Source organism: Rhizobium sp. 10N427 (genome assembly GCF_056394605.1).
The window spans coordinates 56780-169370 of record NZ_JBFTID010000012.1 but is presented as its reverse complement, the minus strand read 5'-3'; the positions used below and the strand labels follow the sequence as shown (position 1 = coordinate 169370).

The window sequence follows — 112591 nt, the reverse complement described above, 5'->3', positions numbered from 1 at the left end:
GTACATCCGGACGTCTGCGAGAGCTGCCAGCTTCTTGTCGGGCTGACGATGTTCGAGCCGGGATCGGTGTGGAACACCATGCCGGCCCACGTGCACGACAGACGGATGGAAGTCTATCTCTACTTCGGCATGGCCGAACAGACGCGGGTCTTTCACTTCATGGGAGAGCCCGATGAGACGCGGCACGTCGTCCTGAAGAACCACGAGGCGGTCCTGTCCCCTGGATGGTCGATCCATTCCGGCGCCGGCACCGGCCGCTATGCCTTCATCTGGGCGATGGCCGGTGACAACATGAGCTTCACCGACATGGACAAGGTTCCGATGGAAGCGCTGCGGTGACGGCCTTCGATCTCAGCGGCCGTTGTGCCATCATAACCGGCGCGAACACAGGCATTGGCCAGGCGATTGCCGTGGGACTGGCAAGGGCCGGCGCCGATATCGTCGCGGTTGGACGATCATCCATGGCCGAGACCGAGGGAGTTGTCCGCTCGGCGGGACGCGACTGCCTCACAGTCCATGCCGATCTGTCGGCAGCGGGCGCGGCCGCTGAAGTCATGGAAAAATCGGTCGCGCTTGGCGCCAGACCGGATATCCTCGTCAACAATGCCGGCATCATCCGCCGGGCAGACGCTCTCGACTTCTCGGAGGCCGATTGGGACAACGTGCTGGACACGAACCTGAAGTCTGTGTTTTTCCTCTGCCAGTCATTCGCCCGCTCTGCGATCGCCGCAAGCCGCAAGGCAAAGATCATCAACATCGCGTCTCTGCTGTCCTTCCAGGGCGGCATCCGCGTCTCATCCTACACGGCCGCCAAGAGTGGCCTTGCGGGTCTGACGCGGCTGATGGCAAACGAGTGGGCCGCAAAGGGTATCAACGTCAACGCCATTGCGCCGGGCTATGTGGAGACGAACAACACGGAAGCTCTGCGGGCCGACCCCGAACGGAGCGCCGAGCTTCTGAAACGCATTCCGGCTGGCCGCTGGGCCAAGCCGGATGATATGGTCGGGGCGGCGATTTTCCTCGCCGCTTCGGCTTCCGATTACGTGCATGGCACAATCCTGCCGGTGGACGGTGGATGGCTGGCCAGATGAGAGGAACCATGAAGTATTATACGACGCCTGATGACGTATCCTGGACCGAGGTCGCGCCCGGCAACCGCCGCGCCGTTCTCAGCACTCGTCCCGAACTGATGCTGGTTGCCTTCAGCTTCGATGAAGGCGCGGTTGGCGCCTTGCATTCACATCCGCATACCCAGGTAAGCTACATCGCCGAAGGAACCTTCGACGTCACGATTGATGGCGTGACAAACCGATTGGGACAGGGAAGCAGCTTTATCGTCGCGCCCAATCTGGTCCATGGCGTGGTGGCACGCAGCAAGGGCCTGCTGATCGACACATTCACGCCGTGCCGCGAGGACTTTCTATGACCATCGCCGAGCAGTCGTTGCGCGAAATCGCCGATCGCGGTGTCAGGCCGTCTGCACCTTGAGATCGGCCTTGCTGCCTCCGGGCGAAGATACAGACGAACGTTTGACAAGGGAGCATTCGAGCTTCGTGATCTCATGACGCCGCTCGCGCGGCGGGACCGCTGTATCGAGATGCTCGATCGCCCATTCACCCATAGCCATATGGGGGAGAACCGATGTGGTCAGCGGCGGTATGAGGTGGCGGCAGATGTCCTCGTCGTCATAGCCGATGACGGATATGTCCTCGGGAATGCGCAGACGCTTCTCCTTGAGGGCCTCGTAGCAACCGACCGCCGTTCGATCGTTCTGGCAGAAGATTGCTGTCGGGGGCTCGGGAAGGGACAGAAGCCGCATCGTCCCGGAATAACCGGCGCTCGCAGACCAGTCGCCCTCGATGACAAGGTCCGGATCGAACGGAATGTCGGCCGTGGCGAGCGCGCGGCGATAGCCCGTCAGGCGATCCTGGGCCGCTTGCATCCAGGGCTCCCCGGTGATCGTCGCGATGCGATGGTGACCATGCGCGATCAAATGCTTGGTCGCTGTCTGGCCACCGGCGATTTCGCTCGGCACGACGGCGGGAAAAGCATAGTCGGACGTATAGCAGTTGAGCAGGACGATAGGGATGTCGAGGCCGTAGTAATAGGCCGGCATCTCCACTTCCCGCGTGAAGATCGTCATGTAGATAAGGGCTGAAATGCCGCTATCCGTCAGAGCCTTGATCGCTCGCGGCTCCATGGCCGGATCGCCGAGCGTCTGGGCGACGAGAAGCACATTGCCTGCGTTCCAGGATGCCTGACGCGCTCCTTCAATCGCAACGACGGCCTCCGGACTGGTTCCCAGCTGGTCAACGACGAAGCCGATAACGCCATCCAGTTTGGAGAGGGATGCGGATCCCGAAGATACGGAAAATGTCGGCGCCACGTAGCCAAGTTCACGGGCCGCTTCGATCACCCGGTCGCGGGTCTGCTGAGACAGCCGCGTCCCGGCCGTGTTGTTGAGGACGAGAGAGACGGTCGCCTGGGAACATCCCGCCGCTTTGGCTATGTCGGTCATCGTGACCCTGGCACCTTGGCGCCGGCCCCTGCGTTTCGCCGCCTTGTCCGCGGCGGATCGGAGCTGACCATCTGCCGCGCCTGTCCTCTTCATAGCGATGCCTCGATCCCGTTTGCGCAATGTATCGGCACGAGCTTTGAAAATGCAGCTCGCCCACACGCTAATTTTTATTAGCATCAAGCAACGCAACTCGGCAACTGGCGCTTAGAGAATTAGCCCGATTGTGCGATGCAATATAAAATCAGGCTTATTTTGGCTAAAATCGACTGTATCAGTCATGATTGGAAACGCGCATTGCTAATAATTAATGATAATACTATTTACGAACTGGCATTACTCATATACCTTCGCGTCTGTGGTTGGACGGAGCGTTTTCTCACATGCGAGAGGCCCTGGAGGGGGTTGCGCGATGGACTGCTGCGGGTTGGAACCAGGCTCGGAGGTGGGCCAATGGGAGGATTATCATGACATACCTGACACGTGGTGCGGCAGCTTTTGCAGCCGGGCTCATGCTGAGCTCCGTCTTGACGACAGCGGCCTTTGCCGCCGACAAGCCGACACTCGCTTTCGTCGTCAACGGCGCCTCTGACTTCTGGAAGGCTGCCGAAGCGGGCGTCAAGAAGGCGCAGGCCGAGCTTCCCGACTTCAACATGGAGCTGAAATATCCGGAGCAATCCTCCGTCGCAATTCAGCAGCGCCTGATGGAAGATCTGGTGACCGCCGGGGTCAAGGGGATCATGGTCTCCGCCGTCGATCCCAAGACATCGACAGACGGTCTGAACAAGATCGGATCGCAGACGGCCCTCTTTACCACGGACAGTGACGCGCCGAATACAAATCGCGTTGCCTATATCGGCTCATCAAATATCGATGCCGGCAAGCAGGCCGCCGAAATCGCCAAGAAAGCGATGCCGGATGGCGGCAAGTGCATCGGCTTCGTCGGTCTGCTGGGTGCCGATAACGCCAAGGAACGTATCCAGGGCATGAAGGACGGCCTTGCCGGCACGAAGATCGAGCTGACCGACGTGCGTGGTGACGATATCGATCAGACCCGTGCCAAGAAGAACGTCGAGGATGCCCTCGTCGCGAGCCCCGACGTGACCTGCATGGTCGGTTTCTACTCCTACAACACGCCGAGAATTTACGAGGCACTCCGCGAGGCGGGCAAGCTTGGCCAGATCACCGTTGTCGGCTTCGATGATGACCCGATCACGCTCGGCGGTGTGAAGGAAGGAACGATTGCCGGCACGGTCGTGCAGCAACCTTACATCTGGGCCTATCAGGGCATGAAGCTGATGGCCGCCTACGTCAACGGTGACAAGTCGGGCGTTCCCGACAACAAGCTCATCATCGTCCCGACAAAGGTGATCGGCAAGGACGACGTTGACGCCTATGCCGCGAACCTCAAGGCGATGGCCGGTAACTGATGACGATCTGACAGCGGCGCCGGCGCAAGCCGGTGCCGCTGCGTGCCCATTGCCCGCAGCCGGAAAAGGGTAGCGGGCAGTACTGAAGAGCACACAGCCTGTGGATCGACATGAACGATTTGACTGAGACCGCGCCGTCACGCGAAGCGCCGCCATTTTTGAGCTTGCTGGGGATCGGCAAAACCTATCCGGGCGTCGTCGCCCTGGACGGTTTCTCGATGCATGTGAGCCCCGGCGAAGTGATCGGTCTCGTTGGCGAAAACGGTGCCGGCAAATCGACGCTGATGAAAATTCTCGGTGGTGTCGTGAAGCCGGATCGCGGCACGATCCTGATCGACGCGGAGGAAAGGTCTGCCCTTTCTGTCGATAGCAGCCTCGGATCAGGCATCGCCTTCGTTCATCAGGAGCTCAACCTCTTCGATAATCTTGACGTTGCAGCCAATATCTTTCTCGGCCGGGAGCCGCTGCGGGGAGGGCCATTGAAGCTGGTCGACCGGCGGCGTCTGAGAGCAATGGTTGCGCCGCTTTTGAAGCGCGTAGGAGCGAATTTTTCCGCCGATACGCCCGTCGCCTCTCTTTCACTCGCCCAGCAGCAGATGGTGGAGATCGCCAAGGCGCTGTCGATCAACGCACGGCTGGTGATCCTCGACGAGCCAACCTCCAGCCTGCCGCTGGCTGAAACCGAGAAGCTGCTTTCCGTGATATCGGCGCTGAAGGCTGACGGAATCAGCGTCATTTTCATTTCCCATCGCCTGCACGAGGTCGAGCGCGTTGCAGACCGGGTGGTCGTTCTCAGGGATGGGACGCTGGCCGGCACACTCGCCAAAGGCGAGATCAACCACGATCAGATGGTCAAGCTGATGATCGGGCGCGCGCTCACGGCGAGGGACGCCGAACCGCAACGGGCGCCAGGTAAGGTCGCCCTGAAGACTACAGACATTCGTTCTGCCGCCTATCCTGCCAGAACCGTCAATCTCGACATCCGTTATGGCGAGATCCTAGGCCTTGCCGGCCTTGTTGGCTCCGGCCGCACCGAGCTTGCCCGCATTCTCTTCGGGATTGACCGCAGCTACGGCGGCACCACCGAAATGGATGGCCGCGAGATCAGGCTGACCTCAGCCACGAAAGCCGTCGAGGCCGGCATCTTCCTGGTTCCCGAGGATCGCAAGCTGAGCGGGATCCTTCTGGATCTGCCCATTGCGCAGAACATATCGCTGCCTAACCTTCCCGCGTACTCGCAAAACTTCATGGTCTCCTCGAGGCGGGAGACAACGGGCGCGGAAGTCCAGCGCAAGCGTCTCGGAATTAAGGCGCCATCGGTCTCGACCCGGACGGGCACATTGTCTGGAGGCAACCAGCAGAAGGTTGTCCTTGCAAAGTGGCTGGCAATGAATCCCAAGGTGATGATCTTCGACGAGCCGACCCGCGGTATCGACATCGGCGCCAAGAACGAGATTTATATGCTGATGCGCAAGCTGGCCGACGCCGGCGTCGCGATCCTGATGATATCAAGCGACATGGAGGAGGTGATCGGCGTGTCCGATCGCATCGCTGTCATGCATGAGGGCCAGATTTCGGGCATTCTCGAAAAACAAGACTTCACGCAGGAAAATGTCCTTCTGCTGGCTGTCGGCAAAGCGATACACTGATGGCCGCGGCTATCGCCAATAGGGAAACGCCATGATGAGTAAGAAAGATCTGGGGCTGCTTCTGTTGATCGTCGTTGTCGGCATCGTCGTGACGCTGATCAACCCGCGCTTCCTGCTGCCGATCAACCTTGCCAACACGTCGAACCTCATCGGTCTTTTCGGAATCCTGTCGATCGGGCAGGCCTTTGTCATCATCACGGGCGGCATCGAGCTCTCGGTCGGATCGCTGGTTGCGCTGCTTGGCGTGCTGTTTATCGATTTCGTCGCCGTGCAGAACATGCCATGGACGATTGCGCTGCCGCTTATCCTCGTTCTGGGCGGTGTTCTTGGCGCCATCCACGGCTGGCTGATCACCAAGCTTAACCTTCAGCCCTTCGTCGTGACGCTGTGCGGGTTGCTGATCTATCGTGGTGCGGCCCGCTTCTATACCGGAGACGGCACTGCGGGTTTCGGCTTCGGCCAGAACTTCCCGACCCTTGAGTTCCTGACAGCCGGCCGGTTCTACGGCGTTCCGAACACATTCATCGCCCTTGTCGTCATCGCTGTTATCATGTGGGTGGTCCTGCACCGCTCGGTCTTTGGCCGGTATCTCTACGCCATCGGCAAGAACGAGGAAGCCGCCAGATATTCCGGCATCCACACCGGCAGGATGGTGATGATCGCCTATGTCATCTGCGGCGTGCTGACAGCGCTTTCGGCGATCTATTTCGCGATGTACACCCGCTCGATATCGCCGGCGAGCCACGGCCAGTTCTATGAGCTCTATGCGATTGCTGCCGCGGTGCTTGGCGGATTTTCCCTGCGGGGCGGCGAGGGCTCTCTGATCGGGGTCATCCTTGGCACTATTCTGCTCCAGGAGCTGCAGAACCTCGTCAACCTGCTTGGAATACCGTCGTCGCTGAATTTCGCGGTCATGGGCGGCGTCATTCTGATCGGGGTGCTGATCGATCAGCAATGGAGTGCGATCCGCGCGCAAAGACGGCTCGTTTCCGCCGCCCGCCAGGCGGAGACGCGCCAATCGGCACCTGTGACGTGAGTTCCTTTCTGGCGCTGCTTGGTACGGAGCTGGAACACGCCTTGTACCGGCGCCGTTAGGCGAAAGGGTAGGTACGGTATCGCTCAGGGACCTCACCGGCGCACCAGATTTCTGGCCGCCGGGTAGGCGTAAGGCGTAAAGCGTAAGGCTTCAGCTACCCGCTGCCCCGGGAACTGGACAGTCTGCTCAGCTTCCAAGTTTCCTTGCCCAGACCTCAATCTCGTCCCCGCTGCCGAGATCTGGCTGTACCAGGCCGTTGACCATAAAAGTCGGCGAGACATGGATGCCGTTCTGGCGGGCATATTTGGCGTGCCATTTGACCTCGCGGTCGAGATCGGGGATGGCGAATGCTTCCGAAACCCGGATGCCGCTATAGTCTTCGATCCGCCTGATAATGCCGTTCGGCGTGGCGTCCATGTTGGGCCCGCCGGCATGATGTGCGAATTCGAACTCCTCGCGATGATCGCCCACTGCTGCAAGCACCTTTCTCGCGCTTTCCTTTCCGCCCTCAAGTGTCGAGGCAGCCAGGATAGCTCTGACAATGACGCCCGAAAACATATGCCAGGGTTGCGACTGGAGCCGGATCTTGACAGTCAACCGGTCGTGTCCGGCATGCGAAAGAAGCCCGTCCAGTTTACGGAACGCCTTGACGGAATAGGGGCAGGTCGGCTCCAGGAAGACCTCGAAGGTCTGCGGGCCACTGCCCCATTCCAGCGGGTCGGCTTTCCAGTTCGTTATGCTCATGCCCTGAAGTCCTTCGGTTTGAAGTCTGATGATGGGTGGACGGCTGCGATGTCATCGCCGCGGTGTTGCGCCGAGGCGCGCGAGAACGTTGTCCGGAATACCGTAGCGCTGGATAACCTCGCGCGTGTTGCGCAAACCGCAGATATCCCGTTGCACGAAAAGCGCCCAGACCGCCTGCGCAGCCGCATCGACCAACCGCTCGCGCTCAACCGGCTGCACGCCGCCCTCTTCTGCCGTCTTCAAGGCGGAAAGCGCCTGCTCGACCGATCGGCCTTGCCGGCCAAGTGAACTTGCGCGCTCGGCCGCCAGTTCATATTCAAGGGCGCCAAAACCGGTTTCGACCAGGTTCGACGCATTCAAGCTGCGGGGTGGGCGCATAGTCAGCCGGTTCGATAAAACATCATGTTCGTGATCCTACACGATCTGTGGCCAGGTCCGGAACCCCTTCTCGGGGGTGACGGACGCGCGCCGGCGAATTGCTTCAACGGCGCGCCTGATGCAGTTTTGCCGAGCGGTCAGGGCTTCATCTTGCGCAACATGTCGGCGATTGGCCCGCCATGCGGGGGAGGTCCAGGCGGCGGGCGAAGGGCGTCGGTCTTGCCATCCTGATGAACGACGTAGCTCGCATGCAGGAACCCGTCGTCGAAGCGGCCCTGGACACTGATGGGTTCGCCGACAGCAACGAGCTTGCCGTCATCGCCGGCCGGACCGGTCTCGATCAAGGCCTTGCCGGTTTCGTCTTGAACGATGAACTTGTTGCCGTAGATCTCCGTGACCTTGCCTTTGAGCGTCACCATGCCCCAATCGTCCTTAAGGCTGGAGATCGAGGTGGGCGTCAAGGGCGCAAGCTCGATGCCGGGCCGGGTGAATTTCATTGCCGCGGCACCGCCGGCCGCACCGATTGCAAGAACCGCAAAGGCCGCAATTCCGAAAGCCGCCAGATGCGTTGCCGGTCGGCGCGAGCCGCGCCTGCGGGCCGGTCGCTCAGGCGAGGTGTCGGGAGCGTCGTTTTCCATGGACATGATGCTGTCTCCAGTTCGTTGTGACTGGAGGATGATAGGCGTGTCCGGATCGACGCAGGCTGAACGTCGCGGTTCAGTTTCAGTTAAGCAAACGCGCCCTAGTTCTCACGAAGACATCAGAGAAACTGGGTTCACGATGCGCGTATTGCTGGTCGAAGACGACGACGATCTTTCCAGGCGGATTGCCGCCAGCCTGCGGACGGAAAACTTCGTGGTGGATGTCGCCAGGAACGGAGAGGATGCCGAGCACGCTGGCCTGACGGAGATCTTCGACGTCGCCGTTCTTGACCTTGGCCTCCCGAAGATCGACGGCGTTGCGGTTCTCAAATCCTGGCGAAGTGCGGGCAGGTCGCTTCCTGTCCTCGTGCTGACGGCCCGCGACGGCTGGCCCGACAAGGTGGCGGCTTTCAAAGCGGGGGCGGACGATTACCTGACCAAACCCTTCAGGGTGGAGGAGCTCATCCTGCGTCTTCGGGCGCTGGTCCGGCGCTCGACGGGCCATGCTTCGTCGCAGATATCGTGCGGCGATCTTACATTCGACGCGCAGCTCGGTACATTTGATCTGGCTGGTCTTCCGCTGAAGCTGACCGCATTCGAATGGCGGGTCCTGTCCTGCCTGATCCTTCGCAAGGACGCGATCGTCGACAGGCGAGAACTCATCGAACGGGTCTACGAGGGCGATGCCGACGTGGATTCGAATTCCATCGAGGTGATCATCGCCAGGCTCCGGCGCAAAATCGGCAGCGACAGGATCGAAACGGAGAGGGGGCGCGGCTACAGGCTGACGGATATTCGATGAGAGTACCGTTGCTGTCTTCGCGCCGCACGATCGCAGGCCGCCTGATCGCCTTCTCCGTCCTCTACGCCGCCGCAGCACTGCTCATCGCCTCGCTGGTCTTGTGGTTCATCGTTGCCGCCGTGGTCCGGGAGCAGGTTGATCAGCGGCTCGACATGCAGATCGACGCGGTCAAAAGCGCATTATCAGTAAACGCGGATGGAAGTCTTGCTCTGGCAGGTAATCTCGACGGGCCGCCGTTCGATCGCCTGGGTTCGGGATGGTACTGGCAGGCGCGCGTGGGCGAGCACCGCATTGCTTCAAGATCTCTGGCCGATGGCAGCGTCTCGGACCCGCCGCGCCCGTTCGATTGGCGCCGGATCCTGACGGGGGATCCGCAGCCTGCCGAAGGCTCCAGTGACCGGGGTCAGGCTCTGCATTTTCGCGTCGGCCAGGTGTTCGTTGGAGGTGTTTCGGTTGAAGTCCTGGCGGCCGCGCCGCGCCATGCCCTGACCGCGCCCGCGTTGCGCGCGCTGTCCTACCTGATCCCTGCCATGGTGGTTCTCGGCTGTTGCCTGGTCGTGGGGATAGTTCTGCAGGTTCGCTACGGTCTTGCACCCTTGCGCACGTTGTCTGGGCAGCTCTCTGAGATTTCGGCAGGGCGCCGCCGAGACCTTTCGCCTGCAGAAGTCGAGGATCTTGATCCTGTCGTCAACGACATCAATCGATTGCTCGACGACAACAGGGCGCGGTTGCAGGAAACAAGGCTGCAGTTCGCGAACCTGGCACACGGACTGAAGACACCTGTGGCCAGCCTTTACCTCGCACTTGATGACAAGAACGATCCAGGCCGAGAGGCGCGTCAGCTTGTCGAGCGTATCGACCGGAAGATTCGGCATCATCTCGGAAGTGCCAGAGCCGTTGCCGCCGGAGGTGGTTTGGGCTTTGAAACCGAGGTGCGGCCCAGGGTGAATGACCTGCTTCAGGTCATGTCGGCGATCTACGTCGATCGCAAACTCGCGGTCGCCAATGGCGTCATCGACGACGTTGTCGTCAACTGCTCGCCAGAGGACGTCGACGAGGTGATGGGTGCCATCATCGACAATGCCTTCAAATGGGCGGCGACATCCATCGTTGTGAAGGGCGTGCGCGAAGGGAAAATGCTGCTCTTGACTGTCGAGGATGATGGGCCGGGCATCGACGCTGGCCGTCTGGCCGAGGCGGTCTCACCTGGCGTGCGGCTGGATGAGACTGTGCCCGGACACGGTTTCGGCCTCTCGATAGCACAGGAGCTCGTCGGGCTCTTCGGCGGCAAGCTTCATCTCAAGCAGAGAGAAGGTGGAGGACTGGCAGCAACCGTTGCATTCCCGCTGTCGATTACCCTGCCCTAGGCGACCGCTGGCTATGTCGCGCAGACGTTTTAGGATGCATTGGCGCCCCTCCCGGGAGCCATCGGGGCCTGATCAGCCCTTCTGTTCGAAGTGCTCTTCCAAATCTTCCCAGCTGACGTCCATTGGCCAGGCCGCCGAGATCAACGGAATGGCGACGTGACCGTAATAAAATGAAAGTTGGCCCTCGGCCTTGCTTTCGCCTTCGCCAGCGATCCGGCTCGTATAGATCGCGGAGATCAATCCGGTTCGATCGGATCCCGATTGGCAGTGAATCAGGATCGGTTTCGGCGCGGCAGCCATAATTGCCACGATCTCGTCGGCGCGTGTCGGCGCAAGTTTTTTCGAAGCCGACATTCCGAAATCGACATGTTCGACGCCGAGTTCCTGGGCTGTTTGGATTTCCGCCTGATACCAGGCCGCGTTCTGCTTCTCTCCACGCAAATTGATAATGGTCTTGATGCCGTGTTCCTTCACATAGGTATCAAGCTGCGAAGGCGTCGGCTGTGCAGAGCGGTAGAGCTGCCCCTCGATGACAGTGTGAAAGTTGCCGACGACCTGGAGGTAGACCGCGTAGCCGCCCAGAGCTCCCGCGACCGAGAAAGCCATCCCGAATGCAATGGAGAGTTTGGTCCGGTTCTTCATTTTTGCCTCGCAAATCGCTCGCTACGAGGCAGATGGAGTGATTTCCTGACGGACACCTGAATGTCGGTTTCATGACTATTTGCAGAAGAACGCAGCGCAATCAGGCTGCCCATGCCGCGGCATCAAAGCAGACGTTGACCGCCAATCCAGGTGCGTCATCTGCGAGGTCTATATGGGCAGAATGCAGATCGGCGATGGCTCTTACGAGGCTGAGACCCAGTCCGTTGCCCGGCGTGGTGCGGCTCTTGGAAGCGCTGTGCTCCGCTTCCGTTATTCGTTTCCTGAAGCGGAGCAAGCGTCGGAAGCGGGATCTACGCCAAAACCGACGAGAGAAACTCCCGCGTGCGCTCTTCGCGTGGCGTGCCGAATATCTCGTCGGGTGCGCCCTGTTCGCAGATACGTCCCTTGTCGAAGAAGCAGACGCGGTCCGAGACTTCCCGGGCGAAGCGCATCTCGTGGGTGACGAGCAGCATGGTCAGGTCATGCTCGTGCGCCAGGCCGCGGATCACCGAAAGCACTTCGCCGACCAGCTGAGGATCGAGCGCCGAGGTCGGCTCATCGAAGAGAAGCACCCGTGGGCGCATCGCCAGCGCACGGGCGATTGCCACGCGCTGCTGCTGGCCGCCGGAGAGCTGGGAGGGATAGAAATCCTTCTTGTCGGCCAGCCCCACCATATCGAGCAGCTTGAGCGCACGCGCCTCGGCCTCGGCCCGCGCGATGCCGAGTACCCGGAGGGGCGCCTCGACGACATTGCGCAGAACGGTCATGTGGGGAAACAGGTTGAAGCTCTGGAACACCATGCCGACATGGTTCCGGATCTGGCGCAGATGGCTTTCTGAGGCCTTGAATGGACCCTTGCCGTGCGGTTCGTGATAGGACAGGCCCTGTAACGTCAGCTTGCCGTCCTGAAAGGGCTCGAGTGTCATGAGGATGCGCAGCACGGTCGATTTGCCCGAACCGGATGGGCCGATCAGTGTCACCTTCTCGCCCTGCATGACGCTGAAGTTGAAGCCGTCGAGGACCGTCAGGGGACCGAAGCGCTTCGCGACATTGGAAAATTCGATGATGGGCGGATTGTTGTTTTCGGTCATCGCAAGGGGATTCCTGCTTTCGGAAGAGCTTTCTGTAATCGGTGGAGACCGGCCGAGCAGATCAGCGTCAGGAGAAGGAAGATCAGGCCGACAAGGGTCAGCGGGACGAGATATTCGAAGGTGCGCTCGCCGATCATGTTGGCGAGGCCCATCATTTCCATAACGGTGACAACAGACAGAACCGGCGTTTCCTTGATCATGGCAACGAGATAGTTGCCCATCGCAGGAACAATGCGCGGGATGGCCTGCGGGATGATGATGTCTCGATAGGCCTGCATGCGCGTCAGATTGAGCGCCGTTGCCGCTTCCCACTGGCCGCGGGGTACAGCCTCGATCCCGCCTCGATAGACCTCCGAGGTATAGGCCGCATATTGCAGACCGAGCGCCAGCGCGCCGGTGAGAAAGGCGGGTAGTACGACGCCGAAATCGGGCAGCACGTAATAGAGAAAGAACAGCTGCACGAGCAGCGGCGTGTCGCGCAGGAACTCGACGATGAAGGCCGTTGTCCAGGAGATCGCCACCACGCGGCTGCGGCGCAGCAGCGCGAAGACGAGACCAAGCACGAGCGCGATGGCAAAGCCGGCGGCCGCCGCCTTCAACGTGACCGTCAGGCCGATCAGGATGATGGGCAGGATCGAGCTCGTAAAGGTGAGCCACGTCGTCGTATCCCATTCATATCCGTACATCATGTGATCAAATCCTCACGGGCGGGACATCGGCGGGAAGGCATGGCCGCGCCGCACGAAACGCTCGATCACGCGGATCGCCACCATCAACACCAATGACATGGCGAAGTAGCAGACCAGCGTGATCGAATAGATGCTGGCGCTATCCAGCGTGATGTTGCGGATCGATTGTGCCGCGAAGGTGAGATCGGCAATCGAGATCAGCGATACGAGCGAGGAGAGCTTCAGCGTCTCGATCGCCAGATTGCCGAAAGCCGGCATCATCTCGACGATCGCCTGCGGCAGCGAGATGCGAAACAGCGTCTGGAAACGGCTGAAATTCAGGGCGCGGGCGGCCTCCTGCTGTTGCACCGACACGGATGTCAGCGCGCCGCGGACGATCTCGGCACCGTAGCCGCCGGCATGTGCCGCCAGCACTAAAATTCCGGTGGTGATCGGATCGAAGCTCAGCCCGACAAGCGGCAATGCGTAATAGAACCAGAAAAGCTGGACGAAGAGCGAGGTGCCGCGAAAAAGCTCGGTGTAGCAGAGCGCGACGGTCCTCAGCACCGGTCCGCCCTCGACGCGCAGGATGCCGAAAACGAAGGCAAGCACCGCGCCGACGGCGATCGAGGCCAGCGTGATCGTCATCGTGATCATCGCACCGTGCCAGATCATCGGCAGGTAGGCTGTCCAGTTCATGCGGAAGTCTCCTGGTCCTTAGGAGTGGCGCCCGATCAGCGGTGATCGAGCGCCTTTTGCCGTTACTTGCCGGCGCAGAGGTCTTCGACCTTCTTGCCCGCCGCCGCAGCGATGCTCTGTTCGGATACACCGTACTTGGTCAGGATCGCCTTGTACTCATCCGTCTTGCGGAACTCGACAAGAGCGGCGTTGAAGGCATCGCGCAGTTCCTTGTCCTCGGGGCGGAAGGCAAAGCCGCCATAATTGCGGACCGGCGCCTCCTTGACGATCGGATCCTCGAACGGCGCGGCCTGCTCGACCTGTGCCTGGCCCTTTGCCAGTGCCGCGACAGTCAATTCCGTCGCTGCATAGGCGTCGGTGCGGCTTTGAACGGTCGGGATCGCGTCGGCATTGGCCGGAATGAAGACGATCTGCTCATCCTTGACGCCGACGGCGCGCAGGAAGTCGACATTGTTGGCGCCCGAAACGACGGCAACCGTCAGCGACGGGTCTTTGGCGATATCGGCATAGGTCTTCAAGCCCTTTGGATTGCCCTTCTTGACGAGCAGGCCTTCGCCATAGGAGGAGTTCGGCTCGGTGAAGGCAACCTGCTTGCAGCGTTCCGGCGAGATATTCTGCTCGGCGGCGGCAAAATCGAAGCGCTTGGCCTTGAGGCCGGGGATCAGCGTACCGAACGGCGTCACCGTCCAGTTGATCTCGGCAATCCCCATGGATTTCAGCACGGCGCTGGCGACATCCGGGCCGATACCGGCAGAGGTGCCGTCGGGCTGCATGTAGGAATAGGGCACTTCGTTGGCCGTGGCAGCGCGGATATAGCCCTGCTCCTTGACCTCTGCGAGCGTCAGGGCGCTGGCAGATGTTACGCCCAGGATCAGGGCAAGGGCGGAAAGGCCGGCGATCGTCTTGATAGGCATGCGAATTCTCCTCTGGTTATGGTTTGCGGTCCGTTTTCGGATCTCGCGTCGGTTTCTCTTGGTTATGTCTCTCCCGTGACCGTGGCGATCACGGAAAGGCAGTCGCCGGCCTTTATCAGGCCGGGTACGTGGCGAGCCGCGAGCACGCCATCCATGGCGGCGCGGTACTCGATCGGTGCGAGGCCGGTCTTGCCGGCCGGATAGACGCGGGCAATGACCTCGCCGTTTCTCACGGGATCACCGAGATCTACAGCGAAGGCGATCAGTCCCTCATCCTCGGCAAAGGTGAAGCAATCGCTCGATGGCATATCCAACCAACGAGTGGGCGTGACATTCGGTTCACCCGAAAGGATCCCGGCATGCCGCAAAAGATTGAGGCTGCCCCGGCGCGCAATCCCGATCGAGCGTGCCGTGGCCGTCCCGGCGCCGCCGAGTTCGGTGGTAACGAAGGTCTTGCCCATCTCTTCGACCGTTGTGTCGAGCATGCCGACAGCGTCGATCTCCAGCATCCTCATGGAGAAGGGGGCAGCGAAGGCGGCGACGGCATTAAAGCAGCGCGCCTCCTGATCCTTGTCCGGGAGTTCGTGCGCGGCGGTATAGGGCAGGAAGTCCAATGTCCTGCCGCCCGAGTGGAAATCGAGAACGATATCGGCGAGCGGGAGCAGATGTCGCGTGACGTAATCGGCGATCTTCTCGGTCACCGTGCCATCTGGGCGGCCTGGAAAGCTGCGGTTCAGGTTTCCCCGATCGATGGGCGACGTCCGCGTTCCGGCGCGAAAGGCTGGATAGTTGAGCGCCGGAACGATGATGATGCGACCATTCACTTCGGAAGGATCCAGGGTCTGCGCCAGTTCGAAGAGTGCCGCCGGCCCTTCATACTCGTCGCCATGGTTGGCGCCGGTCAGAAGTGCCGTCGGGCCTTTGCCATTGGCGATGACGCAGATCGGGATCATCACCGAGCCCCAGGCGCTGTCATCACGGCTATAGGGCAGGCGCAGATGTCCGTGCTGCACGCCCTTTGCGTCGAAATCGACGGAGGGCGTAATCGGCGAGGGACGGAGCGCAGCGCTGGTCGGCATCGCCTCAGCCCTTCACGAACAGTTGGCGCGGCACGTTCGACAGGCATTCCACGCCGGTCTCGGTGATCGCTATACTCTCGGTGATCTCAAGCCCCATATCTTCCAGCCAGAGGCCGGTCATGAAATGGAAGGTCATGCCGGACTTCAGCTCGGTGCGGTCGCCGGGGCGCAGGCTCATGGTGCGCTCGCCCCAATCTGGCGGGTAGGAAAGCCCGATCGGATAGCCGGTGCGGTTGTCCTTGATGATCCCGTATTTCTTCAGGACGGCGAAGAAGGCGTTGGCGATATCTTCGCAGGTGTTGCCAGGCTTGGCAGCCGCAAGACCAGCTTCCATGCCTTCCAGCGTCGCCTTCTCGGCATCGAGAAAGGCTTGCGTCGGCTTGCCGAGGAAGACAGTGCGCGACAACGGGCAGTGATAGCGCCTGTATGCGCCTGCGATTTCGAAGAAGGTGCCTTCGCCTGAGAGCATCGGCTTGTCGTCCCAGGTCAGGTGCGGCGCGGAAGCGTCGGCGCCTGATGGCAGAAGCGGCACGATTGCCGGATAGTCGCCGCCGAACTCCGGCGTTCCCCGGATGCCCGCGTCATAGATTTCGGCAACGAGATCGCATTTGCGCATGCCAGGCTCGACCACCTCGACGATGCGCTTGTGCATAAGTTCGACAATCTTGCCGGCCTTTCGCATGTAGTCGAGTTCGGTCGGGCTCTTGACGGCGCGCTGCCAGTTGACGATGCCTGCGGCATCCTTGAAGCGGGCATTCGGCAGGTTCTTCTGCAGCGAGGCGTAGGCAGCCGCAGAGAAGTAGTAGTTGTCCATTTCTACGCCGACCGTGAGGCCCGACCATTTGCGCTCGTCGATGATCTGCGAGAGCAGATCCATCGGGTGCCGTTCGGTCGACTGCACATAATGATCGGGATAGCCGACGATGTTGTGGTGATGGAGGTAAGCGGTGCGCTTGGCGCCGTTGGCGTCCTGCTTGCGGCCGTACCAGATCGGCTCGCCTGATGGCGGCACGAGAACGCATTGATGCACATAGAAGGACCAGCCGTCGTAGCCGGTGAGCCAGTGCATGTTCGACGGGTCGGTAACGACAAGCATATCGATCCCGGCCTTTTCCATCGCATTACGGGTCTTGGACAGGCGCTCGGCATATTCCGCACGCGTAAAGTTCAGCGTCACACTCACGCGGCATCTCCCATTTCTCTTTTGTTTTCGATTGTCTGGCCGCTATCTGCCGCGACGGCGCGGCTGACGGCCAGATTGGCGATCGCGGTGTCCTGCACGCCGGTCCCCGTCAGGTCGGCGAAGGTTATGCCTTCGGCACTTACGCGGCGCTTTGCCTTGCCGGCGATCACAGCTCCGAGTTCGGCGAATTGCTGTTCCGATGTGGCAAAACCGGCTTTGATGGCGTGGTGCAACTCGCCGAGAATGCATGTCTGCGACAGCCGGTCAGCAATGTAGGTGGTGCGGGCGAAGACGGCCGGATCGATCTCGTTCTTGTGTCCGGAATCCGATCCCATCGCCGTCAGATGCTGGCCGGGTTCGAGCCACTCGGCCATCAGGACGGGCTTCTCGGCGGGCGTCGTGGTGACGATGATGTCGCTGCCGCGTATGGCCTCGCGCGGATCGGCAACGGCGGCAACGTCGATCCCGTATTGCCGTGCGCAGTCTGCGGCCAGCTTCTCTGCTTTTGCGTGATCACGCGCCCAGATGCGCGCCGATCTGATGGGCCGCACCAGCATCAGCGCCGCAAGCTGCAACTGCGCCTGCATGCCGGCGCCGAAGATCGTGGCGACGGAGGCATCGTCTCGCGCCAGATGGCGGGCGGAAACGGCACCGGCCGCCGCGGTGCGCACATCGGTCAGGTAGCCATTGTCGAGAAGAAGTGCTTCCACCAAGCCCGTCTTGGCGCTGAACAGGATCATCAAGCCGTTGAGGCTGGGAAGGCCAAGCTTCGGATTGTCGAAGAAGCCGGGGCTCACCTTGATCGCGAAGCCGTCAAAGCCTGGCACATAGGCCGTCTTGACGTCCACTTCGCCGCGGAACTCGGGAATGTCGAGACGCAGAATCGGCGGCATCGCAACCGGCTGGGTCGCCAGCGCCAGAAACGCCTGCTCGACGCAGTCGACAGCGGAAAGATCGAGGCTGACGACGGCACGCAGGTCTCTTTCCGTCAGGATCCGAATACGGCTCATGCGGCGCCTCCCGCGATGATCTTCTGGTGAACCCCGGCGTCGATATTGCCGCCAGAGATGATCAGGGCCGTGGTGCCGGAGAGCGCGACCTTGCCTGCAAGGATGGCGGCGATGCCAATGGCACCGGCACCCTCGACCGTCTCGCCTTCTTCGCGCGCGGCATGGCGAATGCCCATTGCGATCTCGTCTTCGGTCAGCAGTACGACCTCGTCGAGCAGGTCGCGGCACAGCTGGAAGGTCACGCGGTTCGAGAGGCCGATACCGCCACCCAGCGAATCCGCCAGCGTCTCTTCCTCGCGCACGGCAACAGGTCTGCCGGCGGCGATCGATGCATGCATCGCCGCGCCGCGCTCCATCGAGATGCCGATGATCCGCACCCGAGGCTTCAGCGACTTGACCGCGACAGAAATGCCAGCCGCCAGCCCGCCGCCGGAAAGAGGGATGAGAATGGTCGAGAGATCCGGCAGGTCCTCGACGATCTCGAGGCCGATCGTGCCTTGGCCGGCAACGACGTCGGCATGGTCGAACGGCGGGATCGGCGTCAGTCCATGGCTTGCGATGAGCCGCTCGACCTCGTCCTGCGCATCGTCCTGCGAGACGCCGACAATGCGGATGTCCGCACCCAGCGCCTTTATGGCTTCGACCTTGTTGGCGGGCACCAGCGACGACATGCAGATCGTTGCCGGGATGCCAAGCGCGCGCGCTGCAAAGGCGACTGCCCGGCCGTGATTGCCGGTCGAGGCGGTGACGAGACCACGCTCGCGTGCGGCCAGATCGAGCGAGAGGATGGCGTTCGTCGCGCCGCGCAGCTTGAAGGCGCCGATCGGCTGGCGTGTCTCGAGCTTCAGATGAACGGGTTGCCCGGCATGCCTGGAGAGTGCAGCGGAGTGAACGAGCGGCGTGCGCGTCACGCGGTCCCGGATGCGGGCGGCAGCGCGCTCGATATCAGCCAGGCTAACCGGCAGCGTCTCGTCGTCTGTTGATCTCGGCAGTGTCTCGCTCTTCATGATTGTCATGTTGAGAGCGAAGTAAAATCATGTCAATTATTATATTGTAATGATTCAATGATTGTGCCAAGAGCCGGACGTCAGCCGATGGAACCAACGTCATAGACGGGCGGCAGCTGCTCGAAGGCCTGCCGCACGGTCGCCAGCGCCTTCCTGAGGCTCTTGTGGCTCATTCGTCCGCCAAGGCAGATGCGGATGCCGCCGCCGTGGCCGGGGCCTGCAATGAAAGGCTCCGATGGCGTGACAGCGACCTTCTGGTTGGCGAGGGAGCGCACCAGGCCGTCCTCGGTCCAATGTTCAGGCACTTTCAGCCAGGCGCAGAGTGACAGCGGGTGGCTGGATGCGAAATGGGCGCCGAGGATTTCGGCGGCGATGGTTTGGCGCGCGCGTGCTTCCTCCCGCTGTATTGTCAGCAAATGCTGCGCCGTGCCGTTCTCGACCCAGCGCGTGGCGATTTCGGCGGTCAGGTAGGTGCCGCTCCAGCTCGACACGCGCAGAATGGAGGCCGCGCGGATGGAATAGGCGGGTGGGACGACGAGATATCCGACCCTGAGGCCCGTCAGCACCGTCTTGGTGAAGCTTGTGGCGAAGAAACCGAGGTCAGGCAGCAGCTCGCTGATCGAGGGCAGGTCCTCCTCGATCATCAGCCTGTAGACCTCATCTTCGACGACGAAGACGCCGTAACGCTGGGCGATCTCGGCGATCGCGCGCCTGCGCGCCGCGCCGGCAACGTGGCTGGTCGGATTGTTAAGCGTCGGAATGAGGACCAAGGCCCGTACGCTACCCGCGGCGCAGGCGGCTTCCAGGGCATCGGGCAAAATTCCTTCAGCATCGGTGGGCAATCCCTTCAGGCTGAAGCCGAGGATATTGGACAGGCCGATGATGCCGTGATCGGTGAGATTTTCGCACAGCACGACATCGCCGGAGCGGATGATGCAGCTGAGCGCAAGGAAGATGCTATGCGCCGCTCCGTTGGTCACCAGGATGCGCTCGGCGCCGGCGCTGACGCCCATCGGCCGCAGCCAGAGCTGCGCTGTCTCGCGATGGCGGTCGAGCCCGGCGATCGGACGGCAGGGCCGCATGAAGCTGGCGATATCGCTGTCTGCGAGCTCGCGGAAGATTTCGCGGGAAGCGTCCTCATGCGCGTCTAGATAGACGGCGCGGATGATGGAAAGGTCTAGCACTTCGTTTTCGCTGTGGTCGAGCATCATCCGGCCTGCGCGGTCGGTCACGCGCGGCCTGACGAAGGTGCCACGGCCGATCTCGCCACTGAGATAGCCGAGCCTTTCTGCTTCCTTGTAGGAGAGGCTGACGGTCTGGACCGACAGCCCGATTTCGCGCGCCAGATCGCGATGTGTCGGCATCCGATCCATCGGCTTGAGAAGGCCGGAATCGATATCGGCGATGATACGCTCGGTCAGAGCCGAATGCTTCGTCTCGCCCTTTTGCTTTGCTAGGCTCGGGCGCCAATTGACCGGTTTTGTCGCGGAAATTGGTTTTGTGGCGAGCGGATTGGCTTGGCGGCGCATGAATTGTCTCGTTCTAACGGAAAGTATTTCATGACATTATGCACGTTCCGAACAAAAAGATGAAGCGCCGAGCATAGTGAGCGGCATTCCTCACGACCCTTCGTCCGGTATATTCAGGATTTCGGCGTCGTGATGTCTCCAAACCCCGCCGCCGTCACGGTCACGACGGTGAAGTAGAGCGCATCAACGAAGCCTTCGCCTCCCGCTCTTATCGAAGAACGACTGAATGACGGAGCCTGTCCTGGTAAGGGCTTCGCTATCTAACACGATGGTGCCGCTGAGCGGACCCATGCCCGGATCACCGTCGACCTGGAAGGCACGGCGCGCGCCGGCGGCGGCCTGTTCCTGTCCGCGCGCGACTTCGACCGTCTTGGCGATCTGATCCGCCGCGGCGGCGCACGCGACGGAAAACAGATCATTCCCGCGGACTGGATCCGCTACACCACGACCGGCGGCAGCCGTCATGCCTGGACAACCGGCAACTTCGCCCCCTGGCTCCCCTCCGGCTCCTACCGGAACCAATGGTACCAGACCGGCAACGCCGACGGCGCCTTCTTCGCACTCGGCATCCACGGCCAATGGCTCTTCGTCAACCCGCGCGCAGACCTCGTGATCGTCAAATTCTCGTCACAGCCGAATCCGGTGGATGATGGCCTGAAGCAGATGAATATGGCGCTATTCGATGCGATTGCGGAGATCGCTGGATAGGGCGGTGGTAACGCAGGCGGCGGAAGCTCGCCCGCCGGCGGCGTCAATTGTCCCCGGCGAATTCGACGGATGAGATTTCGACCGACCAATCCAGGTCGCCCGGCGACGGGTTGCCAGGCAGGGTTTGAAGGCCGCGATACGAATTGAGCGCCCAGCACGTGCCGTAGGTCTCATGCGGTCCGATGATCTTGTAGCTGGACAGGTAGTCCGAGTAGGTTTCGATGCTGAAACCTGGACGTTTGGCGATCAGGCGAAAACGCACCGTGTTGATCGCGCGGTCCGATCCGTTGGAAAGTTCGACGAAAACCGGCTTGTCCGCTGTCTCACAGCCGCGCGTTGAACTCTTGCCCACCACGAGCCTTGCCATGTCATCGCGACCGGACTGTTGGGAGTAAAAATATGCGGCAATGCCCCCGCCGGCGACAATGAAGACCGCAAGAGCAAATAATGCAGGCCGGGGAAACAGAAAGAAGAAAACAACAAATACAACGACGGCAACGATCAACAATATCATCTGGCGATGCCCCTTTGATGATGACCTAGTGTCATTGGCCCGGACATGCAAGGCTGGGGCCTGGGATGATCGTTTCATCCGCTAGCTATCGGCGCGTATAGGGCCATGCCATTGTGGCAGGAGAGGTTCGTCCTCGCCTTCGGATCTGCGGCTCGATGCCCTCTTGTTTTCGATTGCCAATGCCGTGACGCTGACGGTGCGCCAATCGGATCGATAACGCGGCTCTCTGGAGGGCCAGACAATGCCTGATGTTGCAGACGCCAGTTCGAAGCCCGTGCTCGTGTGGACCGGCTTTCTGGCGATGTGCATAGGCATGTTCATGGCCATCCTCGACGTTCAAGTCGTTGCGACTTCGCTGCCGACAATCCAGTCAGCGTTGGCAATCGACCCGGACCAGATGAGCTGGATACAGACCGCCTACCTGATCGCTGAAGTGGTCGCGATACCCCTGACCGGTTTTCTGACGCGCCTCCTCAGCATGCGGTGGCTGTTCGTCGCCTCCCTGAGCCTCTTTGTTGTCGCGTCGGCCGGCTGCGCCACGAGCGGCAGTTTTGACGGCCTCGTTGCCTGGCGCGTTCTTCAGGGCTTCTCCGGCGGCACATTGATCCCCTCGGTATTCTCGGCGGTCTTCATCCTTTTCCCCGCGGAGCGGCAGACAATTGCGACGACTATTGCCGGCGTCCTCGCGGTTCTCGCGCCGACGGTCGGGCCTATCGTCGGCGGCTGGCTGACAGAGACCTATTCGTGGCACTGGCTGTTTCTGGTCAACGTCATCCCTGGCATCCTCGCGGCACTGGTTGCCGCGCGATCGCTGCCGCGGGAAACCGGCGACATTTCCGAGCTCCGAAACCTTGACATATCAGCGCTTATGCTGATGGCGGCGAGCCTCGCATCACTGGAAATCGCCTTGAAGGAGGCTCCGACCAGCGGCTGGGGGTCGCTCTACGTCATCTCGCTTCTCATCTTGTCGATCGGATCGGGATTTGCCTTCGCCGCGCGGACGTTGCGCCGGTCGCGGCCGCTGGTGAACCTCAACAATTTCCGCGACCGGAACTTCCTGGCGGGATCGATCCTCAGCTTCATCCTCGGCATCGGCCTGTTCGGATCGGTCTATCTGATGCCGGTCTTTCTGGCTTTTGTCCGCGGACATAACGCCCTGGAGATCGGCATGGCCATGCTTGTCACCGGGATAACCCAGCTTGCGACGGCACCGATCGCCGTGGCGCTGGAAAAGCGCGTGGATGCCAGGCTGTTATCTGCCTTCGGCTTTGCGCTGTTTGCGGCGGGTATCGCCATGAGTGCCTTCCAGGATCCACGTTCCGATTACGATGCGATGTTCTGGCCGCAGGTTGTCCGCGGCGCCGCGATCATGTTTTGCCTTCTGCCGCCAACGCGCCTGGCGCTCGGAACGCTGCCACCAGACCGGGTCCCGGATGCGAGCGGGCTCTTCAACCTGATGCGCAACCTCGGCGGTGCCATCGGCATCGCCCTAACCGACACGATCATCTATACCCGGTCGGATCCGCTGGGGCAGGCGCTTTTGGTGCGGCTGCAGGCTGGGGATGTAAAGGCCGCGGCATTCGCCGGAATTCCAATGCAAATGATCGCCGATCAAAAAGGACCGCTGAGCGAGGAGACGATGGCGGCGATCGACCCGCTTGTGCAAACCGCGGCAACCGTTCTGGTCCTCAACGAGGCATGGATGGTCATGGCCGTTCTTACGGCGTGCGCGATGCTGTGTCTGCCCTTTGCCCGAAGAGTTGCTTCGGCCGGCTGATGCGGCAAGCTGTGATCAAGCGCGGAATACTTGTCCACCAAAACATTCCACGGTTTAAGGCCTCACTTCTCGGCTTCTTTATGAAATATATTTCATTGCGTGAATTATATTGACAGTACTCATTGCCTCAAGCTAACTGACATTACCGGCGTTCGAGGAGGAAATCCGGTTTCACTAAAAAGGCGCAAGCGCGCCATCGGCTTTTTGGGAGGGGCTTCGGCCTCGAGGAGGAACTTTGCGCAATTTTCTAGGAACGACTGCGATAGCCCTTTTGGCTGCCGCGACATTGAGCACTGCGGCATCGGCAGCGGAAACGGATAACCCGTTTCGTTGCAAGCCGGGCGAAAAATACGTCATGAACGTTATGGTTTCGGGCGTCGAATACTGGTTTCCGGTCTATGAAATGTTCAAGCAGGCAGGTCAGCAGCTTGGTTGCGAGACCGCCTATACCGGCACACCGGAATATGACGTCAACAAGCAGATCGCGACCTTCGATCAGGCTCTGGCTCAGAACCCAGCCGGAATTCTCGTTCACCCGATGAATTCCGACCCCTTCATCGAGCCGATCAACCGGGCGATCGACCAGGGCACGGCCGTTGTCACCTTCGCGGCGGATTCACCGCTTTCCAAGCGCATTTCCTTCATCACCTCGGACAACACGCGCGAAGGCACCTATGCCGCCGATGCGATTGCCGAGAAACTGGGTGGCAAGGGCGAGTATGCGGTTCTGGAAAATCCCGGGCAGGACAACCACGACAAGCGCATTGCCGCCTTCATCGCCCGCATGGATGAAAAATATCCGGACATGAAGCTCGTCGGCCGGGCTGCTTCGAACCAGGATCCGAACAAGGCCTACCAGGGCCTGATGAGCCTGGTTCAGGCACATCCGAACCTCAACGCCGTCTTCATGCCGGAAGCGAACTCTGCAATCGGTGCGGCTCAGGCCAACAAGGAAAGCGGCGGCAAGATCCTGGTGATGTGCGCCGACGTCAACGCCAATATTCTCGACATGATCAAGGCAGGCGAAGTGTTCGGTTCGATCAATCCGAACCAGGGCATGCAGGGCTACATGGGCTTCATGATGCTTTGGCTTGCCAAGCATCCCGAACTGATCGATCCGATGAACGATGCCAAGCGTTCGGGCTTCAACCCGATGAGCATTCCCTTCGTCGACAACGGCCTGTCGATCGTGACGGCTGCCAATGCCGATGATTTCTATTGGGACAAGTATCTGAAGCGCCGTGGTACCAAGGGTATCGAGGAATAAGCTTTCAGCAAGGCTGCCCGGGATGAGGAGATTCCGGGCAGCCACGCAAAGCAGGAAGGAGGGAGATTGTCATGGTTCACGCGCCGGTCTTGGAGATACGCAATGTCAGCAAACGCTTTGGCGTGATCAAGGCCCTGACAGAGGTGACGTTTTCCCTTGAAAAGGGCGAGGTTCATGCTCTCTGCGGTGAGAATGGCGCGGGAAAATCGACGTTGATGAACATCATCGCCGGCGTATTGCAGCCGAATGAGGGAGAAATCCTTGTCGATGGCGCAGCGGTCAAGATCGCTTCCCCTGCCTTTGCCCAGTCGCTGGGTATCGGCCTCGTTCACCAGGAAATCGCGCTCTGCCCGGATGCGACGGTTGCCGAGAACATGTTCATGGCGGCAACCAACCGCCGCCGCTCGCCCTTCATGAATTTCGCCAGGCTGGAGCGCGAGGCGCAGGCGGTGATGAACCGCCTTGCTCCGATCGACGTCCGCCAGAAGGTCTGCGATCTGCCGATCTCGAGCCAGCAGCTGGTCGAGATCGCCAAGGCGCTGACGCTCGACTGCCGCGTCCTGATCTTCGACGAGCCGACGGCGGCGTTGACCGAGGCTGAAGCGCAAGTATTGTTTGGCATCATCAACGATCTGAAAGCCCAGGGCATATCGATCGTCTATATCAGCCATCGCATGGCCGAGATCTTCAGTCTCTGCGACCGGGTCACCGTCTTTCGCGACGGACGTTATGTTTCGACGGAGAACGTGTCCGAAATCACGTCGGAAGACATTGTACGCCGTATGGTCGGCCGCGAAATCACGCAGCTCTATCCCGAAAAGCAGCCTGTTTCCGAGCGCGGGGGAGAGCCCATTTTGTCCATCCGCGATCTCGGCGACGGCAAGCGCTTCCATGATGTCAGCTTCGAGCTGCGGAAGGGGGAAATCCTGGGGATCGGCGGTCTGATCGGCTCCGGCCGGACGGAGATCGCGGAAGGAATCTGTGGCCTGCGCACAGTAACCGAAGGCGACGTCAAGCTGGAAGGCAAGGCATTGCGGACGGCATCCTATGCAGATGCGGTTCGGGCGGGCGTGGTCTATCTGTCGGAGGATCGCAAGGGTTCTGGCGTCTTCCTCGATCTGTCGATCGCGCAGAATATCGCCGCTCTCGATCTGAAATCGCTGACCGGGCGGTTCGGGCTCCTGAACACGAAGGCGGAGGCAGAACGGGCAACGGATCTCGCGCGCCGCCTGGGCGTCCGCATGGGTGGCATCGACATGCCGGTCTCATCGCTTTCCGGCGGCAACCAGCAGAAGGTGGCGATCGCCAAGCAGCTGGCAGTCGATCCGAAAGTTATCCTCATGGATGAGCCGACCCGCGGTATCGACGTCGGCGCCAAGTCCGAGATTCACCGGCTGCTTCGCGATCTCGCGCGGTCCGGGATCGGCATCGTCGTCATCACCTCGGAGCTGCCCGAGCTGCTCGGTCTTTGCGACCGGGCGGTCGTCATCCACGAAGGCCGGGTTGCCGGCGAACTCGAAGGCGAGGCGATGACCGAAGAGGCGATCATGCGGCTGGCCTCCGGTGTCGGCACGCGGCAACACTTCACAACAAGGGCATCAGAGCATGCCGTCTGAAGAAAAAGCAGGGGCAGGAGACCAAACAATGACAGATCACGCATTGGCGGCGGCGAAGGAGCGGCCCTCTTCCTGGAAGAGATTCGGAACGATGCGGGAGGCGGGGCTGATCGCCATCATTCTCGCACTGTGCGTACTCATGAGTTTCGCCTCTCCACACTTTCTGACGCTCGGCAATTTCAGGGCCATGCTGATGTCCTTCTCGGTGGAAGGCATCGTTGTGGTCGGCATGACCATCCTTCTGATCGTCGGCGGTATCGATCTTTCCGTCGGGTCCGTCGTCTGTTTCTCGATGGTGCTGTCGGGCTCATTGTTTCTCATGGGCCTCGATCCGTGGAGCGCGTCGCTGATCGGAATTCTCGCGAGCGCGCTGATCGGTTGCGCGATGGGTTTCTTTGTCACGATCATCGGGCTCAACCATTTCATCACATCACTCGCGGCGATGGTCATCGTGCGTGGGGTCTGCCTGATCATCACAAAGGGAACGCCGCTCTCGCTGTTCACGCTGCCACCGTCGTTCAAGGCGATCGGGCAGGGAACCTTCTACGGGGTGCCTTACGTCATCCTGATCTTCGTGGCGGTCGTTGCCATCTTCGATTTTCTGCTGCGCCGGGCGACCGCCTTCCGCAAGGTTTTCTATACCGGCAGCAATGAAAAGGCAGCGCTCTATTCCGGGATCAAGACAGACCAGGTGAAGTTCTGGGTGACGGTTCTCTGCGCCACGCTGTCAGGTGTCGCCGGCGTCATCTACATGTCGCGCTTTGGTGCGGCCACCCCGACCTTCGGCGTCGGCATGGAGCTTAACATCATCGCGGCAGCTGTTATCGGCGGTGCATCTCTCAGCGGCGGTTCCGGGACGATCCTGGGCGCTATCCTCGGCATTGCGCTTCTTTCGGTCGTCACCAGCTCGCTGATCCTGCTCGATGTCTCGGTTTACTGGCAGGACATGATCAAGGGCTGCATTCTGCTGGCGGCGGTTTCCATCGACCATTTCCTTCACAAGCGGAAGGCTATCTGACATGCGGATTGCAAAACCGAAATCTCCCGCCGCACCGCGCGAAGAAATCGTCATTGCGCGGCAGATGCATCAAGCTCTTGTGCTGCACTTTCTTGAAGGACTGACGCAGGCGCAAATCGCCGACCGGCTTGGCATCTCGCATGCCACCGTCAACCGGCTGATCAAGCGCGGGCGCCAGCTCGGCCTCGTTGAAATCAAGATCAAATCGCCGGTCGAGCCGTTGGTCGACATGGAAGAACAGCTTCTGGCGCTCGGCGGCATCAGCCGTGCCATCGTGGTGCCGACCGTCTCCGACAATCCGCAGACGGCTTTGCAGGCGGTTGGCGAGGCGGCAGCACGTCTGCTTCTGGAGCAGATTGCCGACGGGGACACGATATGCATCACCGGTGGCAAGGGCGTCAGCGCTGTCGTTGCCGGTCTTCAGGCGCCGCGCCGTTTCGACGTCGAAGTCATTCCGGCAACGGGATGTGTGCAGGGCAAGCACTATACCGATGTGAACCACGTCTCGACGATGATGGCGGATAGGCTGGGTGGCCGGTCATACCAGATCCACGCGCCTCTCTTTGCCGATAGCGCAGCCGAGCGCGGCATGCTGATCAACATGCGTTCGGTTGCCGATGTCTTCAAAAGGGCGCGTGAGGCCAAGGTGGCGATCGTCGGCATCGGCTCGATCCTCTCCGACGACTCCAGCTATTACGATCTCCATCCGTCTTCCAGCACCGACCGCGCCGCGATCGAGCGCTCGGGTGCCTCATGCGAACTGCTTGCTCACTTGCTCGATGACGCAGGCGATATCTGCGACTACAGCCTCAACCGTTCTCTCGTGTCGCTGACGCTGCCGGAATTCGCGTCGATCCCGACGAAGATCGGCGTGGCAAGCGGGCCGAACAAGGCGGGTCCTATCCTCAGCGTCATGCGCGGCCACCATCTCGATACGCTGGTCACCGACGAGGCAACCGGTGCACGCGTTCTGGCGCTTGCAAGCTCGGAAGGACGACGCGCATGAGCGGGCAGCAATTGATACGCGAAATCGGATCTTCGGGCGTCGCCGCCTCGGCGGTCGGCCTTGGCACCTGGGCTATCGGTGGCTGGATGTGGGGCGGCACGGACGAGGCGGAATCGATCTCCGCGATCCAGGCCTCGCTCGACGCCGGTGTGACCTTGATTGACACGGCGCCGGCCTATGGTCTCGGCCGGTCGGAAGAAATCGTTGGCAAGGCGCTCGCCGGCCGCCGCGACAAGGCGGTCATCGCAACGAAGTGCGGCCTGGTCTGGCATACGGACAAGGGAAAGCATTTCTTCGATCAGGACGGCAAGCCTGTTCACCGCTATCTCGGCCGGGATGCGATTTTCCATGAAGTCGAAGAGAGCCTGCGCCGCCTCGGCACCAACTATATCGACCTCTACATCACCCATTGGCAGGACCCGACGACGCCGATCGAAGAAACGATGCGGGCGCTCGAAGACCTGAAAACATCGGGCAAGATCCGCGCGATCGGCGCCAGCAACGTCAGCGCCGACGAACTCAAGGCTTACATCTCCGCCGGTGGCCTGGATGCCATCCAGGAGCGTTTCAGCATCATCGACAGGGAGATCGAGGCCGATCTGTTGCCGCTGACCGGCGCAAACGGCATCGCGACGCTGAGCTATTCTTCTCTGGCGCTTGGCCTACTGTCCGGCGCGATTGGGCCTGAGCGGGTCTTTTCCGGGGATGACCAACGGCGGGACAATCCGCGTTTCTCTGTGGCTAACCGCGAGAAGGCGCTGGCTTTTGCCACGGCCATCCGGCCGGTCGCCGACAAGCACAGGGCCAGCATCGCGCAGACGGTCATCGCCTGGACGCTTGCCCAGCCCGGCGTCACTTTCGCGCTTTGCGGCGCCCGCAATCCGGCACAGGCGATCGACAATGCCCGGGCCGGAACCATACGGCTGGACGCGGAAGATCAGTCGGCCATCGACGCAGCCATCTCAGCGAAACTGACCGATATGGACAGGTAACGGATCGCCATCATGAATCGTGAAGAGACGTTGGACGGGCTTCGCCAAAGCCCGAAAGTGGACGTGTGTGTCATTGGCGGCGGTATCAACGGCATCAGCGTCTTCCGGGAGTTGGCGCTGCAGGGCGTCAATGTGCTTCTCGTCGAGAGGCACGACTACTGCTCGGGTGCGAGCGCGGCGTTGTCACGCATGGTGCATGGCGGCCTTCGCTACCTGGAGAATGGCGAATTCAAGCTGGTGCAGGAATCGCTGATGGAGCGTGACCGGCTGCTGCGCAACGCCCCGCACTATGTTGCCCCTCTGCCGACGACCGTGCCGGTTTTCGATATCTTCTCGGGGCTCGGCAACGGCATCGTCCGCTTCCTGGGATTGACCCGCCGGCCAAGCCGCCGCGGCGCTGTTGCGATCAAGGCGGGGCTCAGCATCTATGACTTCCTGATCCGCGAGCGGGCCATGATGCCGTTCCACCAGTTTCGCAGCCGGCGGGCCACTCTCGCCCGGTGGCCGGCGCTCAATCCTGATATCCGAAGCTCCGCAACTTACTACGACGCCTGGGTGAGCCACCCGGAGCGGCTTGGCATCGAACTGCTGGAAGACGGATTGTCGGCGCAACCACAGGCGCGTGCATTGAACTACGCGGAGATCACCGGGAAAGACGGCGGCTATGCCCTCCGCGACAGTATCGACGGCAGGTCGGTGGCGATCGAGCCGTCACTCATCATCAACGCAACGGGCGGATGGATCGACATTACCAACAACACGCTCCTTACGCCGGATGCCCGCCCGGCACCTCTGATGGGAGGAACCAAGGGCTCGCATCTCATCATCGACAATACGGCTCTCTACGATGCGCTTGCCGGCCACATGATCTACTACGAAAACGAGGATGGCCGGATTTGCATCCTGTTTCCCTATCTGGGCAAGGTGCTGGTCGGCTCCACTGATATTCGCGTCGAAGACCCGGAACCGGTGCGCTGCGAGGCCGACGAGCGCGACTATATCCTCCAGTCGCTTGCCTTCGTCCTGCCGGGGATCGAGATCCGGCTGGAAGAGATCAGCTTTCAGTTCTCCGGCGTGCGGCCGCTGCCGGCGAGCACGGACAGTTTCACCGGCCGAATCCCACGCGATCATTTCTGCACGGTCATCGACGCCGATGACGGTGGTGCGGCGGTGGTGTGCATGATCGGCGGCAAATGGACGACGTTCCGGTCCTTCGGCGAACTGGCAGCAGACATCGCGCTGGAACGGCTGGGCAGGCAGCGGCAGATCTCGACCGCTGACCGGGCAATCGGCGGCGGGCGGAGATTTCCACTCGATCGTGCAGCCTGGATCGCTGAAGCCGCGGCGGGAAAAGGGCTCCCCGCGGCGCGCATGGCAGCGCTTTTTTCTCGCTACGGCACAGAGGCGGAGGCGATCGCGAGCTTCATCGCAGCCGCACCCGATGCAAGCATGCCGCATGCAGACTACTCGGCGCGCGAACTGCTTTTCCTTATCCGCAACGAAGCGGTCGAACGGCTGGACGATGTGCTTCTCAGGCGAACGACGCTTGCCATAAGCGGCAACCTGTCCCTGCAAATGGTGGATGCCGTGCTCGATCTTCTTGCAACCGAGAGATCCTGGACACCGGCGCAGCGCGAGGCCGAACGCGCCCGCTTTCTCACCCTCTTGCGCGAACGTCACGGCGTTGCCGAAAGCACACTTTTCGAACGGAATGAACAAAGGAGCATGGAATGCGAAACAACAGCAAAGTCCGGATGAACAGACTGTTCGGTGGTGGCCGTTGCCTGGACGTGGCGATCGATCATGGAGTGTGCAACGAGCCGTCGTTTCTGAGCGGCTTGGAAGACATGCAAACGGTGGTCAAGGCTCTGGTCGATGCGGCACCCGATGCAATCCAGATGAATTACGGCCAGGCCGACCTGCTGCAGGATGTTGCGGGCAAGGACAAGCCGGCGCTGGTCATGCGCGTCGATATGGGCAATCCGTACAACAGCACGCGCCACCGCCACATGTGGGCCGTGCTGCAGAACGAGGCGGAACCTCTGATCGGCGCCATCGAGATGGACGCGGCCTGTGTCGTCGTCAATCTGTTCATGCTGCCGGATGAGCCGGATCTGTTCCGCCAATGTGTCCAGAACATCGCCCGCATCCGTGCGGATTGCGACAAATACGGCATGCCGCTGATGATCGAACCGCTGGTGATGCAGCCGGTCGACAAGGCCGGCGGCTATATGGTGGACGGTGACGCCGACAAGATCGTCACCCTGACCCGCCTTGCCCGTGAGATGGGAGCCGATATCGTCAAGGCAGACCCGACGACCAATGCCGAGGATTATCACCGGGTTGTCGAGGCGGCGCGGTGCCCGGTGCTGGTGCGTGGCGGCGGCAAGGAAGACCTTCGTGCCGTCTTTGGCAAATCGGCGGCCTTGATGCGGCAGGGCGCGGTCGGCATGGTCTATGGGCGCAACATCTATCAGCACGCCAACCCCAGCGCGGTTGTTCGAGGATTGATGGCGATCGTGCATGACGATGCTGGCGGCGAAGATGCCTTCGAGCTTTATCAGCGCGGCTAAGAGTGAACAAGAACCTTGGGAGGGGTTCCGCATGGCACGTTATCTACTGGGGCTGGACGCCGGCAACACGGTCATCAAGGCCGTGATTTTCGACACGGAGGGCAATGAAATTGCCGCCGCATCCGCGGAGGGACACAGCCGCATGCCCCATCCCGGCCACGTAGAGCGTGGGCTCGACGAACTCTGGTCGAATGCCCGCAAGGTCATTCGCCGCTGCATTGAGCAGGCCGCCATCGAACCCGGGGATATTGCCGGCGTCGGCTGTGCCGGTCATGGAAACGGCCTCTATGCACTGGATCGGGGCGGAGAGCCGCTGCTCGGCATCCAATCGCTCGATACGCGAGCCGCTGCTCTAGTGGAGGAATGGCAGTCGCAAGGCGTCGGCGATCGGACACATCCGATCGCCCGGCAGCGTCCCTGGCCATCGCAGACGCCAACCTTGCTGGCCTGGCTGAAGCGTCACCGGCCGGACCTGTTCAATCGTATCGGCACGGTTTTCCTCTCCAAGGATTTCGTCGTCAACCGGCTGACCGGCCGTCGTGTCAGCGATGTGTCCGATATGTCCGGAGCTGGCCTGCTCAATCTTGCCGAGCGTCGCTATGACGCCGCACTAATGGAGGCCTACGGTCTTGGTGACCACATGGATCTCCTGCCGCCGCTGATCGAAAGTGCGGATATCGCCGGTACGGTGACTGAAGAAGTCTCCCGGCAAACGGGACTTGCCACGGGCACGCCTGTGGTCGGCGGGCTGTTCGATGTGGTCGCGTCGGCCCTCGGTTCTGGCGTGTCGCGCACCGGCAGTGCGTCGATCATCGCAGGTACCTGGAGTATCAATCAGGTTATCATTGGCGGTCCTGACCTCGACGGGCCGGTCTTCATGTCATCGACCTTCGATCGCACCCGCTACATGGCGATGGAGAACAGTGCTACCTCAGCTGCCAATCTCGAATGGCTGGTCAAGGAGTTCTTCGAGGGCGATCACTCAGCGGCCAGTTCGCCATTTGACGCATGCTGCGCGCTGGCTGGGGCGATCGATCCGGCCGCAGACGATCCGCTCTACCACCCCTATCTCTATGGTGCTCAGCAGGACGGCCATGCGCGCGCCGGATTCTACGGCATTGCGGGTTGGCATAGCAAAGGCCATCTGGTGCGCGCCGTGCTCGAAGGTGTCGCGTTCGGTCACCGTCAGCATATCGAGACGATCCGGAAGGCAGGCGCAGTCTTCAACGAAGCGGTGCTGTCAGGGGGTGGATCGCGAAGCCTCATCTGGCCACAGATCTTCGCCGATGTGCTTGGCGTTCCCGTCACCGTTGCCCGCTCGCGTGAGACCGGCGCACTTGGCGCTGCGATCGCGGCCGGCACCGGCGTCGGTCTTTTCGCAGACTTTGAAGCAGGTGCCGAAGTAATGGTCCGCGTTGAGCGGCACTACCGGCCGGACACCACGCTGGAAGCGCATTATGCACGACGCTACGCGCTCTACACCGACATCGCCGAGGCGATGGCGCCCCTTTGGCGGCGGCTGACGGCAGTCCCTCCTGCTTCGGCGGAGGCCGCGGCTTGACCATGCACAGAGATGAGACGCCGGTTGATGCAGGAACCTATGACTTCATAATTGTTGGCGCTGGATCGGCAGGGTGTGTCTTGGCAAACCGGCTGTCGGCCAATCCAAACAATCGCGTTCTGCTTCTGGAAGCGGGCGGAAGTGACCGTTACCACTGGGTCCATATTCCGATCGGATACCTCTTCTGCATGGGTAATCCGCGGACGGATTGGATGATGACGACGATGCCGGAGACTGGCCTCAACGGGCGTTCGCTTCCCTATCCGCGCGGCAAGCTTCTCGGCGGCTGCTCCTCGATCAACGGAATGATCTACATGCGCGGCCAGGCCGCCGACTATGATGGGTGGCGTCAGGCGGGCAATGCCGGTTGGGGCTGGGACGACGTCCTTCCATATTTCCGCAAGTCGGAAGACAACTACCGGGGAAGTTCCGAAATCCACGGCGCGGGCGGTGAATGGCGGGTGGAGCGTCAGCGCCTCTCATGGCCCGTTCTCGATGCCTTTCGGGATGCGGCCGAGGAACTCGGCATTCCAAAGACGGATGATTTCAATGGGGGCGACAACGAGGGCTCCGGTTATTTCGAGGTCAACCAGCGGGGTGGGATGCGCTGGAACACCACAAAGGCCTTCCTCCGGCCCGCCATGAGACGCCCCAATCTCCGCGTCCTGACCGCGGCGGAAACGGAAAAACTCCAGTTCGACGGCCGGCGGGTCACCGGCGTCCGCTTCCGGTCGAACGGTAAAATGCATCATGCGCAAGCTTGCCGCGAGGTCATCCTTTCCGCCGGCGCGATCAACTCGCCGAAGATATTGGAGCTCTCCGGGATCGGCAGACCCGGTGTTCTTCAATCGGCCGGAATCGATGTGGTTCACCCGCTTGATGGCGTCGGCGAAAACCTGCAGGACCACCTGCAAATCCGCACGGTCTTCCGTATCGAAGGCGCAAGAACGCTGAACCAGCTCTATCACAACCTTCTTTCCCGCGCGGGAATGGGGTTGGAATATGCACTGCGCCGCTCCGGCCCTCTTTCCATGGCCCCGAGCCAGCTCGGCATCTTCGCAAAAAGCGATCCGTCGCTGGCAACCGCGGATCTTGAGTATCACGTTCAGCCGCTCAGCACCGACAGGCTCGGCGAGCCGCTGCATCGCTTCCCTGCCGTCACGGTCTCTGTGTGTAACCTCCGCCCCGAAAGCCGCGGCACGGTCCATATCTCAAGGCCAGACACGTCGGCAGTTCCGGATATAAGGCCAAACTATCTCTCGACCGCCGGCGACCGTATCGTTGCGGCGAGATCGATCCGTCATGCCCGCAGTCTGATGCAGGCCAAGGCAGTGTCGCGCTTCGCGCCCAAGGAGATGCTGCCGGGCGCAGAGTTTCAGAGTGACGAAGACCTGATCCAGAGAGCGGGCGATATAGCGACGACGATTTTTCATCCGGTTGGAACGTGCAGGATGGGAAGCGATGAGCATGCAGTCGTGGATCAGGAATTGCGTGTCAGAGGGATTGTGGGGCTGAGGGTCGTTGATGCGTCTGTCATGCCGACGATTGTGTCGGGCAATACCAATTCACCTGTCATTATGATCGCCGAGAAGGCCGCCGACATGATTGCCAATTAGCCGGGCTGGCGTGTTTCGGCACCGCCCGAGACATTGAGCCACGCCAGGCAAACATCACGCGTGCTTCTTGCCATCAACGATGGTTTGCCGAATGTATCGGACATCGCCCTGGAGCCTGAATTGATCGTCCGAGGCAGCACCCGATAGAGATAGCTTCGGGAGAACTGCGCCTTCCGCGAAGCTATTCGGCTCGCCGCCTTTACCGATATGTCCGGCAAATTAGAAAAATAATTTAGCGGGTGGGAACGCGAAGGAATTAATAGCCTATCAAATTTCTAGATTTCATCGAATTTTATGTCGCGTTCCGATGCTTCCGACGGCCGATCCTTAGCCATCGCAAATGGAACCGAGGAGGAATTCGGTGGCACGACAGATCAGATTGGGCGCGTTTCTACCTGGCGGTGGCCAGCATATTGCTTCGTGGCGGCACCCGGATCAGCCGGTCGATGGCGCAACCAACCTCCAGTTTCATATCAAGCTCGCGCAAGAAGCCGAGCGCGGTCTGTTCGATGCCTATTTCCTGGCTGACGGGCTCGCGGTTGCCTTTGGCGGCGGCATCGAAGGCGGAAACGCAAGGGTCGTCGGATTTGAACCCGTGACACTTTTCTCCGCTCTTGCGCCGTTTACCAAGCATCTGGGCTTCATCGCCACGGCTTCGACGACCTATGAAGAGCCATATTCGGTGGCCCGCAAGTTCGCCTCGCTTGATCTGATTTCCGGCGGACGAGCGGGATGGAACGTCGTCACGACAGCGACGGAAGCAGCAGCCCGGAATTTCAACCGGGACCAGCAGCTTCCCCATGCCGCACGCTACCGCCGCGCAGCCGAGCACGTGAGTGTCGTCAAGAAGCTCTGGGAAAGCTTCGAGGACGATGCCTTCATCCGCGATCGCGAAAGCGGTGTCTATTTCGACGTGAACAAGGTGCATCGCACAGATCACCGCGGCGAGCATTTCAAGGTCGAGGGACCGCTGAATGTCAGCCGCTCCTCGCAGGGTCACCCGGTCATCGTTCAGGCGGGCCAGTCCGACGACGGCCGCGACCTTGCCGCGGCTACCGCCGAGGTGATTTTCACCGCCCACCAGAAGCTCGATACCGCGCAAGAGTTCTATCGCGACATCAAGGCCCGTGCCCGGGCGCATGGACGCAATCCAGCTCATGTTCTGGTCATGCCGGGCGTCTCGCCATTTGTCGGCCGGACGGAAGCCGAAGCGCGCGAAAAATACGAACGTCTGACGAGCTTGATCATCGAGGAAGACGGTCTTGCGCTCATCAACGCCTTGAGTGGCGGCGAGCTTGATCTTGCCGGCGCCGATCTCGATGGCCCACTCCCGCCAGCGCCGCCGACGGAAGGGATGAAAAGCCGCCAGGACTTGATCCGCCGCATCGCCGACGAAAACAACTTCTCGATCCGGCAACTTTACCAGTGGATCGCCTCGGCAAGGGGACACTACACGATCGTCGGCTCGGCCGTGCAGATTGCCGACACGCTTCAGGAATGGTTCGAAAATGAAGGCGCGGACGGCTTCAACATCCTGCCGCCGTGGCTGCCCACTGGCCTGACAGACTTCGTCGATCTGGTGATCCCGGAGCTGCAGCGCAGAGGCCTGTTCCGCACCGCCTACGAGGGAAACACGCTCCGCGGCAATCTTGGCCTTCCTTTCCCGCATACCCGCTGGGCAAGCGCAGCGTCTGAAGCCGCAGAATAGCAAAAAGCCAACAAGGAGATATGCAGATGGCAATCAATGATGACCAGCCAGCCGTATTGCAGGGCTTTCAGGCCGGAGCTTTCTGGCGGGAAGGGGCAGGCAGAGAGTTTCTGTCTTTCACCGGAAACATCTTCTCACGCTGGGGGCTTCTCATCGCATTCGCCGTCTTCTGGCAGATCGCACCGTCAATGGGCTGGACCAACAAGGCCGTCCTGCCGCCGCTCAGCATCATTGTCCAGGCGCTCTGGAACGGAATTGCCGCTGGTACCTTCTCGAATGATATCCTGATCAGCCTGCAACGGGCCGGTATCGCCTTCGGAGCGGCGGCTGCCGTCGGTATCCCGCTCGGGCTGTTCATGGGGCAGATCCGCGTCATCGAGCGCGCTCTCGACCCGATCCTCCAGCTTTTTCGCCAGACCTCTGCGCTTGCGCTCTATCCTGTCTTCATTCTGCTGCTCGGGCTTGGCGAAGCGTCGAAGATCTTCGTCATTTTCTGGGCGACGCTGTTCCCGATCCTCCTGTCGACGATCGGCGGGGTGAAGCAGGTTGATCCCAAGCTCCTCGAAATGGCACGCGTTTATGGCGCCGGCCGGTTGACCATCTTCCGCCGCGTCGTGCTGCCGGCTGCATTGCCCCAGATTTTCGTCGGGCTGCGCCTTTCCGCCACGACGGCCCTCCTGCTCTTGATTGCTGCGGAGATGATCGGCGCGAATTCCGGCGTCGGTTTCCAGGTCATGAATGCGCAATACAACTTCCAGATCCCGATGATGTTTGCCGCGATCCTGCTTCTGGCACTGCTCGGGCTATCCGCGAACTTCGTCCTCGAACGCCTGCAGGCCCGGCTTTGCCGTTGGACCAGGGTCAAGAACTGAAACGCATGCTTCTCAGCCCGACAAAGCGCTGATCCACCAAAACTCAGGAGATTGTAATGCACATTCTGCGCCGTTCCGGCGGTCACGCCCTCGCGCTCACCGCCGGCCTCTTTCTTGCCGCTTCCACCAGTTTCGCTGCTGCTGCCGAACCGGAGCAGGTGACGATCCGGTTCCTTGCCAGCCAGGGTGGCCTTGCTGCCCACGAGCTGGCGGATGCGCTGGGCTACTTCAACGGCACCGGCATCACGCTCAAGAATGTCGGTTACGCGCAGGGCGGTCCGGCATCGCTCTTTGCACTCGCCTCCGGCGATGTCGAGCTCGGCAGCGCTGCGACGGCAGCCGTTTTGAATTCGGTCGCCAGCGGCAATGATTTCATCGCGGCCTATGCTTCGAACGGCATCAACAAGACGACGGAAAGCATTTTCTACACGCTTGAGGGAAGCCCGATCCATTCGATCAAGGATCTTGCCGGCAAGACGATCGCCGTCAACACGCTTGGTGCGCATCTGGACTACACGGTCCGTGAGGCGCTCCATTCGGTCGGCCTTCCCGAGAATGCCGCAAAGCTCGTCGTCGTGCCGGGCCCGCAGCTCGAGCAGGTCCTTCGCTCGAAGCAGGTTGATATCTCCGCGTTCGGCTATTGGCAGAAGACCTTCGAAGGCGCTGCCCTGAAGAATGGCCCGCTGCAGAAGGTCTTCGGGGATACCGACGTTCTCGGCGAAATCGCCGGCGGCTTCGTCGTTCTGCGCCGCGATTGGATCAAGGAGCATCCGCAGGCTGCCAAGGTCTTCGTCGAAAAATCCGAAGCGGCCCTCGAATATGCGCGCCTGCATCCCGAAGAGACGAAAGCCGTCATCGCAAAGGTGCTCGCTTCGCGCGGTGAGAATGCCGATATCGCCCAGTATTTCACCGGCTACGGTGTGCGCGAAGGTGGCAAGGCGGTGACCCGCGATCTGCAGTTCTGGATCGACATCCTGGCACGCGGCGGCGTTCTTCAGCCGGGCCAGCTCAAGGCCGGGGATATTCTCTACAATCCTGCCAACTTCGCAGTCGCGAACTGAGGAGATAAGCGATGAGCATCGCCGAACCGGCAGTCCGTGGCGAAGTCACGATCCGAAACCTCTCGAAATCCTATTCGATCAAGGGCCGTCGTCTCGACGTGCTTCAGGGCGTCAGCAATCACATTCGCGCTGGGGAAAGTCTTGCGATCGTCGGTGCATCAGGGTCGGGCAAGACAACGCTGCTTCGGGTGCTTGCGGGGCTTGAGGATGCCGATCGCGGCGAGGTTCTGATAGACAGGCAGCCGGTTCGCGGTGTTGGCCGCGACCGGGCGGTTATCTTTCAGGAACCGCGGCTGCTGCCTTGGCTGAGCGTGCTCGACAATGTCGCCTTTCCGCTGGAAAATCGTGGGCTAGGCAAGTCGGAAGCCCGTGCAAGCGCCAGGCATTACATCAAGCTTGTCGGCCTCAGCGACTTTGCCGATGCCCTGCCATCGCAGCTTTCGGGCGGCATGGCGCAACGCGTCGGCATCGCGCGGGCGCTTGCCGTCAAGCCCGAGATCCTGCTGCTGGACGAGCCGTTCGGAGCGCTCGATGCGATGACGAAAATCACCATGCAGGAGGAGCTGGCGCGCATCTGGCGCGAAGAGCGGGTGACGATGATCCTCGTTACGCATGATCTCGAGGAAGCCGTCTATTTGGCCGACAGGGTGCTGATCCTGCCCAAGGACAAAGGCGGGCGGACGCGCGAGATCGAGGTCGATCTTCCAAGGCCGCGAAACCGCAGCGAGCCGCGCTTCGTGCGGCTGCGCGAACAATTGCTGAATGAATTTGGCCTGCATTGATGGCGCGCCGCAAGCGCGTTTGAAGGGAGACTTTTATGCCTAGACGTGACCGCCAAATGAGCCTCGGTGCTTTCCTGCTGTATACGGGACATCATGTTGCCGCATGGCGCCACCCAGGCGCATCCGACAGCACCCGCTTCCGGGACTTTGCGCAATTCGCACGCATCGCCGAAGATGCCAAGTTCGATGCTGTCTTCCTTGCAGATGGCGTCAGCGCCCGTATCAACGATGCGGCGGCCGCGAGCCGCAAGGCTCATTCCGGGTTCTATCCCTTCGAACCCGTCACGTTGCTATCGGCCTTGTCGGCGGTCACGAGCCGGATCGGCTTGGTGGCGACGGCATCCACCTCTTTCTCCGATCCCTACAACCTTGCGCGGCAGTTTGCGTCGCTCGATCATCTTTCGGATGGCCGGGCAGGGTGGAACCTCGTCACCTCTGCGGATCAGGGCGCCGCCTTCAACTTCAGCCGCGACGCCATCATTGCACATGCCGATCGTTATCGGCGAGCTGAAGAGTTCGTCGATGTCGTGACCGGCCTGTGGGATAGTACCGATGATGACGCCTTCAGCCGCGACCGGGAGAACGGGATCTATTTCGATCCCGGCAAAGTCCGCGCGCTTGACCACCGCGGCACCTTCTTCCAGGTGCGCGGACCGCTGAATATTCCCCGACCTCCTCAGGGACGGCCTGTCGTCATCCAGGCGGGCTCCTCCGAGCCGGGCAAAGAGCTTGCGGCACGAACGGCAGAAGCGGTTTTTACAGCACAGCAGACATTGGCGGGCTCGGTTGCCTTCTATAGCGATCTGAAGGGGCGTCTCTCGAAATACGGGCGCTCCGCGGATGACCTCAAGATTCTGCCCGGAGTTTTCCCCGTCGTCGGAAAGACCAGGCAGGAAGCGAGCGACAAGTTCGAGCAGTTGCAAAGCCTTCTTGAGCCGTCTGTCGGGCTGGACATGCTCGCCGATCTTGCGGGCGTGGAGGACATAAGGACGATGCCGGTCGATCTGTTGATATCGGATCTGCCGGAGACCGAGGGCGGGAAGAGCCGGAGGGCGCTTTTCCTCGAGCTTGCGGCTCGCGAGAACCTGACGCTTCGTCAGCTTTACGAGCGCGTGGCGGGCGCCCGCGGCCACTGGCAGATTGTCGGTTCCGCCAAGGAAATCGCCGACGAATTGGAGGAGCGTTTCGTCAACCATGGGGCCGACGGTTTCAATATCATGTCACCGGCGCTGCCCTGGGGCCTGTCGGACTTCGTGGGGCTCGTCGTCCCGGAACTGCGCCGCCGCGGCCTCTTCAGGCAGGAATATCAGGGGCATACGTTGAGGGATCATCTCGGTCTTTCCCGGCCAGGCTTGCAGCAGGGCGCACTTCCGAAGGTGGCGGCCGAGTGATGTGAGGGCCCGCGCGCTACGGCGATCGCTTCGGATGCCGTGCGGGAAACGCGGCGCCCGTTCTCAGTGAATGGACGTATCGTGCTCGGAACGCCGGCCGTAACGGCGCAGAGCTTGGCCTAAAAGCTCCACCATTTCCATTTCGCCGCATTGCCGCGCCAGATCATGCGCCTGCAGGCAATGCCAGAAGAGCCTCTCCGATGGCATCGGCTGGCCGATTGACGGGTAGACAATGCCCGCATAGTGCGAGGGCGTGCCGTTCGCGTCTCGAAAGCATCGCCCGAATGCCGAGACGCCGACCTCCGTGGCATCCGGCCGCACGATCCGGTAGTCGCGCTGGTAAGCTTCGCCCGTGACGATCGCTTCGTGAATGGCCTTGGCAACATCTGGTCTGTCGTCCTCGCGGATGCGGTCGAGAAACCGGACGATCGGCAGACCACGCTCGGCTTCGCGCGAATCCAGCCCAAAGAGATCGGCCAACGCGGCATCTGCATAGACAGTGTCGTCGCTCAGCTGCCACATGAATATCCCGGCATCGGCGGACCGCGCTGCAGTGTCTTCGGTCATATAGTCGTTCATCCGGCCGCCGCCCCAAACTGAAACATTTTACGGTCCTTTAATCTCATCTGCGGAATCGTTTTGCTATCCCGAGAAATCGGGATGCGGGCAAATATTTCAAAGCGTTAGCTTTCTAACATTGATCGGCATTGCGACGCCTGTTCGGAGTTCGGCCTTCACACAATTGGTGCATTAAACTGCACATTGTCGGCGTCCTCCGGCGTTCGGGATACGGTTTCCGGTCAAAAGGGGCGTTCTTCCACATCAGGGCAGCCGCCACGCAGCAGAGATGCCACTGATCTGGTACAGCTTCGGAACGGCTCCTGCAGCCGAGACCGTGCGAAAGCGCGGCTATGCAACAGATCTGCAGGAGCTAGAGAACGGCGTCTGCTGTGTTGCGGCTCCCATTCGCGGCCGGTCAGGCGATGTCGCCGGCGCGATTTCCGCCTCGGCGGTGGAACTGCGGATGACGCCCGAGCGCATCGCGTTTCTTGGGCCGGAGCTTTCCAAGGTTGCAACCGATATTTCCCATCGGCTGGGCTGGCGCTCTCCCGATCAGGGCAATCGCGGCCATTCCGAATTCAACGACGTTTTCAGCGACTGAGGGCAGCTCGCCCCGTTCTCGATCTCATGGTCAGATCCGCGCGACGGCACGCAGCTCTTCGGCGGTCGTGACGGGAAAGCCGAAGAATTCGAGATAGGCCGGAATCTGCTCGAAGAGCATGTCGGTGCCGACCTGGAATTTGCAGCCTCTGTCGCGCGCGGCGTCAAGGAACGGCGTGATCTCGGCTTTCATCACGACTTCGCCGACGAAGGTTTCCGGCGATAGACGCGAGACATCGACGGGCAGCGGATCGCCCTTGCGCATGCCAAGCGGCGTCGCGTTGACGACGATGTCGAAACCATCGGGATCATTCGATCCTGACGTTACCGCCGTTTGCGGATAGTGTGCGTTCAACCGGGCCTTCAATCCATTCAACGCTGTCTCGCTGGCGTCGTGAAGCGCAATGTGCTTTACACCCGCGGCGGCAAGGGACGCGGCAATCGCCGATCCGACGCCGCCGGTACCGACGATCAGGACGCTTGTGCCTTTGACCCGCTGGCCCTTGCGGACCAATCCACGGACGAAACCTTCACCATCGAACATGTCGCCGATCAGCTGGCCGTCAGCGCCGAGCTTCACCGCATTGCAGGATCCGGCCACCTTCGCATTTGTCGAGATCTCGTCGAGCAGGCCCATCGTCGTGGTCTTGTGCGGCATGGTGACGAGGGCGCCATGGATATTGGAGAGGCGGAAGACCAGCTTCAGAAAATCGGGATAGTCCTGCGCCTTGCAGCCCATCGGCACGACGACGGCATCGATGCCGTGCTTGTCGAAATAAGGATTGTAAATCAGCGGCGCCTTGAAGGTTTCCGTGGGGTAGCCGAGATGGGCAATCAATCGGGTCGTGCCGCTGATCATGACAACCGTTCCTTCTCGCGCCGTGCATCGGCCTTGAGGTGAACGGTCATCCCTGAACGCGCCGATGCCTTGATCGCTTCGATGACGCGCAGTGTCTCCAGACCTTCCCGTCCGCTGACGAGTGGATTGGCGTTGCCACAGATGACGTCGCAGAAGTGATTGAGCTGAGCGGCAAGTGGCTCGACGGCATCGAAGGGCAGGCGCTCCTTGACGAGGCGTTCCAGCCAGTTCGCGGCCCCGGCGTTTGTCCAGAGCGTCATTTGCGGAATGGAGAGCGAGCCGGCGGTGCCGCCGATCTGATAGCATATCTGATCCTGCCGGGGATAAGACGGGTTCTCACCCGCCGTCATTTCCCAACTCCAGGGTGATGCTGCAGCGTCCGACACGTTGAACGTGGCGAGGACGCCGCTTTCGAAGCGCATCACCACGACAGCCGTGTCTTCGACCGGATACCCACGTGCCGAACTTGACTGCATGGCGTGTACACTTTCGACATTCCCGAAGAAGTACCGGAAGAGATCGACGTCATGGATCATGTTGATGAGGATCGGGCCGCCGCCTTCTTCGCGCCGCCACTGAACGGTGAAGTAGTCTTCCGGCTTGGCAACCCAGAAGGTGCCCTGCGCCGTCAGCACCTTGCCGAGCCGTCCCGTCTCCAGAGCGGCTTTGACGGCTTGAACCATGGGGTTATGGCGGCGGTGATGACCGACGAGGATCGGCACACCTGCGGCCTCCGCCGAGGTAACGATGATTTCGGCGCCAGCGGCATCGTCGGCGATAGGCTTTTCGATGAGCGCCGGCAGTCCTGCTCGAACCGCTTCAAGGGTATTTTCGACATGCAACTGGTTCGGTGTCGCGATAACAACGCCGTCGAGCGAGCCGCCTGCGAGCGCTGCGGCAAGCGAAGGAAACCATGGCGCCTTCTTCCCTGCCGCATATTCGCGGGCCGCGTCCGTTGGATCGATGATCGCGGCAAGTGCCGTGCGCCGTTCGGCGCCGATCGCCTCGATATGGCGCTTGCCGATCAGGCCCGCGCCCATGACCGCGATTTTCAGGGATGCCGTCTGCTGGTGGGTCGCCATTGCACTCGAACCTAGTTACGCAGGATTTCGCCAAGAAACTGGCGGGTGCGCTCGTGGCGCGGATTGGTGAAGAACTCGGCCGGGTGCGCCTCCTCGACGATCGCGCCGCTGGCCATGAAGATGACCCGGTCGGCGACCTGCCGCGCGAAGCCCATTTCATGGGTCACGCAGATCATCGTCATGCCCTCTTCGGCGAGACTGATCATCGTATCGAGCACTTCCTTGACCATTTCCGGGTCAAGCGCCGAGGTTGGCTCGTCGAACAGCATCACCTTCGGGCGCATGCACAGCGCCCGGGCGATCGCCACACGCTGCTGCTGGCCGCCGGAAAGCTGGACCGGATATTTGTTGGCCTGCTCGAGGATCTTCACTCTGGCGAGCAGCGAGCGGGCGCGTTCCTCGGCTTCGGCCTTTCCTGCGCCAAGCGCCCGCATCGGTGCCAGCATGCAGTTTTCGAGCACCGTCAGATGCGGGAAGAGATTGAACTGCTGGAAAACCATGCCGACTTCGCGGCGGATCGCATCGATCGCCTTGGCCTGGTTGCCAAGCAGGATGCCGCCAACGCGGATCTCGCCTTTTTCGTAGCTCTCCAGATGGTTGATGCAGCGGATCAAGGTCGATTTGCCGCTACCCGAGGGGCCGCAGAGCACGATCCGCTCGCCGGTGCGTACCGACATGTTGATGTCGTGCAGCGCCTGAAATGCGCCGTACCATTTCTCCACGTGGCTCATGGTGATCATGGTTTCGGTCGATGATGTGGAAAGGCTGGTCATGGTCTGGTTCCCATCGCGGCGGTCAGCGGGCGGCAGAGGCGGCGAAGCGCCTTTCAAGCCGCGCACCAAGGATCGTCAGCGGGCAGCACATCAGGAAATACAGCGCGCCGACGATGCCGAAGACGGTCAGCGGCTCAAAGATCTGGTTGGAGATCATGTTGCCGGCGCGGGTGAGCTCGGTGAAACCGACGATCGAGGCGAGCGACGTTCCCTTGATCAGCTGTACGAGGAAGCCGACGGTGGCGGGGAGCGAGATACGGATCGCCTGCGGCAGGATCACGTCCTTCATCCGCGACATATATTTGAGGCTGAGGGCCTTTGCCGCCTCGGTCTGGCCGCGCGGTACGGCATCGATGGAGCCGCGCCAGATTTCGCCGAGATAAGCACTGGCATGGAGCGTCAGGCCGATGGCGACCGCCAGCCAGGCGTCGAGCTTCAGCCCGATAAGGGCGAGGCCGTAATAGACGACGAAAAGCTGCATCAGCAGGGGGGTGCCCTGGAAAACGGCGATATAACCGGCCGTCGCCCGTTCCAGCAGCGGGATCTGCGACGTGCGCGCCAGCGCCACGCCGAGCCCGGCGATGCCGCCGCAGACGAAGCCGATGGCCGAAAGAAGAACGGTCCATTTCAGGCCGATCAGGAGGAAGACGAATTCTTCTCTGCCCATGGTTGCCTCCTACTTGACCGGATAGGTGAAATAGCGGGCCGAAAACAGCGCGAAGAGGCGCATCATCAGCCAGGAGATGACGAGGTAGAAAAGCGTCACCGTGAAATAGACCTCGAAGCTTCGGAAGCTGTCCGACTCGATGCGCTGGGCGACGGATGTCAGTTCATAGGCCGAGATCGCCGAAACGATGCTGGTCGAGAGCGTCAGTAGCACGAACTGGCTGGTCAGCGACGGGAAAATCGCCCGCAATGCCGGCTTCAGGATGATAAGACGGAAGACCTGTGCCTTATGCAGGCCAAGCGCCAGCCCGGCCTCCATCTGGCCCTTGGGCACCGATTGCACGCCGCCCCTGATGATCTCGATCGCGTAGGCGCCGCCATTGATGCCGAGCGCAATGATCGCCGTCGGCGTCGGATCGAGCCGGATGCCGGCAAGCGGCAGGGCGAAATAGAGGAAGAAGATCTGCACCAGAAACGGCGTGTTGCGGATCAGCTCGACAAAACCAATGATCAGCCAGCGGACCGGTTTCAGCGGGGAATCCCTCAGTGCCACGCCGCCAATGCCGATGACGATTGCGAGCAGCATGCCGCAGATCGCCAGGAGAAACGTGCCGAGGCAGCCAAGCAGGAGGCTCGGAAGTCCATCGATGACAGGCGTAAAATCCAGCTGGTAGTTCATGTTTTCGCCGCTCCCACCATACCTGCCATAGCATCGATGGCGAGTTCATAGCCGCGGGCGCCGAAACCGATCATGATGGCGGTGGCGATGCGCGACACGAGGGACTTGTGGTAGATTTCCTCGCGGGCATGGACATTGGAAATATGCAGCTCGATCTTCGGCGGATCGAAGGTTTTCAAGGCGTCGAGAAGTGCGATCGAGGTGAATGTATAGGCCGCCGGATTGATAATGATACCGCAGGCTTCCTTGCGGGCCTGATGGATGCTTTCCACCAGTTCCCCTTCGAAATTGGTCTGGCGGAAATCGACCTCGAAACCCAGGCTCGTTGCCTTGGAGAGGCACATCTGCCGGATATCGGCGAGCGTTGTTGAGCCGTAAATGCTGGGCTCGCGTTCACCGAGCAGGTTCAAGTTCGGTCCGTTGAGGACGAAGATGGTCTTGGTCATGTCGCGAATCTCAAACGGGATAGATTTCGGGCGCAGGGCCGGATTGGCGGGCATCGCGATGCCCGCCTTGGGTTTGGATAGTTGCGAGCTTTTGGCTCAGTTGACGGCGAACGGAATGCCTTCGAGCTTCTCCGGGAATTCCGGTACCGGCACCTTCATCCACTTGTCGTAGATTTTCTTCAGCTCGCCATTGGCCTTGATCTTGTCGACGAAGGCGTTGATCGAGGCGTTGATTTCCTTCTCGCCAAGGCGGGTGCAGGCGCCGTTGTAGAGCTTCTGGAATTCAAGCTTGTTCTCGAATTCGCCCGGGCGGGCCTTCTCGACGCGATCCATGTAGAAGATGTTGCCGCCGAGGGCCTGCACCTGGCCGGAGACCAGCGCCTGGACGCTCGGTGCATCGCCATCGAAGCGGCGGATGGTTGCCGTCGTCGGGGCGTTCTTGGTCACCTGCGTGTCCTGTGCAGCGCCTTTGGCTACGCCGATCGTCAGGTTTGCCATGTCGTCGTTGGTTTTGATCGACATCGTTTTCGGCGCGATCAGAACGATGGCATTGGCGACATAGGGCTTGGAGAACTGGACGGCCTTGGCGCGGTCCGGCAGCATTGCCATGGTGGCGAACAGCACGTCCACGCGGCCGGTCGTCAGGGCCGGAATGCGGTTATTGACCTCGAGCGGCACGAATTCGACCTCGACGCCGAGTTCCTTGGCATAGAGCGCGGCGATGTCGGCGTCGAGACCATCCTGCTTGCCGGCGCTGGTGACGAAGCCCCAGGGCGGATTGTCGCCCTGAATGCCGACGATCAGCTTTCCGCGCGCCTTGATTTCGTCCGGTGTGATGGCGGCTGCCGGGTTCGCGAGCCCGATCGCGGTCACGAGAGCCGCTGCTCCCAGCATCGCATTACGGCGTGTCAGCATCGATTTGAACATGTGTTTCCTCCTCCGTTAGCCGGCCGTCCGACTGCAGCAGTCATCCTCTCCCCGACCGTATGCCGCCATAATTGCCAGAGGCGCGATTTCAAATCAACCTATTTTTCATAAAACCTATGATGATTCATAATTCACCAACTGAATTGAAATCCTCACGACATTCTGCATAATGCCTATAGCCGATTTCCGCGGATACCTGCGTAGCCGCCCATCCGGCGGCACAGCATGAAAGGATTCCAGATATGAAGACCTCGATTGCCACCGTGAGCATCAGCGGCGAGTTGCCCGAAAAGCTCGAGGCCATCGCCAAGGCTGGTTTCGACGGCGTGGAGATTTTTGAGAACGACTTTCTGGCCTATGACAGCAGCCCTGCCGAGGTCGGCCGCATGGCGAGAGACCTCGGTCTGGAGATCACGCTGTTTCAGCCTTTCCGCGACTTCGAGGGCATGCCGGAGCCACTGCGCGGCCGGACATTCGATCGCGCCGAGCGCAAGTTCGATGTGATGCAGGAACTCGGAACAGACCTCGTGCTCGTCTGCTCCAATGTGTCGTCCGTAGCCCTTGGCGGCATCGACCGTGCCGCCGCCGATTTCCATGAGCTCGGAGAGCGCGCGGCGCGAAGAGGGCTGAAGGTCGGCTACGAAGCACTTGCCTGGGGCCGCTTCATCAACGACCATCGCGACGCCTGGGAAATCGTGCGCCGCGCCAATCATCCCAATATCGGGTTGATCCTGGACAGCTTCCACTCGCTGTCGCGCAAGATCGATGTCAATTCGATCCGTTCCATCCCGCCGGAAAAGATATTCATCGTCCAGCTCGCCGATGCACCGCTGATCGACATGGATCTGCTCTATTGGAGCCGTCATTTCCGCAACATGCCGGGAGAGGGCGATCTGCCGGTCTCGGCCTTTGCCGAGGCGGTCGCCGCAACCGGCTATGATGGCTATTTTTCGCTGGAGATCTTCAACGACCAGTTCCGTGGCGGTTCGACGCGCGAAATCGCGGCCGATGGCCACCGCTCGCTGATCTATCTCGGTGACCAGGTCAGCCGGAGCACCAAGACAGCAATCGGGGCCTCCATGCCGCCGCGTGCCCCCGCCGAAGGGATCGGTTTCATCGAGTTCGCGACCGACGAGGACGAGGCCGGCGAACTCGAGGACCTGCTCAAGGCGCTTGGTTTCCGCAAGGCGGGCGTGCATCGCTCCAAGAGGGTAAGCCTTTACCAGCAGGGCGCGATCCGCATTCTCGTGAATGTCGATCCGGCCGGTTTCGCCAACGCCGCCTATGCTGTGCATGGCACTTTTGCTTACGCAATGGCACTGGTTGTCGATGATGCCGACGCGGCCTACAGGCGGGCGCTGGCGCTGGATGCCGAGCCTTTCCGCCAGACCGTTGCCGGAGGCGAGCTGGAAATCCCAGCCATTCGCGGTGTCGGTGGGGGGCTGATCTATCTGATCGACGGCAAGAGTCCGCTCGGCCATTTTTCCGAAATCGATTTCGAACCGGTGGAGGACGATGGCAATGCGGATGCAGGGCTTCTCGATGTCGATCACATTGCGCAGACCGTTTCCTACGACGAGATGCTGACCTGGATGCTGTTCTACACCTCGATCTTCGAGACCCGGAAAACGCCGATGGTCGATATCATCGATCCCGGCGGCGTGGTGCGCAGCCAGGTCATCGAAAATGCCAGCGGATCGCTTCGCATCACCATGAACGGCGCTGAAAATCGCAGAACGCTTGCCGGTCACTTCATCGCGGAGAAATTCGGCTCAGGCATCCAGCATCTGGCCTTCTCGACAGCCGATATCTTCGCCACCGCCAAAGCCCTGCGTGAAAAGGGCTTCAAAGCCTTGCACATCTCGCCCAACTACTACGATGACGTCGAGGCCCGCTTCGGGCTCGATCCCGATCTCAGCGAACGGCTGAAGGCAGAAAACATCCTTTATGATCGCGACGACGAGGGTGAGTATTTCCAGCTCTACAGCGGGACCTACGGGGAGGGGTTCTTCTTCGAGATCGTCGAGCGCCGTGGCTATCGCGGCTACGGCGCGCCGAACGCGATCTTCCGGATTGCGGCGCTGAAGAAGCAGATGCGGCCGGACGGCATCCCGAAGGACGCCTTCTGACTGCCATCGCTAGGCGATGCGGCCGCTTTTCACCACATGTTCAACGCCGCTCAATATGTGGCGGCGGATAACGGCGCGGGCGCCCTCGACGTCCCGCTTCAGCGCGAGTTCGAAGAGGAGCCTGTGATCGTCGACAACCGCTTTGCCGCGAAAACTCTGAGCCAGCATATGATAGCGCAGGAAACGGTCGAAGACGGAGGACAGCGTCTCCATCAGCGTCGCCGAATTACAGGCGGAGACGATCGCCTGATGAAACTCCCAATCGTAGCGGACCCAGTCGATCGTGCGCGAGGCGTCGCCGGCAAGCAGCCTCTTTTCGGCGGCCGCAAGCTTGTGGTGCGCGGCGACGATGCGCCCTTCCCATTCGAGATTCCCCGCGGCAAATGACAGGCCGATGGCATGGGTCTCCAGCACAGTGCGAAGATCGGCGAGTTCCTCCAACTCCTTGAGCGAAGCGGGGCTGACTTCGAAGCCGCGCTGGCCTTCGGCGAGCACCAGGTTTTCGGTGGTCAGGCGGCTCAGGATCTCGCGCAGCGACGACACACTGATCGAATAGTGCTCCTTGGCCTGCTCCAGCTTGATCTTCGCACCCGGCGCCAATGTCCCGGAGATGATATCCTGACGAATTTGCCGGGAGACGACGTCGCTGACAGTCTCGGAATGTTCACCGGTCACTTTGAGCATTGATTCCTCTACGTCCCGCACCATCGTGCGTGGAATACATTATCCTGCCGATAGGCGAATGGTCGCCAGTGAACCCTTGCTCAGCGCATGCTCGACGCCCTGCTGAATATGCCGCTGCAATATTCTCTTCGCCGTCGTGATGTCGCGCTGAAGAGCGGCCTCCAGCAGTTGCTTGTGCTCTTCTTCCGCAACGCCGCCGCGATAGGACAATGCCACCATCTGATATCGCAGATATTTGTCGAACACCGCCGAATGTGTTTCCATCAGCAGGCGCGATCCGCAGGCCGAGATCAGAGCCTGGTGAAACTCCCAGTCGTAGCGCTTCCAGTCTTCCGCCCTACTGGTATCGCCCGAGGCCATCACCTCTTCCATGCGCGCCAGCTTGTAATGGGCCGAGACCAGCCGCGCTTCCCATTCGACATCGCCCTGTTCGAAGGCCTGCTCCAGCGCGTGCTCCTCGAGAAGCAGACGCAGCGCTGCGGTCTCTCTCAGGTCGGCGACCGAAACACGCGCGACTTCGAAGCCGCGCTGCCCCTCGGCAACGACGAGGCCTTCCGATGTCAGGCGGTTGAGAATCTCTCTCAGTGTGCTGACGCTGGTTTGGTAGGCGATTCTCAGATTTTCAAGCTTGAGCTTCTGCCCCGGAGAAAGCCGCCCGAAAATGATATCCGCCCTTATTTGCCGATAGCCGCTCTCTGCGACGGTCTCGTTTGAGATTTCGTTCAACGGCCATTACCTCTGATATTCCCATTTTCTTCATATATAACGGAATAAGTATGCCGTATTCAACAAGCGAAAACGCGATTGGCGGCCGTTCTGCGGGTACTGAACCCTGATTGCCGAACCAGGGTGGCGCGCTGCGCGTCTTGACGGCCGGGATATTAGCGTCGTAACTGCATCCGACGGTTCCCGGAGGAAGTCTCCGACGGGATTAATAGGGAACACGGTGCGGACGACCCAAAAGGGACCAAGACCGTGGCTGCCCCCGCAACTGTAAGCGGATTGCCGATCATCACGGGAGACCAGCCTGCTGGATGTCTCCCTTGGGCCGCAAGGCCATGCCACTGCGATGTTATCGCGGGAAGGCAGATGAGAGGCGAATATTCGCGAGCCAGGAGACCTGCCGTCAAACACGATCCAATCAGCCGGGCGGGGATGCCTGGAAAGGAACAGACATGTTTGACCTGACCCTTCGCCGATACATGGCCTCCATCCGCCTCGATTGGGCTTTCCGCGTCCGCGCTGCGTGAGCAGTCACGCCGTGTTCCGCGGCGTCGTGCTGCCCGCTTCTCCTAAATCGAGGTCCCATGCGCCAGATTATCGCCACGCTCACATTTGCCCTCGGCCTGACCGGCTTCGCCGGTACAAGCCTTGCCGCCACGCAGTATCCTCTGACCCTCAACAACTGCGGGCAGCAGGTCACGTTCAAGAAGGCGCCTGAGAAGATCGTCTCGATCGGCCAGGGGATGACCGAAGTCCTGTTCTCGCTTGGTCTTGCCGGCAAGGTCGCCGGTACCGCCGTCTGGGTCGGGCCGGTCCTGCCGCAATATGCCGATGCAAATAGCAAGATCAAAAGGCTCGCCGACAACGATCCAAGCTTCGAGGCCGTCGTCGGTCAGGAACCCGATCTGGTCGCCGCCGAATTCGAATGGCATGTCGGTGCGCAAGGCTCTGTCGGCAAGCGCGAGCAATTCGCCGATCTCGGCATCAATACCTACATCGCGCCTGCCGACTGCGTCGCCAAGATCAATGCCGATGGCGGTGATGGCGTTCGCAAGGAGCTGTTCACGATGGACCTGATCTATCAGGAGATCGCGGAGCTCTCCGAAATTTTCGACGTCAAGGATCGCGGCGATGCCCTGATCGCCGATCTGAAGAAGCGTGAGGCTGCAGCCGTTGCCTCGATCTCGGGTGCCTCGGGCAAGAACCTGCCCGTTGTCTTCTGGTTCTCCAGCAAAGAGGTCAAGGGCGACGCCTTCATCGCCGGCAAGAACAGCGCTCCGGCCTATATTCTCAAGACGGTCGGCGCGAAGAATGTCGTCACGACCGAAGAGGAATGGCCGTTGGTCGGCTGGGAAACGATTGCCCAGGCAAATCCTGCCGTCATCGTCCTCGCGACCATGGACCGCCGCCGCTATGCCGCCGATGATCCGAAGGTAAAGATCGATTTCCTGGAGAGTGATCCGGTTACCAAGGAACTCGAGGCCGTCAAGAACAAGCATTTCGTGATGATGGACGCCCAGTCGATGAACCCGACGATCCGCACGATCGACGGCATCGAAACGCTGGCAAACGGCATCAAGACCTTCGGCCTTACGCAGTGAAAGTTGCCGCTTCCTGGCAACGCCGGTGGTGGGCGCTCGTTGCGCTCACCGCCGCCGCCGTTCTCCTCCTTGGCGTCATGATCAGCCTTGCCGTCTCGATCGGCGAGATTGCGATCCCAGTTGCGACAACCGCCAAGGCGGTTTCGAACCGGCTGTTTGGAACGGCGTTCGAACTCAGCCGCATCCACGAAGGCGTCATCTGGGACTACCGGCTCAGCCGCGCTTTGGCGGCGGCCAGTGCGGGCGCTTCTCTCGCCCTCTGCGGTGCCATCCTCCAGGCGCTTCTTCGCAACCCGCTCGCCGAACCTTACGTGCTCGGCATTTCCGCCGGCGCCTCGACCGGGGCCGTCTGTGTCATGATCCTCGGACTCGGCTATGGCGTTCTTTCGTTGTCGGGTGGTGCCTTTATCGGTGCGGTGGTGGCCTTCCTGCTTGTCGGCATTCTTGCGACAGGCACCGGGGGCTCCAGCGAACGGATCATTCTCTGCGGGGTTGCCGGCTCGCAGCTCTTCAATGCGCTCACCTCCTATATCGTCACGACATCCGCAAATGCGGAACAGGCGCGCGGCGTGCTGTTCTGGCTCCTGGGGTCGATGAGCGGCGTCCGCTGGCCCGATGTCTATCTGTCGGTGCCGATCGCGATCGCCGGCTTCGCCGCCTGCCAGTTCCACGCCCGCGCGCTCGATGCATTTGCCTTCGGTTCGGATGCCGCCGCATCGCTCGGCGTTGCCGTGCGGCGGGTGCAGATCGTTCTTTTCGGCATCACCGCGATCATGACTGCGGCCGTCGTCAGCATGGTCGGTTCTATCGGGTTTGTCGGCCTCGTCATCCCGCATGCCGCCCGCTTCATCGTTGGCCCGTCCCACAGCCGTCTCCTACCGGCCACGGCGCTCGGCGGTGCGATCTTCATGGTCGGGGCCGATATCGTTTCCCGGATCATCATCACGCAACAGATCTTGCCGATCGGTGTGGTCACCGCGCTTTTCGGCGCCCCAGCTTTCGCGATCATCCTCTATCGCGTCGGGAGAAGTGCATGAGCATCTCCATCGATACCGTGTCCTATTCGGCCGGCGACACCTTAATCATCGATGGCATCACGCTATCGGTGACCCCAGGTAAGGTGCTTGGTCTGCTGGGCCCGAACGGCTCGGGAAAGTCCAGCCTGCTGCGGCTAATCTGCCGCCTGCGCCGCGTCGATAGCGGCGTTATCCGTCTCGGCGAGGACGACGTCGCCATCCTCTCTAGAGCCAGTCTCGCCCGGCGCGTTGCTCTCGTCGAGCAGCAATCGGCAACCGATACGCCGCTGACCGTGCGTGACGTCGTCCAGCTCGGGCGCACGCCGCATCGCGGCCTGCTTTCTGCCTGGGATGCGGGAGATGATGCGGCCGTCGACATGGCCCTGGAGCGGGTCGACATGAAACACCGCGCCGGACAGATATGGCAGACACTTTCCGGCGGGGAGCGTCAGCGCGTCCATATCGCGAGAGCTCTGGCTCAGACGCCGACCGAGCTCCTGCTCGACGAACCGACAAACCACCTCGATATCCAGCACCAGCTCGAAATTCTATCCCTCGTGTCGAAACTCGGGACGACCTGCATCATTGCCATGCATGATCTCAATCTCGCAGCGATGTTCTGCGACAGCCTCGCCGTGCTGCAGAAGGGTAAAGTGGTTGCATTAGGAACCACATGGGAGGTTTTGAACGAAGATCTGATTGCCCGCGTCTTTGGCGTCCGGGCGTATGTCGAGCAATCGGCGGTGCACGGCCGCTACAACATTCAATATGCGATAGACTGAAGATGGCCTTGAGCCGCTGCCTGAGGTTCATGGAGAATTGCCGGCGCGCGCAATTGGGAGTGTTGCGCCAGTTTGCCGGGATGGCATTTCACTGGAAGTTCGCTACAGTAGATCCCGATGAACTGGAGCATGGTCATGACCGAACGTCGTCAGCTTCCTCTGCATCCCGTCTCAACGGGTGCCGCGGCAGCCTGGATTGCCATGACAGCGGGCTCCAGCGTCGTCCTTAGTCTCTATTTCGCATGCGTCACGCCCTTCGTTGCGCTGTCGGCGGTTTCCGCCATGGCGCTTCCGCGGCAAATGGCGATCTATGCGGTTCTGCTCGCATGGCTGGGCAACCAGGTGGTGGGTTATCTCATTCTCGGCTACCCGCAGGCCTGGGACAGCTAAGCCTGGGGTCTCGCCATCGGCGTGGCTGCTGCTACCTCTCTCCTGGCGGCATTTGTTGTTATCAGGCTTCAGACCGGCATCTTTGCTATGGCTGCCGGCACGTTTCTGGCTGCCTTCGTGGTGTATGAAGGCGTCCTCTTCGCAGCGACGTCCGTCCTGCCATCGGGCCAAGGCGCGTTTTCTATTGCCGTCATTTCGCAGGTGCTGGTGATCAACGCTGCCGCTGCTGCCGCTCTTGCGCTCGCCCATTTTCTCGCCGCGGCCTTGCGGCTGCTGTTTGTCACGGCAGACGCACCGATGCTGCGATAGAGCGCTTTCATCGGCAACGGGCATATGTGGTGTCGGCGTGTCTCTTCCGGTGATTTGTTCTTCCGTCCGGTCGTGGCGGGCAACGGTTTTTCAATCTGAACCGCGACCTTGAACGGATCTGTGTTTCAGTCCGTTCGATCGTCTCTATGCTGGGCTCTTCGACGCGCCCCAGAATACGAGGACTTTCATGACGGCCCTGAACGACGCCAACCCATCCGGCAGTGCGCTGCCTGTGCTTGATATCTCGCGGTTTCACGGCCGGGAACGCGAGGCTTTCGTCGCAGAGCTTCGCCATGTGCTTCATGATCACGGCTTCTTCTATCTCACCGGGCACGGGGTCGAGCAGGCTTTCATCGACGATGTCATTGCCGCGTCCAAAAGGTTCTTTGCGCTTCCGATGGACGAGAAGCTGAAGATCGAGATGATCAAGTCACCGCATTTTAGAGGATACAATCGCGCCGGGCAGGAACGCACGCGCGGCGAACAGGATTGGCGCGAGCAGCTCGACATCAACACCGAAGGTACGGCTGCGAAGATCGGTCCCGCCACGCCGCCATGGAAATGGCTTCAGGGCCCGAACCAGTGGCCGGAAGCCCTTCCTGAACTGAAACCGCTTCTTCTCGCCTATCAAGCGGAAGTGACAAGGATCGGCATCGATATTTTGAAGGCCATCGCTGTTGCGCTCGACCAGCCGGAAGATGTCTTCGCCGGTATCTACGATCCGCAGCCGTCGCAGCTTCTGAAGATCATCCGGTATCCGGGCCGGGATGTCGCCGAGACCGATCAGGGCGTCGGGGCACACAAGGATGGCGGCTTCGTCACCGTTCTTCTCCAGGACAAGACGCCCGGCCTGCGCGTCCGCACAGAGGCCGGTGATTGGATCAGCGCCCCGCCGGTTCCCGGCACCTTCGTCATCAACACGGGCGAACTCCTTGAACTGGCGACAAACGGTTTCGTCCGTGCAGACGTTCACGACGTCGTCGCACCACCCCGTGGCGTCGAGCGGTTCTCCGTGGCGTTCTTCCTGGGCTCGCGTCCCGATGCGACGATACCGGTGATCGAGCTTCCCGAAGCGCTTCGCAGCAATGAGCGTGGCGTGACCGCGGATCCGCTGAACCCGATCTTTCGCGAAGTCGGGATCAATCAGCTGAAGAGCCGCCTGCGATCTCATCCTGATGTCGCTCAGACCCACCATGCCGATCTGGCGAAATCAATTCTCGGATCGTAGCCCGCCCGAAGCCGGGCTGGCAACACTTCCAGTTTCCTAGATGCCGGAACCATCGAGGTTCTGATGGTCGTCGCCCGCCCAGGGCGCCGGCATCGAGCTGCGTCCGAGATTTGCGGAAGGCATCGGCATCCAGCACTTCAATTCCGGTTCGGCATATTCGATGATCTGCCCGGGCGAGGAATCCGACGCGCGCCAGCCTTCGCCGCCAAACTGATCGCCATTCGACCAATAGGCGAGATCGACTTCCGCCGATCCCTGTTCGGACGGACGGATCGTCACCAGAATCCGGCTGCCGTCTCTCGGCGCACTTGCCATCTGGCGCCAGCGGTCCAACTCTTCCACCGTTTTCTCCTCCTGCCTTGATACGCTTGTAAATGTCGTCCTGACATCGGGAACGGTCAACTTAAACTTTCAGCAAAACCGGCGAACCGATGCCAACTTCCAGGGATAGGCCGCGCGCCCCAGAAGATGCTGGCCTTTTCGTATTTCAGGCGCTAGCGCTGTGGCTCAGACGAGATCGAGCATGAAAGGGCATTTGAATGGTCGAGAGAATTGGCTTGGCGGCGCGCTGGAGCGACGCAGTGGTCGTCGGAAACCTGATCTTCCTCGCCGGCCATACGGCTGAAACCACCCGTGGCCAGCCGGTGCGGCTGCAGACCGAAGATGTTCTGGCCAGCCTCGACGATACGCTGGCGCAGGCGGGCGTCAGCAAGGAAAATCTCGTCAGCGTCACCATCTACCTCTCCGACATTTCGGGGTTTGACGAGATGAATGCGGCTTGGGATGCGTGGGTGCCGGTGGGACATGCGCCGGCTCGTGCAACGGTCGAGGCCAGGCTGGCTTCGCCTGACCTCTTCGTTGAAATGACGGCGATCGCGGCGAAGTAATCGCCCCGTCAGTCTTGCAAATCAGATGCGCGATCAGCGGGCACTGAAGGCGACCTTGGCGATCTCATTGGCCAGCTGGTCCTGTGTGTAGGGCTTTCCAAGCCTTGCGACGTCCAGATCGACCCCTGGGGGAAGTTCCGCGTAGCCGGACGCGATGAGGATCGGCAGGGCCGGCGCGATGGCGCGCACAGCTCTCGCCAGATCGCCGCCGGTCATGCCGGGCATGGAATAGTCGGTGATGACAAGATCGAAGGCCGATCCGTCACCGAAAAATTCCAGCGCCTCCGTTCCGGAATGGGCTTCGACGACGTCATGTCCGAGATCCATCAGCATGTCGGCAGAGCTCATCGCGATGAGAAGGTCGTCATCGACAAGCAATATCCGCTTCGGCCCTGACGCATTGCTGGCGGCCTGTGGCGGGATGACGATCAATTCGGGCTGTGCAGCGCTGGAGATCGATACAGGTATCCACAACTCGGCCGTCGTGCCCTTGCGAACTTCGCTGGTCAGTTTGAGGTCGCCCTTCAGCTGGGATGCAAGGCCATGGATCATCGACAGGCCGAGACCGGTTCCCTTGCCGAGCTCCTTGGTAGAGAAGAACGGCTCGATTGCCTTTTTCAGGGTCTCCTCGTCCATTCCGTGGCCCTGGTCGGCGACGGAAAGGATGACATAGCTGCCAGCCGCGAGCTCTGCCGTCCCGGATATCTGCTCGGATTGTCTAAGTTCGATACGAATGGTGCCGCCGTCCGGCATAGCGTCACGGGCATTGACGGCGAGATTGAGCAGCGCCAGTTCGACCTGGTTTGCGTCTGCGGAGACGAGGGGAAGATCATCCGGCACCACGGTTTCGACAACGATAGTCGAGCCGACGGAGCGCTTGAGAAGGTCTTCCATGCCAAACACCAGCGCCCGCATATCGACCGGGTCGATGCGAAGATCCTGCCGCCTGGAAAAGGCCAGCAGACGCTGAGTCAGCGACGCGCCTCTCCTGGCGCCCTGCTGGGCGCCATCGATCAGGCGCAGCGCCTTGGCGTCGTCTCCCGCATGTTTGCGCAGAAGTTCAAGATTGCCGAGAACTGCCATGAGAAGATTGTTGAAATCATGCGCGACCCCGCCGGTCAGCTGGCCGATCGCCTCCATCTTTTGAGCCTGCCGCAACTGTTCTTCGGCGCGCTCGCGCTGGCTCACCTCTGCCATGACGACCGCGTGCGCCTGTTCCAGCTCGCGGGTGCGCTCGGCGACACGCTCTTCTAGCAGCTCGTTCAGCTGCCGCTGGTGTTCCTCCGCCTTGAGGCGGTCGGTAATGTCAGCCGAAACGCCGACAAGTTTGATCGCCTTGCCCCACCGGTCCTTGTAGAGCTGCGCCCGGATTTCGGCCCAATGCACCGAGCCGTCTTTCCAGATTGTCCGGTACTCGATCGAATAATCCGCTCCGCTTTCGATCGTCGCCCGGACGGCGGTCTGCATCCGGCCGACATCCTCTGGGTGAATGATAGCGAGCAGATCGGTATACGAAAACGCATCGTCCGGGCTGCGTCCGAAAATCGCTTTGCAGGTCGCCGATGTGGTCAGCTCGTTGGTGGTGAGATCGAGCTCCCAGGCGCCGAGCCGGCCGGCGCCAAGAGCGGTCTGCAGTCGGCGTTCACCCTCATCAAGAGCCTCGATCCGCGATCGTGCCTCATATTGCCGCCGGCGCCCGCGCATGGCGGAACGCGCCACGCTGATGAAAGTGGTCGCATGGAACGGGCGCTCAACGAAGCTGACATTTCCGAGCACTTCCGAGAGCCGGGCGGCAGCCGGATTGCGTTCGGGGCCGCCACCGCGATTGGTGAGGATGATGAAGGGAAGGTCGGACCAGCTCGGCTGCACTTCGATCCAGGCGGAAACGGCGCGCAGATCGGCGGAACGAAATGCTTCCTCGGTGATAACGGCAAAGGCGACAGCGTCGCCAAGGTTGGCGGCAAAGGACGGCAGATCGAACACGATCCTTGCCTTGATGCCTGCCTCCTGCAGGAGCGACGCTGCAATTTTCGAATCCCGGCCGACTGGAGCGTAGATCAGGCCGATGGTATCGCTGTTAGGAATCGGTGCCGTCCTCATCTGACAATGGAAGGAGCGGCTGTCTTTCTCCAACAAAATTCGGGACGCCGCGTAGTACGCCCTGGAACCCCGAAAGTGGTTCGCCAAGCGACAGTCCGGCATTGGAAATTCGAAATTCGCGGATGGTATCCTCGTGCGGTCCGGTTCGCTTCTTGATCACGGAGACCGCGCGGCGCACCTTGCCCAAGGCCTCGAAATACCGGAGCAGGATGACGCTGTCGGCGAGATAGGTGACATCGACGGGCGACTTCATGTCGCCGACAAGACCATGCTGGGCGACGGTCAGGAACGTATTGGCGCCTTGCCGGTTCAGATATTGAAGCAGCTCATGCATGTGCAGAATGAGGGCGTTTTCCTCCGGCATCGCGGCCTGATAGCCGTTGATGCTGTCGATAATGACCGTTTTTGCGTCATAGCTCGCAACCCTGTCTCTGACACGCTGCGTAAACTCTCCCGGTGAAAGTTCGGCCGCATCCAGCTGCTCGATATGGATAGACCCATCGTCGCGCATCTTTTCAAGATCGATGCCCATCGACTTTGTTCGTGCGAAGAGGAGTCCCAGCTCTTCATCGAAAATGAAGATCGCGGCCCTCTCGCCCCGCTGCACCGCCGCATTGACGAATTGCAGGGTAAACAGGCTTTTGCCGGTACCAGCCGGGCCGATCAGCAAGGTGCTGGATCCTCGCTCGATGCCGCCGCCCAGAAGACGATCGAATTCGCGCAGCCCGCTGGAGAGAGTGGTCCGCTCGAACCCGGTCTTGTGCTCGACAGCGCGCAGGCGCGGGAAGACTGCGACCCCACCGGTTTTGATGACGAAGTCGTGGTAGCCGCCGCGGAACGACTGGCCGCGGTACTTGATGACCCTGAGGCGGCGGCGCTCCGACCCATAGTTGGGCGCCAGCTGCTCAAGATGGATGACGCCGTGGACGACGCTGTGCACGGTCTTGTCGAGGCTATCGGACGTCATGTCGTCGAGCAGCAGGACGGTCGCATCCGATCGCGAGAAAAAGTGCTTCAGCGCCAGAATCTGCCGGCGGTAGCGGAGCGAACTCTGCGCCAGCAGGCGGATTTCCGACAGGCTGTCGATGACGACACGCTGAGGCTTGATCCGCTCGAAGGCCTCGAAGATCAGCTTGGTCGTTTCTCCAAGTTCCAGGTCCGACGAATAGAGCAGGCTTTGCTGCTGGTCGGCGTCGAGCAGACTTTCCGGCGGCACGAGTTCGAAAATCTCGACCCGCGAGTCGATCTCCATACCGTGCGACCTGGCGCAATCACGAAGCTCCTCATCGGTTTCGGAGAGGCTGATGTAGAGACAACGCTCGCCGAGTGCGGCACCCTCGAGAAGGAACTGCAGCGCGATCGTCGTTTTCCCCGTGCCGGGAGATCCTTCGAGCAGAAATACATGTTTGCGGGTAAACCCGCCGGCAAGCACATCGTCGAGGCCCTGGACGCCAGTCTCTGCCTTGCTCATCAATACCTTATCCATGCTTCCTCCGAATTCGCTAAAATAGTTAGGGCGGATAGCACATGGAAACAAGGCGGTAGCCGCGCACGAAACCGGGTGTCATCGAGGCGCAGGCGCTACTGATTTCGGGCAGCACTAGCGGGTGCCGCGAGCGTCGAGACGTTTGGCCGGCCGCCGCATGCCCGTTTCAGGGCTGCGGCGGCTAGCGTCCGTTTACTTGGCGATCTTGTCCTGGGTCTTGGTCTCGAAGTCCGAGGCATCGTGCCGCTCGTGCAGCTGTTCGGACGGGTCGCCATGGACGCGGTTGACCATCCGGCCGCGCTTGACGGCGGGGCGTTCGGCGATCTCCTGCGTCCAGCGCTGCAGATGCTTGTAGCTTGCGACGTCGAGGAACTCGCCGGCCTCGCCATAGGCCTTGCCCTGCGCAAGATTGCCGTACCACGGCCAGATCGCGATGTCGGCGATCGAATATTCGTCGCCAGCCATGTATTTGTTTTCGGCGAGCTGGCGGTCGAGCACATCAAGCTGGCGTTTGACCTCCATCGAGAAGCGGTCGATGGCATATTTGATGTGGATCGGTGCATAGGCATAGAAGTGACCGAAGCCGCCGCCGAGATAGGGCGCGGAGGCCATCTGCCAGAAGAGCCAGTTCATGGTCTCCGTCTGGGCCTTGTGATCTGCCGGAAGGAAGGCGCCGAACTTCTTCGCCAGATAGAGCAGGATCGATCCGCTTTCGAATACCCGGGTCGGCTCGGGGGTCGAATGGTCGAAAAGAGCAGGGATTTTCGAGTTCGGATTGACGTCGACAAAGCCGGAGCCGAACTGGTCGCCGTCACCGATCCTGATCAGCCAGGCATCGTATTCCGCGCCTTGGTGGCCGAGCGCCAGCAATTCCTCAAGCATGATGGTGACTTTGACGCCGTTCGGCGTGGCGAGCGAATAGAGCTGCAGCGGATGCTTGCCGACCGGTAGAACCTTGTCATGGGTTGGCCCGGCAATCGGCCGGTTGATATTGGCGAACTGGCCTCCATTGCCCTTGTCCCAGGTCCACACCTTGGGGACTTCGTATCCTGCCGGAAAATTGTCGGCGGGGTTCTTCTCTGCCATTTTATCGGTCCTTTTCAATCGGCGCATTCTGGTTCGGCTTAAGAACCTAACGACAAATGTCACGCTTTCAACTGCTTAACGACGGATATTGCTGCAAAGCGGCAAATGGGCGCTGGCGAAGAGAACAGGAGAGGGAAGGGCGTCCGTGCAGCCCTGCCTGGGAGACCATGCAGCGGCACCATTCGCGCGACGGAAGATGTGCCCGCAGGGCGGGCACATCGGTTTTCATCTGAAACTCAGGCCTTGAAGAAAGCCAGGAGGTCGGCGTTGATAACGTCGGCATGGGTGGTTGCCATGCCGTGCGGCAATCCCTTGTAGACCTTCAGCTCGCCCTTCTTCAGAAGCTTCGCCGAAAGCAAGGCGGAATCGGCGATCGGTACGATCTGATCGTCGTCGCCATGCATGACAAGGACGGGTACGTCGATCGTCTTGAGGTCGTCGGTGAAGTCGGTCTCGGAGAATGCCTTAATGCAATCGTAATGGGCCTTGGCGCCGCCCATCATGCCCTGGCGCCACCAATTGTCGATGACCCCTTCGGAAACCTTCGCGCCCGGCCGGTTGAAGCCATAGAAGGGACCGGCAGGAATATCGTGGAAGAACTGCGCGCGGTTGGCGACCAGCGCGGCGCGGAAGCCGTCGAACACCTCGATCGGCAGGCCGCCCGGGTTCTTGTCCGATTTCAGCATGATCGGAGGAACGGCGCCGAGCAGCGCCGCCTTGGCAACGCGGCCGCCACCGCCATGCTTGGCGACATAGCGCGCAACCTCACCGCCACCCGTCGAATGGCCGACATGGATGGCATCCTTCAGATCGAGATGCTTGGCGAGTTCGGCGACGTCGGATGCATAGGTGTCCATATCGTTGCCGGTTGCCGTCTGGCTGGAGCGGCCGTGACCCCGGCGGTCATGGGCGATGACACGGTAGCCCTTGTCGAGGAAGAACAGCATCTGGGCATCCCAGTCGTCTGCACTCAGCGGCCATCCATGGTGGAAGACGACCGGCTGGCCCTTGCCCCAGTCCTTGTAGAAGATCTGCGTGCCGTCCTTGGTGATGAAGGTATTGCTGCTCATCGTACTGTTCTCCTTTGGCGATTGCTTGGTCTTGGCTTCTGCGTTTTGGGCAAGCGGAATGGCGGCCGCGGCGGCGAGGCCCAGTCCGGCGGCCATCACGCCGCGGCGGGTTGCTTGAATGTCAAACTGGCTCATCTCGGATCTCCGTATTATATGTTTCGCAATATTTATTATCGCGATAAACAAAAGCTAACGCCTCACTCCGCGCTTGTCCAGAGAAATAATTATCGCGATAATATTTTTTGCGGTATATGGAGCGAGGACGACTGGAGATTGCCTATGCCACTGCCTCTCGATAACCAGCTTTGCTTTTCGCTCTATGCCACCAGCATCGCCATCAACCGCACCTACAAGCCGATGCTCGACGCGATGGGCATCACCTATCCCCAGTACCTGGTGCTGAATGCACTGGGCGAGGATGACGGCATGACGATCGGCGCCATCGCCGAGCGGCTGTCGCTGGAATCGAGCACCGTCACGCCACCGGTCAAGCGGATGGAGCAGGCTGGCCTTGTCGCGCGGCGGCGCAGCAAGGAAGACGAACGGCAAGTCCATGTCTGGTTGACGGATGCCGGAAAGGCTCTGCTGCAGCAGAGCAATTGTCTCGGCGAGACGCTGCTGGCCCGTTCAGGCCTATCGATGGAAGGCATTGGAGCGCTGAACGAGGACGTCAAGCGGCTTCGCGCCGCGCTGACGAGCGAAGAATAGCGGCATCGAGAACAGCTGGGGCTTGAGCCGCCTACGCAATGCGAGGCAGCCCAAGCGAGTCTCGACAATTGTTTGTCGTCACGGTAGCCGGCGCTACTCCGCCGCCAGCCGCGCGCCGGTCCGCCGGTAGGTTGCGCCCGGATGCGGGGCCACGAGCGTCGGCCCCTGGCCCCCCAGCTTTTCGCGAAGCGTGCCCTTGCGGTAATCGGTCTTGTAGACGCCGCGCCGCTGAAGCTCGGGGACGAGAAGATCGACGGCATCCTCGAAGCTCTCGGGGGTCACCGCGTAGGCGAGGTTGAAACCGTCGACGTCGGTATCCTCGACCCATTCCTGCATCAGGTCGGCGACCGTCGATGGCGAGCCGACGAAGACCGGACCGAACCCGCCGATGCCGACCCAGTCGGCCATCTCGCGCACTGTCCACTCCTTGTTCGGATCGATGGTGGTGAAGGTCTCGACTGCTGACTGCACCGCGTTCGTATGGCGATGGCGCAGAACTTCGTCCGGGCCGAACTGGCCGAAATCGATGCCGGTCCATCCCGAGATCAGGGTAAGGGCGCCTTCGAGCGAGGCATACTTCCGGTATTCGTTGAACTTGCGTTGTGCCTCCGCGTCTGTCTCGCCGAGGATCACGGTCTGCAGGTTGAAGGCGAGAATCTCGCGCGGATTGCGTCCGGCGCGTTCGGCCGCCTCGCGGACATTCGCGACATAGCGCTTCAGGACAGGCTTGGAGGGGGCAGCAACGAAGATGCATTCCGCGTGTGCACCGGCAAAGTCCTTGCCGCGGCTGGAGGCACCCGCCTGGTAGAGAACCGGCGTGCGCTGCGGCGATGGTTCGCTAAGATGGATTCCGGGCACCGTGAAATGCTTGCCGGCATGATTGATCGGATGGACCTTTTCAGGATGGGTGAAAATGCCGGCATCCCGGTCGCGCACCACGGCGTCATCTTCCCAGCTCCCCTCCCAAAGCTTGTAGCAGACGTCGAGATATTCATCGGCGAGATCATAACGGTCGTCGTGGTTCGTCTGCGCCGGCTGGCCGATATTCAGCGCGCCGCTGTTAAGATAGGAGGTGACGATGTTCCATCCGACCCGGCCCTTCGTCAGGTGGTCCAGTGTCGAGATCCGGCGGGCGAACGTATAGGGGTGCTCGAACGACAGCGAGGCCGTCAGGCCGAAACCCAGATGCTCGGTGGCGTAGGCCATGGTTGGAATGATCTGCAGCGGATCGTTGACCGGAACCTGTGCGGAATGGCGAAGGGCTGCATCGACATTGCCGTTCAGCACGTCGTAGACGCCGAGCACATCAGCAATGAACAACCCGTCGAATTTGCCGCGCTCCAGGGTCTTTGCCAGATGCACCCAGTAATCGAGATCCTTGTAGTTGGCGGATTTGTCGCGTGGATGCCGCCAGAGACCTGGCGACTGATGTCCGACGCAATTCATATCGAAGGCGTTCAGCCTGATTTCACGTGTCATACGATTGTTCCTGAAGCGGCGGCCGATCGATGTCAGGCCGCGGCGGTTTTCCGGTTGATGAAGCTGAAGGCCAGCACCGCAAAGATCAGCGTTCCTGTCGCGACCTGCTGCCAGTAGAAATTGAGGCCGGTCAGGAGCAGGCCGTTGGCGACGACGCTGAGAAGCAAGACGCCAAGGACGGTGCCGGGAATGTTGGGGCGGCCGAGCGGCGAAAGTGTCGTGCCGATGAAGGTTGCGCCGATGGCATTCAGAAGAAAGGCATTGCCCGAGGAGGGGATGTAGACGGTGACCGTCGCCGTCAGCACAAGGCCGGCGATCGCGGCGATCACGCCTGCCAGGATGAAGGTCGCACCGACGGGTATGCCAAGGTTGATCCCGGAATAGCGAACCACGCTTGGCTGGATGCCGATCGACAGCACTACGCGTCCGAAACGCGTCCAGGCCAGGATCGCGGCCGATGCGGCGATGACAGCTGCGGCGATCACCAGCGGCACCGGTACGCTGGCGATCGTCCCGTGCCCGAGAAACCGGAACGCATCAGGGATCCCTGATGGCGGAAGATAGACCGGATTGCCGCCGTTGGTCAGCAGCTGCTGGATGCTGCGGCCGATGAACAGAGTGCCGAGTGTGGCGAGGAAAGGTGCCACGCCGATGACGGAAACCAGTACCGCATTCACAGCGCCGACGAGTGCGCCCGCGGCGAGCCCGGCAAGGGCGGCCAGCGACACAGGCTCGCCAGCGAGCACGAGGGAGACGAAGGCGAAGCTTGCGAAATCGACCGCCGTGCCGACCGAAAGATCTATACCTCCGGCCGTGACGGCGAATGTCATGGCGATCGAGACGATCGCCAGCAGCGTGAAGTTATTGACCAGGATGCTCTGCAAGTTGCCGACGGTCAGAAATGCCGGCGCGAGGATCGAGAACAGCGCGAAGACCCCAACCAGAGCCGCGATCAGTCCATAGCGGGCAAGGTTAGCGATCGACCCTTCGGCGAGTTTCAAGCCGGACATATCAAGCCTCCCGTTTGCGCAGCAGGGTTGTGGCCGAGACCACGATGAGGATGAGAAGACCCTGGACGCCGCTGACCAGTGTGCTCGGGAGGTTGAGAAGCTGGAAGCCGTTAGTCAGGAAGCCAACGAACAGCGCCGAGATCAATGTGCCCGGAATTGTTGGAACCAGACGGCGCGAGAACACCGAGCCGAGAAGTGCGATGACGACGACGGGGAGCAGCGCTTCGCCGGAACCGGTAGTGCTGCCGCTGAGATAGGAGACCGAGAGAATGCCTGCCACCCCGCCGCACAACCCGCTGGCAATGAAGGCGCCTGCGAGCAGGCGCTTGACCGGCAAGCCGGCGGCCCGCGCAGCATCCGGAAACTCGCCGACTGCATAGAGCCGCAGGCCAGCCGGCGTGTATTGGATGATCGCCCCGGCAAGGGCGGCAAACCCGAGCAAGATATAGGCAAGGAACGGGATGCCGAAGCTGTCTGACGAGGAGATCGCCGTCAGGAAATCGGTCGATGCCGGAACGACGGTATTTTGCGTCAGCACGAGCTCCAGACCGGCGGCTATATTCATCACGGCGAGTGTCGCGAGCAGCGGCACGATGCCTGCGAGCACCACCGCGGCTGCGTTGACCGCACCAATCGAAAGGCCGGTCAACAGTGCTGCGCCGGCAGCAGCCGGGTCGCTGAAACCCAGCTGGATCAATGTCGCGTAGACTGCGGCGCTGAGGCCCATATTGGCGGCAAGAGAAAGGTCGATGCCGCCGGTGACGACATTGGAGCCGCCGGCGATCAGCACCACCGTCAGGCCGATTGCCAATATCCCCGAAATTGCCGATTGGCCGAGCACATTGCCAATATTGCCGACAGAGAGGAAATAAGGTGCGGTGAGTGCAAATGCGGCCAGTATGACTGCGAAGACGAGCAGCGAGCCGAAACGGAGGATCGCCGCCGCCGAGGTGCCGCCGGTGCGCGGTACATCGGCGAGATAATCCGGGGAGGGAGCGAGCTGGATATCAGCCGACATGATGCAATCCTTCCGAAGCGCCCGTCGAGATCGCGAGCACTTCATCGGTTGTGGTTTCTGCTGAGGCGAGTTCACGGATCAGCCGTCCGCGGAAGAACACCAGAATGCGATCGGTGATGCCGACGAGCTCGGGCAGGTCGGAAGACAGCACGATGACGCCCGCGCCGCGCGCCGCAAGCTCGCCGATCAGCGTGTAGATCTCGACCTTCGAGCCGATGTCCACACCGACTGTCGGCTCGTCGAGCAGATAGACTTCGGAATGGCGGCTCAGCCATTTTGCGATCGCTACCTTCTGTTGGTTTCCGCCCGACAGGGTGCGTACCAGCGCATTCCCGCCGACCGTCTTGATCTGCAGGCGCCGGATCAGGTCATCCGTGTCGCGCCGCTCGCCGGCCAGCTTGAGGAAACCGAAGCGGCTGTAGCGCGACAGGCTCGGAAGCGTGATGTTTTCTGTGACGCTGAGGTCGAGGCTGACGCCGTTTCCGCGCCGGTCCTCGGGAACGAGCGCGATATGGCTCTCGACCGCTGCCGAAGGGCTCTTCGGGTCGATGGTCCGTCTGCCCGTCTTGATCGTGCCGTCTGCGGCGCGCTGGAGGCCGAAGAGCGACCGGATGAGATCCTTGGCGCCGGAGCCGAGAAGCCCGGTGATGCCGAGCACCTCGCCGCGGCGCAGGGTGAAGCTGACATTGTCGAAGCGGCCGGGCGCCGACAGGCCTCGAACGTCCAGAATTGCGTCTCCGACTTCGACCTTGCGCTTGGGGAACATCTCGCCGATATCGCGTTCGATCATCAAGCCTGCGATCGTCGTGGCAGGTGCCTCACTAATCGGTAGGGAGGCGACGCTGAGCCCGTTGCGCAGCACCGTCACATGATCGCAGAGGTCTTCGATCTCGTTCAGATAGTGGGAGATGTAGATGACGGTCACACCTTCGTCGCGAAGGCGGCGGATCAGCCGGAAGAGGATATCAGCTTCGCGCCGGATGAGGGCAGCAGTCGGCTCATCGAAGACGAGAACCTTCGGCTTGTGGAGCAGCGCCCGCGTGATCTGCACGATCTGCCGTTCGGCCGTCGATAACTGGCTGATCAGCGCATTTCTTGGCAGATTGATGCCGAAATAATTCGCAAGCAGTTCCTCGGCGCGCTTCTGCATCGCCCGGCGATTGAGAAACGGAGTTCGCGCGATGCGCCTCTCGTGACCGAGAAACAACGCCTCGCCGACCGTGAAGGTTGGAACCAGCAGCCGGTCCTGGTGGATGAAATGGATGCCGAGTTCGTCGCAGAGATGCGGCGTCAGCCTCTCGTATGGCTTGCCATCGACCTCGATCGAACCGCCGTCCGGCACGTGGAAGCCGGCAAGGAGCTTGATCAGCGTCGATTTTCCGGCCCCGTTCTGGCCGACAAGGCCGTGTACCGTGCCGCGCCGGACGGCGAGCGATGTTCCGGCCAGCGCCTGCGCACCGCCGAAGCGTTTCACGACCCGGTCGAAGCGAATGATGATATCGCCGGTTTCAGCTGTGGGCGCCACTGCGGATGCACTCATGTTGGATTGTTCCAGAATTCGGAGCGCGGACCCTCCCGCAATCGAAAGGGTCCGCCTCAAGATCAGCCGATGCCGAGCTTCTTGATGATGTCGGAGACATTCTCCTTGTTGGCGAGCAGCGCCGGGACATAGCTTTCGCGCGGCAGCGTCTGGCCCGACAACAGCTTGGCGACGTTGCGAATGGCGACGCGGCCGATCTCGGCCGGTTGCTGCGCCGCGTCGGCGCCGGCGGGCGACTTCGGATCGGCAACGAGCTGCAGAACCTCGGGGCTGCCATCGACACCGTAGGTGCGGATTTCATTGCGTCCGGCGGCTGCGATCGCCTGGGTGGCGCCAAGCTGCGGGATATCCCAGGCAGACCAGACGGCCTTGATCGAGCCCTTCTCCGGATACTTGTTCAGAATCGCGGTGATCTGCGTGAAGGCGTCCTGCACGGTGTTGGGGATGACGTCCCGCAGTTCGGGCTGGATGATCTTTACCTTCGGGAAATACTTGACGACGTTGACGAGCTGGTCGTAGCGGATGGCGCAGGGCGTCACGCCGTAGAAGCCGTTGAAGACGACGATATTGCCTTCGCCGCCGATATCAGAAACCAGCTGCAGCGCCAGGTCTTTGCCGATACCCCAGTTATCCGAAGTCGTGTTGTTCAGCGAATTCGTCGAGCCGACATCGACGGTCAGGACGGGGATCCCGGCATCGCGCGCCTTCTTAAGCCACGGATCGATGACGCTCAACGTCCCCAGGATCTGCACGAGCGCGTCTGGCTTCTGAGCAACAAGCGTCTGCAGCTGGGCGATCAGCTTGCCGTCGTTGCGGCCGGCGTCGACGGCGATCGGCTCGCCGCCGAGACGCTTCACCTCTTCGATCTGGGCATTGTAGACCTGCAGATCGAAGTAGTGGTCGGTGCCCGTCGCGCTGATGGCGACCCGCTTGCCCTTCAGCGAGAGCGCTGCATCATCGGCGCGCGCTACCGGCGCCGTCAGCAGGCTGGTACCTGCAAAGGTCGCTCCTGCGACCGCTGCAAACTTCAAGATTTCACGGCGTCCAAGGCCGTCCCCAATTTCCTTAGTCATGCTCATATCCCTCAATTTCAATAGTCTACAAAATATATGGAAATAAACGATAAAGGAGGTACGTTATTCCAAAAGTTCAGAGTGTTGGCGAAAATTTGGCGGGCCGGGCAGGGCCGTTAGCGATCAGCATTGCGGCCCAAGCCGAAGGTCAAAGCCAGTGCGCCGACCAGCACGGCGCCCTTGACGAAGTCCTGCGTATAGTAGGGCGCATTGAGCATCGTCAGCCCGTTGAGCAGGACGCCGACGAAGACGGCACCCGCAATGGTTCCAAGCACATTCGGCCGGCGCAGGTTAAGAACGGCAAAGCCGATCAGCGACGCGGCAACGGCATCCATCAGCAATGAACCGCCTGATGAAACATCGCCGCGCCCGACACGTGCGGCAATGACGATGCCGCCCAATGCGGCGAGTGCTCCCGATATGACGTAGGCAAGCGTCTTCAGCCGTATCGTTGAAGCACCGGCAAGCCGCGTCGCCAGTTCATTGCCACCGGTGGCAAAAAGCAGGCGGCCTATGCGCGTGTGTTCGGTCAGCACGTATAATGTGACGGCTACGGCTGCCATCAGCACGACCGAGACAGGCAATGTGGCGAAAAGGCTGTATCGGCCGATCATCAGGAATGCCGGATCGAAGGCGCCCGATGCCTTCGATCCGTCGGGCAGGATGAGCCCGGGAGAAATCGAGCGGCCAGCAGTCGGAATAAGCTGCAGGCCAGACAGCAGAAACATCATGGCGAGCGTCGCCAGGAGATCAGGCACCCGCAATCTGACGATCAGCAAGGCGTTGATCAGCCCGACCGTTGCCCCAAATGCCAGCACCAGCGGCACGGTGATGAAGGCATCGAGCTGCCAGACGATCATCGCGTAGCTTGCCGCCATGACGCTGGAGGCGGCGATGGCGCCGATCGAGAGGTCGAAGCCGCCGACGGCCAGCGTCACCGTAACGCCCGCGCCGAGAATCGCGACGACCGAGACGGCTTGGAGGATGCTCATCAGATTGGCGACGTTCACAAAGGCCGGTTCGGCGATGCCGAAGCCGATCACCATCAGGCCAAGCAAGATGAAGACGGCACCGGCTCGCAGCGAGCGGCCAAGCGCCGTGGCACGGCCGGCAATACTTTGCCGCGCACGCTCCTTGCTCTGCGTTGCAAAGGCGTCATCGTCGATGCTGGTCATATCATTGGTCCATGCGTGGTGAGGGTTTCACTGACCGGAAGGAGTGTATGGCTGTCGATCGTCACAATGCGATCGGCCACCTCGAGAGCTTCTTCCGGATCCGATGTGGCAATCAAAGTGGCGCGGTCCCTGCGCGAGCGGATCGCCTTGATGATGTCGTGCCGTGCGCCGACATCGACGCCCTGGAAGGGCTCGTCGAGCAGCAGCAGCCGGCTCGGCTCGGCCTCCCAGCGGGCAAGAACCGCCTTTTGCTGGTTGCCGCCGGAAAGGGTCCAGACCGAGGCAAAGGGACCGGCAGCCTTGATGCCGATCCGGGAAATGGCGAGCGTCGCTTCCCGCGCTTCGCGCCCGCCCGCGATCAGGCCGAACGGATACCATTTCTTCAGATGGGGAAGACTGATGGTGGCGGCCAGCGAGTTTCCCGGCCAGGCGGCAGGCATGAGAGACGCGCGATGCCGGTCTTCACCCGCCATCGCAACGCCTGCCGCAATCCCATCCGCCGGTGACCTCGGGTGATAGGCTTTGCCATCGAGCTCCATTGTGCCGCCTGCAAAGGAGGCCGCGCCGAAGATCGCCGACAGAAGCCGGCTCTTGCCGGCGCCGAGCACGCCGGTAAGAGCCACGACCTCGCCTTCGGCGATCTCGAGATCGAACGGTACGCTCGACGGCAGCAGCCTGATATCGCGCATCGCCAGAACGGCTGGGCCAACAGCGTCTCGCGCCGCGGGCCGTGCCAGTTCGAGCTTGCGGCCGATCATGGTCTCAAGCGCACGGGAGAAGTCGATCGGCTGCGAGAAACCCTCGACGACCCGCCCGCCGCGCATGATGACGGCGCGGTCGGCAATCGCCCTCAGGTCGGCGGTTCTATGAGAGATATAGAGGATCGCCAGACCCTTTGCGCGCAAGCCGCGCAGGACATCGAACAGGCGCTGGCTTTCGTCTCCCGAAAGACTTGCGGTCGGCTCGTCGAGGATCAGCAGTTCGGCATTGTTTGCAAGCGCGCGTGCGATAGCGGCAAGCTGACGGTCGGCGGTGCTGAGATCGGCGAAGTCCCGGTCGAGCGGGAGGTCGAAGCCGGCAGTATCGAGAATGGCGCGCGCCTGCCTGCGCACGCTCCGCCGCGAGATGAAGAACGGCGCCGAGCCCTCGGCGAAACGGTTCAGAAGCAGGGTATCTGCGACCGTCAGCCCGGCCGCTCCGGCGAGATCGGTCGATTGATGCACGGTCACCACCCCGGCTCGCGCCGCTTCCGATGGCGTCTTCGGGGCGAACGGCCGGCCGTTCAGTTCAATCAGGCCGCTGTCTGCAGGAAATACGCCGGAGAGGATTTTCACCAGGGTCGATTTGCCCGCGCCATTGGCGCCCATCAGCGCAATGATCTCGCCGCGCTCGATCGACAGGCTCGCGTCGGCGAGCGCGACTGTGGATCCAAATCTGTGGGTGATGTTTTCGACGTGAAGAAGCGGCATCAATCATATCCGGGCTTTCGGGCCGGCATATTGGACCGCCGGGGGCGTCCCGTTCCAGGCAAGCGATTGCCCGTGCGGGCTGTGTTGCGAAACAAAGAATCTCCCGGGGCTCCGAAAATCGGATGATTTAATCTACTAAAAACATAGAGTTTATATCTAATAATTTCATGCGCCGCCGGGATCGTTCTGCCCGTCAGACGGTGCCTGCCATCGATCACAAGGACCGCGACGATGAAATCTCTTGCACGGCTTGCTTTTTCTGCAGCCGCCCTCTCCGCATCTCTCTCCTCCGCAGCCTTTGCCGGTGGCCTGAGCGGCGCCCCGGCTCCCTTCGACAAGGGCGGGGTCAAGGTGGCGCTGATCAGCTACATCTCCGCTGGCGATTTCTTCCAGGCCTATCAGGCCGGTGCCGAGGCGCAGGCGAAGGCACTCGATATCGATCTTCGCGTCTTCCAGGGGAGGCAGGACGCAGCCCAGCAGCGCGAGCAGATTCTGCAGGCGATCAATCTCGGCGTGGCCGGTATCGTCGTCGATCACGGCTTGCCGGAATCGCTGAGCGACGTCGTCCAGCAGGCAGTGGACAAGGGCATCAAGGTCGTTGCCTTCGACGTCAATCTCAACAACCCAAAGATCCCGCAGGTCGAACAAAGCGACCATGAGCTTGCCCAACTTGCCCTGAAACAGGCAGTCAAGGACAACGGCACCAGCTTCAAGGCGGGCTATGTCTACGTCGCGGGCTTCGCGCCGCTCGACCGCCGCAACGAGGTTTGGGACAAGTTCAAGGCCGAGAATTCAGGCGTCACCGAGAAGGCCCGGTTCGGCAATGTCAGCGACACAACGGCGACCTCGACGGCCGACCAGGCAAAGGCGGCGCTGACCGCCAATCCCGACATCAATGTCGTCTTCGCACCCTATGATGAGTTCGCCCGCGGCGTGAAGCTTGCGGCCGGTGACCTCGGCATCTCCGGCAAGCTGAAGATCTATTCGGCCGACGTTTCGACCGCCGACATCCAGGAAATCACCGAAGAGGGCAGCCCGTGGGTCGCAACGGTTGCGACCAATCCGGCCGTCGTCGGTGCCGTATCGGTTCGCGCTGCAGCCCTGCAGATCGCCGGGCAGGACGTTCCCCACCAGATCACCGTCAAGCCTGTGCTCCTGACGCAGGAGGGCCTGCGCGCCGCCGGTGTCAAGACGATCGAGGACCTCGCCCAGAAGATCCCGGAATTCAGCGCCAGCGATGCGGTGACCGCGAACTGGATCCCGGCCAAGCTTTTCTAGGCTGACATTCTCGATCTCCCGGCGGGGACTACGAGGCCCCGCCGGCTCCAATTTCATAGAACCGGAGTTTTCATCATGAGCCAGTCCAATGTCGTCTTTGCGGCCAACCGCAGCACGACGCGCGAGGACCTTTTTACCCGTGCGGAGGAGATCTCGGCCGATCTTTCCGCCCGCGCAGGCGAACTTGACCGCGACGGCCGTCCGCCGATCGGCGAGATCGTCAAGCTGAAGAACGCCGGCCTCCTGAACGCACTCCACGATGTCAAGACCGGCGGAGGCGGGCTCGATTGGGTGGACGGTTTGCGGCTGGTGCGTATTCTTGCACGCGGCGAAAGCTCCGTCGGCCAGCTGCTCGGCTATCACTACGTCAATAGCCAATATATCAACTGGGCATTCGATGAGGCCCGGGCGCAGGCACTGAGTTCCGAGACAGTGGCAAAGAGCCTCTATTGGGGTGCAGCGGTCAATCCGCGCGACCCAGGCCTCGTGCTGACGCGGCGCGGCAACGGCTATGTGCTGAACGGTCGCAAGTCCTTCTCCACGGCAGCGCACGTGTCCGACTATATCAATGCCAATGCCGCGCTTGACGACAAGATCGCCGGTTTTGCGGTGCCGACGAACCGGCCGGGATACAAGGCGAATGACGACTGGGACAATTTCGGCCAGCGTCTTTCCGACAGCGGCAGCGTCGAGTTTCATGATTTCCCCGTCTATGAAGACGATTTCGTCGCCGCACCCGCGCCGGCAGATGAGGCTCCGCCGGTGCTCTCGACCTTCAACACGCCGCTGATCCAGCTGGTCTTCGTCAATTTCTATCTGGGAACGGCAGAGGGCGCGCTGAACGCTGCCGTCGACTATGTCCGCACGACGACCCGCCCCTGGGTGACGTCGAATGCGGCCCGCGCTGCCGACGATCCCTATATTCTTGAAAGGGTCGGCGAGCTCACAGCGGCGGTCAAGGCATCGGCAGCACTTGCCGATGTCGCAGCCGCGGTGGTGCAGGAGGGGCTGGCGAAGGGGCATGCGGTGACGGCGCGCGAGCGCGGCGAGGCTGCCGCCGAAGCCTATGCCGCCAAGGTGCATGCGACCCATGTGTCGCTGGATGTCACCTCGCGGGTCTTCGAGCTGATGGGCGCCCGCGCGACGGCGGAAAAATACCGTTTCGACCGCTTCTGGCGCAATGTGCGAACGCACACGTTGCACGACCCGGTGTTCTATAAGGCCAAGGAAGTCGGAGAGTTCGTGCTGAACGGCCGAATACCCGACGTCAGCCTCTATAGCTGAGGTCATTGTTGTGAAAACAAGAAACCCCTTCGCGGCCGCGCGGAGGGGTTTCGTTTTATTCGTCAGAGCGCGCCGTTCTTCGGTGGAATGACGCCGTTCAGATGGTAATTGCCGACGACGTGATATTTCCAGCGGACGGGGTCATGAAGCGTGTGGGTGCGGGCGTTGCGCCAGTGCCGGTCGAGATTCAGCCCGGTCTTCACCGAACCCGTTCCTGCCAGTTCGAACAGCGTCGTGCTTGCTTCAAGCGCGATCTCCGTGGTCAGCACTTTTGCCGCTGCGACAGCGAGGCTCGCCTCGACGACCTTCTCTTCGCTTGTGTCGGCCTGCGCGGCATCGACCTTGCGCCCGGCACGTTCGAGAAGCGCGCTGGCGGCTTCCAGCCTGATAGCGATCTGGCCGGCCTTGGCGATCGTCAGCGGATCGTCGCTGGCGCGCTCGGCGCCGCTGTTCATCCAGGGCCGCGCCTTGTGCGTGACGAAATCGACCATCTCCCTGAACGCCGCCCGGGCGATGCCGAGATCGACGCCGGCGTGAATGATCTGCCCGACGGAGCCGATGGTCGAGGGCCGCTCGAAGCCCCGGTGATGCGATACGACCGCGCCGCGCTCGACGAAGACGTTGTTCAGGATTGTGGTGCCGCTGCCCGTGGTGCGCTGGCCGAACCCATCCCAGTCATCGACGATTTCGATACCCTCGGTTCCCTTGGGCAGAAAGGCCATCACCAGATGATCCTCCTCATCCAGTGCGAACACGGTGATCCAGTCCGCAAAGATCACGCCGGTCGAATAGTATTTCGTGCCATTGATCCGGTAGCCGCTGCCATCACCGGTTATGCGGGTCTCATAATGTCCAACCGTCTTGGTGCCGCGTTCGGACAGCGCGTTGCCGAACCGGCGCCCGGCCAGGGCTTCGGCGAAGAAGGTTTTCTTCTGGTCTTCGCTGCCGTCGGTCCGCAGCGCCTCCAGAATGTAGAAATGGTTCTGGGGGATCTGGCCGAGCGAACCGTCTGCTTCCGAAATGATGGCGGTGATCTCGGCAAGCGCCGCGTTGGAAATGCCAAGACCGCCGAAGTCTTTCGGCACGGTAATTGTCAAAAGACCGGAAGAAGAAAGCCGGTCGAGCTCTTCGAAGGGCAATATCCTTTCGGCATCCCGCTGCGACGCAGTTTGCGCGAAGCGCTCTGCAAGCTCACGGGCGGTCCGGATGGCCTCGTCTTCCGTCGCAATGCGGTGCGCGGCAGGTCTGGCTGCGGGAGGTGAAAAGGGCGCGTTCATGGTCGCTTCCTGTGGAATAAGCCGTAGCACCGAGCGTGGTGGCCGGGGTTGATTGTCCCGCGCATCTAGGCACCAAAGCACACGGCCTCACAACAATATAAATTCCATAAAATTATGGAGAATAGAACTCCATTTCTCCACGCCAGCTTGGTTGCAGCATAGTCTCTATCGATTGCAGGCTGGCGCCGGTCGAGACAAGACGGGACCGGTGGTGTTCTAGCCGGGCGCTTTGGAGGCCATGACGGATATGATGGGCGCAAAGACGGAAAAGACGATCGTCCTGCTGCTCTGCGCCGGAACCGTGGCCTCGCTGTTTCTGGCCTTTGGCTAACGAAGCGCCGTCAGATCACGTAATCCGGTTCGGAAAGGCTCTGGTCCATCGTGACGCCGGGCAGGCCGGAATGGGGCTTGCCGACCACGCGTGCGGGGACACCGGCAACGGATGTATAGGGAGCGACGGATGCGATGACGACGCTGCCTGCGCCGACCTTTGCACCCATCCCGATCTCGATATTGCCGAGAATCTTGGCACCCGCGCCGATCAAGGCACCCCTTCGGACTTTCGGATGCCGATCGCCATCCTGCTTGCCGGTTCCGCCGAGCGTGACGTTCTGGAGAATGGAAACCTCATCTTCCACCACGGCGGTCTCGCCGATAACCAGCCCACTGCCGTGGTCGAGCATGATGCTCTTGCCCATCTGTGCTGCCGGGTGGATATCGACGCCGAAAATTTCCGAAACCCGGCTCTGCAGATGCCTTGCCATATGCAACCGCTTCTCGTGCCAAAGCCAGTGGGCGACGCGATGCGCCTGCAGGGCGGCGAAACCCTTGAAATACAGAAATGGTGTCAGGATCTCGGCATTTGATGGATCGCGCTCGCGCACGGCGATCAGGTCGGCAACAGCTTGCTCGATGATATCCGGCTTCGAGACGAAGGCTTGCGCGACCGCGGCCAGAAGTTCGTGCTGATCCAGATCGTGATCGGCAAGTTTGTGAGCGATGCGGTTTGCAAGCGCCTCGGCAAAACTGGAATGATAGAGGATCGCCGCATTCATCGGGCGTACGAGCGCCCGGTCCTTCGCCGCCGCGTCGGTTGCCTCCCGGCACAGCGCGCTCCAGATCTCGGCTCTTGCGAGCGACAAGGGCGCAAAATTCGAAAGCTCGTTCAACATGGCATGCGGACCTGCCATGCCTTTTCCTCCAGCCGGCCACTCAGGACTTCAGATTAGGGCCGCCGCGCCGGGGACAGAACGCATAGAGTTCGCTCATTGCAGACCAGAGGATAATTTTCCTCCCGGATTGGTGCGAAGCGCGCAAAAAACAATCCCGATATCGCCGCCTTGTCGACAGCGGGCGGTAGCGTCTTCACGCTTAACGCGGTGAACGGCACTCCGCCTGCCCACCCTTGCCAGTGGCGTAGGTGTTGTCGGTCGGATTGTAGGACGGGAATTTCTTGGCGCACCACTTGATGTGGGCAATCTCCGCGGGAGACAAAAGCCAGTTTTCAGCTGCCGCCGCCTTACCGGCTTCGGCGGAATAGGCGGCAACGGATGCGTTGGTTTCGGAATTGCCGGCGACGGCCGGGGGATCAATGCGGAAGGCAAAGGCGGATGATGCGCCGGACATCACAATCGCGGCGGTTACCGCGTATGCTGCCAGAGATTTCGCCACCGTAGACATTTGCCAACTCCAATCGTCGATCTGCATATCAACGGAGAGACAGCGTTTTTGTTCCGGAAGTGCTGCTGGGCAGGCAAACGGGGCCGGGCAGGGATGTTACTTTTCGACGACCGAGATCTTGCCGTCTTCGGAAATCAGCGGGAACACGCCGGTATAGTCCCCGATCGAGGGATGATCTGGAAACAGCGCCTTGTGGCCGGCGGCGGTGATCACCATGACTTCGGCTCCGGCAGCCTCTCCAGCCTTCACCCCGGCTTCGACATCTTCGAACACGAGGCAGCTTTCCGGCGGCACGCCGAGCTTCCTGGCGCCAAGAAGATAGCATTGCGGATCGGGTTTTCCGGAGGTCACGTCATCGCCGGTCACGATCTGCTGCGGGACAGGCAGCCCGGCGGCTTCCAGCCTGCGGATCGCCAGCGCCTTCGTGGACGAGGTAACGATCGCCCAGCGTTGCGGCGGCAGCGCCGCCAGAAATTCAGCAGCGCCCGGAATGGCGACGATACCATCGACATCCTCGATTTCGGCCTGAGTGATCTTTGCGGCCTCAACCTCGGGATCGACCCCCGGAAGATTCAATTGCCGGATCGTGTCGACGCCCCGCTTGCCGTGCATGGTCGGCAAGAATTCGACGGGATCCAGCCCGTGACGTTCGGCCCAGGCACCCCAGACCCTTTCGGCGGCAGCCGTCGAGCTGAGGATGGTTCCGTCCATATCGAAGAGAAAACCGGAAAAGCATCTTTTGCTGTCGAGAGGCACGTGCAGACCCTCCAGGATCGGTTTCGGGCGTTCCACCTTATCGCCCGCCGAAGGTGTATTGAACAGCGCAGGATCGGAGAATCTTCCGCTGCACCAGAGTGAACCAGCCGCGTTGCGTATTTACGGCTGGTTCACCATGACCGCCGCATCTGCCTTCGCAGACCCCGAATGCCGGTTAAGTGTTTCCTGAAACTCGATCCCGAGTCGCCTCAAGAATAGGAACGTGATGAGCTATCTGACATTCGACGTTCAATCGCTTCTGCGCGAGCTCGACCAGTTCGCGTCGGAGCTTTCCGGCCTTGCGAAATCGGTCGAAGTGACGGCCCTCGAACTCCGGTTCGCCATGCTGCGCGCGATGATCGAAGACTGCATGGGCATCAGTTCGTCAAACGACAATCTCGCCCGCGAAAGCCTGGATGGAGCCGGACATGCGAGCTGACGCCGCGGTGCTCCGCACCTCGCTTGCGCGCATTCGGGCCGAAGCGCAGCAGATACAAGCAGCCGAACTGCCGGCGAAGACCACGGCTTTCATTACCCAGCTGGAGCGCCTTGCCGTGTCATTGCCTGAGATGACCGATATCGCCAAGCGCAACGAGCTGGTCAGGATCGGGGAATTGGCGACGGTGCTTTCCAGCTGGATAGACGATCGCGATCCGGGCGCCTCTGCCGCCTTCGAAGAGGCGGCCCTTTCGCTGGGCATGATCCAGTCGAGCGAAAGCGAGTTGCTGGAAGCCATCGTGGGCGTGGCGCGATCGGCGCTCGCGCTTCTTCGCAGATAAGGGATCCACCGCTACGGCAGCGGGCTCAATGCCCGCCGCGGGATTCAGGATTGATGGTCAGGACGGTCGCTGCCAGTGCATCCCTGACATTGTAGCCGATATCACCTTCGGCCTTGATGAGAACGTAAAACACCCGCACCGCCTTCAATTTGGCATCGACGGCATCCGTTTCGGCATCGCTGACGAGCGTGACGATATGGGCCCTGTCGGTCTCGGCTGTGCCGAGGGCCTTGAGCTGGGGCAACACTTTCACCCAGTCCTGAAGTTCGGGAAGATAGACTAAAAAGCGATTCACAGTGTGCTCCTTCAATAAGGAGCAACGTCCTATCACTATGGCCCGTGACGCCAGCGTGACACCACCAAAGGTCTTCGCTGAGCGGCCGGACGGAGCCTGGCGGCTACCGGGGATATGCAAGCCGGGATGCAGGGGCGATCAGCGCTGCCGTTCGGGCGAATCGATCAGCTATGTCCGTCCGTCTTCCCGATACGCTGGCGTTAGGCGGCCAGCGCATCCTCATCATCTGCCAGATAGTCCAGCAGATCGTAGAGTACCTCCATCTCGTCCTCGGTCTCAGGACGTTTCGTCGGCGGAACGTTCTTGACGGGCGCCTTGGCCCGTTGCCGGAAGGTCGCCCGGGGAACCCGGACTGTATTTGCGCGTCTGTTTGCCATCTGCTGCCTCACGCGGAACAAGGAGGATCAAAAGCTTGAGGGCTAACTTAATCACCAAACGCTTGAATAGTCGCGTGACGCCGGCGTGACATGGTGGCGGGAGCCTGAGGGCCTCCCCCCACCGTCAGTTCACGTTGCCTTCGCACATCGGCACCGGCCGCGCCGGCTGAGGGGGATGGTCCGCCTTGTACTGGGCGATGACCGGCTCGAGTTTTTCCTTTGGCCAGAACGCCGGCGTGCCGATCGCCTTGAGGCAGGAGGCGTTCCAGTAGGGGCCATTCGGCGCCAGCGCGCGTCCACCGGCGACGGACTGCGCGACCGCTTTGATATCCTTGGATTCCGGGTAGATATAGAGCGTCGTCGGATTGCCATCGATCATCGAAAGCACCTTCGGCGCGTCCGATGGCGACCAGCTGGTGCATCCGTCGCTCCGCCCGCCTGCATAGGTGACGAGCTTTCCGAGCGGAACATAGCCGGTGCTGTTCGCATAGGTGCTCTCAGGCTTCTTCTGCATGCAGATCCCCGAGACGAGGGCCGCCGCATGGCCGCCGATGGCGCGTTGCCTTGCATTGGCCGTCTCTCCGATGCCGTCGAACTGCACGAAGGAGCGGATGAAGGCGGCTTCGCGATCGGCACTCGTGCGGTAATAGCCCTTAAAGGAAGTCTTGATCTCGCTGGTCAGATAGGCGCCGCCGGCGGTCAGATTGGAATCGAGGGCGTTGCCAAAGTTTTTGGCGCATTCCCGGCCGTTGGAAAAGTTTGCCACGCCCTGGAGGTTGCGGCCACCGCCATGTCCTGCGGAAATGACGCGAAACGATCTGTCGGCCTCGCAGATCACATAAAACCGGCCATCCGACAGGTCACCCGGGTCATTCGGCCGGGTCGCGTCCATGGCGAAATAGCACTCGTTTCGAACCTTGCCTTCGGCGACTTTTGAGAGATAGAGGCGGCGTGCCCGTTCCAGCACCGGCAGGGCGATCTGGCCATTGGCCTCGCCGACATAGGTCATGAGCCAGTCCGGGATCGGCAGACGCCCGTCGGCCCCGGATGCCTGTACTGCCGTCGTGGCCGACATGAGCAGGCTCGCAAAGCCAAGGAGCAGGGATCTTTTAGGCACGGCGCATTCTCCCGGATAGTCTCTCGGCGCATTCGGCCGCCGAACGGTTTGATAGATCTGACCCACGCTCATCCATCAGCGTTGAAGAAGTCTTAACACCGCACTTCCAGTCTTGTCGCGACGATCTGAGAGTAGTCGCTGCCCATCGGATCGTTGAAGAACAGCGTGGTCAGCATTGCCTGGTTTTCGGCCAGAATCTGCTTTGAATCCGGCCGGACGACCTTTCGCGTGCAGCGGTTGAAACCGTCGCCGGATGTTTTCAGATCCGCATCGCTTCCGAAATCGAGCGCCGTGTAGAGCGACGGATCGTAAACGCCGAATACCATCAGTCCCTTCAGCGGTGTCCGCTCCACGGGCTTCTGCGTGAACGACAGGATCAGCGATCCGTCCTCATAGGCCGCGTGCATCACATCGGGCTCGGCAAGCTTGATGGCTTTGCCGTTGATGGTAATCTTGGTGTAATAGTCGTATTGCGCCAGTGACTTGCGCACCGTCTTTGCGACAGCCGTCAGTTCGGCAGGTTCAAGCTTCGAATTGCCGTTCTTGTCGAAATCCAGCAACACCGAGGACGAGAAGACCTCGTCGAAGCGCCAGGTATCGCGCAATTCGCCGAGGCTGCCATCGGCGCCCGCTACTGCTTCGAACTTGGCATCGACGAAGATGTGTGGATGGGCAAGCGCGCCCGTCGGCACCCCGCCCATGAAAAGCAGGGTTGCAGCAGCAATTCGGCGTCGAAACGATCGGGAGCTCATAGGACGTGACTGCGCGGAGATTGTGCCCGATTTAAGTTGAACCGATCCCGATAACGGTCCGTTTTTTCTCGCCACGCTAACGGATTGCGGACGCGCTTCAGGAAACACTGTTCCATTGCCATGAGTCTTGGTAATGAGGCGCCCTATATCATTCAGCCGGCTCAATCAGGTGCTATCATGGACGAAAACAAATTCCTTTCACTGTGCAAGGGCGGAAAGTTCAAGGAAGCGCTGGCGCTGGCGATCGAAGGCGGCGAGAAGCAGAAATACACCCCCAGCCGCTTTTCCATGGACAAGAAGACCGGGAGGCCGATTTTCTATCGCGGCAACAAGCGCGTCGAGATGGATGAAAACGGCGAGTGGCTGATCTCCAAGAACACGCAGGTTTGATGAGGGCGGCTGTACGGCCGGTCACATCGCAAAGACGACTGCCCCGCCAGCCAGACCCGCGCCTGCCGCGGTCATCAGAAGGTTCTCTCCTGGCGCGAACGGCCGTCTGCTGTTCTCGACCGAGAGTGAAAGCGGTATGGTTGCAGCGGAAGAATTGCCATATTCGGCGATCGTGCTGACGGCCTTGCTTTCCTCGATCGCCAGATTGCGGCGGATGGCATCGGAAAGACGTGCATTCGCCTGATGCGGAATGAAACGGTCTATGGCCGAAATGGTCCCGGTGGACTGGGCGACGGCCTGAAGCGACGTCCTTGTCATCAGTTCGACGGCACGGGAGAAGACCTCGCGCCCGTCGCGCATCGACATCAGCATTTCATCGCCCGGCGTCTGCCGCGTGAACGGTTTGGAGCTCCCGCCCGCCGGAATGCCGATCAGATCATAGCCGCTACCATCGGACGCCAGCGCGGCGGCCTTGAGGCCGCTTCTCCCATCGCTGCAGGGCGCGAGCACGACGGCTCCCGCGCCGTCGGCGAAAAGCACGGCGCTGGCGCGTTCGGCAGGATTGATCCGGCGGCTGAGAATGTTGGCAGCGACGACCAGCACCGGCCGCCCCTGGGCGCGCACGAAACCATCCGCCAGCGTCAGCGCATAGAGAAAGCCGGAACAGGCCCCGGCAAGGTCGATCGCGCCGGAATTCCTGAGCCCGAGCTTGTGGGCCAGAAGCGGCGCAGACGGCGGCAACAGATGATCGGGCGTCGAGGTCGCAAGAAGGGTGAGGGCCACATCGTCAGCTGCAAGACCGGAATTACTGATCGCCATCCGGCCGGCTGCCGTGGCAAGGCCAGTCAGCGTGTCACCCTCGCTTGCCCAGTAGCGCGATCGGATGCCGGTGCGCCGTTCGATCCAGCCATCCTCCAGGCACAGCCGGTTTTCAATCTCCGCATTGTGGACAATACGCGACGGGACGGCGTGGCCGAAGCCTGCGAGCCTGGAGGAAAGAAGCGCCGTCACGACCCCACCTTTGCCAGGGCGAGCGAAGCCACCTCGTCGATGGCGTCATAGGCGGCGGCAAGGTCCGCCCCAGTCGTGCAATAGGGCGGCATCAGGTAGATGACATTGCCAAGCGGTCGCACGAGCAACCCGCGCTCGCGGAACAGCCGCCGTAGATGCGGGCCGGCCTCGGCGAGATAGCCGCCCGCAGGGACCACGAGATCCAGGGCAGCGATCGTTCCGCATTGCCTGACGCCCGTAAATCGCGGGTCGTTTTCGAAGCGTTTCAGGTGGGCCGAATGCTGCGCGGCCAGCGCATCGATCCTTGCGTCGACAGGCTCGTCGCGCCAGATCTTCAGGTTGGCCACAGCCGCGGCACAGGCGATGGGGTTCGCCGTGTAGGAGCTCGAGTGAAAAAAGGTCTTGCGCCGATCTGAGGACAGATGCGCCTCGAAAATATCCGGCGTGCAGAGCGTTGCCGCCAGCGGCAGGGCGCCACCGGTCAGGCCCTTCGAGGTGCAGAGGATATCGGGGTTGACGCCCGCCTGCTCGCAGGCGAAGCGGGTTCCAGTCCGGCCCCAGCCGGTCATCACCTCGTCGGCGATAAACAGCACGCCATACCGCCCGGCGATTTCCTTCAGAGAGGCGAGAACGCCGCTTGCATAGAATTTCATGCCGCCTGCGCCAAGCACCAGCGGCTCGATGAGAATGGCGGCGGTCCTTTCGGCGCGGCAGAAGCGTTCGAAAGCATCAAGCGTTTCCTGCTCGCGGCCGGCTTCGGGAAAAGGCAGGCGATCGACGCCGAAGAGCAGGGGTTCGAACGGCGCGTTGAAGACGCCGCGTTCTCCCGCCGACATCGTGCCGATCGTGTCGCCGTGATAGGCGTGTTCCATCACCACGATGCGGTCGCGCGCGATACCGCGATTGTGAAAGGTGCCGAGCGCCATCTTGATCGCGACTTCCACGGCGGTCGAGCCGCTGTCGGAATAGAAGACGTGCTGCAAACCGGGTGGAGCGAAGGCGAGCAAGCCTTCCGCCAGCGCTTCGGCTGGCTCATGCGTGAATTCAGCAAAGATCACCTGGTCGTAGACCTCTGTCGCCTCGCGGATCGCGGCCATGATGGCCGGGTGGCGATGGCCATGGGTGATGACCCACCAGGAAGAGATCGCATCCAGAATACGATTGCCATCCTCGTCGAAAAGAGAACTGCCTTCTGTCTTTACGATGCGCCTCATCGCCGGTTCGAGGGCGTGCTGGGTGAACGGGTGCCAGACGGGAGAGCGGCTCATGCGCAGTTCTCCAGCATCAGCCGCGTATCGAAATTCTCGCGAAATGCCTGGGCGAGGCTTTCACGCGTCAGATTGTCCAGCATCGGCAGTCGCCCCAGAATATCGACCTGTCCGATGGTGGCGATCGTCGCCTGTGTGTCCGCGTTCTCGGGCCCGATGAAGGCAACGCCGCAAATCGGGATGGCGCGATGGCGCAGCGCCTCGAGGGAGAGCAGCGTGTGATTGATCGTGCCAAGTGCCGTTCGTGCGCAGAGAATGACGGGAATGCGCCACGGCGCGAAGACATCGGCAAAGACGGTGGTAGCCGTCAGCGGCACCAGCAGACCGCCCGCGCCCTCGATGACCAGCGGCCCTTTGCATTCGGGTGGCAGAAGCTTGCCTATATCGATCTCGATCCCATCAATCCGCGCGGAAAGATGCGGCGATAAGGGCGCTGTGAGACGATAGGCTTCAGGCACGATATGGCCTGATGGCAATCCGCTGAGCCGGGCGACGGTCTGGCTATCAGTCTCATCCTCGAGGCCGGATTGCACCGGCTTCCAGTAATGGGCGCCGAGCGCACCGGCTAGGCCCGCCGCAAAGACGGTCTTGCCGATGCCGGTATCCGTGCCGGAGACCACGAAACGCGGTGTCATCTATTGTTTTCCTCCATGACGGCGGCGAGGCAATCGATCATGCTGGCGATCCGGTCGCGGTCTGTATTGAGTGTGATCGACAGGCGCAGCCGCGCGGTGCCATCGGGTACCGTGGGCGGGCGAATGGCGCGGATGTCGAAACCATGATCCTGCAGACGGTCCGCAATTCGGACCGCCTGCGCATTGCCACCGATGATCACCGGCTGGATCTGCGATCCGCTCGGCTGGACGCCAAGCCGACTCTTCAGTTCGTCGCCGGCGAACGAAACCAGTTGCTGAAGGCTGATGCGCCGCTCCGGTTCATCCTCGACCATCCGCAGCGCCTCGCGCACGCCGGCCGCCATGAGCGGCGAGGGCGCCGTCGAATAAATGAAGGCGCGGGCGCGGTTGACGAGGTAGTCGGCAAGCGCCCGGGGAGCGGCAAGCAAAGCGCCGGAAACGCCGAGCGCCTTGCCGCAAGTATGAAGCGCCAGCACATTCTCCCGGCCCTCAAGCCCGGCCGCCAGCCCCCGTCCGCCTGGGCCGAGCACGCCGGTCGCGTGCGCCTCGTCGATGACCAGAAAGCCGTCGTGACGTTCGGCAATGTCAGCAAATGCCGCGAGCGGTGCGCGGTCGCCATCCATGGAGTAGAGGCTTTCGACGGCAACCCAGGGATGGCCCCGGCCACCCTGCTTGCGCCATTTCCCGATCGCGTCGTCGAAAGCATCGGCATCGTTGTGAGCGACGGCGGTCGAGGCCGCCTTGCTGGCTTCGATGCCTTCATGCGCGCTCGCATGGATCAGCGCATCATGGACGATCAGATCCTCACGCTTCGGAAGCGTCGAGAAAAGCGCGGAATTGGCGGCATAGCCGCTGCCAAAATAGAGCACGCGCTCCGCCCCGAAGAAGGCTGCTGCTTCGGTCTCCAGCGCCTCGTGTTCGGGATGATTGCCGCGTAGCAGCCGAGATCCCCCTGCGCCAACGGGAATGCCCCGCTCCATGGCCGCAGCGATCGCCGCCTTGAGACGTGGCGCACCGGCCAGAGCGAGAAAGTCGTTGGAGGTGAAATCGGCGCCGCGCTGCGGGGCCAGATGGCGCAGGCGTGTCTTTCGCTGCAGGCCATCCAGTGTCACAATATAGCCGGCGAGTATCGCTGCGGTCACAGCGCCGGCTCCAGTTGCATTGGCGACAGGCCGAGGCGTCGGAAGAGCGACGTGTCGTGGTCTTCGCCGGGATTATCCGTCGTCAGCAGCGTATCGCCGACGAAGATCGAATTGGCGCCGGCGAAGAAACAGAGTGCCTGCATTTCGTCGCTCATCTCCGTCCGTCCGGCCGAGAGCCGCAGGTGGGATGTCGGCATCAGAATGCGCGCGAGTGCTATCGTGCGGATGAAATCGATCGGGTCGACAGGGGCGGCATGTTCCAGCTTCGAGCCGGGGATCGCGATCAGCTGATTGATCGGAACGCTCTCCGGCGCCACCGGCAGGTTTGCGAGCGTCAGCAGCATGGAGATCCGGTCATCGACCGTTTCGCCCATCCCCAGGATGCCTCCAGCACAGACCTTGATGCCGGCAGCCCGCACAGTCTCCAGCGTATCGAGCCGGTCTTCGAAGCTCCGTGTGGTGATGATTTCGGAGTAGAAGCGCTCGGACGTATCGATGTTGTGATTGTAGTAGTCGAGGCCCGCTTCTGCGAGCCTGTCTGCCTGCGTGGCCGAGAGCATGCCGAGCGTCATGCAGCTTTCCATGCCAAGCGCCTTCACGCCCTCGACCATGGCGGTCAGCGTGTCCAGATCGCGATCCTTCGGGCTGCGCCAGGCGGCCCCCATGCAATAGCGAGTCGCCCCGGCATCCCTTGCCTTGCGCGCCTCCGCGAGAACGCGCTCGACCTCCATCAGCTTCGACGCCTTTAGCCCGGTCGGATTGTGCGCCGACTGGCTGCAGTATCCGCAATCTTCCGCACATCCCCCCGTCTTGATCGAGAGGAGCCGGCTCATCTGCACGGCATTGGGATCGAAATTGGCGCGATGAACGGTTTGCGCCCGGAAGAGTAGATCATTAAACGGTAAATTATAGATAAGTTTTGCGTTGTCTAACGTTTTGGTCGGTTTGTGCGGAGCGTGACGTGCTTCAAACTCGGTATTCCGAACGATTTCTGGCATTCTTGTCGCCTCAAGATTAAAATTATGGATAGAAAATATATTTTATCGATAATTTGGCAAGCCGTAATTCCGGAGTGCGATTTCTGGCCGGTTGAGGCGGAAGCTCGCCCGCTGGCTTTACTGTCTTTAGTGCGGCTGCAGCCCGCGGAACCCGAGTTGCGGCGGCCGGTGGCACGCGTTAGTGATGTCGTCATGCTGGATAAAATCGATGAGCGCCTCGGCGCGCGGGTGCGTATTGAACGGGAAATTCGCGGCTGGTCGCTGACCGAGCTCGCGAAACGCTCAGGTGTTTCCCGCGCGATGATCCACAAGGTCGAGCGCGGCGAGGCAAGCCCGACGGCAATGCTTTTGGCCCGTTTGTCAGGCGCTTTCGAGATCAGCATGTCGACACTGATGGTGCGTGCCGAGATGCAGGAAGGGATGTTGCTGCGCAAGGACGACCAGCCGGTCTGGATCGATCCCGTTACCGGTTATGCGCGCCGCCATGTCTCGCCGCGATCGGTGACGCCGATCGATGTGATCGATGTCGATTTCCCGCCGGGCAAGGAATCGGGCTTTCCCGCCTCGTCCTATGCCAATCGCAAGCACCTCGTCTGGGTGCTGGCGGGCGAACTTGTCTTCATCGAAGGCGGCGTCCGCCATGAGATGCGGGAAGGGGATTGCCTCGAACTCGGCCCTCCCAACGATTGCATCTTCCGGAATGAAACGGCCGAACCCTGCCGTTATGCGGTGATCGTTCTTCGTGAGGCCTGACGGAGTCGATCATGCTACTATAGTGGTATGATCAGCATGGCGGAAACTGAAGCCTGCTGCGCTGGACCGCTTGCCGCGCCGGCTTCCTGCAGTCCCGTATGGACGGAAATGCCGCCTTGACACAGATCGAATGTCCATCATATTGGCATAGATAATCCACGATGGTGGACGACTGTGAGCCTTGGCCAAGATAGGGGAATCGATGATGCCTCGCCAGATCCATCTGAATGCCTTCGATATGGTCTGCCCGGGCCACATCCAGCAGGGCATGTGGACGCATCCGCGGGACCAGTCTGACCGCGTCAACGATCTGCAATATTGGATGGAATACGCGAAGAAGCTCGAATCCGGTCTGTTCGACGGCATCTTCTTTGCCGATGTCCTTGGTGTGTATGACGTCTATGGCGGCAGTCCGGATGCGGCGGTGCGCGGCGGGGTGCAGATCCCCGCCAATGATCCGACGATCGTCATCCCAGCGATGGCGGCGGTCACCAAGCATCTCGGTTTCGGCGTTACCTGCAATCTCACCTATGAGCAGCCGTTTCTGTTTGCCCGGCGGATGTCGACGCTCGATCACATTACCGGCGGCCGCATCGGCTGGAATATCGTCACCGGTTATCTCGACAGCGCCGCCCGCGCCATCGGCCTCAAGGGTCAGACCGCGCATGACGACCGTTACGATCTCGCCGACGAATATATGTCGCTGGTTTACAAGCTTTGGGAAGGATCCTGGGACGACGACGCCGTTATTGCCGATCGCCGGAATGCGATGTTTGCCGATCCGTCAAAGGTTCGCGTGATCCACCACGAAGGACCGCAATACAAGGTCGATGCGATGCATCTCTGCTCGCCGTCGCCACAGCGCACGCCGGTGCTTTATCAGGCGGGTTCTTCGCCGCGCGGGCGCGAATTTGCAGCGACCCATGCGGAATGCGTCTTCGTCAACGGCCAGAAGAAGGAGGATGTCCGCAGTATCACCGCCGACATCAAGGCGCGGGCGCAAGCGAAAGGCCGCTCGGCTGAGGACGTCAAGGTGTTCCTTGGCGCCAGCCTCGTTCTCGGCAAAACCAATGCCGAAGCGCAGGAAAAGTTCGAGGAATACAAGCGCTACGTCAGTTCCGAAGCGGCGCTGGTGCATGCGGCCGCATCGCTTGGTATCGATTTTTCGAAATACGATATCGATGAGCCGATTGAGACGGGCAAGAGCCAGGCGATCGTCTCCAATGTCGAGATCATCAATAAGGCGGCGGGTCCGCAATGGACGCGCCGCAAACTTCTCGAGCAGATGGTGCTGGGCAGCCGCCAGACCCCATGGGTGGGCTCGGCCGAAGAGATTGCCGATATGCTGATCGGCTGGAGCGGCGAGACCGGCGTGGCGGGCTTCAATCTGTCGCGTACCATTGCGCCTGAGAGCATCGAGGATGTCATCGATCTGCTGATCCCTGTTCTTCAGGAGAAGGGGGTCTACAAGACGTCATACGCAGAAGGAACCTACCGCGAGAAGCTGTTCGGCACGGCACGCCTGCCATCGACCCATTCGGCCGCGCAATATCGCGGCGGAGCCGGCTCCCGGTAGCAGCTCTCAGCATCATCAGGAAGGATTGAACGTGGTCGATAAAACTGCGTATCGCGATGCCATGGCCGGGCTTGCGGCTGCGGTGAATATCATCACCTCGGATGGAGCCGCAGGCCCTGCCGGCTGCACGGTTTCGGCGGTCTGTTCGGTGACAGACGAGCCGCCGACGCTGCTGGTCTGCATCAATCGCTCCAGCGCCAATAACGAGATCATCCGCCGGAACGGCAATCTCTGCGTCAATATTGTCTGCGCCGAGCAGAAAGAGATCGCGATGCAATTCGCGACGAAGGGATTATCGGTCAGCGAGCGCCTTGCCAGTGCCAACTGGAGCACACTTGAAACCGGAGCGCTGGTGCTTGATGGCGCAGTCTCCGCCATCGATTGCGAGGTCGATTCCGTGTCAGAGGTCGGCACGCATACGGTTTTCTATTGCCGTGTGAAGGCGGTCCGCAATCAGCCGGGCCGCGATGGATTGATCTATTTCGGACGCGATTTTCATCGGGTGGCGACCAGGCCGGTCAATGCGGCCGGACCTGCGGCCTGACACGATGCGCGGCCTAGCGACATCTGCCGCGGGCGATCCGCCGGCCAAGCCAGCCGGCCGAAAGGCCGTTTCGCTGGCGATCATCCTCGCGGCGCAGGTGGCGGCGATGAGCGTGTGGTTCTCGTCGAGCGCGGCAATCGCCAGCATCAAGCAGCAATATGCAATCGGCGCTTCGCAGGAGGCGATGCTGACCACGGCCGTGCAGATCGGCTTCGTGGCCGGAGCGGTCGTCTCGGCGCATCTGTCGCTGGCGGACCGTTTCGATCCGCGGCGGCTGTTTGCGCTGTGCGCCGCGATTGCCGCCATTGCCACGGGATGTCTCGTCTTCATGGCGCCTGTCGGCCCCGGTGCGATCGCGCTGCGTTTCCTGACCGGCATCTGCATGGCGGGCGTCTATCCGGTCGGCATGCGCATGGCCGCGACCTGGGCAAGCCGCGATCTCGGCCTTCTGATCGGTCTTCTGGTCGGCGCCCTGACGCTCGGCTCGGCCAGCCCGCATCTTCTGGCGGCGGTCGGCGATGTCGAATGGCGTGCAATCTACGGCGTGGCTTCGGGATCGGCGGCGGCCGCTGCCGTGCTCATCACCTTCGCCAAGCTTGGCCCCAACATCCGCCGTGCGCCATCGGTCGATCTATCGAAGATTGCCGAAAGCTGGCGCCGGACGTCGTTGCGGCGCGTGAATCTCGGCTATCTCGGACATATGTGGGAGCTCTACGCCATGTGGGCCTGGCTGCCGGTCTTCCTGCATCAGTCGTTTGCGGCGCGCGGTCTTCAGAACGCCGACACCAAGGCGGCCTGGCTGACCTTTGCCACCATCGCTGCCGGGGCGGCCGGCTCCTGGCTCGGCGGGATCGTCGCCGACAGGCGAGGCCGGACCTTTGTGACCACAACTGCGATGAGTGCCAGCGGCATATGCGCGCTGCTGATCGGCTGGCTCTATTCCGCGCCGCTGTGCTTGCTGGTGCCCGTGGCCATCATCTGGGGCATCACCGTGATTGCCGACTCCGCCCAGTTTTCGGCCTCGGTCGCGGAGCTTGCGGAGCCCGGCTCAGTCGGGACATTGCTGACGGCGCAGACATGCGCGGGCTTTCTGCTCACGATGGTCAGCATTCACCTCGTTCCCGAGGTCCGGGCGCTGCTCGGCTGGCCGGGCGCCTTCACGATGCTTGCGCTGGGTCCCTTCGCGGGATGTGCCGCGATGTTGAGGTTGCGGCGCGACCCGGAAGCACGGCTTCTGGCCGGCGGCAGGCGTTAGCCGGGCTGCAAGCCGCAGCCGTTTTCGATTGGAAACATCCGCAGAGACGATCCGCCCGGTTGCCAAAAAGCCATAATTGTTCCACCTACATCGGTCATTGATACGCGGCACCAAGAATTGGAACAGAGCTGAATGCGCATACAATACGGTTTATTCGGATTATTCCTTGCAATCGCGCCGTCCGCATATGCCCTGGAAGCTGCATCGCCGCCTGTATTGGAGCCGCTGAAGCAGCAGGCCCAGGCTGCGCAAATGAGCGCGCAATTTCTGACCCGTTACAGCTACAGGCCCGTCGCACTCGATGATGCGCTGTCGGCCAAGATCATGGATCACTTCATCAAGTCGCTGGATCCGGACCGGATGATCTTCCTGAAGGCAGACATCGACAAGTTCATGGCCGACAAGAGCAAGATCGACGACGCCATCGAGAAGCAGAACCTGCAGATCCCGTTCACGATCTTCAACGTCTATGAGCAGCGCGTCGTCGATCGCATGAATTATTCGCGCGGCCTGCTGAAGCAGGGATTCGATTTCAGCGTAAAGGAAGACTATTCCGTGCTGCGCGACAACGCCCCGTGGCCGCAGTCCGAAGCCGAGTCCGACGATCTCTGGCGCAAGCGCGTCAAGAGCGACTGGCTGCGGCTGAAGCTTGGCGGCAAGGCGGACGATGCCATTCGCGATACGCTCGAGAAGCGCTACGAAAACGCTCTGGAGCGCGCCTACAAGTACAAGAGCGACGACGTCTTCCAGTCGTTCATGGACGCCTATACCAATTCCGTCGATCCGCACACGGACTATTTCGGCGCCTCGGCCTCTGCCGATTTCGACATTTCGATGAAGCTGTCGCTGGTCGGCATCGGCGCGGTCCTGCAGGAACGCGACGACTACACGACGATCCGCGAACTCGTGCCCGGTGGCCCGGCGCAGCTCTCCGGCAAGCTTGCCGTCGGCGACCGCATCATCGGCGTCGGCCAGGGCGAGAATGGCGCGATCAAGGAAGTGCTCGGCACCCGTCTCGACGAAGTCGTGCAGATGATCCGCGGTGAGAAGGACTCCGTCGTGCGTCTCGACATTCTGCCCGCAGAAGCCAGTGCCGACGGCAGCCATCACATCATCAGCCTGGTGCGCGACAAGATCAGCCTCGAAAAACAGGCCGCCCGCAAGGATATCCTGTCGGTCAAGGACGGCGATGCCACGCGCAAGATCGGCGTGATTACGCTGCCGGCATTCTACGAGGATTTCGAGGCGCGTCGGAAGGGCGACCAGGACTACAAGAGCGCCAGCCGCGATGTCGCCAAGCTGCTCGAGGAACTGAAGCAGGACAATGTCGACAGCGTTCTGATCGATATCCGCAACAATGGCGGCGGCTCGCTCTCCGAGGCGATTGACCTGACCGGCCTGTTCATCGGCAATGGTCCGGTCGTTCAGCAGCGCGGCACGGATGGCAAGGTCGTGGTCCAGAGCGCTGACTTCCAGGAGCCCCTGTGGACTGGTCCGGTGGGTGTGCTCATCAACCGCGGCTCGGCTTCGGCATCGGAGATTTTCGCTGCGGCGATCCAGGATTACGGACGTGGCGTGATCATCGGAGAGCCGAGCTTCGGCAAGGGCACCGTGCAGACCGTCGTCGATCTCGACGAGATGGCGCATAACAGCAAGCCCAAATTCGGCGAGCTCAAGGTGACGATCGCCCAGTTCTTCCGCGTCAACGGCGGGACGACGCAGCTGCGCGGCGTGACCCCGGATATCGCCTTCCCGGGTCTTTCCGACCCGAAAACCTTCGGCGAGACGAGCTATGATAACGCCCTGCCATGGACGGAAATCAAGCCTGCAAAATATAAGCCTTTCGGCGACATCAAGAGCGTGCTGCCACAGTTGCAGAGCCGCCATGATGCGCGCGTCAAGACCGATCCGGGCTATCAGAGCCTGATTGAGGACATTGCCGACCTGAAGGCGCAGCGCGACAAGGGGCTTATCTCCCTCAATGAGGCCGAGCGCCGCAAGGAACAGGCCGCCCGCGAGGCGCGCCTGAAGGCGCGCGCCGATGTCAGCGGCGAAGACACGGGTCCGGATGACGGCCTGCAGTCAAACGAGCGCAGCCTCAGTGCGGATATTGCGATCGAGAATGCCCGCAAGAAGGCGAAGGACGTGCTGCTCGACGAAGCCGGCGCTATTCTTGCCGACGAGACGACCCTGAAATAGGCCTTTCAGGAGCAGAAGAAACAATCGCGGGCGCGGTGAAAGCCGCTGCCCGCGTCTGTTATTTCCACTCCCACAGCTTCTTCGAAACGTGCGGGCGCGTCGAAACGATCGCGGCAGGATTGCCGACGGCCGTGACATAGCGGGCAGCGTCTTCGGCATCGTTGACGCCGGCAAAGATCATCTTCATCGATTTATTGGAGGCAGCACCTTTCGCCCGGTGCTCGAAGCTGATCACCGCATGCGGATATTCCTCGTTGAGGCTGATCATCGGATCGCCCGTCAGCGCGATGTGTTCCTGCATCGCCAGGAATGACAGGACACGATCCCTGGCCATGTCAGGCGCAATCGGCTTGTTGCCTGTCGGCGCTCGGGCATAGGCCATGGTGTCGATCTGGCCCTTGCGCTTGCGCGTCTCGTAAACCAGAAGGTTCGCCCCCATCGCCAGTTCGGCGTGGAGATCGAAGGTCTGGTACCGGTCGCTATTGCCGTGCAGATCGTCCAGGGCTGCCTTCAGATCCTGGATGTAATCGGTGTATCGCGATGCTGTCATGGGTCGTCCGCCTTCGATATCTGACCGCGCAATCGCATAGCGCCATCAGGCATGCAATAGGCGATGTCGATCAGGCAGGTGACAGACCGCTTCTCCCGACGCCAGCCTATTGCGGGAACAGGAACGTTATCCCGGCGCGGAAGCCCCAGCCGTTCGGTCCGTTCTCGGGCGCTTCGGCCCAGTAGCGGGCACCGACCTGGAAGCTCACCGGTTGTTCGCCGAACTTCAGGAGCTTTGCCACCGAAAAATTGATCGGCACGGCCCACTGGTCGTTCTTCCAGTCATAGGTGCTTTCGGTGTTAAGCGAGAAAGTCCAGGCATCAGGGGTGGTGTAGGATATGAAGGGTTGCAGGAAGGTGGAGCTGATATCAGGCCGATCGCTGTTGCCTGTGACGGACCAGATGTGATTGGCGAGCGCGCCGTAGGTCCAGGGGCCATCCTGCTTCAGGACGACGGCGGTCGGGCCGAGCCCCCACTTGCCGCTGCCGAGCATCTTGTCCGTTGCGGTCGGCAGCAGGAAGACCGGGCCGGCGCCCCAGACGATGCCGCCCGGTCCCGGTTCCTTCGGCGAAAAGAAGAAGCTTTGGGTGATGTCGCCAAGGCCGAACTGGCTACCGGAATTGCCGGCGATGTCGTTCTGCCAGATGAACGGCAGGATGGTTCGGGAAATGACGTTCCAGTCGTCGTTGATCGAAATGGGAATGACCGGCTGGATGTTCAGCACGGCCCTGTCGCCGTCGAGCGGGCCGTAACCGCTGTCATAGTTGAATTGAAACGGCACGCTGATCAGCGAGGCGACCGGATTGGAAAGCTTCTTGGCGAGATCGGCATCCTGCGCCACAGCCGGTAGCGGGAGGGCCGCCGCAGCGGCCGCTGCGGCAAAGAGAATTCCTGGCTTCATGCGTTGGTCTCCGATTGGGATCTGCACTTCGCCGCAAGTTTCAGAACCGGATCGTCATGCCGATGATCGGGCCGTGCTGGATCATGTCGTAGGTGAAGCCGTCACTGCTGTAATCGACGCCCTGGGCACGGTATCCGAGCACGGCTGACATGGTGTCGTTGAACTTGTAGCCGAGGCCGGCCAGCACATCCCAGTCGAGGTCGGCGCCGCCCGCACCAATCATCGCCCAGCCGGTCATGTAGACATTGTCGGTGAAGGAATAGCTGCCCTTGAAACCAACAAGACCATCGACCCAGTTGGCGCTGTCGGTTCCCTCGAGATTACCGATCAGGCCGCCACTCAGGCGGATAGTGGTTTCGGCATGCCAGAAACGGGCACCCGCGAGAATGTCGAGGCGCGCCTGCGGGTCCTCGTAGATCGTGTAGGCGGCACCCAACAGCGCCGTGAAGGTCACAGTCTTCAGGTCAACGTCGTCGGCAATGATGCCGCGCGGCGTGGCGGAGTCGGTGGTTACCCTCGCATAGCTGATATCGGTGAAGATGCTGAAACGGTCGTAGCGGGCATCGCCCGCTCCCATGAACGCGAAATCCAGGGTCGAGATGATGGCGCCGAAATCCTGGCTGACATCCACGGTCGGCAAGCCGAACACTTGGCTCTCGCCATCGAGACCGGCAATCCAGAAATAGGGAGAGAACGAGAAACTCCAGCCGTCGGGCCGCTCGGGTGATGGTTGCGGCGCTGTTACCGGCAGCAGATCGGCAGCACCCGCAGGCGCGGCGAAGGCGGCCAGTGCCGCAACACCAATGACAAATCGAATCTTGCTGTGCATGTGTCGTCCCCTCGGCCTTGGCCCTTGTCACACTTCTGCTGCCGCAGCTGCTTTCGCCTGCTGCGCCTTGATGGTGGCGGCGGCTGCGGCCGCTCCACCCTCCCGCTCGTCGCCACCGACATTGACGGTCGGCTGCGCGAATTCGATGCCATTTGCCCTGAAGGCTTCCCGGATCCGCAGCTGTGCCTTGCGGCGTATGTAGGTCTGCATGCCGGGTACCGTGGTCATGCCGAAGCCCAGCACGATGCCGTAGTCGCCGAATTCCTCGACGCCCTTCATCTTCAGGGGTTCGATGAAGAGAGGCCCGAGTTCGGGATCTTCGAGCAGTTCGGCGCCGATCTTCTTGGTCAGCTTGCGGGCCTTTTCGACATCGGTGTCGAAGCCGACGGAAATCCGGAACTTGTCGATCACCCAGTCCCGGCTCATGTTTTCGACCGCGCCGAGCTCGCCGAACGGGACGGTGAACACGGGGCCACGATGGTGCCTGAGCCGGACCGATCGCAGGCTGAAGCCCTCGACCGTTCCCTTGTAATTCTTGGCCTGGATATACTCGCCGACACGGAAAGCATCGTCGAGCATGTAGAAGACGCCGCTGATGATGTCCTTGACCAGCGTCTGCGATCCGAAGCCGAGTGCCACGCCGAAGATGCCGGCACCGGCGATCAGCGGCCCGATCTCCACGCCAAGCTGGGCGAGGATGATCAACGCCGCCATGACGGCAATCATGACGGCAAGCGCATTGCGCAGGATCGGCAGCAGCGTCCGGAAGCGGGCGCGCCGCGCTGTGTCGGCTGGCGTGGATGTAGCGGGCGCGGATGCCACAAGGTTTCCGTCGATCCAGCTCTTGGCCAGATGCCAGATCAGATCGGCGGCAAGCAGAACGACGACGCTGCGCAGCAGGCCATAGAAGATCGCCGATACGATCGGATCGCGGTGGCCAATGGTTTCCGGGTTCATCTGCCAGACGATTGCCAGCCAGCCGGCGGCGATTGCGATGACGATCGCCCGGGCTCCGCGGACGACCAGCACATTTCGCAGACCAGCCCCGGCCGAGGTGAAGTGTTCGGCGACATTTCCTGCACCCCGCAGGATGCCGGGCAGGATGAGAGCGTAGAGGCCGAGCCAGAACAGGCCTTTCAGATCGAGGCACCAGAGGATCCACATCGCCACCATCACACCGGTGACGATCGCCTTTGCGGGTTTCGGCCGGCTCCATGTGGACCAGACGGCCTCAATTCCGAGCGCGAGAACGATGATCGAAAACACATAGGAGATCGCGTCCGTGACGGCGGGATCCGTGCCGAGCGGCGGGCCGAGCGCTGCCGTGGCGATGGCGAGCACGGTGATGCCGAGAAGGATCCTGGCGCGCTGCCGCAGCCCTTCCGGCGCCGCGAGCGTGATCAGCACCGATCCGGTGCGATAGACGACGAACGCGCTGAGATAGACAAGCAGGGTGATGCGGGCAAGCGGCGGCCACTCGATTGCAAAGAAGATCACGGCCATGGCGCCGGCAAAGACTGCGATCGGGATCAGCGCGGCAGCCGCTCCCTCCCGCTGTCCGCGCATCCTGCGATAGAGCCATTCGGCGGCAAGGCCAATGGCGATGAGACCACCGAAAATAACGAAGACGGGGGCGTATCCGTGCGAGATCGCATCGGCACGCGTCCTGGCAGCCGTTGCGGCAATTTCAGACGGAATACGCGGGACGGCGGCGATGACCGTATCGATCCGCGCCCGCGTCTCGGATTCCCAGCTTGTGATGGGGGAGGCTGCAGTTGCGGATGGCGCCGGCGGGGCTGCGGCCGTCTTGCGGCTTTCGAGCCAGGCCTGGATATCGGGATCCTGGAGAAGTGCGACCAGATCGTTGATCTTCTTTTCGCTCGCCGGAATGGGCGTTTGTGCCTGCGCGGTCACGGAAAGGATCAGGAATACAAGCAACCCTGCCAGGCATTTGATCATGCTGCCGACGTCCCAAAGCAGACGCGGAAAATGTAGCCGGTAGGCGGCCGGGAAAGTCTGCCGCACTCTGGTCGAATCAGGGAAGCTGAGCTGGCATCCGTGAACCGCATCTGCACTCTCCTTGAACAAGACGTGCATCTAGCCAGCCGGTTCTCCGGCGCGGAAGTACGTTACTGTAAATGCGGGCGTAAATTCCGCGATCCGGGCGTAAACGCGGATCGGTTTACGGTAACGTACTTCCCCGGCTTCTCAGACGGCGCATAATCCTCCCGTCAAGGTTGGCCCGGAGGCTGGATGGTGTGATGGACAAGAGCAGCGGCACCGGCGTCAACGGTTCCGGAACCGCCCAGAGGGGTCTGTGGCGGCTGATGCTGAAGCTGCCTGCGATGCGCGGAAGGCTCCAGATTCTCGCTGCGACGTCACCGTCCATCACCGACCTGTTCGAGGCCTACGAAGAGGCCAGCCTCACCCTGGAACGGATGTCGAAAGACCGGCCCCGATCGCAATGTCCCCTCCGGGAAGAATACGAAACCGTGTGCGCTGAGATCGAATCCGATGTGATCCATTATGTTCTCGGGCACCCTTCCGGCGTGTCGGACTGACACAGGGTTCGCGTCAAAATCGATCAAGTTTCGGTTTCATTAGCGTTCGGCCTTGCAACTTCTTGCCATCTCGGCGATAAATTACTCTGTTCTACTTTAGCTTTGACAAGGTGTGCGAGGGGCTGCCATGAATGCTGAAGTACACGACTTGAAGGCTTGCGAGGTTTCCAAGGACGAAGCAAAGGTCGAACTCGAGCGTCTGCTCGCCGACCAGCGCTTCCGGGTCACCGAGCGTCAGAAAGACATTCTCAGATATCTGGCGGAGCGCCGCTTCAACGATTGCGACGAAGGGGTCAAGGCCTATTCGGTGGCGCTTGACGTTCTAGGGCGGCCGAGCGGTTTCGACGCCTCGACCGATCCGATTGTGCGCATCGAGATCAGCCGTCTGAGATCGGCGCTCGACGCCTATTATCAGGCCTTCGGCACCGCCAGTGGCGCCACGATCCATATTCCAAAGGGCATGTATATTGCCCTTTTCCCGGCGACACTCGTGCCGCACGAGCCGGATGACGAGCTGCATCCGGGGTTCGAGCCAGCCGGCGAAAGTGAACCGGCGGCGACGATTTCCGAGGCTATGGTGCAGGCAGTACGCTCCCGCAGGTCGGTGCGTCTCGGAGGAGCCGCAGCTGTCGCGGTAATTGTCGCGGCGCTTGGTGGTGCGGCGAGCTTCGAGCTGCTGGCCGGGCAGCCTGCGATGACGGCAAAGCCGACCGTCTATATCCTGATGGAGGCCGCCGAAGGCCGCATGCAGGGCGAGGCCAGCCAGACGCGCGACACGCTGATGACCGCGCTGACCCAGTTTACGACGCTGACCGTCGCCAAAGCCAGCTATTCCGACGTGCGGTCGGCGGGCCGCGCCGGCCGGAATTACGAGATCGACATCAAGTATTACGGCGATGCGGATGATCGCAGCGTCTGGTGGCAGATCGCCGACAGCGCCACGGGCGACCTGCTCCGCTCCGGCCTCGAACGGGTGGATATCAGCGGCAAGAGCCCGGCTGCCGTCCGAGAGGAGATGGCGGGCGCGCTGGCGCAGCGTTTTGCGGCAACGCGCGGCGTGATCAACAATATCGAAATCCATGAAACGCCCGATGATGCCCTTGGCAATGCCTGCGTGCTGCGGGCGGAATATGCGCTTGATGAAGGCGGCGCAGACCGCGTGTTGCGCAGCCGTGACTGCCTGGAAAGCAGCCTGTCTGCAGCTCCCGCCGACCCGGATGCGACAGCGCTGCTGGCGCGGATTCTGCTTGCAGGCAGGGGTGCCGCGTCCGACCCGTCCGTCCGATTGCGCGCGCTGGAGCTGGCGAAGGGTGCAGTCTCCTCGGCGCCGCTATCGGACAGGGCGCAGGTGGCTCTGATGACGGCGCAGTTCGCCGCGGGCCGGACCGAGGCGGCCGTCCGGGCCGGAAACCGTGCGGTGGAGCTCAACCCGAACAATGGCGATGCGGCGGCAAAGCTGGCGCTTGTCCTCTATCTCTCGGGTTTCAAGGACGCAGGTGTGGCGATGGCGCATGATGCCAGCCACGGCGTCGATGCAGCCCCGCGCGACGCCACCCTGGTGCTGGCGCTCGATGCCTACAAGACCGGGCGCTATTCGGAGGCGTCGCTTTTGTCCGAGCAGATCAACTGCACCGACTTCCTGGTCTCAGCGCTCCGGACCGCTGCCCTCGGCCAGCTTCAGTCACCGGAGGCTCGCGAGCGCATGGCGGAGATCAGGGGGAAGGATCCTGATTTCGAGCGGAACTTCGCTGACAGGGTTGCCGTCTGGCGCCTTCCACCGGACATTGCAGCGGAACTTGAGGCCGGTCTCGTGAAGGCGGGCGCCGATGTCGATCCGAATGCCGTGGCGAGTGTCGCCAAGCCCTAAGCAGGGCCATCGGCATTGCCGTTCGCTAGCTGGACACACGTTCATGAACGAAAAGATCGGCTGCATGCGCTGCGCGTAGAAACGCATCTCGCGCCTTCTCCGGCTCCTCGCCATTTTCGTAGACTTCCAGACAGAGGCGCAAGGCTTCGTCGCGCTCCGGCCCGAAATCCGGTTCCGGCCATTTGTCGATCAGGCAGTCGGCGGCTTCTTGCGTGGTCCGCACGACCTGCAGGCCATGTGGCCGCGGCATCTCGATCGCGATCGGCTGTTTCCAGGGAGCGTTGTACATGGGCTCGTCCTCTCCGGCTGAGCAAGCTTTACGAGAGGATGCAGCACTCGGATTAGTCGCCGGATCAAAATTCGGCGATTGGCCACACAGCAAAGGCATGGCCAATCGGATTGTTAAGGTGCGGATCTAAAGACTGTCTTCCAATCGGCTTTCATATCGACGACGAGCCAGTTGCGCCGCTCTGCCTCATCGAGCGCCTTGTCCAGCTTGCCGAAGGGTGATTGCCGGTCATAGGCATATTCGCGGTCGGCGTCGGTGTGGTGGACGATCATCGCGAAGCCCGGGCCTTTGGCAGCGGTCGTCCAGCGCATCATCTCGTAGTCGCCATCCGAATTGCCTGCAACGAAGATTGGCTTGCGGCCGATGAACTTGTTGATGCCGGCCGGCTTGCCCGCGCCGTCATCGACAAAATCGATCTTCGGAAGCCGCTTGAGGACAGGCACGTCGCCGACGATCGCATATTCCGTGGAGATGGTGCTGCCGACCACCTGCTGTGGCGGTATGCCATAGAGCTTCTCCGTGACCGGCCGCATGAATTCGACCCCGCCGCCCGAGACGATGTAGGTCGTAAAACCATTGCTGCGCAGGTAGTCCAAAAGTTCGCGCATCGGCAGGAAGGTCATATCGGTATAGAGCTTGCCGGTTTTCGGGTGCTTCGCGGTCGCAAACCAGTCGGTAACGATCTTGTTGAACTGATCTGTCGTCATGCCGGCATGCGTTGCCATCACAAGCTCGACGAGGCCGAGTTCGCCGCCTTTAGCGATGCCTTTCAAATCGCCATCGAGCACGCTCTTGAAGGGTTCCTTGGTTTTCCATTCGGGGTGCTGCGGCGCGAGGGTCTTCACGCGGTCGAGCGCAAAGCCGAGCTGGATATAATAGGGCTGCTCAGACCATAGCGTGCCGTCATTGTCGAACACCGCGATGCGGTCATCCGGCGCGACGTAGCCATCGCCGCCTTCCGTCACCGTTGCCTTCACGAAACTCATGATGCGGTTCTTGGCTGCCGTATCATTCCATGAGGCAAGTGGCTCCTGCGCGAAAACAGGCAGAACGCCGGCGATCGTCAGAATGAATGCGGCTAGCAGGGAAAAGAGGGTGGTATCGGCGTGACGCGTGCGGCTCATGCGGCTTCTCCTCACATGTGAACTCTCTTGATGCAGCGAAAGCCGACATGGCTGGTGGACGTATCCTCGGGTTCGGCATGGCGGGCCGCGGGCCGGTAGCGCCGGCAGTAGTTTGGCGCGCAGAGATGCGACCCGCCCTTGAGGACTCGCCGGGCTATGCGGATTGCCGGAAGCCGCGGGTCATAGCTTGCCTCGGCCTCGCCGCCCCTCGGGTTCTTCGGAATGCAGCAGGTCTTGGCAGCGGGCTCCGGATGCCGTGTGCTCCAGTAATCTGCAGTCCATTCCCAGACATTGCCGATCATGTCGTAAACGCCGTAGCCGTTTGCCGGAAAGGACCGCACGCGCGAGGTCCGCTCCTCGCCCTTCCGCTTGTTCGATTGCGTCGGAAACGTTCCCTGCCAGGTGTTGGCCATTGGTTTTCCGCCGGGCATCAGCTCGTCGCCCCAGGCAAATTCCACGTCGTCGAGGCCGCCGCGCGCGGCAAATTCCCATTCTGCCTCTGTCGGCAGGTCGAGCCCGGCCCAGTCCGCATAGGCCTTGGCATCAGACCAGGAGACGTGGACAACGGGGTGATCTAGCTTGCCGCGCAGATCGCTGAGCCCGCCGAGCGGACGCCGCCAGTCGGCGCCGAACTTGAACGTCCACCACTGCGAGATATCGGGACCACTAACGCCTTTCGGCTGAACAAAAAGCAGCGAGCCGGGCCGCAGCATCTCCGGAAGGGCGCCCGGATAATCCTTTGGATCAGGTGCTTTCTCGGCCATCGTCACATGGCCCGTCGCCCTGACGAATGCCATGAACTTCCGGTTCGTCACCGGTGTGTCGTCGATCCAGAAACCATCGACCCTGACCGGGTGCGCGGGTGCCTCCTCGGGATAGTGGTCGTTGGAACCCATGGTGAAGGTTCCGCCGGGAATCCAGGTCATGCCCTCTGGTGCCGCAAGGCCGTCGAATGCCAAAGCCATCATCGCCTCCGCTTTCATTGGCTGCATGTTTGCGCGCGGCTTGGCCCGGCGTAAGTACGCAACGGTAAATGCCGCCGCATTTACGTCCGGTGCAGCGTAAATGCTGACCTTTGCGGTGCTGCCAGGGTGTCCGCGCCCGGGTTGAGCGCGGGCAATGCCATCCGTGGGTGTGTGCCCGCCCGGTGATCGCCGGCCGATGTCACGAGCCGCGCCAGCCGCTGCCGGTCGAACGCGCTGCTGCGGCCTCCATAAAGCGTGCTCTCAAGACCGGTGACCTCATCTGCCAGATCGGGATGACCGCTTGCCGCCCAATCATGCAACGTGCGAAAGCCTTCCTCACGGCTCCATGCCTGAAGGGCGGCATAGACCCCGGCGGGGTCTGCGGACAGGATGGATTTTTGCAGACCGCGCAGCAGGTAGCGGCGCGATGTCTTGAACCGCAGTTCGGCAGCCGACAGATATCGCACGAGCGCGCGCGGCAGGCGTCGCATTGCCCATGCTGCGGCTCCAGCGGCCAGCCCAAGCAGGATAACAAGCATCAGATGCTGCCGCTGTTCGAAGGGAGCAGCCATCCTCGGTGCCTGCACGTCGGGCGCAATCCCGGTCCTCGCAGGCGCTGCTGCGACAAGGACTGTAGTCGAAGGCAGACGAGCGACCGTTATCCCGCCACTGTCCAGATCGAACCAGGAATAGTCGATCGGAGGTATCGCGAACCGGCCCTCGGCCGTAGTCGTGTAGACGAGGGTTTCGGTCCTCCGGCTTGCGGTATCGCGGCCGATCGCAATGCCGTCTTCCGTCTTCGCCGGTTTCGCATATTGAGTCAGCCCAGGAGCGGCACCGGCCTCGACCGGCGGGATCATGATGGCCTGGGTATCCCCGGCGGTAATGGTGATCGTGCGCGTCAGGGCATCACCCGCCTTCAGCGCCGCAGGATCCCGGTCAAAGGCCTGCGCGATCGTCAGGCCCCGGGCGGCAAAACCTGCTCCCGCGGTCGCGTTCCCGTGGGTCTCGAAACTCAGCGGATTGGTTTGCACCGTTACGCGAAGCGGTTTCCCATCGACCGCGTAGCCGAGCTCGATATCGATTGCGGGCACTGCATAAGTGCCCGGCACCTCCGGAACGATGGCATAGCGCGTGCGAATGCCAGCATACTGAATTCCGTCGGCCGTCTCGGTCAGGTGTTGAGACCGCTCGCCGGGCAATGTGACAAGGGCATCCGGAATGCCGAACAGCGGGAATTGCGGTGGCGAGGTGAAGAAATCGGGCACGAAGACATCCACCGTCACATAGACCTGCTGCCCGGGTACGATCTTGCCGTCATCCTCCACGGAGGCCCTGGCATAAGGCCCGGCTGCGAATGCCTGCAGCGGGCAGAGCATCAGCATGATGAGCCAAAGGTATCTCACGGCTTCTTCTCCTGAAGCTCCATTGCAAATTTCCGGGCCATCAGGTCTGCAGGGCTGACCTCGATGTTCTTCATCCACATTTCCGAAGTCTGTTCGGCTACAGCGACGGTCCCGGCCTTGCCCTGTTTGCCCTTGTCGTCGAACTGGACGCTATCCGGCTTCTCGCTGGGATCCTGCGGCTGGTCAGCCTGTTCGTCCTGCTTCAGCTTGAGCAGCCGTCGAGCGATGGCCAGATCGGCATCCGCTTCCGGCCAATTGGGCCGCTTTTCAAGCGCCTTGCCGTAGGCGGCGACCGCCTCCTCCAGCTTGCCGAGATGCAGCAGCGCATTTCCCTGATTGAACCAGCTAGCGGCGCTGCCGTCAGAAGCAAAGGCATCGACCGCATCCTGGAACCGTCCGGCGCGGTAGAGGGCCGTACCCTTCCACATGGGGTCCTGGAAATGTGCCGATGCCGACGCGAAGTCGCCGCGTTCGAACGCGAGCTGGCCCTGCTGATCAGACGTCAGCCACATATCTGCAAGACCTGCCGCTTCCGCGCTCGCGGGCGCTGCAAGCTTCAGCAAGGCGAGCATCACGGCGACCTTCACGACCCATCCGCGCCGGAAGGAGAGGGCGAGCAGCAGGGCTGCAGGCGGCAACAGCCACCAGCCCATATCATGCCAGCGATCACCCTCACTGGCGGACTGCTGCGCAAAGCTGGTGCGAATATGCTGGCCAACCCACCGGACATCGGCATCGTCGTCGGTGAGAGTGGCGACAGATGCGCCAGATGCACTTCCAAACGCCTTGAGCGCCTCGAGGTCGAGCTTGGCGACGACCCGGCTTCCGCTCACTGCGGTGAGGAAGCTGCCGTCCGCCTGCTTGACCAGACCGCCTTCGGCGGTGCCGATGCCAAGGGCGATCAGGGCGCTGCCGGTCTTCCCGGCAGCGCCGGCAGCCGTCTCTTCTATGCCGTCGGTCATCAGCAGGATCGTGCCGGGACTGCCATCCGCGCGAAGCAGGCTGCCAGACAGCGTCAGAGCGGCGGCAGTATCCTTGCCGGGTTTCGGCATGATGCGTGTCGCCAGCGCATCGGTATAGGTTTCGATGAGCGCTTGGTCCTCCGTCAGCGGTACGACGAGATGCGCCGTCCCGGCATAGGCGACCACCGCGGTGCGGGCACCGGCGCGGGCCGTCAGGATGTCGTGGATCTTGAGCTTGGCGCGCTCCAGCCGGCTTGGCGTGATATCGACGGCGTCCATCGTCGGCGATAGATCGACAGCGATGACGAGGGCGGCCGAATCCGAGACGAAGGGAGGCGCTTCGCGATGCCAGGTTGGCCCAGCACCGGCGAGGATGGTCAACGCGGCCAGAGCCGCGATCATCCAGGCCGGCCGCAGATGACGTCGGCGGTCGGGCTCGATGACCAGGCTGTCGAGGAGGTGCGGGGCAATCATGTCGCTCCAGCGGGCCCTGCTGTCTCCGGCGCGATGTGCCAGCCAGACGATCACAGGGGGCAGAGCCAGTGCAAGCAGCCACCACGGCCGCAGGAAATGGAAATCGGCGATCATCCGGGCGCCCTCCGCCTGACCAGCCCCGCGCCGCCGGAGATCAGATAGTAGCCGCCGAGCAGGACGGCTGCGGCTGTGGCCGGCCAATGGAAAAGCTCGGTGCGCGGCCGCCAGGTCAGAACTTTCTGATCTTCAGGCGTCATGCTGTCGAGCGTGTCGTAGATGGCCGCGAGTTCCTGCTGATTGCCGCCGAAGAAATACTGGCCGCCGCTGCTGGCGGCGATCTGCTTCAGGGTTGCCAGATCGAGCTTGTCTTCGCCGGTGGCATCAGGGTCGCCGATGCCAATCGTGTGGATCGTGACGTTCTTCGCCTTGGCCACTTCAACGGCTTTGAGGGGCGGCATCTTGCTTGCCGTGTCGTTGCCGTCAGTCAGCAGGATCAGGACCTTCTCCGGCACCGTGGTCTTGTCGAACATGCGGATGGCAAGGCCGAGAGAGTCGCCCAGCGCCGTTCGCGGTCCGGCGATCCCTGGCATCAGGTCTTCGACCATCGTGCGGACGAGGGCATGATCCATGGTGAACGGAGCGAGCGGATAGGGCGCATCACCGAAGGCGATCAGCCCGATCCTGTCGCCGCCACGCTTGCCGATGAAACTGGCTACGACCTGGCGGACGGCATCGATGCGGGATTCGAGCGCGCCCTGTGGCGTGCGGAAGTCTTTCGCCTCCATCGATTGCGACAGGTCGAGTGCCAACAGGATGTCGCGCTGCGGCTCCTTCTTCTCGATCGGGGGCTCGACATATTGCGGGCGCGCCAGCGCGATGACGATGAGGCACCATGCAAGCGCGAGAACGGCGGTCTGCACCCATCCTCGCCGCGCGACGACCGAACCCTCGCTCGGTGTCACGCCGGCTGCCCGCGCGACCTGGTCGAAGAAGGGCAGGCGGACCGATGTCGAGGTCTCGCGTTTTGGCGGCAGAAGCCACCAGACGAGTAGCGGTACCGGCAGGAGAAGAAGCAGCCAGGGAAGATCAAGCTGATACATGATGTTTCTCGATCCAGCGGCGGGCGCCGAGAGCCGCATCTTCGACGGTGCCCGGTGCAAGGGCAGAAAGCGCCGCATCCGGCCGGTATTCAAGATCGTCGAGAACGCCATTCAGCGCCTTACCGGCACCTCCCGACGTGCTTAGAAACTGAACCCAGTCTGCGCCATCGATCGCCGCCACGTCCTTTCGCGGCCAGGCGGCGAGGGCAGTGCGCTTCACAAGTTCGGCGATTTCGCGCAGCGCAAGGGCCGGCTTTGCTTTCGCGGTGCTGCTTTCGATCTGATCAAGCTGCCGCATAGCCTCTCGGCGGTAGGCATTTCGGTGGTACCGGAGAGCTGCAAGGATGACCCAAGCGAGAGCGAGCGCACATGCGATCGCCGCCAGGACGGCCCAGCCCCAGGTCTGCGGCATCCAGGATACCGGCGGCGGCACCGCAATGTCGCGCAGCGAGCGCAGCGCCGTTTCCGTCATCGGATCGAGTTTCGCGGCCGGTTCCATCAGCGCCTCCGCTGGCGCCAGGCCGATTGTTCCAGCAGTTTGCGCAGCTGCGGCGCCGTTTCTTCCGCCGCGGAAATCGGCAGCATCGGAAGGCCAAGTTCTTTCTGCCAGGCACGCAATTCGTTGCCGCGATCGGTGGCGAATTTGCCGATGGCGGCGCGAACGGCGCTGCGGCCAAGGCTGAGTTCCGCCTGCAATGCTCCGCCGCTAACGACGATCTCGCCGCTATCGGGCAGTTCCAGCAGAAACGGGTCGTAGATCAGCAGGCATATCACGTCATTGGTGGCGGAAAGCTGCAACAGCAGGTCGCGTGTCATGGCGCCATGGCCATCGAAGTCGCTGACGATGATCACCAGATGATCGTGGCGGGCGACGCTGGCCGTCTGGCGCAACGCATCGTCAAGCGCGGTTGACGCAGGCGCATCCGCATAGGCTGCCGAAAGCCGCGCGTTCTTCTCGGCAATGCGATCGGCAAGAGCAATGACGGCATTGCGACTGCGATGCGGGCGGACTTCGCTGATGCCGGTATCGCCAAAGACGAAACCGCCGACCCGGTCTCCGGAGCCGAGGATGCGCCAGGCGCAGAGCATCGCAGCTTCAGCCGCCGTCACCGATTTCATCGACCGGCGGCTCCCGAAGAACATGTTGATGCGCTGATCGACGACGAGGATGGCGGGCCGCTCCTTCTCTTCGCCGTAGATCCTGACCACGGGCCGCGATGTCCGCGCCGTCACCCGCCAGTCGATGGAGCGGATGTCGTCTCCAGGCAGATATTCGCGCAGTTCTTCGAAGATCAGACCGCGGCCGCGCAGAGCCGATTGCATGCTCCCGGCCATCTGCTGGTGGCTTCTGGCTTTCTGCACGAAGGTCAGGTCGCGGGCTCGGGCTTCGAGTGCGACAAGCTGCTCGGTCGAGATATGAACACCATCGTTTGCCAACGGCGCTTGTTTCATGAGACGGCCACCAGTTCGGTGATGCGGTCGATTACCTGATCGGCAGGCGTGTTGGAGGCATGGGCTTCATACGAGAGGATCAGCCGGTGACGGAACACGTCGTTGACGACGGCCTTCACGTCATCGGGCGTCACGTAGTCACGGCCCCGGAGCCAGGCGTAGGATCGCGAAACCTTGTCTAGGCCGATCCCGCCGCGCGGGCTGACACCGACCTGCAGGAGAGCGGCAAGATCCTTGTTGTAGCGGTCCGGATAACGGGTCGCGAATACCAGGGCGACGATATATTTCTCGACGGGATCGGACAGTGTGACCGCGCCTATTTCCCTGCGGGCATCGAAGACCGACTGCTCGCTCAGACGTTCCACCACCGGCGGTTTGGCTGTCGTCTGAGCAGCGTTCTCTTCGCTCCGGTTGAGCTGCATGATCAGCGCTTCCGACTTTTCGTCGGGATAGCCGACCTCGACATGCATCAGGAAGCGGTCGAGCTGCGCTTCAGGGAGAGGATAGGTACCCTCCTGCTCGATCGGGTTCTGCGTCGCCATCACCATGAAGAGGCCGGGCAGAGGATAGCTTTTGCCGCCGACCGTTACCTGCCGCTCCTCCATGGCCTCGAGCAGGGCGGATTGCACTTTCGCTGGCGCCCGGTTGATTTCGTCGGCGAGGATCAGATTGGCGAAAATCGGTCCTTGCTGAAACTTGAATTCGCCCTTTCCGCCTTCGGAGAAGTAGACCTCCGACCCGGTGATATCGGCGGGCAGCAGGTCGGGCGTAAATTGAACGCGTGAGAGATCGGCGGCGAGGTTCTTCGCAAGGCTCTTGATCGCCCGCGTCTTGGCAAGCCCTGGCAGCCCCTCGACGAGCAGATGACCGTTGGCGAGCAGCCCGAGCAGCAGCCGTTCGACCATGGCGTCCTGGCCGATGATGGACTGGCCGATGCGTTTGCCGAGCGCAATGATATCGTCGCGTGCCGTCATGAAACCCTCGAGGAATAACGGGAAATGGGAGACGCGCACAGATGCGCGCCTCCTTCGTCGTTGTTACTTCTCGATGCCGCGATCCTTGAAGGACTGGTCGATCGCCTTGTCCACCTGGGCGCGGACGCCCTCGATGTTGAAGCTGGCGACCCGCTGGCTCGGCGGATATTTTACGAAGGTCTCCAGAAAATTGGCGGCTTTCAGCTGGCCTTTGACCAGCAGATAGTCGTTGCGAGTCAGCCAGTCGTTATACTGGTCCGAAACCGTATCGGCGCGTTCGTACGGGTCCATCCGCAGGTTGAACAGCTTGGGAATGCGCCAAGTGATCAAAGGCGTACGCCACACTGCAAAGCCACCGGACGCAGGCTGCTCCTTGAAGACAACTTTCCAGTCGTCGTAGCGTATGCAGACCAGATCGCCATCGTCGTCGAAGTAGTAGAAGTCGCTACGCGCGCTCTTGTCGGACTTTCCGGTGATGTAGTCCAGCTGGTTATAGCCATCGAGATGGTTCTTGAACGTCGTGGTGCTGCCCTGTGGCTGCCAGCCATCAAGGAGGCGTTTCTTGACGTCGGGATCGCCCGCTGCCGCGAGCAGTGTCGGGAACCAGTCGAGGCCGGACATCATGCCGTTCGAGATCTGGCCCGGCTGGATGTGTCCGGGCCATTTCACCATGGCGGGCACGCGGAAAGCGCCTTCCCAGTTGGTATCCTTCTCACTGCGGAAGGGCGTTGTCGCCGCATCCGGCCAGGAGAATTGATTAGGCCCGTTATCCGTGGTGTAGACAACGATGGTGTTGTCGGCGATGCCGAGATCGTCGAGTGCCTTCAGGAGTTTACCGACGTCGCCGTCGTGCTCCACCATGCCATCTCCATATTCGTTGCCCGGCATGCCGCTCTGACCACGCATGGATTCACGCACATGGGTGAAGAGATGCATGCGGGTGGTGTTCATCCACGTGAAGAACGGCTTGTTCTGCTTGACTTGACGGCCCATGAAATCGATTGCGGCAGCGGTCGTCTCGTCGTCGATTGTCTCCATGCGCTTCTTGTTCAATGCGCCGGTATCCTCGACTTCACCATCGGCAGAGGCCTTAATGACGCCACGCGGATTATAAGCCTTAAGGAACTCCTGATCATCCTTCGGCCAATACGGCGCTTCGGGCTCTTCCTCGGCATTGAGATGGTAGAGATTGCCGAAAAACTCGTCGAAGCCATGGTTGGTCGGCAAATACTCGTCGCGGTCGCCCAAATGGTTCTTGCCGAACTGTCCCGTGGCATAGCCGAGCGGCTTCAGCGCCTGGGCGATCGTCATGTCGCCGGCCTGCAAGCCGACAGGGGCGCCCGGCGCGCCGACCTTGCAGAGGCCGGTGCGCAGGCAGGTCTGCCCGGTGATGAATGTCGAGCGGCCTGCCGTGCAGCTGTTTTCGGCATAGTAGTCCGTGAACATTATGCCCGCTTTCGCGATGCTGTCGATATTCGGCGTCTTATATCCGACGACGCCGAAGGAGTATGCGCTGATATTGGTTTGGCCGATGTCGTCGCCAAAGATGACGAGGATATTGGGCTTGGCCGCAGCCGTGCTGGCGGCAGGCGCTGCCTGCTGAGCGTTTGCTGGCGAAAGGAAGGTCGTCGATGTCAGCGTCATGGCGGCGGCAACCGCCGCCGAGAACAGCTTCTTCTGAAGAGATACCGTCATGACGCTCTCCTCGCTGATGGATCGTTCAACATTGCAGTCTCCCTTGTGCCGGGCGGCCGCGCCTCCGGCTTCTGATCGTCGTCAGGCGACGCCGCAGGAGACTTGTTCCTTTCAGTAGCGGGCGGAAGTACGTAACAGTAAATCCCGGCGTAACTGAGCGTAAATGCTGGACTAAACCGGCCGGCTCATTGCGTCAGCGGCTTGGATTGCTGGTCTTCCCGCAAGGTCGCTCCGACGTCCGAGTCCGCGGGCCTGTGCGCCGGTTGTTCAACGATCGTCAGTGGCGCCGCCACCGCCGTGCCCGCCACCGTTCCGACCGTGCGCACCGTGCCGCCGACGACCGCCGCCACGCCTTGGCCGAGAGTGATGTTGGAGTCCGTCAGGGTCTGCCCGGTCATCAGCCGCTGACCGATCAGCTGGACGATCTCCGGGCTCTCGGCGAATTTGCCATGATTGAGCCGGTCACCGGATTTGACCTGGGTGAGGTCGATGGCAGTGATGGAGGCCTCAGCGAGCTTCGATCTATACGGCTCCTTGGACGGGTCGATGGCGCCGAGGCGTGAAACACGCCCGGTAATGAAGCTCGACAGCGCCAGCGCCCGGTCGTCCTGCGACACGAAGATGGTGAACTTCGGCCGCGGTTCGCCCATCTCGACGAATTGCTTGGCGAAGACCTGAATATCGATATCAGGCGATGCCAGAATGACATTATGGATCTTGCGGTTCACGTGGCCGTCGCGAATGCCCATCTGCCGAAGAGACTCCATCGCCAGCCATGTTCCCATGGAGTGGGCAAGCACCGTGATGTCCTTCACCTCGGGGTCCTGCGCCAGCACGCGAAGCGTCTGTTCGAGCGCGGTCCGCGAATAATTGGTGCTTTCCTTGTCGTATTCATAGCCCGTCACTTCGGCGCGCGACGGCCAGGTGAAGAGGATCGGCGTGGCATGCATGCCGCTGTCATGGACGATCTGTGCCAGCCGGAAGACGGAATCCTCGTATTTGTTGTTGAAGCCGTGGATGAAGACCAGCGCATGGCCGCCTTGGATATGCTGCTTGAACCAGACGCGCCCTTCGGGCACCGTCGCGATCGGCTGGACGTGGGTCACCGCGAAGTCGGTCGCAGGATTCGGCGGCAGGCGTTTCGGCCATTGCACCTCGCCGGATTTCCTGCCAGGCGGAAGCGATACGGAAATGTCGGTGAGATAGGGCTTCGGGCTGCGCTCACCGTTGAAAAGTGTGGCAGGGTCGCCGGATGGCTGGCGCGTCGTGGCAACGAGCATATCGACCTGCGCGGTCTTCGGCGTCGCCGCCGTCAGCACCACAGGGGTCATGACGCCGCTCGGATGTCCGCAGGATGCGAGCAGCAGCACAATGGCGAAAACAGCTGATATCTTCATTCCGGCTCCATCGATCCCCAACGTCGGCACAATAGGCATCGCGCCCGCACGCGTAAGTACGCAACGGTAAACCGCTGTAAATTTACGGTCCGGTCAGAGGCGTTTACCGTTGCGTACTTATGTTCCCTCTTCGCAGCGCTATCGTTGGTGCAAAGTGGAGGGCAATCCGATGAAGCTGCTACCGGCACTATGCCTGCTATTGTTGACGAGCCTGCCAGCGATGGCGGCAGACAAGGCGAGAAGCGAGATTACCGATCGCGAGATCGAGCGAAAGGCG

At 61.4% G+C, this 112591-nt stretch carries 110 protein-coding genes, 3 pseudogenes and 1 riboswitch (2 of these 114 cut by a window edge); of the genes and pseudogenes, 46 read left to right on the top strand and 67 right to left on the bottom strand.

Annotated features, from left to right (window positions below; translation table 11 throughout):
* The 3 genes in view from kduI to AC1DIJ_RS22825 are tightly spaced (at most 8 nt apart) and all read left to right on the top strand, a layout consistent with a single transcriptional unit that may run on beyond the window.
* On the top strand, window positions 1-339 hold the final stretch of the coding sequence (gene kduI / locus AC1DIJ_RS22835; RefSeq protein ID WP_112390074.1) for a 5-dehydro-4-deoxy-D-glucuronate isomerase. The gene continues 504 nt to the left of window position 1, outside the view; the window shows 339 of its 843 coding nt (coding positions 505-843); the start codon falls outside the window, past its left edge; it ends in the stop codon at window positions 337-339.
* On the top strand, window positions 336-1091 hold the full coding sequence (kduD, locus tag AC1DIJ_RS22830; RefSeq protein ID WP_112390073.1) for a 2-dehydro-3-deoxy-D-gluconate 5-dehydrogenase KduD: 756 nt from the start codon (window positions 336-338) through the stop codon (window positions 1089-1091). The genes kduI and kduD overlap by 4 nt, the downstream gene beginning before the upstream one ends.
* Before the next feature lie 8 nt (window positions 1092-1099).
* Window positions 1100-1426 (top strand): cupin domain-containing protein, encoded by a 327-nt coding sequence (locus AC1DIJ_RS22825; RefSeq protein ID WP_112390072.1) that lies wholly within the window; start codon window positions 1100-1102, stop codon window positions 1424-1426.
* A gap of 42 nt (window positions 1427-1468) precedes the next feature.
* Here AC1DIJ_RS22825 and AC1DIJ_RS22820 read toward each other — a convergent pair whose 3' ends face one another.
* The gene (locus AC1DIJ_RS22820) at window positions 1469-2518 is read right to left on the bottom strand and encodes a LacI family DNA-binding transcriptional regulator (RefSeq protein WP_477831559.1); all 1050 of its coding nucleotides are present in this window, start codon (window positions 2516-2518) and stop codon (window positions 1469-1471) included.
* Between the two features lie 464 nt (window positions 2519-2982).
* On the opposite strand from AC1DIJ_RS22820, the gene AC1DIJ_RS22815 reads away from it, so the two are divergent.
* The 3 genes from AC1DIJ_RS22815 (at window position 2983) to AC1DIJ_RS22805 (ending at window position 6630) form a co-directional block, all read left to right on the top strand.
* Entirely contained in the window at window positions 2983-3945 is a 963-nt protein-coding gene (locus AC1DIJ_RS22815; protein ID WP_112390070.1) for a sugar-binding protein, read from the top strand.
* 110 nt (window positions 3946-4055) lie between these two features.
* The gene (locus tag AC1DIJ_RS22810; RefSeq protein WP_112390069.1) at window positions 4056-5594 is read left to right on the top strand and encodes a sugar ABC transporter ATP-binding protein; all 1539 of its coding nucleotides are present in this window, start codon (window positions 4056-4058) and stop codon (window positions 5592-5594) included.
* Window positions 5595-5628: 34 nt separating this feature from the next.
* Window positions 5629-6630 (top strand): ABC transporter permease, encoded by a 1002-nt coding sequence (locus tag AC1DIJ_RS22805; protein WP_112390093.1) that lies wholly within the window; start codon window positions 5629-5631, stop codon window positions 6628-6630.
* A 186-nt stretch (window positions 6631-6816) separates the two neighbouring features.
* Here the strand turns inward: AC1DIJ_RS22805 and AC1DIJ_RS22800 are convergent, their stop codons facing one another.
* From AC1DIJ_RS22800 to AC1DIJ_RS22790, 3 genes are all read right to left on the bottom strand, one after another.
* Entirely contained in the window at window positions 6817-7374 is a 558-nt protein-coding gene (locus AC1DIJ_RS22800; RefSeq protein WP_112390068.1) for a DsbA family protein, read from the bottom strand.
* A gap of 51 nt (window positions 7375-7425) precedes the next feature.
* Entirely contained in the window at window positions 7426-7758 is a 333-nt protein-coding gene (locus AC1DIJ_RS22795) for a DUF6665 family protein (protein WP_112390067.1), read from the bottom strand.
* Window positions 7759-7889: 131 nt separating this feature from the next.
* The gene (locus AC1DIJ_RS22790; protein WP_405049670.1) at window positions 7890-8390 is read right to left on the bottom strand and encodes a hypothetical protein; all 501 of its coding nucleotides are present in this window, start codon (window positions 8388-8390) and stop codon (window positions 7890-7892) included.
* A 142-nt stretch (window positions 8391-8532) separates the two neighbouring features.
* Between AC1DIJ_RS22790 and AC1DIJ_RS22785 the strand changes: the two genes are divergently transcribed.
* Both AC1DIJ_RS22785 and AC1DIJ_RS22780 read left to right on the top strand, forming a co-directional pair.
* A complete protein-coding gene (locus AC1DIJ_RS22785) occupies window positions 8533-9195 on the top strand; it encodes a response regulator (protein WP_112390065.1) in 663 nt (220 codons plus the stop codon).
* Window positions 9192-10562: a sensor histidine kinase gene (locus AC1DIJ_RS22780; RefSeq protein WP_112390064.1), complete on the top strand. Its 1371-nt coding sequence runs from the start codon at window positions 9192-9194 to the stop codon at window positions 10560-10562. Before AC1DIJ_RS22785 ends, AC1DIJ_RS22780 begins: the two co-directional genes overlap by 4 nt.
* 72 nt (window positions 10563-10634) lie before the next feature.
* On the opposite strand, the gene AC1DIJ_RS22775 is transcribed toward AC1DIJ_RS22780, so the two are convergent.
* The 12 genes and pseudogenes from AC1DIJ_RS22775 to AC1DIJ_RS22720 form a co-directional block, all read right to left on the bottom strand.
* Window positions 10635-11204 (bottom strand): dual specificity protein phosphatase family protein, encoded by a 570-nt coding sequence (locus AC1DIJ_RS22775; RefSeq protein ID WP_112390063.1) that lies wholly within the window; start codon window positions 11202-11204, stop codon window positions 10635-10637.
* 100 nt (window positions 11205-11304) lie between these two features.
* Window positions 11305-11454: pseudogene (locus AC1DIJ_RS22770) on the bottom strand (two-component sensor histidine kinase); the annotation flags it as partial.
* A 61-nt stretch (window positions 11455-11515) separates the two neighbouring features.
* Window positions 11516-12295: an ectoine/hydroxyectoine ABC transporter ATP-binding protein EhuA gene (ehuA, locus tag AC1DIJ_RS22765; RefSeq protein WP_112390062.1), complete on the bottom strand. Its 780-nt coding sequence runs from the start codon at window positions 12293-12295 to the stop codon at window positions 11516-11518.
* Window positions 12292-12984 carry an ectoine/hydroxyectoine ABC transporter permease subunit EhuD gene (ehuD, locus tag AC1DIJ_RS22760; RefSeq protein WP_112390061.1) on the bottom strand — a complete coding sequence of 231 codons (693 nt, stop codon included), beginning with the start codon at window positions 12982-12984 and terminating at the stop codon, window positions 12292-12294. Before ehuD ends, ehuA begins: the two co-directional genes overlap by 4 nt.
* A 12-nt stretch (window positions 12985-12996) precedes the next feature.
* Complete coding sequence (ehuC, locus tag AC1DIJ_RS22755) at window positions 12997-13662, bottom strand: ectoine/hydroxyectoine ABC transporter permease subunit EhuC (protein ID WP_112390060.1); 666 nt, start codon at window positions 13660-13662, stop codon at window positions 12997-12999.
* Window positions 13663-13724: 62 nt separating this feature from the next.
* The gene (gene ehuB, locus AC1DIJ_RS22750) at window positions 13725-14576 is read right to left on the bottom strand and encodes an ectoine/hydroxyectoine ABC transporter substrate-binding protein EhuB (RefSeq protein WP_112390059.1); all 852 of its coding nucleotides are present in this window, start codon (window positions 14574-14576) and stop codon (window positions 13725-13727) included.
* A gap of 62 nt (window positions 14577-14638) precedes the next feature.
* Window positions 14639-15655: a N(2)-acetyl-L-2,4-diaminobutanoate deacetylase DoeB gene (gene doeB / locus AC1DIJ_RS22745; protein ID WP_112390058.1), complete on the bottom strand. Its 1017-nt coding sequence runs from the start codon at window positions 15653-15655 to the stop codon at window positions 14639-14641.
* Between the two features lie 4 nt (window positions 15656-15659).
* A complete protein-coding gene (gene doeA, locus AC1DIJ_RS22740; protein ID WP_112390057.1) occupies window positions 15660-16838 on the bottom strand; it encodes an ectoine hydrolase DoeA in 1179 nt (392 codons plus the stop codon).
* The gene (gene eutC / locus AC1DIJ_RS22735; protein ID WP_477831558.1) at window positions 16835-17848 is read right to left on the bottom strand and encodes an ectoine utilization protein EutC; all 1014 of its coding nucleotides are present in this window, start codon (window positions 17846-17848) and stop codon (window positions 16835-16837) included. The genes doeA and eutC overlap by 4 nt, the downstream gene beginning before the upstream one ends.
* Window positions 17845-18864, bottom strand: a complete 1020-nt coding sequence (gene eutB, locus AC1DIJ_RS22730) for a hydroxyectoine utilization dehydratase EutB (protein WP_162698764.1) — start codon at window positions 18862-18864, stop codon at window positions 17845-17847. Before eutB ends, eutC begins: the two co-directional genes overlap by 4 nt.
* 71 nt (window positions 18865-18935) lie before the next feature.
* Complete coding sequence (ehuR, locus tag AC1DIJ_RS22725) at window positions 18936-20384, bottom strand: MocR-like ectoine utilization transcription factor EhuR (protein WP_112390054.1); 1449 nt, start codon at window positions 20382-20384, stop codon at window positions 18936-18938.
* 122 nt (window positions 20385-20506) lie between these two features.
* A pseudogene (locus AC1DIJ_RS22720) lies at window positions 20507-20593 on the bottom strand (ion channel); the annotation flags it as partial.
* Window positions 20594-20681: 88 nt separating this feature from the next.
* Here AC1DIJ_RS22720 and AC1DIJ_RS22715 point away from each other — a divergent pair.
* Window positions 20682-21092, top strand: coding sequence for a serine hydrolase (locus AC1DIJ_RS22715; RefSeq protein WP_112390053.1), 411 nt, complete (start codon window positions 20682-20684; stop codon window positions 21090-21092).
* 43 nt (window positions 21093-21135) lie between these two features.
* On the opposite strand, the gene AC1DIJ_RS22710 is transcribed toward AC1DIJ_RS22715, so the two are convergent.
* Complete coding sequence (locus AC1DIJ_RS22710; protein ID WP_112390052.1) at window positions 21136-21606, bottom strand: hypothetical protein; 471 nt, start codon at window positions 21604-21606, stop codon at window positions 21136-21138.
* A gap of 241 nt (window positions 21607-21847) precedes the next feature.
* Between AC1DIJ_RS22710 and AC1DIJ_RS22705 the strand changes: the two genes are divergently transcribed.
* From AC1DIJ_RS22705 to AC1DIJ_RS22635, 15 genes are all read left to right on the top strand, one after another.
* Window positions 21848-23383 carry a DHA2 family efflux MFS transporter permease subunit gene (locus AC1DIJ_RS22705; protein ID WP_477831557.1) on the top strand — a complete coding sequence of 512 codons (1536 nt, stop codon included), beginning with the start codon at window positions 21848-21850 and terminating at the stop codon, window positions 23381-23383.
* A gap of 235 nt (window positions 23384-23618) precedes the next feature.
* Window positions 23619-24650 (top strand): substrate-binding domain-containing protein, encoded by a 1032-nt coding sequence (locus tag AC1DIJ_RS22700; RefSeq protein ID WP_112390050.1) that lies wholly within the window; start codon window positions 23619-23621, stop codon window positions 24648-24650.
* Between the two features lie 71 nt (window positions 24651-24721).
* Window positions 24722-26266, top strand: coding sequence for a sugar ABC transporter ATP-binding protein (locus tag AC1DIJ_RS22695; protein ID WP_112390049.1), 1545 nt, complete (start codon window positions 24722-24724; stop codon window positions 26264-26266).
* Between the two features lie 28 nt (window positions 26267-26294).
* On the top strand, window positions 26295-27284 hold the full coding sequence (locus tag AC1DIJ_RS22690) for an ABC transporter permease (RefSeq protein ID WP_112390048.1): 990 nt from the start codon (window positions 26295-26297) through the stop codon (window positions 27282-27284).
* Between the two features lies 1 nt (window position 27285).
* The gene (locus AC1DIJ_RS22685) at window positions 27286-28290 is read left to right on the top strand and encodes a sugar-binding transcriptional regulator (RefSeq protein ID WP_112390047.1); all 1005 of its coding nucleotides are present in this window, start codon (window positions 27286-27288) and stop codon (window positions 28288-28290) included.
* Window positions 28287-29282 (top strand): aldo/keto reductase, encoded by a 996-nt coding sequence (locus tag AC1DIJ_RS22680; RefSeq protein WP_112390046.1) that lies wholly within the window; start codon window positions 28287-28289, stop codon window positions 29280-29282. The genes AC1DIJ_RS22685 and AC1DIJ_RS22680 overlap by 4 nt, the downstream gene beginning before the upstream one ends.
* Before the next feature lie 12 nt (window positions 29283-29294).
* Window positions 29295-31040 carry a glycerol-3-phosphate dehydrogenase/oxidase gene (locus AC1DIJ_RS22675; protein WP_112390045.1) on the top strand — a complete coding sequence of 582 codons (1746 nt, stop codon included), beginning with the start codon at window positions 29295-29297 and terminating at the stop codon, window positions 31038-31040.
* Window positions 31013-31855 (top strand): class I fructose-bisphosphate aldolase, encoded by an 843-nt coding sequence (locus AC1DIJ_RS22670; protein WP_477831556.1) that lies wholly within the window; start codon window positions 31013-31015, stop codon window positions 31853-31855. Before AC1DIJ_RS22675 ends, AC1DIJ_RS22670 begins: the two co-directional genes overlap by 28 nt.
* A gap of 31 nt (window positions 31856-31886) precedes the next feature.
* On the top strand, window positions 31887-33416 hold the full coding sequence (locus AC1DIJ_RS22665; protein WP_112390043.1) for an FGGY-family carbohydrate kinase: 1530 nt from the start codon (window positions 31887-31889) through the stop codon (window positions 33414-33416).
* Between the two features lie 2 nt (window positions 33417-33418).
* Window positions 33419-35032, top strand: a complete 1614-nt coding sequence (locus AC1DIJ_RS22660; RefSeq protein ID WP_112390042.1) for a GMC family oxidoreductase — start codon at window positions 33419-33421, stop codon at window positions 35030-35032.
* Between the two features lie 361 nt (window positions 35033-35393).
* On the top strand, window positions 35394-36740 hold the full coding sequence (locus AC1DIJ_RS22655; RefSeq protein WP_112390041.1) for an LLM class flavin-dependent oxidoreductase: 1347 nt from the start codon (window positions 35394-35396) through the stop codon (window positions 36738-36740).
* 26 nt (window positions 36741-36766) lie between these two features.
* Window positions 36767-37612 (top strand): ABC transporter permease, encoded by an 846-nt coding sequence (locus AC1DIJ_RS22650; RefSeq protein ID WP_112390040.1) that lies wholly within the window; start codon window positions 36767-36769, stop codon window positions 37610-37612.
* Between the two features lie 56 nt (window positions 37613-37668).
* Complete coding sequence (locus tag AC1DIJ_RS22645) at window positions 37669-38673, top strand: ABC transporter substrate-binding protein (protein WP_112390039.1); 1005 nt, start codon at window positions 37669-37671, stop codon at window positions 38671-38673.
* Window positions 38674-38684: 11 nt separating this feature from the next.
* Complete coding sequence (locus AC1DIJ_RS22640) at window positions 38685-39455, top strand: ABC transporter ATP-binding protein (protein WP_112390038.1); 771 nt, start codon at window positions 38685-38687, stop codon at window positions 39453-39455.
* 35 nt (window positions 39456-39490) lie between these two features.
* A complete protein-coding gene (locus tag AC1DIJ_RS22635; protein ID WP_112390037.1) occupies window positions 39491-40846 on the top strand; it encodes an LLM class flavin-dependent oxidoreductase in 1356 nt (451 codons plus the stop codon).
* 63 nt (window positions 40847-40909) lie between these two features.
* Here the strand turns inward: AC1DIJ_RS22635 and AC1DIJ_RS22630 are convergent, their stop codons facing one another.
* Complete coding sequence (locus AC1DIJ_RS22630; protein ID WP_112390036.1) at window positions 40910-41425, bottom strand: PAS domain-containing protein; 516 nt, start codon at window positions 41423-41425, stop codon at window positions 40910-40912.
* A gap of 268 nt (window positions 41426-41693) precedes the next feature.
* Between AC1DIJ_RS22630 and AC1DIJ_RS22625 the strand changes: the two genes are divergently transcribed.
* Window positions 41694-42008: an IclR family transcriptional regulator domain-containing protein gene (locus AC1DIJ_RS22625; RefSeq protein ID WP_112390035.1), complete on the top strand. Its 315-nt coding sequence runs from the start codon at window positions 41694-41696 to the stop codon at window positions 42006-42008.
* Window positions 42009-42038: 30 nt separating this feature from the next.
* Here AC1DIJ_RS22625 and AC1DIJ_RS22620 read toward each other — a convergent pair whose 3' ends face one another.
* The 7 genes from AC1DIJ_RS22620 to AC1DIJ_RS22590 all read right to left on the bottom strand — a co-directional run bounded on the left by AC1DIJ_RS22620 (window position 42039) and on the right by AC1DIJ_RS22590 (window position 47439).
* Complete coding sequence (locus AC1DIJ_RS22620) at window positions 42039-42866, bottom strand: shikimate dehydrogenase family protein (protein ID WP_112390034.1); 828 nt, start codon at window positions 42864-42866, stop codon at window positions 42039-42041.
* On the bottom strand, window positions 42863-43948 hold the full coding sequence (locus AC1DIJ_RS22615; protein WP_310301265.1) for a Gfo/Idh/MocA family protein: 1086 nt from the start codon (window positions 43946-43948) through the stop codon (window positions 42863-42865). The genes AC1DIJ_RS22620 and AC1DIJ_RS22615 overlap by 4 nt, the downstream gene beginning before the upstream one ends.
* An 11-nt stretch (window positions 43949-43959) precedes the next feature.
* On the bottom strand, window positions 43960-44688 hold the full coding sequence (locus AC1DIJ_RS22610) for an amino acid ABC transporter ATP-binding protein (RefSeq protein WP_112390091.1): 729 nt from the start codon (window positions 44686-44688) through the stop codon (window positions 43960-43962).
* A gap of 55 nt (window positions 44689-44743) precedes the next feature.
* The gene (locus tag AC1DIJ_RS22605) at window positions 44744-45388 is read right to left on the bottom strand and encodes an amino acid ABC transporter permease (protein WP_112390033.1); all 645 of its coding nucleotides are present in this window, start codon (window positions 45386-45388) and stop codon (window positions 44744-44746) included.
* 9 nt (window positions 45389-45397) lie between these two features.
* A complete protein-coding gene (locus tag AC1DIJ_RS22600) occupies window positions 45398-46066 on the bottom strand; it encodes an amino acid ABC transporter permease (RefSeq protein WP_112390032.1) in 669 nt (222 codons plus the stop codon).
* The gene (gene aroQ / locus AC1DIJ_RS22595) at window positions 46063-46512 is read right to left on the bottom strand and encodes a type II 3-dehydroquinate dehydratase (protein ID WP_112390090.1); all 450 of its coding nucleotides are present in this window, start codon (window positions 46510-46512) and stop codon (window positions 46063-46065) included. Before aroQ ends, AC1DIJ_RS22600 begins: the two co-directional genes overlap by 4 nt.
* A 96-nt stretch (window positions 46513-46608) precedes the next feature.
* Window positions 46609-47439 carry a transporter substrate-binding domain-containing protein gene (locus AC1DIJ_RS22590; protein WP_112390031.1) on the bottom strand — a complete coding sequence of 277 codons (831 nt, stop codon included), beginning with the start codon at window positions 47437-47439 and terminating at the stop codon, window positions 46609-46611.
* A 242-nt stretch (window positions 47440-47681) separates the two neighbouring features.
* Here AC1DIJ_RS22590 and AC1DIJ_RS22585 point away from each other — a divergent pair, with 242 nt between their 5' ends.
* A complete protein-coding gene (locus AC1DIJ_RS22585; RefSeq protein ID WP_112390030.1) occupies window positions 47682-49568 on the top strand; it encodes a bifunctional sugar phosphate isomerase/epimerase/4-hydroxyphenylpyruvate dioxygenase family protein in 1887 nt (628 codons plus the stop codon).
* A 9-nt stretch (window positions 49569-49577) separates the two neighbouring features.
* Here AC1DIJ_RS22585 and AC1DIJ_RS22580 read toward each other — a convergent pair whose 3' ends face one another.
* Both AC1DIJ_RS22580 and AC1DIJ_RS22575 read right to left on the bottom strand, forming a co-directional pair.
* Window positions 49578-50252 (bottom strand): GntR family transcriptional regulator, encoded by a 675-nt coding sequence (locus AC1DIJ_RS22580; RefSeq protein ID WP_112390029.1) that lies wholly within the window; start codon window positions 50250-50252, stop codon window positions 49578-49580.
* A 39-nt stretch (window positions 50253-50291) separates the two neighbouring features.
* Complete coding sequence (locus AC1DIJ_RS22575; protein ID WP_112390028.1) at window positions 50292-50978, bottom strand: GntR family transcriptional regulator; 687 nt, start codon at window positions 50976-50978, stop codon at window positions 50292-50294.
* Between the two features lie 160 nt (window positions 50979-51138).
* Window positions 51139-51394: riboswitch (cobalamin riboswitch) on the top strand.
* 165 nt (window positions 51395-51559) lie between these two features.
* Here AC1DIJ_RS22575 and AC1DIJ_RS22570 point away from each other — a divergent pair.
* From AC1DIJ_RS22570 to AC1DIJ_RS22550, 5 genes and pseudogenes are all read left to right on the top strand, one after another.
* Window positions 51560-52576: an ABC transporter substrate-binding protein gene (locus AC1DIJ_RS22570; RefSeq protein WP_112390027.1), complete on the top strand. Its 1017-nt coding sequence runs from the start codon at window positions 51560-51562 to the stop codon at window positions 52574-52576.
* Window positions 52573-53613: a FecCD family ABC transporter permease gene (locus AC1DIJ_RS22565; protein ID WP_310301273.1), complete on the top strand. Its 1041-nt coding sequence runs from the start codon at window positions 52573-52575 to the stop codon at window positions 53611-53613. The genes AC1DIJ_RS22570 and AC1DIJ_RS22565 overlap by 4 nt, the downstream gene beginning before the upstream one ends.
* Window positions 53610-54374 (top strand): ABC transporter ATP-binding protein, encoded by a 765-nt coding sequence (locus tag AC1DIJ_RS22560; protein ID WP_112390026.1) that lies wholly within the window; start codon window positions 53610-53612, stop codon window positions 54372-54374. The genes AC1DIJ_RS22565 and AC1DIJ_RS22560 overlap by 4 nt, the downstream gene beginning before the upstream one ends.
* A gap of 135 nt (window positions 54375-54509) precedes the next feature.
* Window positions 54510-55073: pseudogene (locus AC1DIJ_RS22555) on the top strand (hypothetical protein).
* Window positions 55074-55260: 187 nt separating this feature from the next.
* Entirely contained in the window at window positions 55261-56301 is a 1041-nt protein-coding gene (locus AC1DIJ_RS22550) for an isopenicillin N synthase family dioxygenase (protein ID WP_112390023.1), read from the top strand.
* A gap of 36 nt (window positions 56302-56337) precedes the next feature.
* Here the strand turns inward: AC1DIJ_RS22550 and AC1DIJ_RS22545 are convergent, their stop codons facing one another.
* The gene (locus tag AC1DIJ_RS22545) at window positions 56338-56643 is read right to left on the bottom strand and encodes a hypothetical protein (RefSeq protein ID WP_112390022.1); all 306 of its coding nucleotides are present in this window, start codon (window positions 56641-56643) and stop codon (window positions 56338-56340) included.
* A gap of 197 nt (window positions 56644-56840) precedes the next feature.
* Here AC1DIJ_RS22545 and AC1DIJ_RS22540 point away from each other — a divergent pair, with 197 nt between their 5' ends.
* A complete protein-coding gene (locus tag AC1DIJ_RS22540; RefSeq protein ID WP_112390021.1) occupies window positions 56841-57188 on the top strand; it encodes a RidA family protein in 348 nt (115 codons plus the stop codon).
* 33 nt (window positions 57189-57221) lie between these two features.
* Here the strand turns inward: AC1DIJ_RS22540 and AC1DIJ_RS22535 are convergent, their stop codons facing one another.
* From AC1DIJ_RS22535 to AC1DIJ_RS22520, 4 genes are all read right to left on the bottom strand, one after another.
* Window positions 57222-59288: a hybrid sensor histidine kinase/response regulator gene (locus tag AC1DIJ_RS22535; protein ID WP_112390020.1), complete on the bottom strand. Its 2067-nt coding sequence runs from the start codon at window positions 59286-59288 to the stop codon at window positions 57222-57224.
* Complete coding sequence (locus AC1DIJ_RS22530) at window positions 59266-60774, bottom strand: ATPase domain-containing protein (protein WP_112390019.1); 1509 nt, start codon at window positions 60772-60774, stop codon at window positions 59266-59268. The genes AC1DIJ_RS22535 and AC1DIJ_RS22530 overlap by 23 nt, the downstream gene beginning before the upstream one ends.
* 192 nt (window positions 60775-60966) lie before the next feature.
* Complete coding sequence (gene yghU, locus AC1DIJ_RS22525; protein ID WP_112390018.1) at window positions 60967-61860, bottom strand: glutathione-dependent disulfide-bond oxidoreductase; 894 nt, start codon at window positions 61858-61860, stop codon at window positions 60967-60969.
* A gap of 236 nt (window positions 61861-62096) precedes the next feature.
* Entirely contained in the window at window positions 62097-62930 is an 834-nt protein-coding gene (locus tag AC1DIJ_RS22520; protein ID WP_310301395.1) for an alpha/beta fold hydrolase, read from the bottom strand.
* A 279-nt stretch (window positions 62931-63209) separates the two neighbouring features.
* Between AC1DIJ_RS22520 and AC1DIJ_RS22515 the strand changes: the two genes are divergently transcribed.
* The gene (locus tag AC1DIJ_RS22515) at window positions 63210-63638 is read left to right on the top strand and encodes a MarR family winged helix-turn-helix transcriptional regulator (RefSeq protein ID WP_112390017.1); all 429 of its coding nucleotides are present in this window, start codon (window positions 63210-63212) and stop codon (window positions 63636-63638) included.
* A gap of 93 nt (window positions 63639-63731) precedes the next feature.
* Here AC1DIJ_RS22515 and AC1DIJ_RS22510 read toward each other — a convergent pair whose 3' ends face one another.
* From AC1DIJ_RS22510 to AC1DIJ_RS22480, 7 genes are all read right to left on the bottom strand, one after another.
* A complete protein-coding gene (locus AC1DIJ_RS22510) occupies window positions 63732-65117 on the bottom strand; it encodes an LLM class flavin-dependent oxidoreductase (protein WP_112446062.1) in 1386 nt (461 codons plus the stop codon).
* Window positions 65118-65149: 32 nt separating this feature from the next.
* The gene (locus AC1DIJ_RS22505; protein WP_112390015.1) at window positions 65150-66127 is read right to left on the bottom strand and encodes an ABC transporter permease; all 978 of its coding nucleotides are present in this window, start codon (window positions 66125-66127) and stop codon (window positions 65150-65152) included.
* A gap of 1 nt (window position 66128) precedes the next feature.
* Window positions 66129-67145, bottom strand: coding sequence for an ABC transporter permease (locus AC1DIJ_RS22500; RefSeq protein ID WP_112390014.1), 1017 nt, complete (start codon window positions 67143-67145; stop codon window positions 66129-66131).
* The gene (locus tag AC1DIJ_RS22495) at window positions 67135-68685 is read right to left on the bottom strand and encodes a sugar ABC transporter ATP-binding protein (protein WP_112390013.1); all 1551 of its coding nucleotides are present in this window, start codon (window positions 68683-68685) and stop codon (window positions 67135-67137) included. Before AC1DIJ_RS22495 ends, AC1DIJ_RS22500 begins: the two co-directional genes overlap by 11 nt.
* 62 nt (window positions 68686-68747) lie before the next feature.
* Window positions 68748-69758: a sugar ABC transporter substrate-binding protein gene (locus tag AC1DIJ_RS22490; RefSeq protein WP_477831555.1), complete on the bottom strand. Its 1011-nt coding sequence runs from the start codon at window positions 69756-69758 to the stop codon at window positions 68748-68750.
* 116 nt (window positions 69759-69874) lie between these two features.
* Window positions 69875-70933 carry an ABC transporter permease gene (locus AC1DIJ_RS22485; protein WP_112390011.1) on the bottom strand — a complete coding sequence of 353 codons (1059 nt, stop codon included), beginning with the start codon at window positions 70931-70933 and terminating at the stop codon, window positions 69875-69877.
* Window positions 70930-72402, bottom strand: a complete 1473-nt coding sequence (locus tag AC1DIJ_RS22480) for a sugar ABC transporter ATP-binding protein (RefSeq protein ID WP_112390010.1) — start codon at window positions 72400-72402, stop codon at window positions 70930-70932. Before AC1DIJ_RS22480 ends, AC1DIJ_RS22485 begins: the two co-directional genes overlap by 4 nt.
* 231 nt (window positions 72403-72633) lie before the next feature.
* On the opposite strand from AC1DIJ_RS22480, the gene AC1DIJ_RS22475 reads away from it, so the two are divergent.
* Both AC1DIJ_RS22475 and AC1DIJ_RS22470 read left to right on the top strand, forming a co-directional pair.
* Window positions 72634-73680, top strand: a complete 1047-nt coding sequence (locus AC1DIJ_RS22475; RefSeq protein WP_112390009.1) for a substrate-binding domain-containing protein — start codon at window positions 72634-72636, stop codon at window positions 73678-73680.
* A gap of 75 nt (window positions 73681-73755) precedes the next feature.
* Window positions 73756-74964: an acyl-CoA dehydrogenase family protein gene (locus tag AC1DIJ_RS22470; protein ID WP_112390008.1), complete on the top strand. Its 1209-nt coding sequence runs from the start codon at window positions 73756-73758 to the stop codon at window positions 74962-74964.
* Between the two features lie 62 nt (window positions 74965-75026).
* On the opposite strand, the gene AC1DIJ_RS22465 is transcribed toward AC1DIJ_RS22470, so the two are convergent.
* The 4 genes from AC1DIJ_RS22465 to AC1DIJ_RS22450 form a co-directional block, all read right to left on the bottom strand.
* The gene (locus tag AC1DIJ_RS22465) at window positions 75027-76241 is read right to left on the bottom strand and encodes an SfnB family sulfur acquisition oxidoreductase (protein WP_112390007.1); all 1215 of its coding nucleotides are present in this window, start codon (window positions 76239-76241) and stop codon (window positions 75027-75029) included.
* Between the two features lie 341 nt (window positions 76242-76582).
* Window positions 76583-77431, bottom strand: coding sequence for a serine O-acetyltransferase (cysE, locus tag AC1DIJ_RS22460; RefSeq protein WP_112390006.1), 849 nt, complete (start codon window positions 77429-77431; stop codon window positions 76583-76585).
* Between the two features lie 181 nt (window positions 77432-77612).
* The gene (locus tag AC1DIJ_RS22455) at window positions 77613-77921 is read right to left on the bottom strand and encodes a BA14K family protein (protein ID WP_162698767.1); all 309 of its coding nucleotides are present in this window, start codon (window positions 77919-77921) and stop codon (window positions 77613-77615) included.
* A gap of 96 nt (window positions 77922-78017) precedes the next feature.
* Window positions 78018-78632 (bottom strand): HAD-IA family hydrolase, encoded by a 615-nt coding sequence (locus AC1DIJ_RS22450; protein WP_112390087.1) that lies wholly within the window; start codon window positions 78630-78632, stop codon window positions 78018-78020.
* 271 nt (window positions 78633-78903) lie between these two features.
* Between AC1DIJ_RS22450 and AC1DIJ_RS22445 the strand changes: the two genes are divergently transcribed.
* Window positions 78904-79116, top strand: coding sequence for a hypothetical protein (locus AC1DIJ_RS22445; protein ID WP_112390004.1), 213 nt, complete (start codon window positions 78904-78906; stop codon window positions 79114-79116).
* Window positions 79106-79456 carry a hypothetical protein gene (locus AC1DIJ_RS22440; RefSeq protein ID WP_112539102.1) on the top strand — a complete coding sequence of 117 codons (351 nt, stop codon included), beginning with the start codon at window positions 79106-79108 and terminating at the stop codon, window positions 79454-79456. Before AC1DIJ_RS22445 ends, AC1DIJ_RS22440 begins: the two co-directional genes overlap by 11 nt.
* 25 nt (window positions 79457-79481) lie before the next feature.
* Here the strand turns inward: AC1DIJ_RS22440 and AC1DIJ_RS22435 are convergent, their stop codons facing one another.
* The 4 genes from AC1DIJ_RS22435 to AC1DIJ_RS22420 form a co-directional block, all read right to left on the bottom strand.
* The gene (locus tag AC1DIJ_RS22435; RefSeq protein WP_112390002.1) at window positions 79482-79751 is read right to left on the bottom strand and encodes a hypothetical protein; all 270 of its coding nucleotides are present in this window, start codon (window positions 79749-79751) and stop codon (window positions 79482-79484) included.
* Between the two features lie 200 nt (window positions 79752-79951).
* Window positions 79952-80128 (bottom strand): hypothetical protein, encoded by a 177-nt coding sequence (locus AC1DIJ_RS22430; protein WP_162706067.1) that lies wholly within the window; start codon window positions 80126-80128, stop codon window positions 79952-79954.
* Between the two features lie 124 nt (window positions 80129-80252).
* Complete coding sequence (locus AC1DIJ_RS22425) at window positions 80253-81203, bottom strand: hypothetical protein (protein ID WP_112390001.1); 951 nt, start codon at window positions 81201-81203, stop codon at window positions 80253-80255.
* A 134-nt stretch (window positions 81204-81337) separates the two neighbouring features.
* Window positions 81338-81997, bottom strand: a complete 660-nt coding sequence (locus AC1DIJ_RS22420) for a DUF1007 family protein (RefSeq protein ID WP_112390000.1) — start codon at window positions 81995-81997, stop codon at window positions 81338-81340.
* 177 nt (window positions 81998-82174) lie between these two features.
* Here AC1DIJ_RS22420 and AC1DIJ_RS22415 point away from each other — a divergent pair, with 177 nt between their 5' ends.
* On the top strand, window positions 82175-82387 hold the full coding sequence (locus tag AC1DIJ_RS22415; RefSeq protein ID WP_112389999.1) for a hypothetical protein: 213 nt from the start codon (window positions 82175-82177) through the stop codon (window positions 82385-82387).
* A 21-nt stretch (window positions 82388-82408) separates the two neighbouring features.
* Here the strand turns inward: AC1DIJ_RS22415 and AC1DIJ_RS22410 are convergent, their stop codons facing one another.
* The 5 genes from AC1DIJ_RS22410 to bioB are packed head-to-tail and all read right to left on the bottom strand — an operon-like array spanning window position 82409 to window position 87441.
* Entirely contained in the window at window positions 82409-83398 is a 990-nt protein-coding gene (locus tag AC1DIJ_RS22410; protein WP_112389998.1) for a beta-ketoacyl-ACP synthase III, read from the bottom strand.
* Complete coding sequence (locus AC1DIJ_RS22405) at window positions 83395-84666, bottom strand: adenosylmethionine--8-amino-7-oxononanoate transaminase (RefSeq protein ID WP_112389997.1); 1272 nt, start codon at window positions 84664-84666, stop codon at window positions 83395-83397. The genes AC1DIJ_RS22410 and AC1DIJ_RS22405 overlap by 4 nt, the downstream gene beginning before the upstream one ends.
* Entirely contained in the window at window positions 84663-85301 is a 639-nt protein-coding gene (bioD, locus tag AC1DIJ_RS22400; RefSeq protein ID WP_112389996.1) for a dethiobiotin synthase, read from the bottom strand. The genes AC1DIJ_RS22405 and bioD overlap by 4 nt, the downstream gene beginning before the upstream one ends.
* The gene (locus AC1DIJ_RS22395) at window positions 85298-86443 is read right to left on the bottom strand and encodes an 8-amino-7-oxononanoate synthase (RefSeq protein WP_112389995.1); all 1146 of its coding nucleotides are present in this window, start codon (window positions 86441-86443) and stop codon (window positions 85298-85300) included. The genes bioD and AC1DIJ_RS22395 overlap by 4 nt, the downstream gene beginning before the upstream one ends.
* Entirely contained in the window at window positions 86440-87441 is a 1002-nt protein-coding gene (gene bioB / locus AC1DIJ_RS22390) for a biotin synthase BioB (RefSeq protein WP_112389994.1), read from the bottom strand. The genes AC1DIJ_RS22395 and bioB overlap by 4 nt, the downstream gene beginning before the upstream one ends.
* Here bioB and AC1DIJ_RS22385 point away from each other — a divergent pair.
* The 5 genes from AC1DIJ_RS22385 (at window position 87391) to AC1DIJ_RS22365 (ending at window position 93768) form a co-directional block, all read left to right on the top strand.
* Window positions 87391-88194 carry a helix-turn-helix domain-containing protein gene (locus tag AC1DIJ_RS22385; RefSeq protein ID WP_310301306.1) on the top strand — a complete coding sequence of 268 codons (804 nt, stop codon included), beginning with the start codon at window positions 87391-87393 and terminating at the stop codon, window positions 88192-88194. The two genes, bioB and AC1DIJ_RS22385, sit on opposite strands and share 51 nt — an antisense overlap.
* 205 nt (window positions 88195-88399) lie before the next feature.
* A complete protein-coding gene (locus AC1DIJ_RS22380) occupies window positions 88400-89770 on the top strand; it encodes an LLM class flavin-dependent oxidoreductase (RefSeq protein ID WP_112389992.1) in 1371 nt (456 codons plus the stop codon).
* Window positions 89771-89801: 31 nt separating this feature from the next.
* The gene (locus AC1DIJ_RS22375) at window positions 89802-90314 is read left to right on the top strand and encodes a flavin reductase (RefSeq protein WP_112389991.1); all 513 of its coding nucleotides are present in this window, start codon (window positions 89802-89804) and stop codon (window positions 90312-90314) included.
* Window positions 90292-91569, top strand: a complete 1278-nt coding sequence (locus tag AC1DIJ_RS22370) for an MFS transporter (RefSeq protein ID WP_310301312.1) — start codon at window positions 90292-90294, stop codon at window positions 91567-91569. Before AC1DIJ_RS22375 ends, AC1DIJ_RS22370 begins: the two co-directional genes overlap by 23 nt.
* Window positions 91570-91701: 132 nt before the next feature.
* Window positions 91702-93768, top strand: a complete 2067-nt coding sequence (locus AC1DIJ_RS22365) for a carboxy terminal-processing peptidase (protein ID WP_112389990.1) — start codon at window positions 91702-91704, stop codon at window positions 93766-93768.
* A 58-nt stretch (window positions 93769-93826) separates the two neighbouring features.
* Here the strand turns inward: AC1DIJ_RS22365 and AC1DIJ_RS22360 are convergent, their stop codons facing one another.
* From AC1DIJ_RS22360 to AC1DIJ_RS22345, 4 genes are all read right to left on the bottom strand, one after another.
* Window positions 93827-94318: a hypothetical protein gene (locus tag AC1DIJ_RS22360; protein ID WP_112389989.1), complete on the bottom strand. Its 492-nt coding sequence runs from the start codon at window positions 94316-94318 to the stop codon at window positions 93827-93829.
* A 106-nt stretch (window positions 94319-94424) separates the two neighbouring features.
* Window positions 94425-95219, bottom strand: a complete 795-nt coding sequence (locus tag AC1DIJ_RS22355; RefSeq protein WP_112389988.1) for a transporter — start codon at window positions 95217-95219, stop codon at window positions 94425-94427.
* 40 nt (window positions 95220-95259) lie between these two features.
* On the bottom strand, window positions 95260-96048 hold the full coding sequence (locus AC1DIJ_RS22350; protein ID WP_112389987.1) for a hypothetical protein: 789 nt from the start codon (window positions 96046-96048) through the stop codon (window positions 95260-95262).
* 27 nt (window positions 96049-96075) lie between these two features.
* Window positions 96076-98004: a mechanosensitive ion channel family protein gene (locus AC1DIJ_RS22345; protein WP_405049672.1), complete on the bottom strand. Its 1929-nt coding sequence runs from the start codon at window positions 98002-98004 to the stop codon at window positions 96076-96078.
* Window positions 98005-98309: 305 nt separating this feature from the next.
* Between AC1DIJ_RS22345 and AC1DIJ_RS22340 the strand changes: the two genes are divergently transcribed.
* Window positions 98310-98609: a hypothetical protein gene (locus AC1DIJ_RS22340; RefSeq protein WP_112389986.1), complete on the top strand. Its 300-nt coding sequence runs from the start codon at window positions 98310-98312 to the stop codon at window positions 98607-98609.
* 127 nt (window positions 98610-98736) lie between these two features.
* On the top strand, window positions 98737-100476 hold the full coding sequence (locus tag AC1DIJ_RS22335; RefSeq protein WP_112389985.1) for a tetratricopeptide repeat protein: 1740 nt from the start codon (window positions 98737-98739) through the stop codon (window positions 100474-100476).
* A gap of 25 nt (window positions 100477-100501) precedes the next feature.
* Here AC1DIJ_RS22335 and AC1DIJ_RS22330 read toward each other — a convergent pair whose 3' ends face one another.
* From AC1DIJ_RS22330 to AC1DIJ_RS22280, 11 genes are all read right to left on the bottom strand, one after another.
* On the bottom strand, window positions 100502-100765 hold the full coding sequence (locus tag AC1DIJ_RS22330) for a DUF982 domain-containing protein (RefSeq protein WP_162698768.1): 264 nt from the start codon (window positions 100763-100765) through the stop codon (window positions 100502-100504).
* A gap of 113 nt (window positions 100766-100878) precedes the next feature.
* A complete protein-coding gene (locus AC1DIJ_RS22325; protein ID WP_112389983.1) occupies window positions 100879-101889 on the bottom strand; it encodes an HAD family hydrolase in 1011 nt (336 codons plus the stop codon).
* An 11-nt stretch (window positions 101890-101900) separates the two neighbouring features.
* Window positions 101901-102854, bottom strand: coding sequence for a formylglycine-generating enzyme family protein (locus AC1DIJ_RS22320; RefSeq protein ID WP_112390084.1), 954 nt, complete (start codon window positions 102852-102854; stop codon window positions 101901-101903).
* A gap of 80 nt (window positions 102855-102934) precedes the next feature.
* A complete protein-coding gene (locus tag AC1DIJ_RS22315) occupies window positions 102935-104260 on the bottom strand; it encodes a BatD family protein (protein WP_112389982.1) in 1326 nt (441 codons plus the stop codon).
* The gene (locus AC1DIJ_RS22310; RefSeq protein ID WP_112389981.1) at window positions 104257-105810 is read right to left on the bottom strand and encodes a VWA domain-containing protein; all 1554 of its coding nucleotides are present in this window, start codon (window positions 105808-105810) and stop codon (window positions 104257-104259) included. Before AC1DIJ_RS22310 ends, AC1DIJ_RS22315 begins: the two co-directional genes overlap by 4 nt.
* Window positions 105807-106796, bottom strand: a complete 990-nt coding sequence (locus AC1DIJ_RS22305; RefSeq protein ID WP_112389980.1) for a vWA domain-containing protein — start codon at window positions 106794-106796, stop codon at window positions 105807-105809. The genes AC1DIJ_RS22310 and AC1DIJ_RS22305 overlap by 4 nt, the downstream gene beginning before the upstream one ends.
* The gene (locus AC1DIJ_RS22300; RefSeq protein WP_112389979.1) at window positions 106783-107295 is read right to left on the bottom strand and encodes a DUF4381 domain-containing protein; all 513 of its coding nucleotides are present in this window, start codon (window positions 107293-107295) and stop codon (window positions 106783-106785) included. The genes AC1DIJ_RS22305 and AC1DIJ_RS22300 overlap by 14 nt, the downstream gene beginning before the upstream one ends.
* On the bottom strand, window positions 107295-108248 hold the full coding sequence (locus AC1DIJ_RS22295) for a DUF58 domain-containing protein (RefSeq protein WP_112389978.1): 954 nt from the start codon (window positions 108246-108248) through the stop codon (window positions 107295-107297). The genes AC1DIJ_RS22300 and AC1DIJ_RS22295 overlap by 1 nt, the downstream gene beginning before the upstream one ends.
* Window positions 108245-109222 (bottom strand): AAA family ATPase, encoded by a 978-nt coding sequence (locus AC1DIJ_RS22290; RefSeq protein ID WP_112389977.1) that lies wholly within the window; start codon window positions 109220-109222, stop codon window positions 108245-108247. The genes AC1DIJ_RS22295 and AC1DIJ_RS22290 overlap by 4 nt, the downstream gene beginning before the upstream one ends.
* 63 nt (window positions 109223-109285) lie before the next feature.
* The gene (locus AC1DIJ_RS22285) at window positions 109286-110917 is read right to left on the bottom strand and encodes an arylsulfatase (protein ID WP_112389976.1); all 1632 of its coding nucleotides are present in this window, start codon (window positions 110915-110917) and stop codon (window positions 109286-109288) included.
* Window positions 110918-111102: 185 nt separating this feature from the next.
* Window positions 111103-112314, bottom strand: a complete 1212-nt coding sequence (locus AC1DIJ_RS22280; RefSeq protein WP_112389975.1) for an alpha/beta hydrolase — start codon at window positions 112312-112314, stop codon at window positions 111103-111105.
* Between the two features lie 169 nt (window positions 112315-112483).
* Here AC1DIJ_RS22280 and AC1DIJ_RS22275 point away from each other — a divergent pair, with 169 nt between their 5' ends.
* Window positions 112484-112591, top strand: partial view of a DUF1254 domain-containing protein gene (locus tag AC1DIJ_RS22275; RefSeq protein WP_112389974.1) — the start only. 1299 nt of this gene lie beyond the right edge of the window; 108 of the gene's 1407 nt are visible here — the first part of the coding sequence; it begins with the start codon at window positions 112484-112486; its stop codon lies off the right edge, out of view.

Bases quoted from the DNA above. Each gene is read 5' to 3' on its own strand.
- ehuC (WP_112390060.1), bottom strand. From the start codon at position 13,662: ATGAACTGGACAGCCTACCTGCCGATGATCTGGCACGGTGCGATGATC.
- AC1DIJ_RS22485 (WP_112390011.1), bottom strand. From the start codon at position 70,933: ATGACCAGCATCGACGATGACGCCTTTGCAACGCAGAGCAAGGAGCGT.
- AC1DIJ_RS22580 (WP_112390029.1), bottom strand. From the start codon at position 50,252: ATGCTCAAAGTGACCGGTGAACATTCCGAGACTGTCAGCGACGTCGTC.
- AC1DIJ_RS22605 (WP_112390033.1), bottom strand. From the start codon at position 45,388: ATGGGCAGAGAAGAATTCGTCTTCCTCCTGATCGGCCTGAAATGGACC.
- AC1DIJ_RS22280 (WP_112389975.1), bottom strand. From the start codon at position 112,314: ATGAAGATATCAGCTGTTTTCGCCATTGTGCTGCTGCTCGCATCCTGC.
- AC1DIJ_RS22810 (WP_112390069.1), top strand. From the start codon at position 4,056: ATGAACGATTTGACTGAGACCGCGCCGTCACGCGAAGCGCCGCCATTT.
- AC1DIJ_RS22560 (WP_112390026.1), top strand. From the start codon at position 53,610: ATGAGCATCTCCATCGATACCGTGTCCTATTCGGCCGGCGACACCTTA.
- AC1DIJ_RS22370 (WP_310301312.1), top strand. From the start codon at position 90,292: ATGCGGCCGGACCTGCGGCCTGACACGATGCGCGGCCTAGCGACATCT.
- AC1DIJ_RS22675 (WP_112390045.1), top strand. From the start codon at position 29,295: ATGAATCGTGAAGAGACGTTGGACGGGCTTCGCCAAAGCCCGAAAGTG.
- AC1DIJ_RS22330 (WP_162698768.1), bottom strand. From the start codon at position 100,765: ATGTACAACGCTCCCTGGAAACAGCCGATCGCGATCGAGATGCCGCGG.
- AC1DIJ_RS22500 (WP_112390014.1), bottom strand. From the start codon at position 67,145: ATGTCGGCTGATATCCAGCTCGCTCCCTCCCCGGATTATCTCGCCGAT.
- AC1DIJ_RS22690 (WP_112390048.1), top strand. From the start codon at position 26,295: ATGACAGATCACGCATTGGCGGCGGCGAAGGAGCGGCCCTCTTCCTGG.
- AC1DIJ_RS22610 (WP_112390091.1), bottom strand. From the start codon at position 44,688: ATGATCACCATGAGCCACGTGGAGAAATGGTACGGCGCATTTCAGGCG.
- AC1DIJ_RS22685 (WP_112390047.1), top strand. From the start codon at position 27,286: ATGCGGATTGCAAAACCGAAATCTCCCGCCGCACCGCGCGAAGAAATC.
- AC1DIJ_RS22680 (WP_112390046.1), top strand. From the start codon at position 28,287: ATGAGCGGGCAGCAATTGATACGCGAAATCGGATCTTCGGGCGTCGCC.
- AC1DIJ_RS22550 (WP_112390023.1), top strand. From the start codon at position 55,261: ATGACGGCCCTGAACGACGCCAACCCATCCGGCAGTGCGCTGCCTGTG.
- AC1DIJ_RS22325 (WP_112389983.1), bottom strand. From the start codon at position 101,889: ATGAGCCGCACGCGTCACGCCGATACCACCCTCTTTTCCCTGCTAGCC.
- AC1DIJ_RS22480 (WP_112390010.1), bottom strand. From the start codon at position 72,402: ATGCCGCTTCTTCACGTCGAAAACATCACCCACAGATTTGGATCCACA.
- AC1DIJ_RS22365 (WP_112389990.1), top strand. From the start codon at position 91,702: ATGCGCATACAATACGGTTTATTCGGATTATTCCTTGCAATCGCGCCG.
- bioB (WP_112389994.1), bottom strand. From the start codon at position 87,441: ATGCCAGAAATCGTTCGGAATACCGAGTTTGAAGCACGTCACGCTCCG.
- AC1DIJ_RS22440 (WP_112539102.1), top strand. From the start codon at position 79,106: ATGCGAGCTGACGCCGCGGTGCTCCGCACCTCGCTTGCGCGCATTCGG.
- AC1DIJ_RS22585 (WP_112390030.1), top strand. From the start codon at position 47,682: ATGAAGACCTCGATTGCCACCGTGAGCATCAGCGGCGAGTTGCCCGAA.
- AC1DIJ_RS22705 (WP_477831557.1), top strand. From the start codon at position 21,848: ATGCCTGATGTTGCAGACGCCAGTTCGAAGCCCGTGCTCGTGTGGACC.
- eutC (WP_477831558.1), bottom strand. From the start codon at position 17,848: ATGAGCCGTATTCGGATCCTGACGGAAAGAGACCTGCGTGCCGTCGTC.
- AC1DIJ_RS22495 (WP_112390013.1), bottom strand. From the start codon at position 68,685: ATGAGTGCATCCGCAGTGGCGCCCACAGCTGAAACCGGCGATATCATC.
- AC1DIJ_RS22780 (WP_112390064.1), top strand. From the start codon at position 9,192: ATGAGAGTACCGTTGCTGTCTTCGCGCCGCACGATCGCAGGCCGCCTG.
- AC1DIJ_RS22670 (WP_477831556.1), top strand. From the start codon at position 31,013: ATGCGAAACAACAGCAAAGTCCGGATGAACAGACTGTTCGGTGGTGGC.
- ehuD (WP_112390061.1), bottom strand. From the start codon at position 12,984: ATGATGTACGGATATGAATGGGATACGACGACGTGGCTCACCTTTACG.
- yghU (WP_112390018.1), bottom strand. From the start codon at position 61,860: ATGGCAGAGAAGAACCCCGCCGACAATTTTCCGGCAGGATACGAAGTC.
- AC1DIJ_RS22445 (WP_112390004.1), top strand. From the start codon at position 78,904: ATGAGCTATCTGACATTCGACGTTCAATCGCTTCTGCGCGAGCTCGAC.
- AC1DIJ_RS22350 (WP_112389987.1), bottom strand. From the start codon at position 96,048: ATGCACAGCAAGATTCGATTTGTCATTGGTGTTGCGGCACTGGCCGCC.
- AC1DIJ_RS22535 (WP_112390020.1), bottom strand. From the start codon at position 59,288: ATGAGGACGGCACCGATTCCTAACAGCGATACCATCGGCCTGATCTAC.
- AC1DIJ_RS22470 (WP_112390008.1), top strand. From the start codon at position 73,756: ATGAGCCAGTCCAATGTCGTCTTTGCGGCCAACCGCAGCACGACGCGC.
- AC1DIJ_RS22665 (WP_112390043.1), top strand. From the start codon at position 31,887: ATGGCACGTTATCTACTGGGGCTGGACGCCGGCAACACGGTCATCAAG.
- AC1DIJ_RS22695 (WP_112390049.1), top strand. From the start codon at position 24,722: ATGGTTCACGCGCCGGTCTTGGAGATACGCAATGTCAGCAAACGCTTT.
- AC1DIJ_RS22825 (WP_112390072.1), top strand. From the start codon at position 1,100: ATGAAGTATTATACGACGCCTGATGACGTATCCTGGACCGAGGTCGCG.
- AC1DIJ_RS22630 (WP_112390036.1), bottom strand. From the start codon at position 41,425: ATGAACGACTATATGACCGAAGACACTGCAGCGCGGTCCGCCGATGCC.
- AC1DIJ_RS22320 (WP_112390084.1), bottom strand. From the start codon at position 102,854: ATGGCTTTGGCATTCGACGGCCTTGCGGCACCAGAGGGCATGACCTGG.
- AC1DIJ_RS22805 (WP_112390093.1), top strand. From the start codon at position 5,629: ATGAGTAAGAAAGATCTGGGGCTGCTTCTGTTGATCGTCGTTGTCGGC.
- AC1DIJ_RS22430 (WP_162706067.1), bottom strand. From the start codon at position 80,128: ATGGCAAACAGACGCGCAAATACAGTCCGGGTTCCCCGGGCGACCTTC.
- AC1DIJ_RS22475 (WP_112390009.1), top strand. From the start codon at position 72,634: ATGAAATCTCTTGCACGGCTTGCTTTTTCTGCAGCCGCCCTCTCCGCA.
- AC1DIJ_RS22515 (WP_112390017.1), top strand. From the start codon at position 63,210: ATGCCACTGCCTCTCGATAACCAGCTTTGCTTTTCGCTCTATGCCACC.
- ehuA (WP_112390062.1), bottom strand. From the start codon at position 12,295: ATGACCGAAAACAACAATCCGCCCATCATCGAATTTTCCAATGTCGCG.
- AC1DIJ_RS22775 (WP_112390063.1), bottom strand. From the start codon at position 11,204: ATGAAGAACCGGACCAAACTCTCCATTGCATTCGGGATGGCTTTCTCG.
- cysE (WP_112390006.1), bottom strand. From the start codon at position 77,431: ATGGCAGGTCCGCATGCCATGTTGAACGAGCTTTCGAATTTTGCGCCC.
- AC1DIJ_RS22625 (WP_112390035.1), top strand. From the start codon at position 41,694: ATGCCACTGATCTGGTACAGCTTCGGAACGGCTCCTGCAGCCGAGACC.
- ehuR (WP_112390054.1), bottom strand. From the start codon at position 20,384: ATGCGCCGCCAAGCCAATCCGCTCGCCACAAAACCAATTTCCGCGACA.
- AC1DIJ_RS22335 (WP_112389985.1), top strand. From the start codon at position 98,737: ATGAATGCTGAAGTACACGACTTGAAGGCTTGCGAGGTTTCCAAGGAC.
- AC1DIJ_RS22820 (WP_477831559.1), bottom strand. From the start codon at position 2,518: ATGACCGACATAGCCAAAGCGGCGGGATGTTCCCAGGCGACCGTCTCT.
- AC1DIJ_RS22590 (WP_112390031.1), bottom strand. From the start codon at position 47,439: ATGTTCAAATCGATGCTGACACGCCGTAATGCGATGCTGGGAGCAGCG.
- AC1DIJ_RS22785 (WP_112390065.1), top strand. From the start codon at position 8,533: ATGCGCGTATTGCTGGTCGAAGACGACGACGATCTTTCCAGGCGGATT.
- AC1DIJ_RS22790 (WP_405049670.1), bottom strand. From the start codon at position 8,390: ATGGAAAACGACGCTCCCGACACCTCGCCTGAGCGACCGGCCCGCAGG.
- ehuB (WP_112390059.1), bottom strand. From the start codon at position 14,576: ATGCCTATCAAGACGATCGCCGGCCTTTCCGCCCTTGCCCTGATCCTG.
- AC1DIJ_RS22420 (WP_112390000.1), bottom strand. From the start codon at position 81,997: ATGAGCTCCCGATCGTTTCGACGCCGAATTGCTGCTGCAACCCTGCTT.
- AC1DIJ_RS22425 (WP_112390001.1), bottom strand. From the start codon at position 81,203: ATGTCGGCCACGACGGCAGTACAGGCATCCGGGGCCGACGGGCGTCTG.
- eutB (WP_162698764.1), bottom strand. From the start codon at position 18,864: ATGACAATCATGAAGAGCGAGACACTGCCGAGATCAACAGACGACGAG.
- AC1DIJ_RS22455 (WP_162698767.1), bottom strand. From the start codon at position 77,921: ATGTCTACGGTGGCGAAATCTCTGGCAGCATACGCGGTAACCGCCGCG.
- AC1DIJ_RS22620 (WP_112390034.1), bottom strand. From the start codon at position 42,866: ATGATCAGCGGCACGACCCGATTGATTGCCCATCTCGGCTACCCCACG.
- AC1DIJ_RS22505 (WP_112390015.1), bottom strand. From the start codon at position 66,127: ATGTCCGGCTTGAAACTCGCCGAAGGGTCGATCGCTAACCTTGCCCGC.
- AC1DIJ_RS22815 (WP_112390070.1), top strand. From the start codon at position 2,983: ATGACATACCTGACACGTGGTGCGGCAGCTTTTGCAGCCGGGCTCATG.
- AC1DIJ_RS22710 (WP_112390052.1), bottom strand. From the start codon at position 21,606: ATGATATTGTTGATCGTTGCCGTCGTTGTATTTGTTGTTTTCTTCTTT.
- AC1DIJ_RS22490 (WP_477831555.1), bottom strand. From the start codon at position 69,758: ATGACTAAGGAAATTGGGGACGGCCTTGGACGCCGTGAAATCTTGAAG.
- AC1DIJ_RS22415 (WP_112389999.1), top strand. From the start codon at position 82,175: ATGGACGAAAACAAATTCCTTTCACTGTGCAAGGGCGGAAAGTTCAAG.
- AC1DIJ_RS22540 (WP_112390021.1), top strand. From the start codon at position 56,841: ATGGTCGAGAGAATTGGCTTGGCGGCGCGCTGGAGCGACGCAGTGGTC.
- AC1DIJ_RS22360 (WP_112389989.1), bottom strand. From the start codon at position 94,318: ATGACAGCATCGCGATACACCGATTACATCCAGGATCTGAAGGCAGCC.
- AC1DIJ_RS22510 (WP_112446062.1), bottom strand. From the start codon at position 65,117: ATGACACGTGAAATCAGGCTGAACGCCTTCGATATGAATTGCGTCGGA.
- AC1DIJ_RS22800 (WP_112390068.1), bottom strand. From the start codon at position 7,374: ATGAGCATAACGAACTGGAAAGCCGACCCGCTGGAATGGGGCAGTGGC.
- AC1DIJ_RS22285 (WP_112389976.1), bottom strand. From the start codon at position 110,917: ATGACGGTATCTCTTCAGAAGAAGCTGTTCTCGGCGGCGGTTGCCGCC.
- AC1DIJ_RS22635 (WP_112390037.1), top strand. From the start codon at position 39,491: ATGCCTAGACGTGACCGCCAAATGAGCCTCGGTGCTTTCCTGCTGTAT.
- AC1DIJ_RS22450 (WP_112390087.1), bottom strand. From the start codon at position 78,632: ATGGACGGAACCATCCTCAGCTCGACGGCTGCCGCCGAAAGGGTCTGG.
- AC1DIJ_RS22600 (WP_112390032.1), bottom strand. From the start codon at position 46,066: ATGAACTACCAGCTGGATTTTACGCCTGTCATCGATGGACTTCCGAGC.
- AC1DIJ_RS22645 (WP_112390039.1), top strand. From the start codon at position 37,669: ATGCACATTCTGCGCCGTTCCGGCGGTCACGCCCTCGCGCTCACCGCC.
- AC1DIJ_RS22530 (WP_112390019.1), bottom strand. From the start codon at position 60,774: ATGGATAAGGTATTGATGAGCAAGGCAGAGACTGGCGTCCAGGGCCTC.
- AC1DIJ_RS22640 (WP_112390038.1), top strand. From the start codon at position 38,685: ATGAGCATCGCCGAACCGGCAGTCCGTGGCGAAGTCACGATCCGAAAC.
- AC1DIJ_RS22295 (WP_112389978.1), bottom strand. From the start codon at position 108,248: ATGAAACAAGCGCCGTTGGCAAACGATGGTGTTCATATCTCGACCGAG.
- AC1DIJ_RS22650 (WP_112390040.1), top strand. From the start codon at position 36,767: ATGGCAATCAATGATGACCAGCCAGCCGTATTGCAGGGCTTTCAGGCC.
- AC1DIJ_RS22465 (WP_112390007.1), bottom strand. From the start codon at position 76,241: ATGAACGCGCCCTTTTCACCTCCCGCAGCCAGACCTGCCGCGCACCGC.
- AC1DIJ_RS22615 (WP_310301265.1), bottom strand. From the start codon at position 43,948: ATGGCGACCCACCAGCAGACGGCATCCCTGAAAATCGCGGTCATGGGC.
- AC1DIJ_RS22405 (WP_112389997.1), bottom strand. From the start codon at position 84,666: ATGAGCCGCTCTCCCGTCTGGCACCCGTTCACCCAGCACGCCCTCGAA.
- AC1DIJ_RS22305 (WP_112389980.1), bottom strand. From the start codon at position 106,796: ATGTATCAGCTTGATCTTCCCTGGCTGCTTCTTCTCCTGCCGGTACCG.
- bioD (WP_112389996.1), bottom strand. From the start codon at position 85,301: ATGACACCGCGTTTCGTGGTCTCCGGCACGGATACCGGCATCGGCAAG.
- AC1DIJ_RS22340 (WP_112389986.1), top strand. From the start codon at position 98,310: ATGGACAAGAGCAGCGGCACCGGCGTCAACGGTTCCGGAACCGCCCAG.
- aroQ (WP_112390090.1), bottom strand. From the start codon at position 46,512: ATGACCAAGACCATCTTCGTCCTCAACGGACCGAACTTGAACCTGCTC.
- AC1DIJ_RS22310 (WP_112389981.1), bottom strand. From the start codon at position 105,810: ATGATCGCCGATTTCCATTTCCTGCGGCCGTGGTGGCTGCTTGCACTG.
- AC1DIJ_RS22355 (WP_112389988.1), bottom strand. From the start codon at position 95,219: ATGAAGCCAGGAATTCTCTTTGCCGCAGCGGCCGCTGCGGCGGCCCTC.
- AC1DIJ_RS22300 (WP_112389979.1), bottom strand. From the start codon at position 107,295: ATGGAACCGGCCGCGAAACTCGATCCGATGACGGAAACGGCGCTGCGC.
- AC1DIJ_RS22380 (WP_112389992.1), top strand. From the start codon at position 88,400: ATGCCTCGCCAGATCCATCTGAATGCCTTCGATATGGTCTGCCCGGGC.
- AC1DIJ_RS22290 (WP_112389977.1), bottom strand. From the start codon at position 109,222: ATGACGGCACGCGACGATATCATTGCGCTCGGCAAACGCATCGGCCAG.
- AC1DIJ_RS22520 (WP_310301395.1), bottom strand. From the start codon at position 62,930: ATGAGCAGCAATACCTTCATCACCAAGGACGGCACGCAGATCTTCTAC.
- AC1DIJ_RS22660 (WP_112390042.1), top strand. From the start codon at position 33,419: ATGCACAGAGATGAGACGCCGGTTGATGCAGGAACCTATGACTTCATA.
- AC1DIJ_RS22570 (WP_112390027.1), top strand. From the start codon at position 51,560: ATGCGCCAGATTATCGCCACGCTCACATTTGCCCTCGGCCTGACCGGC.
- doeB (WP_112390058.1), bottom strand. From the start codon at position 15,655: ATGCCGACCAGCGCTGCGCTCCGTCCCTCGCCGATTACGCCCTCCGTC.